93 protein-coding genes and 2 tRNA genes (1 of these 95 only partly in view) are annotated in these 111,835 nt (G+C 67.4%); 48 read left to right on the top strand and 47 right to left on the bottom strand.

Going from position 1 to position 111,835, the window contains the following annotated elements:
• Window positions 1–156 precede the first annotated feature (156 nt).
• Window positions 157–1,638, bottom strand: a complete 1,482-nt coding sequence (gene glpK / locus Q0579_RS14890) for a glycerol kinase GlpK (protein WP_298813736.1) — start codon at window positions 1,636–1,638, stop codon at window positions 157–159.
• Between the two features lie 118 nt (window positions 1,639–1,756).
• Here glpK and Q0579_RS14885 point away from each other — a divergent pair, with 118 nt between their 5' ends.
• Genes Q0579_RS14885 through Q0579_RS14875 form a run of 3 tightly spaced genes read left to right on the top strand, consistent with a single transcriptional unit; the run spans window position 1,757 to window position 4,840 of the window.
• Window positions 1,757–3,232 carry a glycerol-3-phosphate dehydrogenase gene (locus Q0579_RS14885; RefSeq protein WP_298813734.1) on the top strand — a complete coding sequence of 492 codons (1,476 nt, stop codon included), beginning with the start codon at window positions 1,757–1,759 and terminating at the stop codon, window positions 3,230–3,232.
• Window positions 3,229–4,011 carry a DeoR/GlpR family DNA-binding transcription regulator gene (locus Q0579_RS14880; protein ID WP_298813732.1) on the top strand — a complete coding sequence of 261 codons (783 nt, stop codon included), beginning with the start codon at window positions 3,229–3,231 and terminating at the stop codon, window positions 4,009–4,011. The genes Q0579_RS14885 and Q0579_RS14880 overlap by 4 nt, the downstream gene beginning before the upstream one ends.
• 10 nt (window positions 4,012–4,021) lie before the next feature.
• Entirely contained in the window at window positions 4,022–4,840 is an 819-nt protein-coding gene (locus Q0579_RS14875) for a MaoC family dehydratase N-terminal domain-containing protein (protein WP_298813730.1), read from the top strand.
• A gap of 2 nt (window positions 4,841–4,842) precedes the next feature.
• Here the strand turns inward: Q0579_RS14875 and Q0579_RS14870 are convergent, their stop codons facing one another.
• Complete coding sequence (locus tag Q0579_RS14870; protein ID WP_298813728.1) at window positions 4,843–5,529, bottom strand: spermidine synthase; 687 nt, start codon at window positions 5,527–5,529, stop codon at window positions 4,843–4,845.
• 175 nt (window positions 5,530–5,704) lie between these two features.
• Here Q0579_RS14870 and Q0579_RS14865 point away from each other — a divergent pair, with 175 nt between their 5' ends.
• Window positions 5,705–6,058, top strand: coding sequence for a DUF6481 family protein (locus tag Q0579_RS14865; protein ID WP_298813727.1), 354 nt, complete (start codon window positions 5,705–5,707; stop codon window positions 6,056–6,058).
• Window positions 6,059–6,456: 398 nt separating this feature from the next.
• Here the strand turns inward: Q0579_RS14865 and Q0579_RS14860 are convergent, their stop codons facing one another.
• The 11 genes from Q0579_RS14860 to Q0579_RS14810 all read right to left on the bottom strand — a co-directional run bounded on the left by Q0579_RS14860 (window position 6,457) and on the right by Q0579_RS14810 (window position 19,007).
• Entirely contained in the window at window positions 6,457–7,530 is a 1,074-nt protein-coding gene (locus Q0579_RS14860; RefSeq protein WP_298813725.1) for a c-type cytochrome, read from the bottom strand.
• Window positions 7,527–8,117: a cytochrome c oxidase assembly protein gene (locus Q0579_RS14855; protein WP_298813723.1), complete on the bottom strand. Its 591-nt coding sequence runs from the start codon at window positions 8,115–8,117 to the stop codon at window positions 7,527–7,529. Before Q0579_RS14855 ends, Q0579_RS14860 begins: the two co-directional genes overlap by 4 nt.
• On the bottom strand, window positions 8,114–8,506 hold the full coding sequence (locus Q0579_RS14850) for a hypothetical protein (protein ID WP_298813721.1): 393 nt from the start codon (window positions 8,504–8,506) through the stop codon (window positions 8,114–8,116). The genes Q0579_RS14855 and Q0579_RS14850 overlap by 4 nt, the downstream gene beginning before the upstream one ends.
• The gene (ctaD, locus tag Q0579_RS14845; protein ID WP_298813720.1) at window positions 8,503–11,025 is read right to left on the bottom strand and encodes a cytochrome c oxidase subunit I; all 2,523 of its coding nucleotides are present in this window, start codon (window positions 11,023–11,025) and stop codon (window positions 8,503–8,505) included. The genes Q0579_RS14850 and ctaD overlap by 4 nt, the downstream gene beginning before the upstream one ends.
• A gap of 22 nt (window positions 11,026–11,047) precedes the next feature.
• Window positions 11,048–11,971, bottom strand: a complete 924-nt coding sequence (locus Q0579_RS14840) for a c-type cytochrome (protein WP_298813717.1) — start codon at window positions 11,969–11,971, stop codon at window positions 11,048–11,050.
• 179 nt (window positions 11,972–12,150) lie between these two features.
• Window positions 12,151–12,225, bottom strand: a tRNA-Glu gene (locus Q0579_RS14835).
• 75 nt (window positions 12,226–12,300) lie between these two features.
• Complete coding sequence (gene recJ, locus Q0579_RS14830; protein ID WP_298813715.1) at window positions 12,301–14,046, bottom strand: single-stranded-DNA-specific exonuclease RecJ; 1,746 nt, start codon at window positions 14,044–14,046, stop codon at window positions 12,301–12,303.
• Window positions 14,047–14,102: 56 nt separating this feature from the next.
• Entirely contained in the window at window positions 14,103–14,789 is a 687-nt protein-coding gene (locus Q0579_RS14825) for a 2OG-Fe(II) oxygenase (RefSeq protein WP_298813713.1), read from the bottom strand.
• 63 nt (window positions 14,790–14,852) lie between these two features.
• Window positions 14,853–15,968 (bottom strand): RcnB family protein, encoded by a 1,116-nt coding sequence (locus Q0579_RS14820; protein ID WP_298813711.1) that lies wholly within the window; start codon window positions 15,966–15,968, stop codon window positions 14,853–14,855.
• 136 nt (window positions 15,969–16,104) lie between these two features.
• A complete protein-coding gene (locus Q0579_RS14815; RefSeq protein WP_298813709.1) occupies window positions 16,105–17,682 on the bottom strand; it encodes an acyl-CoA synthetase in 1,578 nt (525 codons plus the stop codon).
• Between the two features lie 65 nt (window positions 17,683–17,747).
• Window positions 17,748–19,007: an acetyl-CoA C-acetyltransferase gene (locus tag Q0579_RS14810; RefSeq protein ID WP_298813707.1), complete on the bottom strand. Its 1,260-nt coding sequence runs from the start codon at window positions 19,005–19,007 to the stop codon at window positions 17,748–17,750.
• 80 nt (window positions 19,008–19,087) lie between these two features.
• Here Q0579_RS14810 and Q0579_RS14805 point away from each other — a divergent pair, with 80 nt between their 5' ends.
• The 3 genes from Q0579_RS14805 to Q0579_RS14795 all read left to right on the top strand — a co-directional run bounded on the left by Q0579_RS14805 (window position 19,088) and on the right by Q0579_RS14795 (window position 22,315).
• On the top strand, window positions 19,088–19,672 hold the full coding sequence (locus Q0579_RS14805; RefSeq protein WP_298813705.1) for a TetR/AcrR family transcriptional regulator: 585 nt from the start codon (window positions 19,088–19,090) through the stop codon (window positions 19,670–19,672).
• Between the two features lie 2 nt (window positions 19,673–19,674).
• Window positions 19,675–20,634 (top strand): NADPH:quinone oxidoreductase family protein, encoded by a 960-nt coding sequence (locus Q0579_RS14800; protein ID WP_298813703.1) that lies wholly within the window; start codon window positions 19,675–19,677, stop codon window positions 20,632–20,634.
• 64 nt (window positions 20,635–20,698) lie between these two features.
• The gene (locus Q0579_RS14795) at window positions 20,699–22,315 is read left to right on the top strand and encodes a choline dehydrogenase (protein ID WP_298813702.1); all 1,617 of its coding nucleotides are present in this window, start codon (window positions 20,699–20,701) and stop codon (window positions 22,313–22,315) included.
• Between the two features lie 21 nt (window positions 22,316–22,336).
• Here Q0579_RS14795 and Q0579_RS14790 read toward each other — a convergent pair whose 3' ends face one another.
• On the bottom strand, window positions 22,337–25,204 hold the full coding sequence (locus Q0579_RS14790) for a PAS domain S-box protein (RefSeq protein ID WP_298813700.1): 2,868 nt from the start codon (window positions 25,202–25,204) through the stop codon (window positions 22,337–22,339).
• Between the two features lie 78 nt (window positions 25,205–25,282).
• Between Q0579_RS14790 and Q0579_RS14785 the strand changes: the two genes are divergently transcribed.
• A complete protein-coding gene (locus Q0579_RS14785) occupies window positions 25,283–27,319 on the top strand; it encodes an NAD(+) synthase (RefSeq protein ID WP_298813698.1) in 2,037 nt (678 codons plus the stop codon).
• A 64-nt stretch (window positions 27,320–27,383) separates the two neighbouring features.
• A complete protein-coding gene (locus Q0579_RS14780; protein ID WP_298813696.1) occupies window positions 27,384–28,397 on the top strand; it encodes an SDR family oxidoreductase in 1,014 nt (337 codons plus the stop codon).
• A 4-nt stretch (window positions 28,398–28,401) separates the two neighbouring features.
• Here the strand turns inward: Q0579_RS14780 and Q0579_RS14775 are convergent, their stop codons facing one another.
• From Q0579_RS14775 to Q0579_RS14755, 5 genes are read right to left on the bottom strand one after another with little or no spacing between them, the layout of a single operon-like run.
• Window positions 28,402–29,412, bottom strand: coding sequence for a glycosyltransferase family 4 protein (locus Q0579_RS14775; RefSeq protein ID WP_298813760.1), 1,011 nt, complete (start codon window positions 29,410–29,412; stop codon window positions 28,402–28,404).
• Window positions 29,413–29,414: 2 nt separating this feature from the next.
• Window positions 29,415–31,025, bottom strand: a complete 1,611-nt coding sequence (locus Q0579_RS14770) for an alpha-amylase family glycosyl hydrolase (protein WP_298813694.1) — start codon at window positions 31,023–31,025, stop codon at window positions 29,415–29,417.
• Window positions 31,026–31,044: 19 nt separating this feature from the next.
• Window positions 31,045–32,394 carry a HAMP domain-containing sensor histidine kinase gene (locus Q0579_RS14765; protein ID WP_298813692.1) on the bottom strand — a complete coding sequence of 450 codons (1,350 nt, stop codon included), beginning with the start codon at window positions 32,392–32,394 and terminating at the stop codon, window positions 31,045–31,047.
• Window positions 32,395–32,410: 16 nt separating this feature from the next.
• Window positions 32,411–33,097: a response regulator transcription factor gene (locus Q0579_RS14760; RefSeq protein WP_298813690.1), complete on the bottom strand. Its 687-nt coding sequence runs from the start codon at window positions 33,095–33,097 to the stop codon at window positions 32,411–32,413.
• Window positions 33,098–33,149: 52 nt separating this feature from the next.
• Complete coding sequence (locus tag Q0579_RS14755; protein ID WP_298813688.1) at window positions 33,150–33,698, bottom strand: DUF1003 domain-containing protein; 549 nt, start codon at window positions 33,696–33,698, stop codon at window positions 33,150–33,152.
• A 248-nt stretch (window positions 33,699–33,946) separates the two neighbouring features.
• On the opposite strand from Q0579_RS14755, the gene Q0579_RS14750 reads away from it, so the two are divergent.
• The gene (locus Q0579_RS14750; protein ID WP_298813686.1) at window positions 33,947–37,246 is read left to right on the top strand and encodes a glycosyltransferase; all 3,300 of its coding nucleotides are present in this window, start codon (window positions 33,947–33,949) and stop codon (window positions 37,244–37,246) included.
• A gap of 175 nt (window positions 37,247–37,421) precedes the next feature.
• Here Q0579_RS14750 and Q0579_RS14745 read toward each other — a convergent pair whose 3' ends face one another.
• The 3 genes from Q0579_RS14745 to Q0579_RS14735 are packed head-to-tail and all read right to left on the bottom strand — an operon-like array spanning window position 37,422 to window position 38,902.
• Window positions 37,422–37,847, bottom strand: coding sequence for a DUF1178 family protein (locus Q0579_RS14745; RefSeq protein WP_298813684.1), 426 nt, complete (start codon window positions 37,845–37,847; stop codon window positions 37,422–37,424).
• Window positions 37,848–37,866: 19 nt separating this feature from the next.
• Window positions 37,867–38,124: a glutaredoxin 3 gene (gene grxC, locus Q0579_RS14740; RefSeq protein ID WP_298813682.1), complete on the bottom strand. Its 258-nt coding sequence runs from the start codon at window positions 38,122–38,124 to the stop codon at window positions 37,867–37,869.
• A gap of 31 nt (window positions 38,125–38,155) precedes the next feature.
• A complete protein-coding gene (locus Q0579_RS14735) occupies window positions 38,156–38,902 on the bottom strand; it encodes a ComF family protein (protein ID WP_298813681.1) in 747 nt (248 codons plus the stop codon).
• Window positions 38,903–38,920: 18 nt separating this feature from the next.
• Here Q0579_RS14735 and Q0579_RS14730 point away from each other — a divergent pair, with 18 nt between their 5' ends.
• Complete coding sequence (locus Q0579_RS14730; RefSeq protein WP_298813758.1) at window positions 38,921–39,802, top strand: class I SAM-dependent methyltransferase; 882 nt, start codon at window positions 38,921–38,923, stop codon at window positions 39,800–39,802.
• Here the strand turns inward: Q0579_RS14730 and Q0579_RS14725 are convergent.
• The 6 genes from Q0579_RS14725 to Q0579_RS14700 form a co-directional block, all read right to left on the bottom strand.
• A complete protein-coding gene (locus Q0579_RS14725) occupies window positions 39,799–40,185 on the bottom strand; it encodes a response regulator (protein ID WP_298813679.1) in 387 nt (128 codons plus the stop codon). The genes Q0579_RS14730 and Q0579_RS14725 overlap by 4 nt on opposite strands.
• Before the next feature lie 64 nt (window positions 40,186–40,249).
• On the bottom strand, window positions 40,250–42,643 hold the full coding sequence (locus Q0579_RS14720; protein WP_298813677.1) for an ATP-binding protein: 2,394 nt from the start codon (window positions 42,641–42,643) through the stop codon (window positions 40,250–40,252).
• Window positions 42,628–43,911, bottom strand: a complete 1,284-nt coding sequence (locus tag Q0579_RS14715) for an EAL domain-containing protein (RefSeq protein ID WP_298813674.1) — start codon at window positions 43,909–43,911, stop codon at window positions 42,628–42,630. Before Q0579_RS14715 ends, Q0579_RS14720 begins: the two co-directional genes overlap by 16 nt.
• Window positions 43,912–44,192: 281 nt before the next feature.
• On the bottom strand, window positions 44,193–45,665 hold the full coding sequence (locus tag Q0579_RS14710) for an NAD(P)/FAD-dependent oxidoreductase (RefSeq protein ID WP_298813672.1): 1,473 nt from the start codon (window positions 45,663–45,665) through the stop codon (window positions 44,193–44,195).
• A 58-nt stretch (window positions 45,666–45,723) separates the two neighbouring features.
• On the bottom strand, window positions 45,724–49,947 hold the full coding sequence (locus Q0579_RS14705; RefSeq protein WP_298813670.1) for a translocation/assembly module TamB domain-containing protein: 4,224 nt from the start codon (window positions 49,945–49,947) through the stop codon (window positions 45,724–45,726).
• Window positions 49,947–52,142: a BamA/TamA family outer membrane protein gene (locus Q0579_RS14700; protein WP_298813756.1), complete on the bottom strand. Its 2,196-nt coding sequence runs from the start codon at window positions 52,140–52,142 to the stop codon at window positions 49,947–49,949. Before Q0579_RS14700 ends, Q0579_RS14705 begins: the two co-directional genes overlap by 1 nt.
• A 189-nt stretch (window positions 52,143–52,331) precedes the next feature.
• Here Q0579_RS14700 and Q0579_RS14695 point away from each other — a divergent pair, with 189 nt between their 5' ends.
• The 5 genes from Q0579_RS14695 (at window position 52,332) to Q0579_RS14675 (ending at window position 60,611) form a co-directional block, all read left to right on the top strand.
• Window positions 52,332–53,498: an acyl-CoA dehydrogenase family protein gene (locus Q0579_RS14695; protein WP_298813668.1), complete on the top strand. Its 1,167-nt coding sequence runs from the start codon at window positions 52,332–52,334 to the stop codon at window positions 53,496–53,498.
• The gene (locus Q0579_RS14690) at window positions 53,495–54,268 is read left to right on the top strand and encodes an enoyl-CoA hydratase/isomerase family protein (RefSeq protein ID WP_298813667.1); all 774 of its coding nucleotides are present in this window, start codon (window positions 53,495–53,497) and stop codon (window positions 54,266–54,268) included. Before Q0579_RS14695 ends, Q0579_RS14690 begins: the two co-directional genes overlap by 4 nt.
• Before the next feature lie 155 nt (window positions 54,269–54,423).
• Window positions 54,424–55,713, top strand: a complete 1,290-nt coding sequence (locus Q0579_RS14685; RefSeq protein WP_298813665.1) for an efflux RND transporter periplasmic adaptor subunit — start codon at window positions 54,424–54,426, stop codon at window positions 55,711–55,713.
• Entirely contained in the window at window positions 55,714–59,010 is a 3,297-nt protein-coding gene (locus Q0579_RS14680) for a multidrug efflux RND transporter permease subunit (protein WP_298813663.1), read from the top strand.
• The gene (locus tag Q0579_RS14675) at window positions 59,010–60,611 is read left to right on the top strand and encodes an efflux transporter outer membrane subunit (RefSeq protein WP_298813661.1); all 1,602 of its coding nucleotides are present in this window, start codon (window positions 59,010–59,012) and stop codon (window positions 60,609–60,611) included. Before Q0579_RS14680 ends, Q0579_RS14675 begins: the two co-directional genes overlap by 1 nt.
• Window positions 60,612–60,705: 94 nt before the next feature.
• On the opposite strand, the gene Q0579_RS14670 is transcribed toward Q0579_RS14675, so the two are convergent.
• Window positions 60,706–61,056: a phasin family protein gene (locus Q0579_RS14670; protein ID WP_298813659.1), complete on the bottom strand. Its 351-nt coding sequence runs from the start codon at window positions 61,054–61,056 to the stop codon at window positions 60,706–60,708.
• Between the two features lie 78 nt (window positions 61,057–61,134).
• A complete protein-coding gene (locus Q0579_RS14665) occupies window positions 61,135–64,353 on the bottom strand; it encodes a cytochrome P450 (RefSeq protein ID WP_298813658.1) in 3,219 nt (1,072 codons plus the stop codon).
• A gap of 113 nt (window positions 64,354–64,466) precedes the next feature.
• On the opposite strand from Q0579_RS14665, the gene Q0579_RS14660 reads away from it, so the two are divergent.
• The 10 genes from Q0579_RS14660 (at window position 64,467) to Q0579_RS14615 (ending at window position 75,333) form a co-directional block, all read left to right on the top strand.
• Window positions 64,467–65,015 (top strand): homogentisate 1,2-dioxygenase, encoded by a 549-nt coding sequence (locus Q0579_RS14660; protein WP_298813657.1) that lies wholly within the window; start codon window positions 64,467–64,469, stop codon window positions 65,013–65,015.
• Window position 65,016: 1 nt separating this feature from the next.
• Window positions 65,017–65,640, top strand: coding sequence for a peptidylprolyl isomerase (locus tag Q0579_RS14655; RefSeq protein ID WP_298813654.1), 624 nt, complete (start codon window positions 65,017–65,019; stop codon window positions 65,638–65,640).
• 87 nt (window positions 65,641–65,727) lie between these two features.
• Window positions 65,728–67,623 carry a DNA primase gene (gene dnaG / locus Q0579_RS14650; RefSeq protein ID WP_298813652.1) on the top strand — a complete coding sequence of 632 codons (1,896 nt, stop codon included), beginning with the start codon at window positions 65,728–65,730 and terminating at the stop codon, window positions 67,621–67,623.
• The gene (gene rpoD / locus Q0579_RS14645; RefSeq protein ID WP_298813650.1) at window positions 67,623–69,653 is read left to right on the top strand and encodes an RNA polymerase sigma factor RpoD; all 2,031 of its coding nucleotides are present in this window, start codon (window positions 67,623–67,625) and stop codon (window positions 69,651–69,653) included. Before dnaG ends, rpoD begins: the two co-directional genes overlap by 1 nt.
• A gap of 177 nt (window positions 69,654–69,830) precedes the next feature.
• Window positions 69,831–70,724 carry a hypothetical protein gene (locus tag Q0579_RS14640; protein ID WP_298813647.1) on the top strand — a complete coding sequence of 298 codons (894 nt, stop codon included), beginning with the start codon at window positions 69,831–69,833 and terminating at the stop codon, window positions 70,722–70,724.
• Window positions 70,725–70,882: 158 nt separating this feature from the next.
• Window positions 70,883–71,536, top strand: coding sequence for a hypothetical protein (locus Q0579_RS14635; RefSeq protein ID WP_298813645.1), 654 nt, complete (start codon window positions 70,883–70,885; stop codon window positions 71,534–71,536).
• A gap of 97 nt (window positions 71,537–71,633) precedes the next feature.
• On the top strand, window positions 71,634–72,488 hold the full coding sequence (locus Q0579_RS14630) for a MoxR family ATPase (RefSeq protein ID WP_219767499.1): 855 nt from the start codon (window positions 71,634–71,636) through the stop codon (window positions 72,486–72,488).
• 65 nt (window positions 72,489–72,553) lie between these two features.
• A complete protein-coding gene (locus tag Q0579_RS14625; RefSeq protein ID WP_298813642.1) occupies window positions 72,554–73,480 on the top strand; it encodes a helix-turn-helix domain-containing protein in 927 nt (308 codons plus the stop codon).
• A 48-nt stretch (window positions 73,481–73,528) separates the two neighbouring features.
• Complete coding sequence (locus Q0579_RS14620) at window positions 73,529–74,092, top strand: CHAP domain-containing protein (protein ID WP_298813640.1); 564 nt, start codon at window positions 73,529–73,531, stop codon at window positions 74,090–74,092.
• A 62-nt stretch (window positions 74,093–74,154) separates the two neighbouring features.
• Window positions 74,155–75,333 carry a VWA domain-containing protein gene (locus Q0579_RS14615; RefSeq protein ID WP_298813638.1) on the top strand — a complete coding sequence of 393 codons (1,179 nt, stop codon included), beginning with the start codon at window positions 74,155–74,157 and terminating at the stop codon, window positions 75,331–75,333.
• A gap of 332 nt (window positions 75,334–75,665) precedes the next feature.
• Here the strand turns inward: Q0579_RS14615 and Q0579_RS14610 are convergent, their stop codons facing one another.
• The 4 genes from Q0579_RS14610 to Q0579_RS14595 are packed head-to-tail and all read right to left on the bottom strand — an operon-like array spanning window position 75,666 to window position 78,179.
• Complete coding sequence (locus Q0579_RS14610) at window positions 75,666–76,391, bottom strand: ribonuclease T (protein WP_298813636.1); 726 nt, start codon at window positions 76,389–76,391, stop codon at window positions 75,666–75,668.
• Window positions 76,388–76,834 (bottom strand): hypothetical protein, encoded by a 447-nt coding sequence (locus Q0579_RS14605; RefSeq protein WP_298813635.1) that lies wholly within the window; start codon window positions 76,832–76,834, stop codon window positions 76,388–76,390. The genes Q0579_RS14610 and Q0579_RS14605 overlap by 4 nt, the downstream gene beginning before the upstream one ends.
• A gap of 38 nt (window positions 76,835–76,872) precedes the next feature.
• Window positions 76,873–77,718 (bottom strand): carboxylating nicotinate-nucleotide diphosphorylase, encoded by an 846-nt coding sequence (nadC, locus tag Q0579_RS14600; protein ID WP_298813633.1) that lies wholly within the window; start codon window positions 77,716–77,718, stop codon window positions 76,873–76,875.
• Window positions 77,715–78,179, bottom strand: coding sequence for an SH3 domain-containing protein (locus tag Q0579_RS14595; protein ID WP_298813631.1), 465 nt, complete (start codon window positions 78,177–78,179; stop codon window positions 77,715–77,717). Before Q0579_RS14595 ends, nadC begins: the two co-directional genes overlap by 4 nt.
• A 150-nt stretch (window positions 78,180–78,329) precedes the next feature.
• Between Q0579_RS14595 and Q0579_RS14590 the strand changes: the two genes are divergently transcribed.
• Window positions 78,330–79,355, top strand: coding sequence for a D-glycerate dehydrogenase (locus tag Q0579_RS14590; protein ID WP_298813629.1), 1,026 nt, complete (start codon window positions 78,330–78,332; stop codon window positions 79,353–79,355).
• A 114-nt stretch (window positions 79,356–79,469) separates the two neighbouring features.
• Window positions 79,470–79,661: a hypothetical protein gene (locus Q0579_RS14585; protein ID WP_298813627.1), complete on the top strand. Its 192-nt coding sequence runs from the start codon at window positions 79,470–79,472 to the stop codon at window positions 79,659–79,661.
• Window positions 79,662–79,701: 40 nt separating this feature from the next.
• On the opposite strand, the gene Q0579_RS14580 is transcribed toward Q0579_RS14585, so the two are convergent.
• The 5 genes from Q0579_RS14580 to Q0579_RS14560 all read right to left on the bottom strand — a co-directional run bounded on the left by Q0579_RS14580 (window position 79,702) and on the right by Q0579_RS14560 (window position 85,230).
• Window positions 79,702–81,105, bottom strand: a complete 1,404-nt coding sequence (locus tag Q0579_RS14580) for a nitronate monooxygenase (RefSeq protein WP_298813625.1) — start codon at window positions 81,103–81,105, stop codon at window positions 79,702–79,704.
• Window positions 81,106–81,180: 75 nt separating this feature from the next.
• On the bottom strand, window positions 81,181–82,317 hold the full coding sequence (locus tag Q0579_RS14575) for a glycosyltransferase family 4 protein (protein ID WP_298813623.1): 1,137 nt from the start codon (window positions 82,315–82,317) through the stop codon (window positions 81,181–81,183).
• A 36-nt stretch (window positions 82,318–82,353) separates the two neighbouring features.
• Window positions 82,354–83,511, bottom strand: a complete 1,158-nt coding sequence (locus Q0579_RS14570; protein WP_298813620.1) for a glycosidase — start codon at window positions 83,509–83,511, stop codon at window positions 82,354–82,356.
• Window positions 83,508–84,272, bottom strand: a complete 765-nt coding sequence (locus Q0579_RS14565; protein WP_298813618.1) for an SDR family oxidoreductase — start codon at window positions 84,270–84,272, stop codon at window positions 83,508–83,510. The genes Q0579_RS14570 and Q0579_RS14565 overlap by 4 nt, the downstream gene beginning before the upstream one ends.
• A gap of 40 nt (window positions 84,273–84,312) precedes the next feature.
• Window positions 84,313–85,230, bottom strand: coding sequence for an alpha/beta hydrolase (locus Q0579_RS14560; protein ID WP_298813616.1), 918 nt, complete (start codon window positions 85,228–85,230; stop codon window positions 84,313–84,315).
• Here Q0579_RS14560 and Q0579_RS14555 point away from each other — a divergent pair.
• The 10 genes from Q0579_RS14555 to Q0579_RS14510 all read left to right on the top strand — a co-directional run bounded on the left by Q0579_RS14555 (window position 85,229) and on the right by Q0579_RS14510 (window position 94,959).
• Entirely contained in the window at window positions 85,229–86,590 is a 1,362-nt protein-coding gene (locus Q0579_RS14555; RefSeq protein ID WP_298813614.1) for a protein adenylyltransferase SelO family protein, read from the top strand. The two genes, Q0579_RS14560 and Q0579_RS14555, sit on opposite strands and share 2 nt — an antisense overlap.
• A gap of 39 nt (window positions 86,591–86,629) precedes the next feature.
• Window positions 86,630–88,039, top strand: coding sequence for a succinylglutamate-semialdehyde dehydrogenase (gene astD, locus Q0579_RS14550; protein WP_298813612.1), 1,410 nt, complete (start codon window positions 86,630–86,632; stop codon window positions 88,037–88,039).
• Window positions 88,040–88,066: 27 nt separating this feature from the next.
• Window positions 88,067–89,020 carry a DUF808 domain-containing protein gene (locus tag Q0579_RS14545; RefSeq protein WP_298813610.1) on the top strand — a complete coding sequence of 318 codons (954 nt, stop codon included), beginning with the start codon at window positions 88,067–88,069 and terminating at the stop codon, window positions 89,018–89,020.
• A gap of 69 nt (window positions 89,021–89,089) precedes the next feature.
• Window positions 89,090–89,878, top strand: a complete 789-nt coding sequence (gene cobA, locus Q0579_RS14540) for a uroporphyrinogen-III C-methyltransferase (RefSeq protein WP_298813608.1) — start codon at window positions 89,090–89,092, stop codon at window positions 89,876–89,878.
• Window positions 89,879–89,888: 10 nt separating this feature from the next.
• Window positions 89,889–90,185 carry a DUF2849 domain-containing protein gene (locus Q0579_RS14535; RefSeq protein ID WP_298813606.1) on the top strand — a complete coding sequence of 99 codons (297 nt, stop codon included), beginning with the start codon at window positions 89,889–89,891 and terminating at the stop codon, window positions 90,183–90,185.
• Window positions 90,185–91,822 carry a nitrite/sulfite reductase gene (locus Q0579_RS14530; RefSeq protein WP_298813604.1) on the top strand — a complete coding sequence of 546 codons (1,638 nt, stop codon included), beginning with the start codon at window positions 90,185–90,187 and terminating at the stop codon, window positions 91,820–91,822. Before Q0579_RS14535 ends, Q0579_RS14530 begins: the two co-directional genes overlap by 1 nt.
• Window positions 91,809–92,216, top strand: coding sequence for a RidA family protein (locus tag Q0579_RS14525; RefSeq protein WP_298813602.1), 408 nt, complete (start codon window positions 91,809–91,811; stop codon window positions 92,214–92,216). The genes Q0579_RS14530 and Q0579_RS14525 overlap by 14 nt, the downstream gene beginning before the upstream one ends.
• Before the next feature lie 25 nt (window positions 92,217–92,241).
• Window positions 92,242–92,685 carry a DUF934 domain-containing protein gene (locus Q0579_RS14520; RefSeq protein ID WP_298813754.1) on the top strand — a complete coding sequence of 148 codons (444 nt, stop codon included), beginning with the start codon at window positions 92,242–92,244 and terminating at the stop codon, window positions 92,683–92,685.
• Window positions 92,678–93,436, top strand: a complete 759-nt coding sequence (locus Q0579_RS14515; RefSeq protein WP_298813601.1) for a phosphoadenylyl-sulfate reductase — start codon at window positions 92,678–92,680, stop codon at window positions 93,434–93,436. The genes Q0579_RS14520 and Q0579_RS14515 overlap by 8 nt, the downstream gene beginning before the upstream one ends.
• A 53-nt stretch (window positions 93,437–93,489) precedes the next feature.
• Window positions 93,490–94,959 carry a DUF4403 family protein gene (locus Q0579_RS14510; protein WP_298813600.1) on the top strand — a complete coding sequence of 490 codons (1,470 nt, stop codon included), beginning with the start codon at window positions 93,490–93,492 and terminating at the stop codon, window positions 94,957–94,959.
• Window positions 94,960–94,969: 10 nt separating this feature from the next.
• On the opposite strand, the gene Q0579_RS14505 is transcribed toward Q0579_RS14510, so the two are convergent.
• A complete protein-coding gene (locus Q0579_RS14505; protein ID WP_219767475.1) occupies window positions 94,970–96,460 on the bottom strand; it encodes a replicative DNA helicase in 1,491 nt (496 codons plus the stop codon).
• 116 nt (window positions 96,461–96,576) lie between these two features.
• Between Q0579_RS14505 and Q0579_RS14500 the strand changes: the two genes are divergently transcribed.
• From Q0579_RS14500 to Q0579_RS14490, 3 genes are all read left to right on the top strand, one after another.
• On the top strand, window positions 96,577–97,059 hold the full coding sequence (locus Q0579_RS14500; protein WP_298813752.1) for a UPF0262 family protein: 483 nt from the start codon (window positions 96,577–96,579) through the stop codon (window positions 97,057–97,059).
• Between the two features lie 3 nt (window positions 97,060–97,062).
• Window positions 97,063–97,512 (top strand): cytidine deaminase, encoded by a 450-nt coding sequence (cdd, locus tag Q0579_RS14495; RefSeq protein WP_298813597.1) that lies wholly within the window; start codon window positions 97,063–97,065, stop codon window positions 97,510–97,512.
• Window positions 97,513–97,651: 139 nt separating this feature from the next.
• Window positions 97,652–98,386, top strand: a complete 735-nt coding sequence (locus tag Q0579_RS14490) for a Crp/Fnr family transcriptional regulator (protein ID WP_298813595.1) — start codon at window positions 97,652–97,654, stop codon at window positions 98,384–98,386.
• A gap of 6 nt (window positions 98,387–98,392) precedes the next feature.
• On the opposite strand, the gene Q0579_RS14485 is transcribed toward Q0579_RS14490, so the two are convergent.
• The 4 genes from Q0579_RS14485 to dksA form a co-directional block, all read right to left on the bottom strand.
• Window positions 98,393–98,686 (bottom strand): hypothetical protein, encoded by a 294-nt coding sequence (locus Q0579_RS14485; RefSeq protein WP_298813593.1) that lies wholly within the window; start codon window positions 98,684–98,686, stop codon window positions 98,393–98,395.
• 102 nt (window positions 98,687–98,788) lie between these two features.
• Window positions 98,789–98,875: transfer RNA gene (locus Q0579_RS14480), tRNA-Leu, on the bottom strand.
• 84 nt (window positions 98,876–98,959) lie between these two features.
• Complete coding sequence (locus Q0579_RS14475; protein WP_298813592.1) at window positions 98,960–99,358, bottom strand: PilZ domain-containing protein; 399 nt, start codon at window positions 99,356–99,358, stop codon at window positions 98,960–98,962.
• Window positions 99,359–99,410: 52 nt separating this feature from the next.
• Window positions 99,411–99,863 (bottom strand): RNA polymerase-binding protein DksA, encoded by a 453-nt coding sequence (gene dksA, locus Q0579_RS14470; protein WP_298813590.1) that lies wholly within the window; start codon window positions 99,861–99,863, stop codon window positions 99,411–99,413.
• A 358-nt stretch (window positions 99,864–100,221) separates the two neighbouring features.
• Between dksA and Q0579_RS14465 the strand changes: the two genes are divergently transcribed.
• The gene (locus Q0579_RS14465) at window positions 100,222–101,172 is read left to right on the top strand and encodes a hypothetical protein (protein ID WP_298813588.1); all 951 of its coding nucleotides are present in this window, start codon (window positions 100,222–100,224) and stop codon (window positions 101,170–101,172) included.
• A gap of 70 nt (window positions 101,173–101,242) precedes the next feature.
• On the opposite strand, the gene Q0579_RS14460 is transcribed toward Q0579_RS14465, so the two are convergent.
• A complete protein-coding gene (locus Q0579_RS14460; protein WP_298813586.1) occupies window positions 101,243–101,752 on the bottom strand; it encodes a host attachment family protein in 510 nt (169 codons plus the stop codon).
• An 89-nt stretch (window positions 101,753–101,841) separates the two neighbouring features.
• Here Q0579_RS14460 and serS point away from each other — a divergent pair, with 89 nt between their 5' ends.
• The 4 genes from serS (at window position 101,842) to tyrS (ending at window position 106,421) form a co-directional block, all read left to right on the top strand.
• Window positions 101,842–103,113: a serine--tRNA ligase gene (gene serS, locus Q0579_RS14455; RefSeq protein ID WP_298813584.1), complete on the top strand. Its 1,272-nt coding sequence runs from the start codon at window positions 101,842–101,844 to the stop codon at window positions 103,111–103,113.
• On the top strand, window positions 103,113–103,880 hold the full coding sequence (gene surE, locus Q0579_RS14450; protein ID WP_298813582.1) for a 5'/3'-nucleotidase SurE: 768 nt from the start codon (window positions 103,113–103,115) through the stop codon (window positions 103,878–103,880). The genes serS and surE overlap by 1 nt, the downstream gene beginning before the upstream one ends.
• 4 nt (window positions 103,881–103,884) lie before the next feature.
• A complete protein-coding gene (locus Q0579_RS14445) occupies window positions 103,885–105,129 on the top strand; it encodes a M23 family metallopeptidase (RefSeq protein ID WP_298813580.1) in 1,245 nt (414 codons plus the stop codon).
• Window positions 105,130–105,194: 65 nt separating this feature from the next.
• Window positions 105,195–106,421 (top strand): tyrosine--tRNA ligase, encoded by a 1,227-nt coding sequence (gene tyrS / locus Q0579_RS14440; RefSeq protein WP_298813578.1) that lies wholly within the window; start codon window positions 105,195–105,197, stop codon window positions 106,419–106,421.
• An 8-nt stretch (window positions 106,422–106,429) separates the two neighbouring features.
• On the opposite strand, the gene Q0579_RS14435 is transcribed toward tyrS, so the two are convergent.
• Complete coding sequence (locus Q0579_RS14435) at window positions 106,430–106,867, bottom strand: DMT family transporter (protein WP_298813576.1); 438 nt, start codon at window positions 106,865–106,867, stop codon at window positions 106,430–106,432.
• Between the two features lie 8 nt (window positions 106,868–106,875).
• Entirely contained in the window at window positions 106,876–108,930 is a 2,055-nt protein-coding gene (gene recG / locus Q0579_RS14430; RefSeq protein ID WP_298813574.1) for an ATP-dependent DNA helicase RecG, read from the bottom strand.
• Window positions 108,931–109,021: 91 nt separating this feature from the next.
• Between recG and Q0579_RS14425 the strand changes: the two genes are divergently transcribed.
• Both Q0579_RS14425 and mfd read left to right on the top strand, forming a co-directional pair.
• Window positions 109,022–109,300: a succinate dehydrogenase assembly factor 2 gene (locus tag Q0579_RS14425; protein WP_298813572.1), complete on the top strand. Its 279-nt coding sequence runs from the start codon at window positions 109,022–109,024 to the stop codon at window positions 109,298–109,300.
• Between the two features lie 34 nt (window positions 109,301–109,334).
• Window positions 109,335–111,835, top strand: the 5' portion of a protein-coding gene (gene mfd, locus Q0579_RS14420; protein ID WP_298813570.1) for a transcription-repair coupling factor. The gene runs 952 nt beyond the window's last position; 2,501 of the gene's 3,453 nt are visible here — the first part of the coding sequence; it begins with the start codon at window positions 109,335–109,337; its stop codon lies off the right edge, out of view.

Genomic DNA, 111,835 nt, shown 5'->3' with positions numbered 1-111,835 from the left:
TCCTCACGAAGGCGGACTCTAGCTCAAACTGGCGGAGTTTCAGGGGAGCACGTCAGTCGCGCTGAACGAATGACCGCTCTCGAAAGCCGTGTGTAGCAACCCGAGCATCCGGCATTGGGCGGAAGCGGGCACTCGTTCCGGCATGGTGCGGTACCGCTACGCCAAGGTCCGCCTGAGCGCGTCGCGCCAGCCGGCGATCAGCGGTGCGCGCGCTTCTGCCTTCATCGTCGGCTCGAAACAATGTTCGCGCGACCACAGGCGTTCGAGTTCGTCCAGCCCGGACCACACGCCGGTCGCCAGCCCGGCATGGAATGCCGCGCCGCGCGCGGTTGTCTCGAGATCGTCCGGGCGTTCGACCGGCACTTCGAGCAGGTCGGCCAGGAAGGCGCACAGCCAGTCGTTCGCCGCCATGCCGCCGTCGACGCGCATCGTCGCGGGTCGCGCGCTGCCGTCGGCGACCATCGCCTCGACCAGGTCCATCGTCTGGTACCCGACTGCCTCCAGCGCGGCGCGTGCGAGATGTGCCTGCGTTGCGCCGAGCGTCAGCCCGAAGATCGCGGCGCGGGCGTCGGGCTCCCAGTGCGGCGCGCCGAGCCCGACGAAGGCGGGCACCATGTAGACGCCGTGGCTGTCGGGTACCTCAGTCGCCATGTCGTTGGTCTGGCTCGCGTGCGTGATGACGCCGATACCGTCGCGCAGCCATTTGATCGCCGCGCCCGCGACGAAGATCGAGCCTTCGAGCGCGTAGGTCGTCCGGCCATCGAGCCGGTACGCCGGAGTCGTCAGCAGCCGGTTCTCCGACGCGATCGCCTCCTCCCCGGTGTTGAGCAGCATGAAGCAGCCGGTGCCGTAGGTTGATTTGGCCATGCCGCGCGTGAAACACGCCTGCCCGAACAATGCCGCCTGCTGGTCGCCCGCGATGCCCGCAATCGGGATCGACGCATCGAAGAGGCCCTCGGCGGTGTGGCCGTAGATGTACGCGTTGTCGTGCACCTCGGGCAGGATCGCCATCGGCACGTTCAGCAGCCGGCACATCGCCTCGTCCCAGCATCCATCGCGGATGTTCCACAACAAGGTGCGCGATGCGTTGGTGACATCGGTCGCGTGCACCGCGCCTCCGGTCAGCCGCCACAGTAGAAACGAATCGATCGTTCCGAAGGCGAGTTCTCCCGCCTCGGCGCGTGCGCGCGCGCCCTCGACGTGATCGAGGATCCAGGCGAGCTTGGTGCCCGAAAAATAGGGGTCGAGCAGCAATCCGGTTCGCGCGCGCACCTGGTCCTCGGCGCCCTCCTTCAATCGCGCGCAGGTATCCGCAGTGCGGCGGTCCTGCCACACGATCGCGTTGTGGATCGGGGCGCCGGTCGCGCGGTCCCAGACGAGCGTCGTCTCGCGCTGGTTGGTGATCCCGATGCCGGCGATGCCGTCCGCGCCCACGCCGCTCTCCGCGATCGCCGCGCGCGCGGTCGACAGCACGTCGCGCCAGATGTCCTCGGGATCATGCTCGACCCAGCCGGGCGCGGGATAATGCTGCGCGAACTCGGTCTGCGCGCTCGCGATGCGTTTCGCGGCTGCGTCGAACACGATGCTGCGCGTCGAGGTCGTGCCCTGATCGATCGCCAGAATGTGCGTTTTCGCCACTGTTCGTCCTCTCCTCGCGCCCTTGCGTCAGCACTCGCCCGCTTTCTACCCCGACGTCAACACTTTCGTTTTGGCGCGTTCGTGCTATATACGAAAGCGTAAACGAAAGCGGCGCATGATGAACGAACTTTCCCCTATCAATGATCTGCTGATCGTTGGCGGCGGCATCAACGGCGCGGGGATCGCACGCGATGCGGCTGGACGCGGTCTGTCGGTGCTGCTGGTCGAGCAGGACGATCTCGCCAGCCACACCTCGTCGGCCTCGACCAAGCTGATCCACGGCGGCCTGCGCTATCTCGAATATGGCGAGTTCCGGCTGGTGCGCGAGGCGTTGACCGAGCGCGAGCGGCTGTGGCGGATGGCGCCGCACATCATCTGGCCGCTGCGTTTCGTGCTGCCGCAGACCCAGTCGCCACGCCCGGCCTGGATGGTGCGGCTGGGGCTGTTCCTCTACGATCACCTCGGCGGGCGCGAGGAACTGCCGGGCACCGAGACGATCGCGCTCGGCGAGACGGTCTACGGCAACGGGCTGAAGGACGCCGACGGCAAGGCGTTCGTTTATTCGGACTGCTGGGTCGAGGACAGCCGCATGGTGGTGCTGAACGCGCGCGACGCCGCCGAGCGAGGCGCCGACATCCGCACGCGCACCCGGCTCCTCGACGCGCGCCGCGATGGCGACACGTGGGTGGCGACGATCGAGAGCGCTGTGGGTCGCGAGACGATCCACGCCCGCGCGCTGGTCAACGCCGCGGGTCCGTGGGTCGCCGACGTGATCGGGCGGACGGGTGCGAACCGCAGCGAGCGCGGCGTGCGGCTGGTCAAGGGCAGCCACCTTGTCGTGCCGAAGCTCTACGAAGGCGACCACGCCTTCATGCTGCAGAATCCCGATCGCCGCATCGTGTTCGCGATTCCGTACGAGGGCAAGTACACGCTGGTCGGCACCACCGACGAGCCGTGGGAAGGCGCACCCGCCAAGGCGCAGATCAGCGCGGGCGAGACCGACTATCTGCTGGAAACCGCCAACCGTTATTTCACGCGGCAGCTGACCCGCGACGACATCGCGTGGAGCTACGCCGGCATCCGTCCGCTCTACGACGATCAGGCCGGCAGTGCTTCGGCGGTGACGCGCGACTATGTGCTCGACCTCGACGGCGGTGACGGTCGCGCGCCGATGCTGAGCATCTTCGGCGGCAAGATCACCACATACCGCAAGCTTGCCGAGCACGCGATGGCGGAGCTGGCGCCGTTCTTCCCGCAGGCGCGCGGGGCGTGGACCGCGGGGGCCGATCTGCCCGGCGGCGACATGGACGATTTCGAACGCTTTCTCGCGCATCTGACGCAGGATCATCCCGAGGTCGCACCCGATCTGCTGCGGCGGCTGGCGCGCGCGTACGGCACGCGCGTCCACCGCATCCTCGATGGCGGACTGGGCGAGGATCTCGGCGGCGGCTTGTTCACCGCCGAGGTCGATTACCTCGTGGCGCAGGAATGGGCGAAGACCGCGGAGGACGTGCTCTACCGACGCAGCAAGATGGGCCTTCACGTACCCGAAGGAACGGAAGCGCAGTTGGCAGCCTATCTCGCGAACAAATGAACCAGCCTGCCTTCGACCTCGTCGCCGATCGCCACCGCCGCATCCTCGAGCTCGCGCGGCAGACCGGCAGCGTCGCGGTCGAGGCGCTGGCAGCACAGCTCGGCGTCACGCCGCAGACGATCCGCAAGGATTTGAACGATCTCGCCGCGCGGGCGATGCTGTCGCGCGTCCATGGCGGTGCGGTGGTGACATCGGGTGTCGGCAACCTCGACCATGAGACTCGTGCCGCGGTCGCGGCAGACGCCAAGGCGGCGATCGGTGCCGCCGCGGCGAAGCTCGTACCCGATGGCGCCAGCCTGTTCGTCAATGTCGGCACCACCACCGAGGCGGTGGCACGCGCGCTGGTGACGCACCGCGAGCTGCTGATCATCACCAACAACCTGAACGTGGTGGACATCCTGGCAGCCCGTGACGGGGTGGCGGTGATCGTGGCGGGCGGGCGCGTGCGCGCGAGCGACCGCGCGATCGTGGGGGCGCTGGCGATGGACTTCATCCGCGGCTTTCGCGTCGATTACGCGGTGATCGGCGCCTCGGCGATCGACGCCGACGGCACCTTGCTCGACTTCGATGTCGAGGAAGTGCGCGTGTCGCAGACGATCATCGCGCACGCGCGCAAGGTGATCCTGGTCGCGGACGCTAGCAAGATCGGCCGCGCGGCGCCGGTACGGATCGCGGGCGTCGATGCGATCGACTATCTGGTGACCGACCGGATAGACCCCGCGCTCGCCGCCGCGTGCCGCGACGCGGGCGTGGAGGTGATCGAGACCGATCCGGCGTGAGGAGACGGCGATGACGCAGGGCTGGGCCCCAGTCGAGGAGCGACGCACCGACACGCTGGTCGCGGGACCGCTGCAGCGCCTCGCTGCGCTGTTCGACCACGACGCCGCGCACTGGCCGCACGATTCGCTGCCGCCGCTCGCCCACTGGCTCTATTTTCTACCGAATGACGCGCAATCCAGGCTGGCGGCGGACGGTCACCCGGTACGCGGCGCGTTCCTACCGCCGATTGATGCGCCGCGGCGGATGTGGGCGGGCGGGCGCGTAACGTTCCACGCTCCGCTTCCGATCGGCGCCGCGGCCACCCGCCACAGCATCGTCACCGACGTGCGCGAGAAGCTTGGTCGCTCGGGCGCGCTCAACTTCGTGACGGTGCGCCACGAGGTTCACGCCGCGGGAATGCTCGCGGTGACGGAGGAACAGGACCTTGTTTTCCGACCCAGCAACGTCAGCGCACCCGCCGCCGCCCACCCCGATCTGCGCGAGCCCGCCGTGAGCCGCGAAATTGTGCCCGACGTGACGGCACTGTTCCGCTTCTCGGCGCTGACCTTCAACGCGCATCGCATCCATTATGATCGCCCTTACGCGCAATGGGTCGAGGGCTATCCCGATCTGGTGGTGCACGGCCCATTGCAGGCGATGCTGCTGGTTGACCATCTGCTGCGTGAGCGGCCGGGCAGCACCCTCACCCACTTCGCCTATCGCGGCGTGCGCCCGATGTTCGCCGATCGGGCGCTGCGGCTCAACCTTGCGGACGGCTCACCGGTGGCATTGTGGACCACCGATCCCGACGGCTGCACCGGCATGGACGCGCGCGCGACGCTTGCCTGAGCCTACCCGACCGCGTCGGCGCGGACGGTGGCGAACCAGATCGTGTGGATCGCGCCTTTGCCATTGCTGCGCGCTCGCACCGTACGCTCCTCCACCGCGAAGCCCGCCGACGACAGTCGCCGCGCGAAGGCTGCGTCGGGCGCGGCCGACCAGACCGCCAGCACCCCGCCGGGCCGTAGCGCCTCGCGTGCCAGATGGAGCCCGCGCATCGCGTAGAGCCGGTTGTTCGCCGCGCGCACCAGCCCGTCGGGGCCATTGTCGACGTCGAGCAGGATCGCGTCATACTCACCCGGCCCTTCCGCGATCATGTCGGCCACGTCGATCTGCGCCACGCCGACTCGCGGATCGTCGAGGCAGCCGGCGGTCAGCGACGCCATCGGTCCCTGCGCCCAAGCAATAATCTCGGGCACCAATTCGGCCACCGTCACACGCGCGTTGCCCGGCAGCGCGGCCAGTGCAGCGCGCAGCGTGAACCCCATGCCGTAGCCGCCGATCAGCAGCCGCGGCGCGGGTCGCGTGCCCAGCCGCTCGATCGTCATGGTGGCGAGCGCTTCCTCCGACCCGCTCATGCGGCTGTTCATCAACTCGTTGCGATCGAGCACGATCATGAAGTCAGCCCCGCGGCGGAACAGCCGCAGGTCCTCGCCGCCGGGCACGCGCGCGGTGCCGATCAATTCTCTGGGAACCATGATGGATGCTCGTAGGTGTGGCGCAAAGGACGCGCGTTACGCCGATGCGCGCGCCTTGGCGACCGTGGCTCGCAATGTTTTGGTAAAATGGCAGCAGCGCGCTATATGAGAGCTGCCCAGGCGCGCGATCCGCGTGCCGGCACGTTCACCAACAATTGGGAATTCAACGACCTTCATGGCTGCGTTCAAGGAACAGAGTTTTCAGGAGCGCGCCGCGCTCGCCGCCAAGGCCAAACAGGCCGCGATCGCGAAGCTGCGCGCCAAGCCGCCGGTCGACGAGGCGGTGCTCGCCGAGCAGCGCAAGATCGCCGAAGAGCGCGCCGCCGAACAGGCGCGGTTGAGCGCGGAAAAGAAGGCCGCGCGCGAGCAGGCGATCGCCGAAAAGAAGGCCGCGCGTGAGGCCGCCGCGGAGGAAGCGCGGCTGGCCGAGGAAGCCAAGCAGAAGATGCGCAAGGTGCCGACCGAGGCCGAGATGAAGGCGGCGCGCGACGCGCGCTACGCCGCCCGCAAGGCGCGCCTCAAGCGCTGACCACGACCGGCCGCGCCGAGAAGCGCGGCCCTTCGCTGCCGCGCCCAATGGCGCAACATGGTACGATCATCGCAGATTGGTCGCTGCGTGGACGAATAACTGTCATCTGACGAGCAGGTACGTCATCGCCAGTATCGCAGGCAGGCGTAGCAGCACGATGCCTAGCAATCCCAGCCACGACCGCGGCGCGGACATGGCGATCCGCAACATGTCCACCTCTTTGAAACGGGTAGGCCTTCTGGACATGACGGGCATGGGCATCGCCATGTAGCGGACGTGGCCGAGCCGTAAGCCAATCATGAACAGCGGCCATTTCCACCCATTCGTCTCGTGACAAGCGGTCGGGTAAACGCCCTTCGCGCTAGATCGAAGCCGTTGATCGTGCCGCCGCCATCGGCTCAGCGGCGCTCGCCCGCCAGGTAGCGCGCCAGCGGATCGATCATCTCTTCGGGGATGCGCCGTGCGATCACCGGCATGATCGCCTGCGACTGGCGTGCGTCGATCACCTTTTCATCACCGCGCCAGTCGCGCAGCCGCTGCGCGATGTAGCTGGCGCGCTGCCCAGTCAGGATCGGCTGCGGCTTGCCCGGCCCGTGGCAGCTCGCGCAGGCAGGCAACTGGATGCGCGGCATGCCCTGCTCCGCGATCTGTCGCGCGCGCATGTCGGCGGGCGACGCGATCGCCGGGCGCGCGGGCTGGTCGATCAGGCCCGGCATCGCGGCGAAATGTCGCGCCAGCATCGCGATCTGCGCATCGTCGAGCGTGGCGGCCGCCTGCTGCATCACTGCGCTGTGGCGAACGTTGGCACGGTAGCTCCTGAGCGCCGCCTCCAGCGCCGCGACGCGCTGCCCGCCAAGGATCGGTATGTCGCGTTGCCCGCGTCCCTGCCCGTCCGCGCCGTGGCAGCCGGTGCAGCGCGCGATCACCACCGCGTTCGCCGCCGGCAGGGTCGCGGGGGCGACCGGCGTCGCGACCAGCGCGCGATATTGCGCCGGGCTCATCGTCGGCAGCGCGCGCACGAACGCGACCATGCGCCTGATCTCGTCGTCGCGTCCGTCGCTGCCCCAGGCCGGCATGCCGGAGAATTTGACCCCGTGGCGCAGGATCCAGAAAAGCTGCCGGTCGGTCCACTCGCGCGCGTTGACCGACAGGTCGGGCGCGTGCGGCGTCGCACGCTGCATGACCGGCAGCGGCCGAACGCCCGGTGCGCCGTGGCACGAAGCGCAGGCCTGCGCGAAATGCCCTGCCGCGCTCACCATCCCGCCGCGGTCAATGATCGTCTCGGGCGTCGACACGGCGGCGTGCGTCCGCACCGAATTGCGCATCACCCAGTGGAGGAACCAGTTGCTGATCGCCCAATGCCCGCTCGACGCAGCGACGTTGAAGATGCCCGACCACGCGAATGCCATCCCGAACGCCGCGAGGCCCAGGAGCGAGACGATCACCCGCTTCCACGTCAGCCGAATCGTCACGCGCGCACCTCCCCTGCTCGATACCGGAGCAGACCGGCCAGCATCCACAATCCGCCCAGGCAATAACTCGCCCCCCCGATCACCAGCATGACCACGCCGCCGAGTTGCTGGTCGGCGAGCGCGTCGAGGCCGAATGCCGGGTGCATCGCCATGCCGGCGTAGAGCGCGCGCGGCGCAAGCCCGATCAACACGCCCAGCAGCGTCATGTGCATGGAGGTGAGCAGCAGCGCCGCAACCCCGCCCGCCGGCCGCACCAGCGCGCTACGCCACAAGGCGAAGCCGACGCCCAGGAACATCGCCTGCTCGGCGAGCGCGACCATGGTCGAACCGTCCGCCGCCGCGCGCGCCGCGGGTAGATGCCAGCTCCACACCACCACCAATTCCAGCGCGGCGATCAGCAGCGGCGCGCCCTGCCCTGTCCCGCCATCTGCACCACGGTCCGCGCCCGCCTCGCTGCGCCACGCGAGCATGGGTGCGGCGACCGCGACCGCGAGCATGTGCCCAAGCATGTGGCCGGTCATGCCGAGATGCGCGACCGACAGCGCGACCGAGACGCCGGCGACGAACAGGCCCGCCACGCGCATCATCGGCAATCGGTCAGCAGCAGCGCGGGCGCAGCGGTGAACAGCACGCCGACGACGCTCAATCCGGCGAGCAGCAGCGTCGCTGTCGCGAGGAAGCGCGTGCGATCGATCTCGGTACTCTCGTCGTGCGGCGGCGGGTCGCCCGGCGTGCGGCTCTGCACGAAGGCGACCGCGCCCGAGGCGATGATGATCGCCAACGCGACGATCGTGCCAACGACGAAGGCGACCGGAAAGCGCGCGAACTCGCCCAGCTTCGCGCACGATACCGCCACCCACAGGTAGCAGAACATGAAGTGCACCGCCCATACGCTCGGCGGCACGATCAGCGTCCACAAGGTGACGCGGCGCGACCGCAACCGCGCGGCAAGGTCGCTCTGATGCTCGTCGCTCATGACGTCGACGGGAATAGCCCGATCGTCGCATAGGTGACGATCGCGGTCAGCGCGAGGAAGTGGAAGTAGACGGTAATGTTGCGGATGTCCGCGTCATGTTCTGGGGTCATGCGTCCGGCGAGGCTCCGTGCGAGCGTATAGGCCTGGCAGATCACGCCGACGCCCGCGTGCGCCGCAGTCCAGATCGCGAGCGTCCAGACGATCGCCGGGTAGACGTGCAGCTTGGGCGCGAGATCGGAGAACCACGGTCCGGCGAGCCCTGCGAACAGGCTGGCGAGCGTGACCGCAATCCCCAGGCCGAGCAACGCACGCGCCGCGCCGACCTGCCCGCGCGCGTTCAGCTCACGCGCCGCCACCGTGGTCGCCCATGACACGAGCGTGAGCGTCATCGCCACCATCGGCCAGAATGCGCCAGGTCCGTCCATACCGGGTCCCGACGGCGGGAAGTCCGGATGCACCGTCCAGAAGAAATAATAACCGAACACCAGCCCGGAGAATGCCGTCGCGTCCGCCAGCATCGTGATGAACATCGCCCACCAGCCGGGGGCGACGGGACCCGAACGATAGAGCGGTAGGACGATGCCGTGGCCGATCGATTTCTCCGGCTTTTCCGGGATCTCGGCGGTCGACCACAGCCATACGAGCACGGCGGCGAGCGTCGCCACCGCGCCGCCCAGCGCCAGCCAGTAGAGATGGTAGGTCGTCAGGATGAACACGCTGCCGAGCGCCACCGCGGTGATCATCGGGATCACGCTGGGCGTACCGAGTCGGATCACCTGCGCCGGACGCGCGTCGAGCGTCGTCGTGATGATCGTCTCGCGCCGGCCTTCCTCCGCGTCGGGCAGGAAGAAGCGACCCTCGTCGACCTTGGCGACGAAGTCCTTCTGATCCCAGATCGGGTAGCGACTCTCGATCAGCGGGACCGAGCGGATGCCCCAATCCTCGTCGTCGGGGTGTGCCAGCCATTCCAGCGTGCCCGCGTTCCACGGATTGCGCGGTGCCTTCGCCCGCCGGGGGCTGAGCGCCAGGTCGATCACGATCACCAGCACGCCCGCAGCGAACAGATAGCTGCCGATCGTCGAGGCGAGGTTCAGCCCGTCGACCCCCAGTTCGGCAGGATAGGTGAACACGCGCCGTGGCATGCCGAGCAGCCCGGTAATGTGCATCGGGAAGAAGGTCAGGTTCGCGCCGACGAACAGGATCCAGAAAGCGGTGCGCCCCAGCCGGTCGGACAGCTTCTTCCCCGTGATCAGCGGCCAGTAGTAATAAAGGCCGCCGAACAGCGGCAGCAGCGTTCCGCCGATCAGCACGTAATGCAGATGCGCGACGATGAAATAGGTGTCGTGCGCCTGCCAGTCGAACGGCGCCACCGCGACCATCACGCCGGTCAGCCCGCCGATGACGAAGATCGCGATCGCACCCAGGCAGTAGAGCAGCGGCGTCGAGAAAACGACGCGCCCGGCCCATAACGTCGCGATGAAGACGAAGATCTGCACGCCCGTCGGGATCGCCACCGCTTCGGACGCGGCGGAGAAGAACGCCAGGCTGATCTTGGGCAGCCCGGTCGCGAACATGTGGTGGACCCACAAACCGAAGCTGAGGAACGCGGTGCCGACCGCGGCCAGCACGATCCACGGATAGCCCAAGATGTGCCGCTGCGCGAAGGTCGGGATCATCATCGCGAACAAGGCGATCGACGGCAGGAAGACGATATAGACTTCGGGGTGGCCGAAGATCCAGAACAGGTGCTGCCACAAGAGCGGATCACCGCCCTTCGCCGGATCGAAGAACGGCCAGCCGAGCAATCGCTCCAGCTCGAACAGCACGTCGCCCGCGATCAGCGGCGGGAAGGCGAACAGGATCATCACCGCCACGACCAGGATGTACCAGGCGTAAAGCGGCATCAGGTTCAATCGCATGCCGGGCGGACGGCATTTGAGCACGCCGACGATCAGTTCGACCGCGGCGGCGACCGACGATACCTCGATGAAGCTCAGCCCCAGCATCCAGATGTCGGCGCCGAGCCCGGCCAAGTCGGTCCGCGTCGTGAACGGCGGGTACATGAACCAGCCGCCGTCGGGTGCCGCATCGAAGAAGATCGAGCCGGCGACGAACACGCCGCCGATCAGGAAGCTCCAGTAACCGAATGCCGACAATCGCGGAAACGGCAGGTCGCGCGCGCCGAGCAGCTGCGGCAGCAGGATGATCGACACCGCCTCGAACATCGGCACCGCGAACAGGAACATCATCATCGACCCGTGCAGCGTGAACAGCTGGTTGAAGGTCGAGGCGGTAACGAGATCGTTCGCCGGCACGGCGAGCTGCGCGCGCATGATCAGCGCCAGCACGCCCGCGAACAGCATGAAGCCGAACGCCGTCAGCGTATACCACACGCCGACGCGATTGTTGTTGACGTCGGTCCAGCGGAAGAACCAACCCGATGGCGGCTTCCACACCGCACGCAGGCGCTCTTCCTGCTCGGCCCGCAGGTCAGGGTCGTCTTGCGCATGGAGGCTCATGCGATCGCTCCGGCGCGGCGGGTCATTTCAGCGTTTCCAGGTAGCGCGCGATCGCCGTCACGTCGGCGGGCGCGAGATGCGTGTAGGCGGGCATGCGCGCGCCGGGCTTCACCGCGGGCGCATTGCGGATGAAGCGGATCAGATTGGCCTCGCTCATCGGCATGATCCCCGCGCCCAGCGTGGTACGCGCGGCGATGTGCGAGAAATCGGGCCCGATCCTGCCCGCCGCCCCCGTTCCTGCCACCGCATGGCACCCGCCGCAGCCGTTGTCGGCGAACAGCGTCGCGCCGCGCCGCGCGACTGCATCGGCCGGCGCAAGCGCGGCCCGGCGCTGCTCGGCGAGCCAGCGATCAAAGGCGGCGGGCTCCATCGCGACGACGTCGAACGCCATCAGCGCATGGCTCAAACCGCAGAATTCGGCGCACTGCCCGCGATAACGACCTGCTCGCGTCGCGCGTGCGACCAAGCGGTTCGTGCGCCCGGGGATCATGTCGACCTTCCCCGCCAGCCCGGGGATCCAGAAACTGTGGATCACGTCGCCTGCGCTCAGGCGAAAGTCGACGGTGCGCCCGACAGGGATACGCACCTCGTTCGCCGCTGCGATCGGCTGGCCGTCCGCATCGCGGTAGCCGACGCGCCACCAGAATTGCTCGCCCGCCACGTCGACAATCAGATCGCCTGGCATTGCCCTGATCGGCCGCATCGCCGGCAACGTCCCGACGAGCAACGCCGCGAGCACGCACGTCGGCACGATCGCCCCTGCCCATAGCACCAGCCGCATCCCGCCGCGGTGACCGATCGCGTCGCGCCTCGACCGGATCGCGAGCGCGAACAGCACCGCCACGATCGCGAAGATCACGACGCCGCCCGCCGTCATCAGCAGCGTCAGCGCGCGCATGTTCGCGGCCTCGATGCCGGAGGTGGAGAAGGCGGACTGGCGCGACATAGGCCCGTTCGGACCCGCAATCGGACCGCAATGCAACCCATCCAGCCGCGCGCAACAGAATGTTACATGGCTGGAACGACGATGCTGTCGCATCTACCGTGCACGCCGGTGCACATCTACCAAGGCCGCGAAAACACGATCTGATGAAATACTGTCGCCTCGTCGCACTGGAACGACGATGGTGACCCCTACGGGAATCGAACCCGTGCTTCAGCCGTGAAAGGGCCGCGTCCTAACCGCTAGACGAAGGGGCCGTGAGGCGAGGCGGCGCATTGCGGCAAAAGCGACGGCCGGTCAAGCCTCTTGTCGGCCCGAGCCGAGTCCGCGGCTCAGTTCGCCCAGGCGGCGTCGTCGAGGTGGAGCTCGGCCGCGGGGCGGCTGCCCCAATCGTCGAGCTTGGCACGGCCCGCCAACCACAATCGTCGCGTCGGCCCGGCGGCGAGGAGTGCTTGCCCGAGCGGGGTGTCGGCCGCACGGAACGCCATCGCCTTGATGCTGCGCCCGTCGTCGCCCGCCACGATCGCGCGGACGTGGCCGTTGCCGACCACGTCGACCTTGATCGTGCGCACCGGGCCGACCGCGACACGCGGGGACGGCCAGCCGGTGCCGTACGGCCCGCCTGCCTCCAGCGCCTGGACGAGATCGGGGGTGACACCGCCGGGTGCCAGCACCGTGTCGACCAGCAGGGCGCGGTTCGCGGTCGCCTGCGCGACCGCCGCGGCGAGCCGTTCATCGAGGAATGCCGCGAGCGCGTCGATCCGGTCGGCGGCGACGGTCAATCCCGCCGCCATTGCGTGCCCTCCCCCGGCGACGAGCAGCCCGTGCTCCTTCGCCGCCAGGATCGCCGCGCCCAGGTCAACTCCGGTGATCGAGCGGCCAGAGCCCTTGCCGACGCCGTGCTCGTCGAGCGCGATCACGATCGCGGGACGCCCGAGCTTCTCCTTCAAACGCCCGGCGACGATGCCGATGACGCCGGGGTGCCACCCCTGCCCCGCCACCACGACGACCCCGCGATCGGCGACGATGCTTGCCTCAGCGCCTTCCTGCACGATCGCCTCGATCGCGCGGCGTTCCTCGTTCAGCCGGTCGAGCTCGGCCGCGATCATGCGCGCTTCACCTGCGTCCTGCGTTGTCAGCAACCGGACGCCAAGGTCGGCGAGCCCGACGCGTCCGCCCGCGTTGATCCGCGGGCCCAGTGCGAAGCCGAGGTCGGTCGCGGTCGGCGCGCGGGTCAGGCGCGACGCTTCGATCAGCGCGGCGATGCCGGGATTGCGCCGCGCCGCCATCACCTTCAGCCCCTGTGCCACAAAGGCGCGGTTGAGCCCGCGCAGTTGCGCCACGTCCGCCACCGTCCCCAGGGCCACGAGATCGAGCAGGTCGAGCAGCTTGGGCTCCGCGCGGTCGGCGAAATAGCCGCGGGTCCGAAGCACCCGCACGGTGGCCGCCGCGAGCAGGAAGCAGACGCCGACCGCCGCGAGATGCCCGTGCGCCGCGCCATCGGTCTCGTCGAGCCGATTGGGGTTTACCACCGCGTGCGCGCGCGGCAGTTCGGTGGCGCATTTGTGATGGTCGACCACCAGCACGTCGACGGGCACGTCGGCGAGCGCCTCGAACGCCTGCGCGCCGCAATCGACCGTCACGATTAGCGTCGCGCCCTCGTCCGCGAGCAGGCGCATCGCCGCGGCATTGGGGCCGTAACCCTCTTTCAGGCGGTCGGGGATGTAGACGCGCGCGTCGCGCCCCAGCGCACGCAGCAGCAGCACGATCAGCGCCGAGGAGGTCGCACCGTCGACATCATAATCGCCGAAGATCGCGACCTTCTCGCCGCACTCGACCGCGTCGGCGAGCCGTGCGGCACCCTTGTCCATGTCGCGAAAGATCGATGGGTCGGGCATGAAGCCGCGGATCGACGGCGCGCGATGATCATCGAGCGCCTCGCGCGGGCAGCCGCGTGACAAGAGGATCTGGGTGATCAGGTCATCGGGCACCATGCCCGAACGCTGGTCGTCAGCGAGCGCACGCCACCGCCACGTCTGCCCGAGGATCGAGCGATCGATGTCCAGAACGTTCCGCATTGCCGACACTTAGCCGAAATCGGTACCGCGGTCACGCGCCCGCACGCGCGTTCGGCTCACGCCTGTCGCATCACCCAGGGATGTTCGCGAAACCATTTGGTGACGATGTACTTGACCCCGTCCACCACCGGCATGCCTTCGTGGAGCGTGCGGGTATTGGGACGACCGTCGGCTTCCATGTTGTTCCATGTCAGCAGCATGCCGCGCCGCGGTGACGCGCGCACCCCGCCTTGCGGAAACCAGGTGGCGCCGCCCTCCTCCACGTCGTTCAGGTAGATCATCGCCGTCCAGGTGCGCTGGCCGCCGCTCGCCTGCATCTTGGGCCAGTAACTTTCGCCTTCGTGGAAATAATCGTGGTGGGTGCGAAAATGCTGCCCGGGCGCGTAACGCTGCCCCTGCATCGTCTCGCCGTGCGCGGGGTCGAGCCCGAGCGCGCCCGCGATCCGCTCGTCGATCGCGCGGATGTCGGGGGCGTTGCGATCCATGTCGCAGCTCTCGCTGGTGCGGTTGGCGCCGTGCCCTTTGTCCGACAGCAGGGTGGAGGGTCGACGCTGCCGCTCGATCAACGCGATCAGGTGGTCGCACGTCGCATCATCAAGGAAGCTGAGGCAACGATACGCCTGGATCGTCTCGCTCGGCAGCCGCGTCATGCGCGGATCGGCGTCGAGCCGCGCGGCGACAGACCGGCCGATCACGGCGCGCGCTGGGGAGGGGTGACCGGGGGGAACGCTCGTGACCGCCATGCCCTCACCCTTGCAAGCCGCGGCGGGCGAGGCAAGCCCGCCCGCCGCCGACCCGATGCGCGATCACCAGAACAGGTCGTAGATCGCGTCGACGATTTCGCCCGTGTCGACGTCGACCAGGATGGCGTCGTTATAGTAGCGCACCCAACGGTACGGTCCGTACGGCTCGGGCAGGCGATAGGCGAACGGATCGTCGATCCAGTAGTTTTGCGCGAACAGCAGCGACGACAGTCGCGCGCCGATCCCGAAGCGGCGATAGCCACCGTTCCAGCCGTAGGGCGCATAGTAGCGCGGCAGCCGGTACGCCGCGCGGTTGCTGTTGCGATAGCCCGACCAATCGTAGCGCCGGTCCTGCCGCCAGCCGCGATCCCACCGACGATCCCAATCACGATCCGGGCCACGCTGCGCCTGCCGTCCCCAGCCGCCCGCATTGCCCGAGCGCCAGCTCCAGTCGCGTCGATCGATCGTGTCCGAGCGGTCGCGCCAGTCGCGCGCGTCATTCCGATCGCGCCCGTTCCAGTTGCGTCCGGCAGAGCCGCGGCCGTCCCAGGCCCCCCGGTCGGGTGCACGCGCGTAATCACCCCGGTTGCCGCTATCCTGCGGGCGATCGCGATCACGCCATCCCCCCTGCCCGTCGCCGCGCGGGCGGTCGCCGCGCCCGTCGCGATCGGCGCCGCGCCCGGCGGAAAGGCCGGGCGACATCTCGCCGCGTTGGTCCTCGAGTCGCTGCTCCTCGCGACGGGGCCGACCCGCCACGTCTCCGCGATCGGATGCCCAGTTGCGCTGACGATCCGGGCGCGGTTCCGCCTCGGGCCGGTCACGGTTCCAATCGCGCGTCGGCGCAGGCACGTCAGCGCGCTGATCGGCGCGATCTCGGTCCTGACCCGCTCGGCCCTGGCCGCGTCTGTCCTGGTCGGGTCGGTCCGGGCGTTCGTCGCGATGCCAGGCGCCGGGTGCTGCGGCACCGTCGCGCTCCGGCCGTTGCCAGCCGCCGCGATCACCACTGCGCTCGGGCGACTGAGCGCGTTCGCCGCGTTGCTGCGCGCCCGCCTGCGCCTCGACCCGCGCCTGCATCCGCGCGCGCATCAGGTCGCGGATCGATCCGTCCTGCGCGCTTGCCGCACCGGGTACGATCCCCGCTGCCGCCGCGAGCAGCCCTGCCACCACCGATCTCACCATCGCGCACACTCCCACACGCCGGTCACAAGACCAGCACCTCCTCGCCTCGTTGATCGGCGGACCCGATCATCGACGCTGTTGTGATGCCGCAGGAGTGTCGAACCGTTGCTGAATTGATCCGTCAGCGAATTGACAGCTACGCCGCCGCGGACCCGCTGCTCGCCATCTTGCCCCAATATTCGTCGCGCAACAGCCGCTTGTAGAGCTTGCCCGTCTCGTGGCGCGGCAGTTCGTCGCGGAAGTCGACGCGACGCGGTGCCTTGACGTGGCTCAAGTGCGCGCGCGCGAACTGGTGCAATTCGGCGGCGAGTGCGTCGCGATCGGCGAGCGGGTCGCGCGGCTGGACGATCGCGACCACCTCCTCGCCCATTTCCTCGTTAGGAGCGCCGATCACCGCGACATCGGCGACCGCGGGGTGGGTGACGAGCAGATTCTCGATCTCGGCAGGGTAGATGTTCACACCGCCCGAGATGATCATGAAGCTCTTGCGATCGGTTAAATAGAGGTAGCCGTCCTCGTCCATCCAGCCGACATCGCCCAGCGTCGTCCAACCGCGCGCGTCGGTCGCATCGCGCGTCTTGGCAGGATCATTGTGATAGCTGAACGGCGCGGCGCCGGTCGGGTTATGCTCGGTCACGGGCGACTGGAAGAAGACGGTGCCCTCGCGGCGTGGCGGCAATTCCGCGCCATCCTCGCCGCAGATGTGCGTGATCGTGGTCAGGTTGCGCCCAACCGATCCGGGGTGCGACAGCCATTCGGCAGCGGAGATGGCGTGGAAGCCGTTCCCTTCGGTTCCGGCATAATATTCGCCGATGATCGGCCCCCACCAGTCGATCATCGCCTGCTTGACCGGGACCGGGCAAGGCGCGGCGGCGTGCCATACCGCACGCAGTGACGACAGATCATGGCGGGCGCGCGCCTCGTCGGGCAGCTTCAGCATGCGGACGAAGTGCGTCGGTACCCATTGCGCGTGGGTGACATGATAGCGTTCGATCGCGGCGAGCGCCTGTTCGGCGTCGAACCGCCCCATGACCACCACCGTGCCGCCCATCTGCTGCACCGCCATCGACCAGCGCAGCGGTGCCGCGTGATAGAGCGGCGCGGGGCTGAGATAGACCATATCGGGCGTGAAAGCGTAGAGCGCCTGCCCCAGCAGCGCGAGCGGCGAGGTGTTCTCGCCGTAAGGCTCGTGCGGCAGCGCGAAGCGCACGCCCTTTGGCTTGCCGGTCGTGCCGGAGGAATAGAGCATAATCTGCCCCGGCGTCGGGTCGTCGATCGGCGTGTCCAGCTGCCGGTCGCGCAGGCTCTCGTAACTGTCAAAGCCCGGGATTGTGCCGCCGACCATCAATCGATGCAGATCATCCGTGAGCGGCAGCAGCGCCTCGGCGCAGGCCGCCGTGCCCGTGGAAGTGATGAGCACGCGGCAGTCGCCGTCGCGGATGATGTAGGCGGCTTCCTCGGCGGTAAGCTTGGAGGAGATGCAGGTGGTGTAGACGCCGATCCGCTCCGCCGCCCACATCACCTCAAGATAGCGCGGGCTGTTGTCCATCATGACCGCGATTCCGTCGCCTAGCGCCAACCCGAGCGCGCGCAACAGTCGCGCGCCCTGGTTCGCACGCGCGTCGAGCTCGCGATAGGTCACCACTTCGCCCGACCCCGCCATGATGTAGGCGGGTTTGTCGGGCGTGACCGCGGCGTGTTTGTAGGGATGCATCGGCCTCTCCGTCATGGGCGCGGCGGAGTCTGCGCTTCGCTCGCGCCGGTGCTTGGCGTTCGTCGTTACTCGGTCACGCGCTCCACGATGATCGCGGGTGCCATCCCGCCCGCCGCGCACATCGTGACGAGACCGTAGCGCTTTTCCTGCCGCTCCAACTCGTCGACGATCGTCCCGATCAGGATCGCGCCCGTTGCGCCGATCGGATGACCGAGCGCGATCGAGCCGCCGTTGACGTTGACCTTGTCACGGTCGAGCTCGAGGTCGCGGATGAACTTTTCCGCTACCACCGCAAAAGCCTCGTTGATCTCCCACAGATCGATGTCGTCCTTGGTCAGCCCCGCCTTCGCCAGCACCTTCTTGGCGGCCGGCACCGGCGCGTTGAGCATCAGCGTGGGATCGTCGCCGACGTTTGCCATCGCCACGATCTTCGCGCGCGGCTTCAACCCATGCTTCTGGGCATAATCCTTCGAGGCGAGCAGCACCGCCGCCGCGCCGTCGACCACGCCCGAGGAGTTCCCGGCATGGTGGAAATGCTGGATGTCGAGATCGGGATAGCGGCGATTGATCTGTTTGCGGAAGGTGTCGCCGTTCTTGTTGTACGGCATGTCGGCCATTGCGGCAAACGAGGGCTTGAGCGCCGCCAGCCCTTCCGCGGTCGTCTGCGGGCGCGGGAACTCGTCACGACCCAGCACGACGTTGCCGTCGTCGTCGGTTACCGGCACGACCGAGCGATCAAACCGCCCCTCGTCCATCGCGACCTTCGCGCGCCGCTGCGATTCGAGCCCCAACGCGTCGAGCGCTTCGCGGCCGATCCCCTCCATGCTCGCGATCGCATCGCCGCACACGCCCTGGTGCGATTGCGGGTGGCTGAGGTTCAGCCGCTGGTTGCCCGAACCCATGCCGAGCATCGGCTTGCCAGCCTCCATGTCCTCCTGGCTCATCGCGGCGGTCAGGCTCATCATCTCGGTGCCGCCGGCGATGACGAGGTCTTCCATGCCGCTCATGATCTGCGCCGCCGCGAAATTTACCGCCGTGATGCCGCCGCCGCAGAAACGATCCAGCGTCGTACCCGATGCCTTCACGTCATACCCCGCGTCGAGCGCGGCCATACGGCCGAGGTCACCGCCCTGCATCCCGCGCTGTGTCGAGGTCGACCAGATGATGTCGTCGACCTCGGCGGTGTCGATGCCGTTGCGCTCCTTGATCGCCTTCAGCACCGTCGCGGCGAGATGCTGGGGGTGCATGTGCGCGAGCGAACCTTTGCCCTGTTTGCCGATCCCACGCGGCGTCCGGACGGCGTCGATGATATAAGCCTCGGCCATGCGATCCACTCTCCTGATCCTAGACACGCGGCTCTTTACCGCCGCGCTTTTCCGGCATAACCTTCGTTATGGTAGCTGACATGTCAAGCGTCGTGGATCGCCCCGCCCGCAAGCCCGCGAGTGCGCGGACACCCGACCTGACGCCCGCGGCATGGCTGGAAGCGGGGCAGTCGCTGCTGCGCCGCGGCGGGCTTCGCGCGCTGAAACTGCGTCCGCTTGCCGAGGAGCTGCGCGTCTCGACCGGCAGTTTCTATCATCACTTTCGCGATTTCGACGACTATCAGGGACAGCTCGCGCGCTATTTCGCCGAGGATCAGGTGAGCGACCTGATCGACGCGCTGGAACGCGCGACATCCGATCCGATCGAGCGTATCCGCCTGCTCGGCCAGACGGTGCGTCGCCGCGGTTCGTCGCGGCTGGCGATCGCGATGCGCGCCTGGGCCGAGAGCGACCCGCGCGCGCGCACCGCGGTTGAGCGACACGACACGCTGATGCTCGATTTTCTGGCGCGTTGCCTGACGAGCGCGGGCTTCACGCGGGCGGAGGCGGAGATCCGCGCCTATGGCCTGATCACGCTCGGTCTCAGCAAGGTGCACGCGCCGCATCTCGACATGGCGTCGCTGTTCGACTCGCTACTCGACATCATGGTCGCGCGGCCGGCCTGAGCATGAAGGCACTGGTCGTCTCCGCGCTATCGCCCGATCTGTCGGGTATTGCGCTGGCCGAGGTGCCCGCGCCCGAACCGCGTGAGGGTCAGGTGCTGATCCGCGTTCGTGCCGCGGCGCTCAACTACCCCGACCTGCTGATGACGCGTGGCGACTATCAGTTGAAGCCGCCGCTGCCGTTCGTGCCAGGCATGGAGGTCGCGGGCGAGGTCGTGTCGGGCGACGGGTTCGCACCGGGTGAGCCAGTCGTCGCAGGGACGCGGCTGGGCGGCTTCGCCGAACTGGTCGCGGTCGATGCGGGCGCGGTCCGGCGCAAGCCTGCGCAGCTATCATTCGCGCAGGCAGCGAGCGTCGGCACCGCGTACCTGACCGCTTATGTCACATTGGTGCGGCTTGCCCGCGTCGAGCCGGGCGAATGGGTGCTGGTCCACGGCGCAACCGGCGGGGTCGGCTGGGCGACGGTCGATCTCGCGCACGCGCTCGGCGCGCGTGTGATCGCGACCGGGCGTGATCAGGCAAAGCTCGACCTCATCACGCGCGCGCTGCCGATCGAGGCTGCGCTCACGCTGCCGGGCTTCCGCGACCAAGTGAAGGAGATCACCGGCGGCGCTGCGGACGTGATCGTCGATCCGGTCGGCGGCGACGTATTCGACGAATCGGTCCGCTGCATCGCGTTCGGCGGCCGATTGATGGTCGTTGGCTTCACCTCGGGCCGGATCGCGGAGGTGTCGACCAACATGCCGCTCATCAAGGGCTTCTCGGTCATCGGCGTGCGTGCGGGCGAATATGGCCGGCGCTTTCCCGACAAAGGCCGCGAGAATGTCGACGCGGTCTGGCGGCTGGCGGAGGAAGGTCGCCTGACCCCGCGTGTAGGCCGCGAGGTGCCGCTCCAGCACTGGCGCGACGCGTTCGAGGCGATGCGCGACAGCCGGCTGGTCGGCAAGCTGGTGCTGGTGCCATGATCTAGACGAAGCAGGCGCGACCCCGCCGCATGAGCGGGGCACGCCCACCAAGGAGAGGAAGCAGATGCCTGGATATGATTACGTGATCATCGGCGGCGGCTCGGCCGGCTGCACGCTCGCGGCGCGGTTGAGCGAGGACCCGTCGGCAAGCGTCTGTCTGCTCGAGGCGGGCGGCGCCAACAAGGAACTGCTGGTGCGGATGCCCGCGGGCGTCGGCAATCTGATCAAGGACAAGGGCAAGCATAATTGGGGCTTTTGGACCGAGCCCGAGCCGCATCTGAACAACCGCCGCTTGTGGTGGCCGCGCGGGCGCGGGCTCGGCGGATCGTCGGCGATCAACGGCATGATCTACATGCGCGGACATCAGCGCGACTATGACGACTGGCGGCAGATGGGACTGACCGGCTGGGGCTGGGATAACGTGCTGCCCTATTTCCGTCGGCTGGAGGGGCATCACCGCGGGCCGAGCGACGGACTGCACGGCCACGACGGCCCGCTGCACGTCTCGGCCGGGGAAAGTGACAGCCCCTTCCACGACGCGCTGATCGAGGCGGGACGGCAGGCGGGCTATCCGGTCACCGACGACTTCAACGGCGCCGAGCAGGAGGGCTTCGGCCGTTACGACCTGACGATCAGCAACGGTCAGCGCTGGTCCGCCGCCGCCGCCTATCTGCGCCCGGCGATGTCGCGCCCGAATTTGACCGTCATCACCGGCGCTCGCACCACGCGCATCGTGGTCGAGCGCGGGCGCGCGGTGGCGGTCGAATATCTGCGCGGCACCGAGCGCGCGCGCGTCGAGGTGCTGGGTGAGGCCCTGCTCGCCGCGGGCGCCGTGCAGTCGCCGCACATCCTGCAATTGTCGGGCATCGGCGACGCTGCTGCGTTGCGCGAGGTTGGCGTCACCCCGGTCCACGACCTGCCCGGCGTCGGCGCCAATATGCAGGACCACCTCGACGTCATCATGAACTGGACGACCAAGGGGCTGGTCACCGGTTATTCGGCGACGCGCGGGCTCGCGATGCTCAAGACCGGTGTCAATTACATGCTGCGCGGGCAAGGTCTGGGGCGGCAGCAGTTTCTTGAGTCGGGGGCGTTCCTGCGCTCGCGCGAGGGGCTGGAGCGGCCCGACGTGCAGATCCACGGCGTGCTCGCGATCATGCGCGATCACGGCCGCACACAGGTGAAACAGGACGGCTTCTCGCTGCATCTATGCCAGGTTCGCCCGGAGAGCCGCGGACGGATTACGCTCGCCTCGCCCGATCCGACGGCCGACCCGGTCATCTTTGCCAATTACCTCGCCGCGCCCGAGGACCGCCGCGTGATGCGCGAATGCGTCAAGATCGGCCGCGACGTGGCGAGCCAGCACGCGCTCGATCCGTATCGTGCCGAGGAAATCTATCCCGGTGCGAGCGTGCGCAGCGACGAGGAGATCGACGCCTGGGTCCGCGCCACCGCCGAAACGATCTACCACCCCGTTGGCACGTGCAAGATGGGCGCGGACGGCGACGCGATGGCGGTGGTCGGGGGTGACCTGCGCGTGCGCGGGATCGATCGGCTGCGTGTGGTTGACGCCTCGGTGATGCCGACGTTGGTGGGGTCGAACACCAATGCGCCGACGATCATGATCGCGGAAAAGGCCGCGGACATGATCCGGCATCGGAACACGGCGATGGCGGCGTAAGCGCCCTGGCTGCCAGCCGATTCAGTGGGTGGGACGCGGGTGCACGCAGATCGCGTGCAACCGCGATACCAGCTCCTCGCGCGTGAACGGTTTGCGGATCACGCGCTCGTCGGGCACGTCGCGGATTGCGTCCAGGTCGGCGTAACCGGTGACGAACAGGATCGGCAGGCCCGGACGCTGCCGTTGCGCGAGGACGCGAAATTGTGCGCCGTTCATGCGAGGCATCGCGAAATCGGCGACGACCGCATCGACGTGACCAAGCTGTTCCAACGCGTCGAGCGCACCCTGCCCGTCCGCGGCCTCGATCACGCAGCATCCCGCCTCGCGCAGCACCTCGGCGGTGACGCTGCGCACCGCGTCGTCGTCGTCGAGCACCAGAACCGTTCGACCGGCGACGTCGGCCGGCGCGGCGGCGACCTGATCGGCCGTGGCTTCGATCGCCGGGGCGCCGCGCGGCAGAAACACGCTGACCGTCGTTCCACGACCAACGGCGGTGTCGATGCGCACGCCGCCGCCCGACTGCTTGGCAAAGCCGAACACCTGCGCGAGCCCGAGGCCGGAGCCCTTGCCGATCTCCTTGGTGGTGAAGAACGGCTCGAACGCGCGCGCGAGCACCGCCTCGCTCATGCCGGTGCCGGTGTCGGACACCGACACCGCGACGTAATCGCCCGCGGCCGGCTCCTCCGCACGCTCGGGCGCATGACGCGACACGTTGGCGGTCGCGATCGTCAGCGTGCCGCCGTCGGGCAGCGCGTCGCGCGCGTTGATCGCAAGGTTCAGGATGATGAGCTCGATCTGCGTCGGATCGACGAGCGCGGGCCAGAGCCCGTCGGCGAGCGTCATCTCGACGGTGACCGAGCGGCCCAGCGTGCTCTGCATTAGCGCGCCCATGCCCGATACGGTGGTGTTCAGATCGACGGTCCTGGTTTCCAGATGCTGACGACGTGAAAAGGCGAGCAACTGCGCGGTCAGCGTCGCGCCGCGCTGTGCCGCGGTGCGGACGTGATCGAGCCGGGTGAGCGTGCGATGATCGAGCCCGGCGCGTTGCGCGGTTCGTGCGATCACGTCGACGTTGCCCAGCACCACGGTGAGCAGGTTGTTGAAGTCGTGCGCGACGCCGGAGGTCAACTGCCCGATCGCCTCCAGCCGCTGCATCTGGTGCAGCGTTTCCTCGACCCGCTCGCGCTCACCGACCTGCTCGCGCAACTGCGCCGTGCGCTCGGCGATCCGTGCTTCCAGCGCTGCGCCAGCGAGATGCGCGTCGGTCACGTCGATCGCGCAACCGACATGCCCCAGGAAGGTGTCGCCGATCAGATGCGGCCGGACCTCGACATGGATCCAGCGGCGCTCACCGGTCGCAGTATGCACCGGGAAGTCGCGACCGAGCGACTTGCGCTGCTCGAGGAAGGCGGGTCGCGCTTCGTCGAGCAGGTGCACGTCCGCCTCGCTCAGGATCGCCGACCAGCCTTCATCGAGCATCCGCTCGGGTGAAACCCCCAGCATGGTCTCGAACCCGCGATTGGCGAACAGCATCCGACCATGCTCGTCCGACATCCAGACGAGGGCGGGCAGGCTGTCGGACAGCGCCCGGAACCGCCGCTCGCTTTCGCGCAGCTTCTCGCCCTCGATCTTGCGCCGCGTCACGTCGATCAAGCTGCCGAGCGCGCGTGTGCATCGCCCGGCGCGGTCGAAGAAGGCGCGCCCCTTGGAGGTCAGCCAGCGGACCTCGCCGGTGCCCGGGCGCATGATGCGGTATTCGACATCATAAGCGGCGCGACGATTCGGGTCCGTGGTCGCCTCCAGCGCGGCGCGCACCATCGCAACGTCATCCGGATGCACGCAGGCGTAGAAATCCTCGATCGTCACCGGTTCGTCGAGCGGCATGCCGAAGATCGTCTTGGCCCGCACCGAGCAATTAAGCAGCCGATTGAGCACATCGGCATCCCATGTGCCGATCTCCGCCGCCTCGGTCGCGAGTTCGAGCGATTCGCGGCTCGCCAGCAGCGCCTCTTCGGCGCGGTGACGCTCGGTGACATCGATTCCTTCGATGAATACACCGGTGACGGCGCCGTCGGCATCCTTGATCGGTTGATAGACGAAATCGAGCAGCCGCTCCTGACCCGCTTGCCCATCGCTGCCTGCCAGCCGCAAGGTACGGTTCTGCCCGAAGAACGGCGTTCCCGTCGTCACCACCGTGTCGAGCAAGTCGAGGAAGCCCTGCTCGGCCACTTCGGGCAGCGCCCCTGTCAGTGTCTGGCCGACCACGTCGCGTCCGCCGATCAACCGCCGGAACGAGGCGTTGGCAAGGTCGAAACGATGCCCCGGTTCGGCTAGCACCGCCATGAAGCTGGGCGCGGCATCGAACATCTCGGCCAGCCGAGCGCGATCCTCGGCCACCGCGCGAGCGGCGCGAACACGCTGGGTCGTTTCCGACACGATACACAGCACACCGCCGGCGCTACCATCGTGTTGCAAGATCGCCGAATAAGAGATGTCGAAGAAGACTTCCTCACCGTAGCCATGCCGCTCGATGTAGAAGGGGCGGTCCTTGGCGGCGTAGGTCTCGCCGGTCGTCCGGACATGATCGAGCAGCGGCTTCAGATCGTCCCAGAGTTCGCTCCACGCCTCCCGCGCGGGGCGGCCGAGCGCGGCGGGGTGCTTGTTGCCGATCGTCGGCGCATAGGCGTCGTTGTAGAAGGCGACATATTCCTCGCCCCAAAACAGCACGATTTCCGCGGCGGCCGGAAGCAACAGCGCGATCGCGTTGACCAGTTCCACCGGCCAGCCATCGATCGGACCGAGCGGCGAACCGCGCCAATCGTGTGCCGCGATCCGCTCGCCCATTTCGGAGCCGGCGAAGAGGGCTGTGAGGGAGCGAACCTCGTTCATCGTACCGACAGGATTTAACGGAGGTCACGACGTGCGCAAGTTGCCATTTGCCGCGCCGACCGCCTAACACGCTGTGATATGAGCGAACGTTTCCGGTCGATCCACCATCATCGCATGCTGCGCGTCGCCGCGGCGACCCCGCGCGCGAGCGTCGGCGATGCGAACGCCAACGCGCAGGCGACGATCGCGCTGGCACGGCAGGCCCACGCCGACGCGGTCGACCTCGTCGTCTTTCCCGAGCTCAACATTACCTCCTATGCGATCGACGACCTTCATCTGCAATCCGCGATGCAGGCAGCGACGCTGGCCGCAATCGAGGCGGTCCGCGCTGCCAGCGCCGACCTGCGCCCCGTCCTGCTGGTCGGTGCCGCGCTCGAGCGGAACGGACGCCTCTACAATTGCGCGGTCGCGATCGCGCGCGGGCGCGTGCTGGGCGTAGTGCCCAAGATATTCCTGCCCAATTACCGCGAATATTACGAAAAACGCTGGTTCGCGAGCGGCATGGGGCTGACGGGGCTCGACATCCAAATGGGTGGCGAACGCGTGCCGTTCGGCACCGACCTGATCTTCGCCGCGGACGACCTGGCGCATTTCGTCTTCCATGCCGAGATCTGCGAGGATTACTGGGCCCCCACCCCGCCTTCGACCAACGGCGCGCTCGCAGGGGCGCTGGTGTGCTGCAATCTGTCGGCCTCGAACGTCGTGATCGGCAAGTCGCGCGAGCGGATGATGCTCTCCGCGTCGCAATCGGCGCGCGCGGTCTGCGCCTATGTCTATTCCGCCGCTGGGCCGGGCGAGAGCACGACCGACCTCGCCTGGGACGGCCAAGGCAGCGTTCACGAATTGGGCGAGCTGCTCGCCTCGTCGAGCCGCTTTGCCTACGAACCCGAATTGCTCGTCGCCGACGTGGATTGCGAGCGGTTGATCCAGGAGCGGTTGCGTAACGGAACCTTCAACGACGCGGCGCGCGTGCTGGATCATCCCGAGTTCGACGTGCGCCGCATCGGCTTCGCGCACCAGCCCGGCTATGCCGACGTCGGCCTGCGGCGCGAGATCAGGCGTTTCCCTTTCGTCCCCAACACGCCCGACAAGCTCGACGAGGATTGTTTTGAGGCGTTCAACATCCAGGTCGAGGGCATCGCGAAGCGGTTGCAGGCGGTCGGTGCCGAGCGCCTGGTGATCGGCGTGTCGGGCGGGCTCGATTCAACCCACGCGTTGATCGTCGCGGCGAAGGCGCTCGACCGGCTCGGGCGCCCGCGTTCCGACATCCTCGGCATCACCATGCCCGGCTTCGCGACCAGCGAAGGGACGAAGGGCAATGCCTGGGCGCTGATGCGCGCGCTGGGATGCGAGGCGGAGGAGATCGACATCCGTCCAGCCGCGACGCGGATGCTCGCCGACATGGGACACCCGTTCGGGCGCGGCGAGCCGGTGTACGACGTGACGTTCGAGAACGTGCAGGCGGGCCTTCGCACCGACTATCTGTTCCGCATCGCCAATCAGCGCGGTGGGCTGGTAGTCGGCACCGGCGACCTGTCCGAACTCGCGCTCGGCTGGTGCACCTATGGCGTCGGCGACCAGATGAGCCATTACGCGGTCAACGCGGGCGTGCCCAAGACGCTGATCCAGTTTCTGATCCGCTGGGCGATCGACACCGATCAATATGACGCCGAGACCGACCGCGTGCTGGCGGCAATCCTAGGCACCGAGATTTCGCCCGAACTGGTCCCGGGGGAGCAGTTGCAGAGCACCGAGTCGAAGATCGGCCCTTACGCGCTCAACGACTTCTTCGCGCATTACGTGATCCGCCACGGTCTGGCACCGTCAAAGATCGCGTTCCTTGCCTGGCATGCGTGGCAGGACGCGCAAGCCGGCCGCTGGCCTAGCGGTTACCCGGAGGAAGCGAAGACGGCCTACGACCTCGACACCGTGATGCTGTGGCTCGAGCGGTTCCTGTTTCGCTTCTTCCAGATCAGCCAGTTCAAGCGATCGGCGATCCCCAATGGTCCCAAGGTATCGGCAGGCGGTGCGCTGTCGCCGCGGGGTGACTGGCGCGCGCCGTCCGACGGCACCGCCAAGGTCTGGCTGGACGAGTTGGCTGCGAACGGGCCCTGAGCCGAACAACCGTTGAACCTCCGCCCGCCCTGCCCGTTGCGGCTAGAACAGGTGGAGAATGGCGATGGACGACACGGGAACGACGCGGCGTACGGTATTGGGCGGTGCGGCCGCGGCAGCCGGCATGGTGCTGGGAAGCGGGGCGGCTGACGCGCAGGGCGGCACCGGAGCGGTGCCAGCGCAGGGGACACCGGCGGCGGGATTGCAGGACCCGCGCACCAAATACACGAACAAGCCGTTCGCCGAGCAGCGCCAGCCGTGGCCGGCATTGCAGAGCAAGATGACGCCGCGGCCCGATTGCGGCGAGACATCTTATCGTGGTTCGGGAAAGCTCACCGGACGCAAGGCGCTGGTCACTGGCGGCGACAGCGGGATCGGCCGCGCCGCCGCGATCGCCTTCGCGCGCGAAGGTGCGGATGTCGCGATCAACTATTATCCGACCGAGGAGCCCGACGCGCAGGAGGTCGCACAACTGATCCGCGCCGCGGGGCGCAAGGCGGTGCTGCTGCCCGCCGACATCCGCAGCCGTGACAATTGCGAGAAGATCGTGGCGGGCGCGGTTCGGCAACTGGGCGGGCTCGATATCCTGGTCAACAACGCGGCGTACCAGCAGAGCAAGGAAAGCATCTTCGACATCAGCGACGAACAGATGGTCCGCACGTTCGAGACCAATTACTTCGCCATGTTTCGCATCAGCAAGGCGGCGATCCCGTCGATGCCGCCGGGTTCGGTCATCATCAACACCGGATCGGTCAACAGCTACGATCCCGAGCCCGAGCTGCTCGACTATGCCTCCACCAAAGGCGCGATCCTGATCTTCACCAAGGGGCTGGCGAAGCAGCTCGCCAAGCGCGGCATCCGCGTCAACATGGTCGCGCCGGGGCCGTTCTGGACGCCGCTACAGGTCGCGGGCGGGCAGTTGCCGGGCAAGATGGGCGAGTTCGGGCAGACGCAACCGCTCGGCCGCGCGGGGCAGCCGGCCGAACTCGCCGCGCACTACGTCCTGCTCGCGTCGGGCGAGTCGAGCTACACCACCGGCGGCGCGGTCGGCGGCAACGGCGGCAAGGGTAATCCGTAAGCCCTTAATGGCCGAGGATGCGGCGATAGAGCGCCATGTATTCCTCGGCCATCCGGTGCACGCTGAACCGTTCCACGACGGTTTGGCGGCAGGCGGCGCGATCGATCTCATCCACGCGGTCGATCGCCGCCGCTGCCTCGTCGAGACTGTCGACAAGAAATCCGTTGACGCCGTGCTCGATCAGCTCAGGCATCGACCCGCGCCGCATCGCGATCACCGGCGTGCCGCATGCCATCGCCTCGATCACCGACAAGCCGAACGGCTCATCGAAGTTGATTAGGTGAAGCAGCGCGCGCGCCTGCCCCAGCGCGCGCACCCGTGCCTCGCCGCCGACCGCGCCGTGGTAACGGATCGTGCTGCCGTCGAGGTGCGGCGCGACCGCGCGGTCGAAATAACCCTGGTCCTGCACGATGCCGTAGAGGTCGAGCGCGCGCCCATTCGCTTTCGCCGCCGCAATCGCTTCCGCCGCGCCCTTGTCGGGGTGCATGCGCCCGAAGAACAGCAGATCATCGCTTCCCGCCGCATCGAACGTGAAATCGTTGACGGAGATGCCGTGATGGATGGTCGCGGCGTAGCGCAACCTTGCATGGCGATCGGCGTCGCTGATCGCGACGTAATGGATGCGGTCCTGATACGGCTCGTACATCGGCAGGATGCGGTCGCTGCCGAAGCCGTGGATCGTCGTGACGACCGGCGTGTCCACCAGCGGCGCAAACGCGTGCGCGGGAAAATCGGCCTGATTGTGGATGATGTCGAACTCACCCGCACGCGCGAACACGTGCGAGAGGTGACGGTATTCCCACACCTTGGCGTCGACGCTCGGGTCTTCGTTGTAGGATGCGGGCACGACACCGTCGAGCTTGGCCGACGTCACGCTGTCGAGCGTAGCGAACAGCGTCACGTCGACGCCCAGTTCCACCAGCGCCTCGGTCAGCAACGAGGTGACTAGTTCCCACGGCCCGTAATGACGCGGTGGAGTGCGCCACGCGATCGGGGCCAGCATCGCGACGCGAATGGTCACGCGCGGGTCAGCCGCAGGATCAGTCCCTCATCGGGCGCGAGCGTGCCATCGGGCGTGCGTGGCGGAAGCGTCGAATGCATGACCGCGGCGATGATCGTTCCCGCAGGCAGGATCAAGCGCCTTGGCGAGGTCGACAGGTTGAGCGCGACCAACAGACGCTCCTCGCCGTGCGTCCGCTCAAACGCGAGCACGTCCGTGTCCGCCTGGGCAGGTGCATAGCCCCCGAGCGACAGCGCCGGCGTCGCGCGCCTGAACGCCAGCAGATCGCGGTAGAGCGACAGCATCGAACCCGCGTCACGCGCCTGCGCGGCCACATTGCGCGTCCGCCAATCGTCGTGCAGCGGCAGCCACGGCTCGACACTGCTGAAGCCGGCGTTCGCGCGATCGTCCCACGCCATCGGCGTACGCGACCGGTCCCGCCCGATGTTGAGTGTCGGCTGGCGGAAATGCTGCGGGTCGCGGATACGGTTTGGCGGGATCGTTACCGACCCGATGCCGATCTCGTCACCCTGGTAGAGCGTCGGCGTGCCGCGCAGGGTGAGCAGCAGCATTGCGGCGACACGCGCCTGCGCCTCGCCGACGCGCGCGGCGATCCGCGGCGCGTCGTGACTGCCGATCACCCAATTGGGCCAGCCGTGCGGCGGCACGGAGCGCTCATAATCATCGATCACACGCGCGAGCACGTCTGCCTGCCACGGTGTCTCGATCAGCGCGAAATTGAACGGTAGGTGCACCTCGGGCCGCTCGGGCGTGCCGTACCAGCGCGCCAGTCGGTCGTTGGGTAGGAAGATCTCGCCCACCAGCACGCGCGCGCCGTAATCGTCCGCCAGCGCGCGGAACTCAGCCGCGATGTCGTGCGCCTCGGGCTGGTCGGTCGAGTGCAGCTGGATCAGTCTGTCGCGCTCGGTGATGCCGGCGTGCCATGCGGGGTTGGGTGGGTTGTCGGGCAACCCGTCCGCCTTCACGATGTGCCAGAGTACGTCGATGCGGAACCCATCGACACCGCGGTCGAACCAGAAACGCAGCACCTCGAGCATCGCCGCCCGCAGGTCGGGGTTGCGCCAGTTGAGGTCGGGCTGCTCCTTCAGGAACGCGTGAAGGTAATATTGGCCGGTGTGGTCGTCATATTCCCACGACGATCCGCCGAAATCGCTGATCCAGTTGTTGGGTGGACCGCCGCCGGGGGCAGGATCGCGCCAGATGTACCAGTCGCGCTTTTGATCATTCCGCGACGATCGGCTCGCCTGGAACCACGCATGCTGGTCGGACGAGTGATTGGGCACGAAGTCGAGCAGCAGCTTGAGCCCGCGCGCGTGAACGTCTGCGATCAACCGGTCGAACGCGGCCAAATCGCCGAACAACGGCGACACGTTGCAGTAATCGGCGACGTCATAGCCGAAGTCCGCCATCGGCGAGGGAAAGATCGGCGACAGCCAGATCGCGTCGACGCCGAGCGACGCGACGTGATCGAGATGCGCTTCCATCCCTGCCAGGTCGCCGACACCATCTCCGTTCGCGTCAGCGAAGGAGCGCAGGTAGATCTGGTAGATCGTGCCGCGCTGCCACCACGGGGCATCGTCGGCAGCGTGGTGATGGGCGATCGTCATGGCCGCGCACCTAGCACGCTCATGCGGCGGTCGGCAGCTCGATCTCGACGCGCAGACCCGGCGCTGCGTCACCGAGCCGGATCGTGCCGCCGTGCAGCCGCGCCACTGCGGCGACCAGCGACAGGCCCAACCCCGAGCCGCCCGCGCTGCGCGCCTCGTCGAGCCGACCGAAGCGGCGCAGCGCCTCCGCCTGGCGCTCGGCCGGGATGCCCATGCCTTCGTCGGCGACGCTGACCATCACCGCGCGTGGTGCCGCGGCAAGCGATAGCGTGATCGTGCCCGCGCCGTATTTCAGCGCATTGTCGACGAGATTGCCGAGCGCTTGCCCGAACAGTTCGTGATGCACCGGCACGATCGCCGTGGCCGGTGCGTCGACGATGATCGCGCGGTCGTGATCCTCCGCGAGCGGGCCGTAGATTTCGGCGATCTGCGCGAGCTCGTCGGCGAGATCGGTGGGCGTAAAGGCGTCGCGGCCGATTCCCGCCTCGGCGCGCGTGATCCTGAGCGCGGTTTCCACCATCGCGAGCAAGCGCTCGCCCTCGGCTACCGCGCGATCGACCGCCTCCTGCGCGGCGGGTTCACGCACCTCGACCGCGGCGCGTTCCAGCGCCGAGCGCAGGCGGGTGAGCGGCGATTTCAGGTCGTGCGCCAGCGCGTCGGTCGCGAGCGTCAATTCGCCCAGAAGCGCCTCGACCCGGTCGAGCGTCGCGTTGACCTCGCCGGCCAGCTCGTCGAATGCGTCACCCGAGCGATGCTGCTCGACGCGGCGGAGGAAGTCGCCGTCGCGCACCGCGCGGAGGGTCACGACGGTGCGCCCGATGCGGCCCGCGATCATGCGCGCGGTCAGCGCCGCCGCCAGCACCGCGAACAGCGCCGCCAGCGCGAGCGCGACCGATGTCGCTGCCTCGAGCTGGTGCAGCAACCGCCGGTCTTCCTCGACGATCACGCCGGTCAGCAACCGCTCGCCGCCTGCCAATCGCGAGACGCGGACGCGCATGGCCTCGGGCTGGGCGTGTCCGCGGCGGGTCTGCCGAACCTCGACCGCGCGCGTCTCACCGTTCAGCCCGGCGGGCCAGCCGTCGAGATTCCCCGCCAGCGTCCGCCCGCGACGGTCGACCAGCAACATGACGGTGTTGGGCGTGATCCGCCGGCTGGAGCGCAGCGCCACCGTCTCGATCAGCGTCCGCTGGCCGCCGCGGGCGTAGCTGGCGACCAGATCGTCGCGTAGCACGTCGACGGTCGCGGCAGCGTCGGCCGCGCTCTGCTGCCGCACGATCGCACCGACGCCCAGCAGCAGCACGGTCGCCGCCGCCAGTTGCAGCACGAATACCAGAGCAGCGATGCGCAGCGTGGTCGAGCGTGCGTTCACGCCGCCCCGCGCCCGATCACGGGTTGACGCCCAGCCGGTACCCCGCCCCGCGCACCGTATGGAGCAGCGGGCGCGCGAACCCCTCGTCCACCTTCTTGCGCAATCGGCTCAGGTGCACGTCGATCACGTTGCTGCCTGGGTCGAAATGATAATCCCACACGCCTTCGAGCAACATGGTGCGCGTCACCACCTGATCGACGTGGCGTAGCAGGAACTCGAGCAGCCGGAACTCGCGGGGTTGCAGGTCGATAGCGCGACCGCCGCGACGCACACGCCGGCCGAGCAGATCCATCTCCAGATCGTCGCAGCGCAGCAGCGTCTCGGGCGCGTTGGTGGGCGCGCCGCGCCGGATCAGCAGGCGGATGCGCGCCAGCAGCTCCGCGAACGTAAACGGCTTGGTCAAATAATCATCGGCGCCGCCGGTCAGCCCCTTGATCCGGTCCTCGGGCGCGCCGAGCGCGGACAATACGATCACCGGCGTCTCGACACCCGCCCCGCGCATGCCGGCGAGCACCGCCATCCCGTCCATGCCCGGCAGCATGCGGTCGAGCACGATGCAGTGATAGCTGCCGTCCGTCGCATGGAACAACCCGTCGCGGCCGTTGGTCGCGCGGTCAACGACGAAGCCTTCCTCGCCCAGCCCCTTGGCGATGAAATCGGCGGTGGAGGCGTCATCCTCGACCAGCAGGATCTTGTTCGCCACGCGCATGCTCCCTTTCAGCTCGTTTCACGACGCCGATAAACGGCGCCCGCTGTCAAGCGCGGCGCGAGGCGGGCGATGGCACGGGAAGGCCGCGCAACTGCTCCAGCACCTCATCGAGCCGCGCCGCGACCGCGAGATCGATCTTGTCGTGTAGCCGCAGCATCTCGAGCTCAGTGCGCAGATTGACCTCATAATCCAGTCGTGCGGCGAGCCGGTCCTTCGCCGCCTGCCGGTTCTGGCTCATCATGATGATCGGAGCCTGCACCGCGGCGAGCGTTGACAGCATCAGGTTGAGGAAGATGTACGGATACGGATCAAACGCGTGACCCCAATGGGTCAGCACGTCGCTGTTGATCAGCATCCAGCCGAGCAGGATCGCGGTAAACGCGACAATGAAGCTCCACGATCCGCCGACCGCCGCCACCTTGTCCGACAGGCGATCGCCGAAGGTCGCGACATCGTCGGCCACGTCGGCGGCGTCGCGCGAGACCGGGCGCTTCTCCTGCATGGTCGCGAGCACGCGCTGCTCTTCCGCGTCGAGCGCGGCGGGAGTCTTGCCGATCAAGCGGCCGACGATCACGTGCAGCGGGTTGGTGGCCATGGCGGGTGTCCTTTGTCGCCTCGCCTCCCTGCCCGCCGGCGCCTGTTCACGCGCTGAGCGTCGCATGAACAAACGTCCATGAACACGCGCGGCAACGCGGCAACATGACACGAAGTTAAGCTGCGCCTCAGCGGCGCGCCATTGCTCAAGGCGTAGCCCGGCAGCATCGGGTGTGAAGCCCGTACCGGGAGCCGTTCATCATGTTCACCACCATCACGCCGCCGACCCGACCGGGAGCATACTGAGCCATGCGTGCGCCCGTTTTCTTCGATCCGACCGGGCGGCGCAGCCGCTGGTCGAAGCGGCTGCTGGGGTTGATCCTGTTGTCGGTGATCCTCGCCGCGATTGCTTTCGCCTCGACGCTGGTGCGCGTACCGCATGAGCGTGACCTCGCATTGCCGATGCCGCAGCCGCACGCGTCGCAATTGCGCGGCAGCCCGCCACGTCATGGCCTGGCTGCCTGGCTGCCCCGGCGTGCCGGCAAGGCTTCGAACACTGCGCTCAGCATCGGCTTCTACTCGCCCGGCGACGATGCAAGCATCGCGTCGCTGCGTCGCCACGTCGGCTCGCTCGACTGGGTCGTGCCCTCGCTGATCACGGTGTCGGGACCGCAGCACCGCGTGTCGGTCAACGACGACGTCCGCTTCAACCGCATGATCGCAGCGATGCCGCATCCGCCCAAGGTGCTGCCAATGGTGCAGAATTTCGGCAACGCCGATTGGGATGGTGCAGGCGCCGCCGCGCTGCTGCACAACACCGCCGCACGGCGCAGCTTTGCCCTCAAACTCGGGCAGATGGTCGCCCAGCGTCATTATGGCGGCGTCGTGCTCGACCTGGAAACGCTGCCCGAAAGCGCGATGCCCGATTATCTGCGCTTCCTGCGCAACGTGCGCGTGGCACTGCCGAAGGGATCGCAGCTCGCGATCACCGCCCCGGCGGAGGACGAGGCGTGGCCGCTCGCGCAACTCGCGCGCGCCTCCGACAAGCTGATCTTCATGGCCTATGACCAGCATTGGGAGGGCGGCACTGCGGGACCGATCGCGGCGCAGGACTGGTTCGTCGCGCAGGTGCAGGACGCGCTGAAGCGGGTGGGACGCGAGAAGCTGGTCGTCGCCCTCGGCAGCTATGGCTACGACTGGCACGGCGACGACACCGACGCGCTGACGATGGAGGAAGCATGGCTGGCGGCGCACGATAGCGACGCCTCGATCAGCTTCGATCCCGCCAGCGGCAATGCGGGGTTCGCCTATGACGATAACGGCACGCATCACGCGATCTGGATGCTCGATGCCGCGACGAACTGGAACCAGATGCAGGTGCTCAAACGCCTGGGGATCGGCGACGTCGCGCTGTGGCGGCTCGGCAGCGAGGACCCTGGCTTCTGGTCCGACCTGGGCGCGTTCCGCACCGGCGGCAAGCCCGATCTGTCGACGCTCAACCAGTTGCTCAACACCGATGTCGAGGGCAGCGGCGAGATCCTGCGGATCACCGCAACGCCGCAGACCGGCCATCGCACGATCGCGACCGACGCCGCCGGCATCATCCGGCAGGAACGCTACGATGCGCTGCCGACGCCCTATGTCGTGCGGCGCGCGGGCGCGGCCGATCCCAAGAAGCTCGCGCTCACCTTCGACGACGGACCCGACGGTACCTGGACCCCGCGCATCCTGAACGTGCTGGAACAGGCGCACGTGCCGGGCACCTTTTTCGTAATCGGCGAGAATGCGCTCGAGCATCCCGGACTGCTTAACCGCATCATCGCCGACGGCGGCGAGATCGGCAATCACACCTACACCCATCCCAATCTCGCCGCCGCCAGCGCGCGCGAGACCGACCTGCAGATGAACGCGACGCAGCGCATGGTGCAGGCCTATACCGGGCGCTCGATGCGCCTGTTCCGCGCGCCTTATTTCGGCGACGCCGAGCCGACCACCACCGACGAACTCGGCCCGGCACTCGCCGCGCAGCAGGCAGGCTATACGGTGGTCGGGCTCCACGTCGATCCGAACGACTGGCAGCGCCCCGGCGTCGATTCGATCGTCAGCCAAGTGCTCGATCAGGTCCACGCCGCGACGCCGGAGAATTCCGGCAACGTCATCCTGCTTCACGACGGTGGCGGCGACCGCTCGCAGACGGTGGCGGCGCTGCCGCGCATCATCGCGACCTTGCAGGCAGAGGGCTACCGCTTCGTCACCGCCTCCGAGCTCGTCGGCGTATCGCCGGCGCAGGCGATGCCGAAGGTGTCGGGGCACGACCTGCTCGCGGTTCGCACCGATGTCGCAGTATTCATCGCGCTCGCCGCGCTGTCGGCGCTGCTCGGCTGGCTGTTCTTTGTCGCGATCAGCTTAGGGATTGCGCGCGGCGTGATGATGGCGGCGCTGGCCTGGCTCCAGAGCCGCAAGAAGCGGCCCGAACCGCCGGTGTTCACCCCCAGCGTGTCGGTGATCATCCCGGCGTTCAACGAGGAACGCGTAATCGCCGCTTCGGTCGCGCGCGTGCTCGCCAGCGACTATCCCGCGTTGCAGGTGATCGTCGTCGACGACGGATCGAAGGACCGTACTAGCGCGATCGTCGCGGAGACGTACGGCGATGACGCACGCGTCACGCTCTTGACGCTCAGAAACGGCGGCAAGGCAGCCGCGCTCAATCGCGCGCTCAAGGACGCGACCGGTGAAATCGTGATTGCGCTCGACGCCGACACGCAGTTCGAGGCGCAGACGATCCGGCGGCTCGCGCGCTGGTTCGCCGACCCCCGGCTTGGCGCGGTCGCCGGCGACGCGCGCGTCGGCAATCGCATCAATCTCGTCACGCGCTGGCAGGCGGTGGAATATATCACCTCTCAGAACCTGGAGCGTCGCGCGCTTGCCGGGTTCGACGCGATCACCGTTGTACCGGGCGCGGTCGGCGCGTGGCGGCGCGCCGCACTCGACGCGGTCGGCGGCTACCCGGAGGACACGCTCGCCGAGGATCAGGATTTGACGATCGCGATCCAGCGCGCTGGCTGGCGCGTCACCTTTGACCCGCGTGCGATCGCCTGGACCGAGGCGCCCGAGAGCTTCCGCGCGCTCGCCAAGCAGCGCTATCGCTGGGCGTTCGGTACGCTGCAATGCCTGTGGAAGCACCGCGGCATCCTCAAGCGGCGGCGCCCGCGCGGGCTGGCGTTCGTGGGCATGCCGCAGGCGTGGCTGTTCCAGATCCTGTTTGCCGCGATTTCGCCGCTGATCGATCTCGCGCTCGTGCTCTCGATCGTCGGCACGGCACTCCGCGTCGCGCAGCACGGCTGGGCGCAGACCAGCGGCGATGTCAGCACCATGGGGCTCTACTGGCTCGCGTTCACCGCGATCGACGTGCTGTGCGGCTGGGTTGCCTACGTGCTCGACGGACACCAGGCGCGCTACCCCGCGCACCTGCTCGTCGCGCAGCGGCTGATCTATCGCCAGATCATGTACTGGGTCGTGCTGCGCGCGATCGCCTCGGCGATCGGGGGCTGGGTCGTCGGCTGGAACAAGCTGGAGCGCAGCGGGCGCGTGATCGCGGCAACGGCATGAGCGATGTTCGGCGGGATCGTCGCGCGGGTTTCAAGCCGGTGCGACCATCCCGCTACGCGGCATATCGAGGCCCAACGCTTTGTGGCTCCAGCCTTTCGCGGATCAACCGGGCTTATTGATCGCGCGCTTGCAACCCCGCTTGCCACTGCCGCTCCAGACCAACTGGAAGCCCGGCTCAGTTGAGCATGTCAGGAGGAACGATCGGCACCAGCAGGGGCGCGATCGGTACGCCGTCGTCGGCCAGTGCGAGCGCCTCTTCGCGTGTCGCCTGACCGTGGATCAGCGTGTCTGGCTTCTCGCCGTTATGGATGGCGCGCGCTTCATCGGCGAAGTCGCTGCCGACCCAGCGCGACTGTTTGAGCGCCGCCGCTTGCGCCGTCGCGATCGCGCGCATCATCCCGGCGATGTCGGGCTTCGCGGCGGCGGTGCTGTTGCCCTTGGCGGCAACGCGCGGTGCCATGACCGCCTTTTCCACCTCCGTCGCGCCGCACACGGGACACGTCACCAGCCTGCGCGCGCGCTGATCCTCGAATGCGCTGCTCGACGCGAACCACGCTTCGAACACGTGATCGCCCGAACAGCGCAGATCAAAGACAATCACGAGGGTGCGCCTGCCGGCCTCAGGCGGAGAGCATAGGATCAAGCTTGCCCGCGCGCTCCAGCGCAATCAGGTCGTCACAGCCGCCGACGTGGTGACCGTCGATGAAGATCTGCGGCACGGTGGTACGCCCGTTGGCGCGGCCGAGCATCTCTTCGCGCTTGGTGCGATCCATCGTGATGTCGGTTTCCTGCACGTCGACGCCCTTGTCGCCGAGCAGCCGCAGCGCCCGCGCGCAATACGGGCAGAACGCTTTGGTGTAAATTTCGACCTGTGCCATCGCTCCGAATTGTGGTCGTCCACGCCGCTTGTCAATCCACTGCCTCGAACGCGTCGCGCTCGCGCTCGTTGTCCAGCACACGCGCCCAGGCGAGGATCGTCACACTTGCGACTCCGGCGCGCAACAACACGCCGGTGCACGCGTCGGTGGTCGCGCCGCTCGTATACACGTCGTCGACCAGCGCGACGTGATGTCCGGCGAGCGCATCGCCACTGATGCGAAAGGCGGCACGAACCGCCTCAGCGCGCGCGCGGCGCGAATGGCCGCGCAGCGGCGCGGTGGCGCGGTGGCGGACGAGCGAGGTACGATCGCTTGGTACCCCACTCAGGCGGGACAGATGATCGGCGATCAGCGCTGCCTGATTGTACCCCCGCTGCCATAGCCGCGACCGGTGCAGCGGGACTGGCACCAGCACGGTCGTGGCGGGCGGCAGGTGCCGCACCATCAGCCGGGCGGCGGTTTCGGCGTAAGCGGTGCGCCGCGCGTATTTGAGTCGAAGCGCGACCGTGCGCGCGACCGGCCCATAGGCGACCGCCGCGCGAACCCCATCGTGCATGGGCGCATCGGCCAGGCAGCGCGCGCATCGCATCCCCTCACCGCGGTCGTGCTCGAACGGCACGTTGCAGCCTGCACACCACGGCGGTCCGATGAACCGCAGGCTCGACCAGCACGGCGCGCAGAACCGATGCGCCGCGCCGACGATCTCGCCGCATCCCGCGCAGCGCGGCGGGAGCGCGAGGTCGCGCAGCAACGCCAGCACCTTGCCCGACACGTGCATCGCGGTTCCTCCAACCCCTTGTCGCAGGGCCAGGCAGTCGCCACAAGCGGCCGGGTGACGGCACCACCCGAAATCTTCGACCGCGCCACGCGGCGACGCCAGCGCGACCGTGCGGCGGCATCGTTCGGCGAACACGATTTCGTCCGCGCGGTCATGCTCGACGGCATCGAGGAGCGGCTCTCCGCGGTGTTGCGCGGGTTCGACGACGTGCTCGACCTCGGCTGCTTCGACGCGCGCTTGAAAGCGCCAGCGGGCGCCCGCGTCGCGCGCTTCGACCCAGGCTACGCCTTCGCGCGAGCGGCACGCGGCGTGCAGGGCGACGAGGATCGGCTGCCCTTCGCCGATGCGTGCTTCGATCTCGTGGTCGCCGCCGGAACGCTCGATACCATCAGCGACCTGCCGGGCGCGATGACGCTGATCCGCCGCGTGCTGCGCCCCGGCGGCTTGTTCCTCGGCGCGTTCCTCGGCGCAGGATCGCTTTCGACGTTGCGCGCGGTTTTGCGCGAGGCGGAAGCGGAACGACCGGCAATGCGCATCCACCCGCAGGTGGAGGTCCGCTCGGCGGGCGACCTGCTGCTGCGCACAGGATTTCGCCTGCCCGTAGCCGACGCCGAGTCGCTGACCGTCCGCTACGCGACGCTTGGCCGGCTATTGGACGATCTGCGCGGAATGGCAGCGAGCAACGTCCTGCAGGATCGTACCCCGCTCACCCGCAAAACCATTGCCCGCGCCGCCACTGCCTTTGCCGCGCGCGCCGATCTGGGAGGCCGCACGCCCGAGCGGTTCGAGATCGTATTCCTGACCGGCTGGGCGCCCGCGCCGGATCAGGACGCCGGGCGCCGCGCACCAACGGCGGCGAATGGCTCCGCGCTGCCGCGTCCGCCCGAACGCTTCAACTAAATCAGGTCGTCGTCATCGCCGGCCGCGAGCAGCCGACCCATCGCCTCGAACAGCGAGTCCATCGCGACCGGTTTGAAGATTACGTCATCCGCACCCGCCGCCAGGCAGCGCTCGCGCAGGTCCACCGCCCGGTCGGCGGTGACGACGATGATCGGCAGCTTCGCCTTGGCGTCGTCGCGCGCGCGGATGTGTCCGATCGCGGTCAGCCCGTCCATGCCCGGCATCCGCAGGTCGACGAGGATCATGTCGAAGTCCTCGGCCTCGATCCGCTCGAGCCCGATCTCCGCGCTCTCGGCCTCTTCCATCTGCGCGCCCGCGACATCGAGCATGTCGCGCACGACTCGGCGGTTCATGCGATCGTCTTCGATAAAGAGGACGTTCATGCCCGTTCCCGTCTCCGCGAAGGTGCCGTGCCGCTCGTGTTGCCTATCACTAGCACACCTTACGCTAAGCCGCGCCGCGCACAAGCACCCGTTCGAGCCGCATGACACGTTCGACTAGTACTTTCTTGCTAACGGGCTTCTCGATCACCGCAGACAGTCCGCATACCGACAGCCGCGCCCGTCGCTCCGGCGTCAGCGCGGGCGTCAGCAGCGCGACGGGAGCGTCCGCCGCCGCGTCGACGAGCGCGGCGATAGCACCCACCTGATCGAGCACCGCGTCGTCGGCGTCGATCAGCACGCGTTGCACGCCGCGCTCGCGCGCCACTGCCGCACCGGTGACGGGATCGGCCGCAATCGCGACTTCATCCTCGCCTTCGAACAAGGTCTTCAACATCGCGCGCGTGATCGGGCTGCGCACCACGAGCAGGATCGGCGGCGCTGCTACCGCGCACACCGGCGCGGCGGCAGCGACCAGTGGCAGGTTGAGCGTGAACACCGCTCCGCTGCCCAGCGCGCTCGCGACCGTCACGTCTCCGCCCATCGCGCGCGACAGGCTGCGGCAGATCGACAGGCCCAGGCCGGTGCCGCCGAACTGCCGCGTCGTGCCGGCGTCAGCCTGTCGGAACGAGTCGAAGATGAGCTCATGCGCATCCGGCGCGATACCGATCCCAGTGTCGGCGACCTCGACGCGGAAGCGGTCGCCAGTGCAGATGACACTGACGCTGACGTGTCCCGCCGGCGTGAATTTCACCGCATTGGACAGCAGGTTGAACACGATCTGCCGCAACCGGACCGCGTCGCCGACGATCCAGCCCGGGCAGGCGTCGATCTGCACCACGAAGGCCAGCCGCTTTGCTTCAGCCTGATCGCGCCACAGCCGGCAGGCTTCGTCGATCACACGGCGCAGATCGAACGGCGCTTCCTCGATCGTCATCTTGCCCGTCTCGATCTTGGCAACGTCCAGGATATCGTCAACCAGCGCGCGCATGGTGACACCGGCGCCGTGCACCACCGACAGGCGGTCATGCGTGGCCGCGTCGAGCGTGCGATCGGCAATCATCACCTCGGTCATGCCGAGAATGCCGTTCAGCGGGGTGCGTATCTCGTGGCTGGTGGCGGCCAGAAACTCGGTCTTGACCGCGAGCGCACGCGCCAGCTTGTCGCGTGCGGCCCGCAGACGGTCGCGGCTGCGCCGAAGCGTCAGCATACCGAAGCCGAGCAATGCGATGATCAGCGCGGTGCCGAGCCCCGCGATGACGAAGATCGTGCGCTGCATGCGCGCCTGCTCGCGTTCATGCCCGACTGTGGCTTGAAGCTCGTCCGCCTTCAGCTTGGCGATGCGCAGCTCCTGATTGGTATAGTCGAAACGCGCGGCCGCGAGTGCGGCGCTGTTCGAGCGCGCGACCTCCGTCGCCTGGTCGTCAAGCCGCTTCAGCGCGGCCAGGTGCTGCAACGCCCGATGCTCGTCGCCGAGCGCGGTGTAGATCGAATAAGCGGTCTGATGATCGTCACGCTCGGTCAAGATCGTCTTGGTGAGATCGACGCCGGCGAACCGCTGGTCGATCAGCGCGCGGGCGCGAGCCAGATCGCCGTGTTGAAGCGCGGACTGCGCGGCCAAGCGCAGAAAGGTCAGCCGTGTCGCTTCGTCTCCTGGCGTCGAGAGACCTCGTCTAATTAGCGTCTCTGCCTCAGCTACTTTCCCTTGAAGAAGGCGAACATTGGCGACATTGCTCAATGCGATGTGCGCAATGCCAGAGCTTCCAAGCCGCTCGGCAAGTTTCAAGGCACTGAAGAAGTCACGCTCCGCAGCACCATAATTGTTAGCTGCAGCGTAGACGTTGCCACGCCCCAGATACATTGCAATCAACAATCCTGGGTCGGCGGCATATGCTTCGATTGCTTGGCCGAAATATCGTAACGCCGACGATCGATCGCGCGCGCTGTCGTACAGAAGCGCGAGCGTGATGAGAGCCTTCGCCTGTCCTCGTCGATCGCGACCGCTAGCAAAAAGGGTATGGGCACGCTGCAGGGTCGGCAAAGCCTCAGCCGTCCGCCCTACTTCGATCAGCGAACCGCTTTTTGAGAGTAGGATGTTCGCATATACGTGCGGGAGAGGGCGGACAGATGCGACTTCTTGCTCGGCTTGTTCGAGCAACGCAATCGCTTCCAAGGGCTTGTTGCTCCGACTCGCGGCTTCGCCCTGCAGCCACAATGAAGAAGCCAAGCCAGTCCGACGCGCATCCACGTTCGCAAATGAGCGAGCGAGATGTTGTGCTCGCGAAGCAGCAACATCTGCTCGCTGCGGTGAAACCAGCATTTCCTCTTTGGCACGCGCAATTGCCTGATCAAACGCAGTAGCTTGCGTGTTCAGATTAACCGGTGCTGCCGCCAACAACAGGGTAGTTGAAGCCGCAAGCGACAGCCGCAATCGAACGCGCTTACTCAGCCGCGCTTCCACGTCGCTGCCAATCGGTTGAAACTGTCGCGTGACACCTCGGGAGCCCGACAATGGCGATCCTCGCGCAGAAACGACACAAAGGCGTCCAAGGCGATCGGCCGACTGATCAGAAAGCCCTGGATCATGTCGCAACCCATTACTGTTAGTAGCGCCAGCGCCGCGTGCGTCTCCACGCCCTCGGCCACCACTTCCATGTCGAGCGCGTGGGCGAGATCGATCGTCGATCGCACGATTAGGGGATCACGGTTCGAGCTGGTCAACTGCGTTACGAACAGCTTGTCAATCTTCAACTCGCGTGCGGGCAATTGCTTGAGGTAGGCAAGGCTCGACAAACCGGCGCCGTAATCGTCGATCGCAACGCGGATGCCGATATCGGCGAAGCGCTGCAGATTGGCGATTGCGCTTTCGGGGTCGCGAATCACCGACGTCTCGGTGACCTCGAAACCGAGCATCGCGTCGCTCTCACCCACCATGCGGCACGCGCTCGTGACGAACAATTCGTCCGACAGGAGCTGCCCGGAGATGTTGACGAACAGGCGCAGGTCGTAACCGGCATCGCGCAGTGTTGCCGCGTCGGCGATCGCCCGCGCAATCGTCCACAACGTCAATCGGTGGATCAGTTGGGCCTGCTCGGCCACCGGGATGAAGTCGCCCGGCAGGATCAGCCCACGTGTCGGGTGCTGCCACCGGATCAGCGCCTCCGCGCTGGTGATCTCCTGCCGGCGCGCGTGCACCTTGGGCTGATAGAACAGCATCAGCTCACCACGATCAATCGCGAGATCAAGTTCTCCCGCTAGCTTCTTCGCATCATGCGGCAGCGTCTCGATCGCCTGGGTCACCGGGCAATCGCAGTCACGCGCCCTCGCGAGCGCGCGCTCGGCTTCCTCGGCCAGCTTAACCTCGTCGGCATGCCACGCTCCGACTGCCCCGCCGATGACGATCTTAACATGGTGCTTCTCGCCGTCGAGGTCGAGTGGTGCCTCGAAAGCCCGGCACGCTGCGGCCATCAACGTGTCTAGTTGCTCGGGGGTGCCACCCTCTACGTCCAGTTCAATCAGATTGCGCCCAACCGTCCGCACGCGCGGATCGAACAGCGTTTGCCGCAGACGTGTCGCCATGTCCTCGACCAGCACGTCGGCGCGCGCGCAACCCAGGTACCGGCGCAGATCGGCGAAGTTGCCTGCTTCGACGAGAACGTGAAAACGGCACGTCGCGCGCGTTTCTGACCCGAGTGGCAGGAGCTGGGAGGTGCCGAGGAACGCGTCCATGCCCTCAAACTAGGCCGCAGACCTGAAGAATCGCTTAAGACCAAAGAAGATGGTTAACGAGGGTTTAACCGCGTTGTGAGAATCATTAAGATCGCGTAACCAGAACGTGCCTTCCGACGGGAGGGCATTTCTGGGAGAAAATCATGCTCGCGTTCATTTTCGCGCTGATTACCGGGCCGATCGTTCGCCCCTGGTAACAACAGCGGGTTCGGACGACCCTTCAGCGCCATGGCGCGGTGATGATCGTCCGAACCACTTTTCGATCAAGGCAGTAACCGCGTTCAGGCGGCTTCCTTACGGCTGACGCTCACCGGATTGCTGAATTCCATTGCGTTCTCGATCGATCCGAATCGGAGCGCCATCACGTCCAACGCGTAATTTTGGTTGAGCCGCCACGGCTTGCGATCACCCTGCCGGGGCAGGTTGTCGATCGCGCGCTGGATGTACCCCGATGAGAAATCCGCGAAGGGTTGCGGCGCGATCGTCGCGTCGCCGATCCGCGGCGTCGCCTGGCGCACGGCCTTGCGCCGCATGGCGTTGAGCAGGCGACAAACGTAGCGCGCGACCAGGTCGGCCTTCAACGTCCACGACGCATTGGTGTAGCCGAAGGTGAACGCGAGGTTCGGCACGTCCGAGAACATCATCCCTTTGTACTGGAACGAATCGGCCAGCCGCACCGATCGGCCGTCGATGCTGAACGTCGCACCTCCCATCAGCGCCAGTTCCAGCCCGGTCGCGGTCACCACCACGTCTGCGGCGATCTCTTTGCCCGACGCGAGCTTGATGCCGGTTTCGGTGAAGGTGTCGATCGTGTCGGTCACGACCGACGCGTCACCGCGCTTGATTGCGTCGAACAGGTCGGCGTCGGGCACCAGGCACAGCCGCTGGTCCCAGGGATTGTAGCGCGGCGTGAAGTGAGTCTGGACGTCATAGTCCGGGCCCAGATGCTCGCGAACCATGCCGAGCAGCCGCTCCTTGGTGCGCTCCGGCCGCATACGCGCGAGATTGTAGAACAGCATGCCGAACAGCACGTTCTTCCACCGCGTCACGCCGTACGCCGCTTTCGCTGGCAGCATGGCACGTAACCGATTGGCGAGCCCATCCTCCGCCGGACGCGAGACGACATAGGTGGGTGAGCGCTGCAGCATCGTCATGTGCGCGGCCTGCTTCGCCATTTCGGGCACGAGCGTCACGGCCGTCGCGCCACTGCCGATCACGACCACCTTTTTGCCTGCATAATCGAGGTCGGCGGGCCAGAATTGCGGGTGGACGATGCGCCCGGCGAAACGCTCGGTCCCCGCAAAGACAGGCGCGTGACCCTTGGCGTAATCGTAATAACCCGAGCACATGTAGAGGAAGTTGCAGCGTAACTGCCGCCGCTCACCCGCCTGCTCGATCTCCAGCGTCCAGGCCGCATCCTCGGTCGACCAGGCGGCGCTCTTCACACGCTGGCCGAAGCGGATGTGGCGATCGATGCCGTATTCCTGCGCCGTTTCCTGAATGTACTCGCGGATCGACGGACCGTCCGCGATCGCCTTGGCCTTGGTCCAGGGGCGAAAATCATAGCCAAGCGTGTGCATGTCTGAATCGGAGCGGATGCCGGGGTAGCGGAACAGGTCCCACGTCCCGCCGATCGCCTCGCGCGCTTCGAGGATCGCGAAACTTCGATCCGGGCAATTCTTTTGCAGGTGGTAGGCGGCCCCCACCCCCGACAGGCCTGCGCCTACGATGATCACGTCAAACTGCTCGGTCATGGCCGGCTCCTCTTCCTCCCGCCGGCTTACACACATGTCAGTAGCGATGAAAGACCGATCAGAAATCCCTCGAATAGCGTAACTGCACGTTCGACCCGCCGAACGACCCGGCCTGCGACAAGACGCTAATCGCCTTGGTCAGCGCCACCGTGAGCTGCGTGGCGGTGAAGCCGCGCGCGTCGGTGACGATCTCGATATAGATGTCGTCGGTCAGGTATTTACCCGCTGCCAGCGACGTACCCCGGCCGGTCGCCTGGTCCGCGCCGAGCACGCGCAACCGATCGAACCCGGTGGCCGAGCGCAGCTTGCCGAGCGGGTTGAGCCCACCTCCGCCCGATCCACGCAGCGAGTTGAGCGCGGAGGCGAGCTGGATCGCCTCGGTCGCGGACAGATTGGCCGGGTTGGTCCCGAACAGCAACCGGCTCAGCACCTCGTCCTGCGGTAGCGCGGGCGTCGAGGTAAAGGCAATCTGCGGCCGCTGCCCCGTTCCAGTAATCGCGATGTTAAACGTGGTTCCGTTCTTCGTCGTGGTCGCCAGAATGTCGATATCGGGGTCAGTCAGCGCGCCACCGCGGAAGCGGATACGCCCGCGCGTCACGTCGAAGCGGTTACCCGAGAACGAGTAGGTGCCGCGCACGATGTCGAGCCCGCCGGCGATCGTCGGCGCCGCCGAGGTGCCGCCGATCCGCATATCAGCCTCCCACTCGCTCTCCAGCCCCATGCCGGACACGAACAACTGATTGTCGGCGTGCACGCGCAGGTCGAGCTTGAACAGGCCCACCGACGGTGCCGCCGGTCGATCGGTCGGTCTTGCGACGCGGATCTCGCTCTTCTTGCGCACGCCGGTCAGCTCCGGGACTTCGGCCGCGCCCTGGCGGATGATCTGGTAGCGCGCCTCCGGAATGTTGATGTCGCCGCTGATCAGCCCGCCATTGACGCCGTTCTGCACGCGAACGGTGCCGGTCGCGGTTGCGCCGAGCGCGTCCGACTTGGCAAGGCGCGCGTCGTTCAATCGTGCAGTGATGTCGATCGGAAAGCCTTGTGCAGCGGCGAGGCCGATCGTGCCCTGTGCTTGAACGGTGCCGTCGCCGGCACGGGCGGCCAGGTTGGTCAATTCCAGTCGATCGTTGTTGAACCGTGCGGCGACGCGCATCTGAGACAATCGCGTCCCGTACGTTTCATTGTCGTAGGTGAGATTGTCTGCGCGCACGAGGCCGTTCACGCGCGGTGCCGACACCGTGCCACCGAAATCGGCGGCGACCGCGATCGGACCGGACAATTGCTGCTCGGCGAGCCCGGCGAAGCTGAACAGCACGGCCGATGGGCCGTTGTAGCGGATGCCGCCCGACAAGGGGCCCTGCATCAATCGTGTCGACCAGCTACCGCTACCCGCCGGCGTCAGTCGGGCCACCAGCCGGCCTACCGTGGTCCCTGCGCGCTTGATCAGCGCGCGCCCCTCACCCGCCGCTGCGTCCAGCCGGCCCTGGAACACGATATCGACCGGTTCCGACACTGCCGACAGGCTTGAGCGGGTGAAGTTGCTGACGTTCAGGCGCACGTCAGCCTCGGGCACTGCGCTCGCCGAGCGCTGCACATAGTCGAGGCTGCCGGTTGCCTGGCCGCCCAGACCGATGTTCGGCACGAACGCGTTGGCGATACCGAGGTCGAGCCGGTCGAGCCGCGCCTGCGCGCTTGTGACCCCGCCGCCGAAGCGTGCCGCCAAGCGCACGCTGCCCTGGTTGAAGTCGATCCGCGTCGGTTGCAATTGATAGCCACCACCCGCCGCGACGATGCGCGCCGGGTTGGCGGTGCGGAATGCGATGCCGTTCGCCTGCCCCTGCAAGGCCGCCAGATACTCACCCGGTGACAGGTTGGCGTTGACCGCGACGCGGAAGGGTACGCTGTTGGACCCGGTCAGCAACGCCTGTGCGGTGCCGCGTCCGCCAGTGTAGTTCACCTTGACCCGCCCGGCCTGGATCACGGTCGGGCCATAACGCAGGTCGGCAACCTGCGCATCGGCGACAACCGAAGGCGCATCGTCGTAGAGCACCACGGTGCCGTTGATGATGGCGCGACCGATCGTGAAGTCGGTCGTGCCGGGGATCGTCGCGGCATAGGCGCGCGCATTGACGCTCGCCCGCTGGTAACGGCCTTGCGCGCCAAGTTCGGCGATGCCGGTCAGTCCCGATCCAGCGAAACGCACTTGCCCAGCGAACGGCCCGGCCGCGGTCTGTACGACGCGTCCGGCGAAGTTGACTCCGGCGAACACGACGCGGCGGATATCAACCGCCAATTGGTTGCCGGGCGTGACCAGCACGTCGGCGGTGAAGGGGCCATAGTTGGTCCCCCCGGTCGCATTCACCTGGTACGATCCGCCGCGTCCGACGACGCGCGCATCGAGATTGGCAAGCCCGATACCGACCCCCGGGCGCGACGCGCGCAGGCGCACCACCGGCGCGTCGGTCGATCCGGTCACCCGCGCGTAGAGCGGTCCGTATTGCGTCGAATATGCATCGGCATCGACGAGCAAGCCGCCACGCGGATCGTAACGCCCCTGCCCGCGCGTGACGCGGAACTGCGGCGCGTTCAGCCGCAGATCGGTGAAGGTCACGATGCCTTCGGGCGAGTAACCGAAGCGCGTGCTCGCGACGGCATTCCCGCCGAGGAAGTTGCGCACGCCGGCGTTGAACAATTGCTTGGTGCGCAGCGCAACGCGGCCAGTGATACCGAATCCTCCATTCGGTCCCGGCACCAGATTGGCGTCGGTGGTCAGGTCGATGATCCCGACGCTTTCGACCCGAAAGTTGTTGACGCGGCCTTTCAACGCGCCGGTGTAGCGGCCGGTCGCGACATTAGCCGCGATCACCGCGGTCGCGTCGATGTTATCGGAGCGGACGCGCAGATTGTCCGACAGGATATTCGGCATCGCGATCGCGAGGTCGCCGTCGAGCCGCACATTGGTGGTCAATCCACCTAGCGCCGGGTTGAGCCCGGTTATACGGCGCGCACGCGCGTGGAGCGGCACCAGAATGCGGTCGGTGTTCACCCGCGCCAGTCCTTCGGCGTAGACGTTCTCCAGCGTCGTGTCGGCGAAGCCGAGCGAGGTCGCGCGTACCTTGTAGTCAACCGTTGGCGTCTTGAACGCGCCGTTCAGCACCACGCGCGCGAGCACGTTGCGACCGCGCAGATTGGGCGCGATCGCACCCGGCGTCAGCAGCGCGGCGTCGACTGCAAAATCGCCTAGACGCGCATTAGCGAGATCGATCAGGCCGCCAGCGTCGACCGACAGCGCATCCGACTTGAGCTTGATCCGCGTGTCGGCACGGCGCTCATTCAGTCGCGTGTCGATGGCGACTTGCAGTCCGGGCGCGGTCAGGCGCTCGACCGGCCCCTCCAGGTAGAGGCCCGGACGCGTCAGCCCGTTGATCTGAAAGCGTCCGTCATTCGCCTGCACCGCCAAGTCGGCGAGCGTGCCGCCACCCAGCGTTGCGAATACCCGCCCACGCCAGTCCTTCCAGCTGCCGCGGCCGTCGATCGTGGCGTTGAGCGGGGCCTTCAATCCGGCGATCTGCGCGACCGCTCCGCCCGCGGGCGCCGCAATCCGGGCGCGGATGTCGAGCTTGTTGTCGTCGGGCACCGCATCGATCTTGACGCGCGCAGTGTCTCCACCGGCGACGCCGGGCGCCCGCAACGCAACCGCATCGACGGTCAATTGTGCGCGGCGATCCGCGATATGCGCCTGCCCGTCGAAACGCGCGATATGCCGCTGCCCTGCGACCGGCGGCTCCATGACGAAGCGCGCGATCTGCAAGCGCCCAATGTCGATGTCGATATCGGGCAGGATCGGGGCATTGGCGTCCTCCGGCTTGGGCGGAACGGTCTTGAGTTCGGGATTGCGGCGCAGCGTGATCAGCTGGCTGGACGCACGACGCACGTCGATGTGGTTGTTCAGGTAATCGAATGGCCGCCAGTCGACGTCGATCCGCGGCGATTGCAGAAACGTGCCTTTGGGATCGTTCACGCGGACGTCGACGAGCGACATCTGCCCGTAGAGCGATCCCTCGATCCGCCCGACGCGAATGTTGAGCCCCGATTCAGTCGTGTAATCGCCGATCCGGTCGGCGACGAAGCGGCGGCCGGGATCGGTGTTGATGCCGAACACGATCGCGAACGCCAGCAGTAATAGCGCCACGAGCACGACCGCGATCCACTTGAGCACGCGCTGCCACAACGGCCGCTTGATCACGACGACCTCGTCGACCGGGAGCGTGTCGTCAGCCATCAGAACGCCTGCCCGATCGAGATGTAGAGCGCGATTTTGCCATCGCCCTCACGCGGGTTGAGCGGCGTCGCAACGTCGACGCGCATCGGCCCGAAGTTGGTGTAGAACCGCCCGCCGATCCCCGCGCCGTAGCGCAGGTTCTTCGCGGTCGGGAACGTTCCTTCATATGCGTTACCCGCGTCGAAGAACGGTACGATACCGAAGTCGCCAAACCTGTACCGCGCCTCAACCGCGAACTCGTTCAGGCTGCGGCCGCCGACCGGGTTGCCTTCGGGATCGAACGGCCCGAGCCGCTGGTAACCGTAGCCGCGCACCGATCCGCCGCCGCCGCCGTAATAGCGCCTGGACGGAGCGAGATCGTCGCGCTCGATCCCGAAGATCGCGCCCGCGCGCGCGCGGCCGGCGATCACCAGGCTGTCGTTGACCGGGTAATAGCCGGTCGCCTCCACCATCGTGCGTGCGTAGGGTCGCACGCCATCGGACACCGAGGCTTCAGGGCTGAGGTTGAGTTTGAGGCGGTAGCCGCGCGTTGGATTGAGCAGATCGTTCGATTTGTCGAACAGCACCTGTCCGGGCAGCGCGGCGATGCCGTAATTGCGCCGACGTCGCCCGCCGGCCTGGAAATCGTAGGTCTGCTCGTTGGTGCCGACCAGTTCGAACCCGAACGCGTACGTCAGCGGCTTCTGCCAGATCGGTGTCGAATCGTAGCTGATCCGCCCCGCCACCGTCGCGGTCACCGCGTTGAACGCGTCGTAATCCTGCCGGAGCACGCTGCCGAGCAGGCTGACCGTGCGGTCGCGCTTGCCCGCATTCTGCCGCCGGAAGGTGACCGACGCGCCCTGTTGCTGGGTCCCGCCAACGCCGGTCACGATCAGCGCACCCTCAGGCGGGAACAGATTGCGGTGGGTGAACGCGGCCTCGACCTTGGCACCTTCGCCGGTGCCGTAGCCCGCGCTGCCCGACAGTGATCGGAACGGCCCCTTGGTCTGGCGCACCAGCAAGTCGACCTGCTCGGTCCCGTCCGGTCCCGTCTGACCGGTGCGCACAGGCTCGACCGAGATGTTGGAGAACAGCCCGGTCGCAACCAGCGCCTGGCGCAGATCGTCGGTCAGCCGGACGTCGTAGAGCTGGCCCTGATCGAAGCGCGGGAAAACGTTCAAATGCTCGACCGAGAAAACCGGATCGCCTTCGGTGCGCAGCACGCCGAATGACGAGCGCGGCCCCGTGTCGACCGGCAGCGTGTAGGCGCCCTTCCACGTCGCATCGTCGAGCAGGATGTCACGTTCGCCCACCTTGACGAACGGATAGCCGTGCTGCGGCAACTTGAGGCTGACGTTCGCCTCCGCGCCTTGTACGCGCGCCGCCTCGATCGGGTCACCGACCTTGAGCGGCAATTCGCGGCGTACCAAATCGGGTGGAACGGTCGGCCCAGCCTGCACCTCGATCGACCCGAGGGTGTAGATCTTGCCCGGGGTCGCGCTGACGATCGCGCGCAGCTTGTTGCCCGAGCCCGCCGCGGGCTGTTCCAGCGTCGACACCGCCGTGCCGTCATAATAGCCAAGCGACTTCATCAGCCGCACGGCCAGCGCCTCGTCTTCGCGCGCGCGCGCTGACACCTGTGTCGCATTGGCGGCCTTGCCCTTGCCCTCCTTCAATGCCGACAGCGAGTTGAATTCGTCGGTCAGCTTCAAGGGGTCGAGCCCGCGCACCTCGGTGTCATAGGCGATCTCGGGTGCGTTGCGGCCCTTTACCTCTGCGACCGACTGCAACGGCTCGGTGTTGAAGGTCGACAAGGGTTCGAGCGGCGCAGCCAATTGCGGATCGATCGGCGCGGGGGCGGGCAGCGCGCCGGGCACAATCGGCGCCTGTGCGGCGGACTGGGCGACTGGAGCTGGCGCATTGAGAGCCGGCAGCTTCGACTTCTGAACAGCAATGGTGGTCGATGCATCGTCGAGCGGCATCGGCTCGAGCGGGGCGTTGATGTCGTTGCTGAGCGGCGGCAGCGCGCTGTTGAACGCGGCATCTGGCACGATCGGCGCATCGGCCTGCGGATCGGTGGCATTGTTGCCCGCGGACTGCACCGCCGACTTGGGTGCGTCATCGCCTTTTGCGGGTGCAGTGCCGGGCTGGTTCATCTGCGCCGCGGCGGGAAGCGCCGCCAGCGCCAGGGCGGACGATGCCGCCAGCAATGCCATTCTCGTCGGTAAACCCACGCACACGCCCCTTTGCGCGAGATGTCGGCTTTACCGTTACACCTCCGTCTGATCTGCAACGCTTTTGGCTCCAATGGGTTGCCGCGTCGAGCCACGACTTTTCGCTTGCGCCATGTTGGCATCGTGTCGGCAGCGCGCGTAAGGACGGCGCAACGACACGCGGGAGAGCCCATGAACTTCGAGCTGGACGAAGACCATCGCATGATCGCCGACCTGGTGCGGCGGTTCGTCGAGGACGAGCTGGTGCCGCTCGAGCAAGGCGTGCTCGACCGCGCGATCGCGGGTGAAGAAGTGCAACTGACGCCTGAAGAGACCGAACGCGTCAATGCCGTGTCGCGCGAACTGGGGCTCTGGGGACTCGACGCGCCCGAGGATGTCGGCGGCCACGACCTGCCCGCGGTCGCGATGGTCGGCGTCAACGAGGCGATGGGCCGCACGATCGTACCCTACACGCTGCCGCCCGACTCGCCCAACCTGCGCATGCTCGCCGCCACCGTCGACGACCGTCAGCGCGAGGCATACCTCGCCCCCTATGTCCGCGGCGAGACGATCAGCGCGATCGGCATCTCCGAGCCCGGCGCGGGAGCCGACCCCGCGGGGATGAAGACCTACGCGGTCAGGGACGGCGACGACTGGATCATCAACGGTCGCAAGATCTGGATCACCAAGGCGAACCGTGCCGACTTCACCATCCTGATGGCGGTGACCGACCGCCAGAAAGGCGCGCGCGGCGGGATCAGCGCGTTCCTGGTCGACCGCGATGCACCGGGCTTTCAGGTCGTGCGCCCGATCCCGGTGATCGGGGGCGAGACGTTGTACGAAGTCGTGCTGGAGGATTGCCGCGTACCGGCATGGAAGCTGCTCGGCACCGAGGGCCAGGGCTTCGCGCCGATGCAGCTGCGCCTCGCCACGCGCCGCGCTGAGATGGCGGCGAACGCGATCGGCATGGCGCAGCGCGCGCTCGACATGATGATCGACTATGCGCCGCAGCGCACCACTTTTGGCAAGCCTTTGTCCGAGCGGCAGACGATCCAGAACTGGGTGTCCGACGCGGCGATCAAGCTGCACGCCGCGCGCCTGATGACCTATGATTGCGCGTGGAAGCTCGACCAGGGTCGCGACACGCGCACCGAAGTGTCGATGATCAAGAGCTTCGCGCTGGAGACCGCGTGGGAGGTGCTCGACCACGCGATGCAATGCTTCGGCGCGATGGGCATGACGCGCGAGATGCCGCTGCAGCAGATGGCCGCGCGCATCCGGCTGATGCGAATCTACGATGGCCCGACCGAGATTCACAATTGGGTCGTCGCCCGCAACCTGCTGGGAACACGAGCATGAGAGAGCATATCGCGGTCACCACGGCCGACCATGTCGCGACCGTCGTCATCGATCGCCCGCCGCACAATCACGTCAACGCCGCGTTGGTCAACGCGCTCGCCGACGTGTTCGAGGAACTCGGCCGCGACGACGAGGTCCGCGCGATCGTGCTCGCGACCCAAGGCAAGGTGTTCTGCGGCGGTGCCGACCTGACCGGTGACAAGCCGCTCGCCGACGAGAGCGGCGAGAGCGAGACGCCCGCGCTCTACCGCGGCGCTTATCGCCTGTTCGCATCGAAGAAGCCCGTCGTGGTCGCGGTGCAGGGTGCGGCGGTCGGGGCCGGCCTGGGCCTGGCACTCGTCGGGGATTTCCGCGTCGCGGCGCCCGAGGCGCGCTTCTCGGCCAATTTCGTTACGCTCGGCTTTCACGCCGGCTTCGGCATCACCGCGACGCTGCCGCGCGTCGTCGGCGAACAGCACGCGTCGTTGATGCTGTTGACCGGCCGCCGCGTGAAGGCGGAGGATGCACTGCGGTTCGGGCTGGTCGACGAGATCGCGCCGCTCGATGAGCTGCGTGCCGCGGCTGAGCGGCTCGCGGGCGAGATCGCGCGCAACGCACCAATCGCCGTTGAGGCGACCCGCGCGACCTTGCGCGGCGATCTGGCCGAAGCGGTGCGCACGCGAACCGAGCACGAGCGCGCCGAGCAGGACCGATTGATGCAGACCGCCGACTTTCGCGAAGGGATCAAGGCGGTCGGTGAGCGTCGCGCGGGCAACTTCGTGCGCGGTTGACGGTCCGGTCGCGGATGCACGCAAACGGCATGTGGGAAAATAACCGCTGTCGCTGCGAAACATTTGCGACAAACGCCCGATAAGCGCATCTGGGACAGACAGGCTGCCACGGGCGACGCGCCCGTGAGTGGCATCACAGGCTGGCGGGTGAACAATTGATCAAGCGTGACCAAGGGCGGCAGCGTCGCCTCCTGCTCGGCATCGCCGTTGCTCCAGCCGTGCTGGCGCTCGCCGCGTGCGGCGGCGGCGAAGACGCCAAGGGCAAGGGCGGCGATGGCGGAGGCGCGGGCGGCGGGCGTGGTGGTCGTGGCGGTGGGGGTCCGGCGCAGGTCGGCTATGTCGTCGTTCAACCCACCTCCGTGCCGATGACCACCGAGCTTGCCGGCCGGGTGGTCGCGTTCCAAAGCTCGGAAGTGCGCCCGCAGGTGTCGGGCGTGATCCAGCGCCGCTTCTTCACCGAAGGCTCAATCGTTAAGAAGGGCCAGCCGCTCTATCAGATCGACCCGTCGCTTTATCGCGCGTCCGCGAACGAAGCCCGCGCCAGCGTCGCCAACGCGCAGGCGACCGCCGAGGCCGCGCGCATCCGCGCCGAACGTTACCGCCCGCTCGCGCAGATCGAGGCGATCAGCAAACAGGATTACACCGACGCGGTCGCGACCCAGCGCCAGGCGCAGGCGCAGATCGCGTTAAACCGTGCGCAGCTCGACACCGCGCGGATCAACCTGCGTTTCACCACGGTCCCCGCCCCGATCAGCGGGCGGATCGGCCGATCATTGTTCACGGTCGGTGCGCTGGTCAGCGCGACGCAGACCGACCCGTTGACCACGATCCAGCAGCTCGATCCCATCTTCGTCGACATTCAGCAGTCGAGCGCCGAACTGCTCGCGCTACGCCGCGCGCTCGCTAGCGGAGGCTCGGTTCCCGCGCGCGCCGACGTGCGTCTGAAGCTGGAGGACGGCAGCGACTATGGTCTGGTCGGCAGCGTCGAGTTCGCCGAGGTCGTCGTCGACCAGTCGACCGGCACCGTAACGCTGCGCGCCCGTCTTCCCAACCCCAAGGGACTGCTGCTGCCGGGCATGTTCGTCCGCGCGCAGTTCAGCCAGTCGATTGACCAGAACGCCTTCCTGGTGCCGCAGCAGGCGGTGTCGCGCGATCCCAAGGGCAGCGCGACCGTGTGGCTGGTCGGCCCCGGCAACAAGGCGGTCGAGCGCACCGTCACCGCGGAACGCACGCAAGGCGTTTATTGGGTCGTCACTGGCGGGCTGAAGAACGGTGACCGCATCATCACGCAGGGGACCGGTACGCTGAAGGAGAACGCGCCGATCCGTCCCGTGCCCGCGAACACTCCGCAGAAGGTCGCGCCACCGCCGTTCAAGGACGGCAAGTCGGGCCAGAGCGGCGACACCACGGGACGCGGCCAGGGCGGCCAGAGCAAGGCCGGCTGAGTGCTGTCACGCATCTTCATCGATCGCCCGATCTTTGCCTGGGTGCTCGCGATCATCGTGATGATGGCGGGCGTCGGCGGCATTCTCGGCCTGCCGATCGCACAATATCCCGACGTCGCCCCGCCGCAAGTGTCGATCCGCGCGACTTATCCGGGCGCCAACGCGCAGACGATCCAGAACTCGGTCACGCAGGTGATCGAACAGCAGCTGACCGGCATCGACGGGCTGCTGTATTTCAGCTCCTCATCGTCCTCGCGCGGGTCCGTGACGATCACCGTCACCTTTGAAAAGGGCACCGATCCTGACATTGCGCAGGTTCAGGTGCAGAATCAGGTCCAGCAGGCAGTGTCGCGCCTGCCGCAACAGGTGCAGCAGCAGGGACTCGTTGTCCGCAAGTCGAACCCGGACAATCTGCTGATCGCGGGTGTCTACGACATCAGCGACAAGATGACGAACCAGGACGTGTCCGATTACCTGGTGTCGAACCTGCAGGACCCGCTAGGCCGCGTTCAGGGTGTGGGCGACACCAACGTGTTCGGCGCGCAATATGCCATGCGCATCTGGCTCGATCCGGCGCGGCTGGCGAGTTACCAGTTGATGCCGGGCGACGTCGTCACCGCGATCACCAACCAGAACACCGAAGTCGCGGCGGGTGAGATCGGCGGACAGCCGATGCCGTCGACGCAGATGCTGAACGCCACCGTCACCGCGCAGTCGCGCCTGCAGACGCCCGAGCAGTTCCGCAACATCATTCTGAAGACCACGACCAGCGGCGCAACCGTGCGGCTGGCCGATGTCGGACGGATCGAACTTGGCGGCGAGAGCTACGCCGCGTTCAGCCGGGTGAACCAGCACCCGGGTGCCGGCATCGCCGTGCTGCTCGCCCCCGGCGCCGACGCACTGGAAACCGCCGAACTGGTAAAGGCCGAGATCGCGCGTGTCGCCAAGACGTTTCCGCCCAATCTGCGCATCGCCTACGCCAACGACACTACCGACTTCATCAAGCTGTCGATCGAGGAAGTGATCAAGACGCTGGTCGAGGCGATCATCCTCGTCGTCATCGTCATGTTCGTGTTCCTGCAAAGCTGGCGCGCCACGTTGGTGCCGACGATCGCGGTGCCGGTCGTGCTGCTCGGCACGTTCGCGGTCTTCTATCTCGCCGGCTTCTCGATCAACACGCTGACGCTGTTCGGACTCGTGCTCGCGATCGGCCTGCTCGTCGACGACGCGATCGTCGTGGTCGAGAACGTCGAACGGTTGATGGAAGAAAACCCGGGCATGAGCCCGCGCGACGCGACGATCGAGTCGATGAACGAGATCACCGTCGCGCTGGTCGCGATCGCGCTGGTGCTGTCCGCGGTGTTCCTGCCAATGGCGTTCTTCGGCGGCTCGACCGGAGTCATCTACCGCCAGTTCTCGCTGACGATCATTTCGGCGATGATCCTGTCGGTGCTGGTCGCGCTGATCCTCAGCCCCGCGCTCACCTCGCACCTGCTGAAGGCCAAGCACGACGAGAACGGCGATCTTCACGAAACCTGGCTGGGTCGCAAGGCACCCTGGGTCGCCGACAAACTGGAAGCGGCGAAGAACTGGTTCAATGACAGCTTCGATCGCATGGTGAAGCGTTACACCAACGCGGTTGAGCGCGTGATTGATCACCGCTGGATCTTTGTGTTGATCTACTGCGGCATCCTCGCATTGCTAGCATTCCTGTTCCTGCGCTTGCCGACCGGCTTTCTACCGACCGAGGATCAGGGCGGCGCCATTGTCCAGTTCCGCCTGCCGGCCGGCGCGACGCGGGGGCGCACCGAAGAGGTGCAGCGCCAGGTCGAGCGGTATTTCGCCAAGAACGAGGGCCACAACATTCGCACGCTGTTCAGCGTCGCGGGCGGCGGTGGCGGGGGCACCAGCGGCCAGAACACCGGCCAGGCGTTCATCTCCTTCGTTGACTGGGCGAACCGCACCGACAAGACCGACAGCGCCGATGCGATCGTTTCGCGCGCGTCCGCGGCGTTCCGCGGCTTGCGCGACGCGCAGGTGTTCGCGCTAGTGCCGCCCGCGATCCGCGGCCTCGGCCAGTCGGAAGGCTTCACCATGGAGCTCCAGAACGCGAGCGGGATGAGCCAGGAAAAGTTCAACGAGGCGCGCGACGCCTTGCTGGAAAAGGCCAATGCTGACCCCAAGCTCGCCGGCGTACGCCTGACCGAATTGCCCGACATCGGCACGCTCCAGGTCAATGCCGACCCGCAGAAGCTGGCCGCGCTCGGCCTGTCACAGGGCGACGTCAACACGACGCTGTCGACCGCGTGGGGCGGCCGCTACGTCAACGATTTCATCGACCGCGGCCGTGTAAAGCGCGTCTACGTACAGGGCGATGCGCCCTATCGCGCCGAGCCTGAGGATTTGTACCAGTGGTTCGTGCGCAACAGCGCGGGCACGATGGTGCCGTTCAGCTCGTTCGCCAGCCTCGGCTGGTCGCAGGCACCGACGACCCTGTCGCGGTTCAATGGGATATCCTCCTACGAATTCCAGGGTCAGGGAACCCCGGGGGTCAGCTCGGGCGAGGCGATGGAGCGGATCGCGCAACTGGCGGGAGAGATACCCGGCACCAGCATCGCCTGGGCGGGTCTGTCATATCAGGAACGACTGTCCTCGGGTCAGGCGCCGCTGCTCTACGGCCTTTCGCTGGTCGTCGTGTTCCTCTGTCTCGCGGCCCTATATGAAAGCTGGACGATCCCGATCGCGGTGCTGCTCGTCATCCCGCTCGGGCTGATCGGCGCGGTCGCGCTCGTGACGCTGCGCGGGCTGACCAACGACGTGTATCTGCAGATCGGGCTGCTGACGACGATGGGACTGGCGGCCAAGAACGCGATCCTGATGATCGAGTTCGCCGAACAGGCCGAGAAGAAGGGTGCGCGGATCATCGATGCGGCACTGGAATCGGCGCGGCTGCGTCTGCGTCCGATCCTGATGACCAGCCTCGCCTTCATCTTCGGCGTGCTGCCGCTGGCGATCTCGACCGGTGCCGGCGCCAACAGCCGTATCGCGATCGGCACGGCGGTGATCGGCGGCATGATCACGGCGACGGTGTTGGCGATCTTCTACATTCCGCTATTCTTCGTGCTCGTCCGCCGCGGTACGCGCGACGGGATCAAGGGGCTGCGCCGCGGTGCCGACCCGAGCGATCCCGAGGCTGGTGACGACAACAAGGGTGATGGTCCCAAGGATCAGCCGCCGACGCCGCAGCTACCCGCCCCGGCGGATCACCCCGCCCTGCCCGCGCCGGACCACGCCTGATGCGCCCGCCCTTCCGCCTGCTCGCCACCCTGTTGACCGCGAGCGCCCTCACCGCGTGTTCGCTCGCGCCGAAATACGTTCGCCCCGAGCTGCCGGTGCCGCCGTCGTGGCCGGTCGGCGACGCATACCTGCGCCAGACCGAGGCGCCGCTGCCCAGCGTCACTTACCGCGACATCTTCCGCGATCAGCGTTTGCAGCGGATTATCGACCAAGCGCTGGTGAACAACCGCGACCTGCGGGTCGCGGTCGCCAATATCGAGGCGACCCGCGCGCAATATCGCATCCAGCGCGCCGACCTGCTGCCGCAGATCGATGCGAGCGGCACGTTCAGCTACCGCCGCAACTCGCGGACCGGCGTTACGACCGGCACGACGACCGGTACCGGAAGCGGCGGCGCGGGGACGGGAGCGGGCACAGGCACAGGTACCGGGGGAACGGGCACGGGTGGCACCGGAACGGGCGGTACGGCTACGGGCGGCACGACGACCACCACCTCATCCTCCTCGACCAGCTTCACCACACAGCTCGGCGCCACCTCGTTTGAGATCGACCTGTTCGGCCGCGTGCGCTCGCTGACAGACGCCGCGCTCAACCGGTATTTCGCGCAGGAAGCGACGGCACGCGCGACGCGGCTGACGCTGGTGGCCGACATCGCCAATGCGTGGGTCACCTACGGCTCGGATGCCAGCCTGCTGAAGATCGCCGAAGACACGGCCGCCAGCGCGCGGCGCAGTGTGCAGTTGACCCGCGCACGCCTGGCAGGCGGCGTATCGCCGCGCACCGACGTGCGTCAGGCGGAGCAGGTGTTGGAAACCGCGCTCGCTGACTTGGCGCAACAACGGACCCTGCTGGCGCAGGACGTCAACGCGTTGCAACTCTTGGTCGGCGCGCCGGTCGACGCGACGCTGCTTCCGTCCTCGATCGAAGACGCCGCGCGCAACCTGGCCGAACTGCCCGCGGGGCTGGATTCGGGCATCCTGCTGCGCCGGCCCGATGTCGTCCAAGCCGAATATTCGCTACGCGCTGCCAATGCAGAAATCGGCGCAGCGCGAGCCGAACTGTTCCCGCGCGTCGCGCTGACCGCCGTGGTCGGGTTCGCCAGTACGGCGCTTCGCACGCTCTTCACCGGTGGCGCATTCAACTATTCGGTCGCGCCCAACGTCAGCTATCCGATCTTCCGCGCCGGTGCCGGCCGCGCGGGTGTCGAATATTCGCAAGCGCAGCGCGACGCCGCGCTCGCCACCTACGAGGGAACGATCCAAACCGCGTTCCGCGAGGTGTCCGACGCACTCGCGCGGCGCGGCACGATCACCGACCAGCTCGCCGCCAACCAGCGCTTCCTGAACGCCGCCGCCGATACGCTGCAACTCGCCAACGCGCGCTACCAGGGCGGGATCGATACCTATCTGACCAGTCTCGACGCGCAACGCTCGCTCTACACTGCGCAGCGCACGGTGGTGCAGACGCAACTCACGCGCGCGTCGAACCTGGTCACGCTGTACCAGACACTGGGCGGCGACTCGCAGCTGGAGGCGACGGCGCAGGGGCCGGTACCGCCGACGACGAGCGCGGCCACTTCGTCCGCCCGGTCGGAGCGCTGATCACCCCAAAAAGACGCTAATCCGTCTTGCCAATTGGCGAGGCGCGGGACTGTAGGTCGACGCGGCACGTCACCCCTCAACGGGGCGGAGCTACTCAGCCGCTCTTGCCCCCACCTTGCATCGGCGCCACCGCGTCGCGGCCGAACTTCATGATCAGCTCGCCGATCTCGCGCGCCTGGTTCATCGAGCGCTGGCTCTGCTCGCGCAGATAGTCGCCCTGAATCCGCATCACGTCGCTCAAGTCCTTGGCCTGTGCCGCCGCGCGCATGGCCGCGAACGCCTGCTGCGCATTCTCCTGCGCCTGGTCGATCATCGCCACACCCAGGCTCGACGAATGGTCGGCCATCCGCTGCCCTTGCGCGCGCATCGCCTCTCCGGCGCGCTGCGCGCCTTCGAATGCTGCACCCGCGCCGCTGTTCGCTGCGCCCGTGTTCTCGTCCGCCATGATCACGCTCCTCTCCGCGGACGCACGATGCGCCGCGCTTCAGGCCAGAACCACGCCCGCACGAAGCGGTTGCACGCGCTATTTGCCGAAGCCGAACACGTCCTGGTGGAAACGCCCATCGGCAATCATCTGCTCAAGCCAGGCCGAGCCGTGCGCGTGCTCGCCACCGACCTGTTGCATCCAGATGCGCACGAGCGTGTCGCGCACCGCGGGTGCCATGTAGCGCCCGTCGCCGCACAGGAACACGCTCGCTCCCGCCTCCAGCGCACGCCACACCCGCTCCTGCTCGGCCCACAGCGCGTCCTGCACGAACCGCCACGGGTGTGACGGTGTGGCGGAGAAGGCCAGGTGCAGCTCGACTAGCCCCTCGGCCTGCCAGCGCTGCATCTCCTCGCGGCAGAACCAATCGTGATCGGGGTGGCGGCAACCGAAAAACAGCAGATTGGTCGCGACCTCCGCCCCCTTCTCGGCCTGCGTAGCGCGTTCCTGCAGAAACCCGCGCAACGGCGCGAAACCGGTGCCCGGCCCTATCAGGATCATGGACTGCGCAGAGTTGGCGGGCGGGGCGAACGGCGGATTGGGCCGCCGCACGTAACCGAAGACGTGCTCGCCCGGCGCCAGCGCCTTCATGTAATCGGACGCGAAGCCGCGATGCTCGCCCAGCCCCGACCAGGCCGGCGCCGCGATCGTGCCGACGATCAGGTCGGCGACCTCGGGCGACACGAGCGGCGATGATGCGATCGAGTAGAAGCGCGGCTGGATCGCGGGCGACCAGTCGATCAGCTGGTCGAGCGTCACCGAGGCAGCCGGGTGCCGCGCGATCAGATCGAGCAGCGACACGCGCCTGTCGGCCACCTGCGCGTCGTAACCCGCCTCGATCGCCTCCAACGCCGCGGCGGTGTGCGGGCAGCGTGTCGCCCCGCGCAGCCCGGCAATTGCCCGCCGCGACGCCGCTTCCGATAGTTCGACGAAGTCGGTCAGCAACTGCTCCACCGTCACCGTCGCGCCGACTGGCAGATGCTTGAAGCGTCCACCCTGCGCATCGACGCGCACCTGGCTTGCGCCGTTCACATCCAGCAGGTCGAGCGCGCGCGCGACGAGTTCGGGCCGATTGCGCGCGTAGATCGCGACGTGATCGCCCGCGGCGTAATGCTGCCCCGCGGGCAGGCGCACTCGGATCAGCCGCGTCGAGGGCCGCGGCGGCTCTTGCGCGAAATCCCATAAACCATCGGCCGGACGCACCAGTTCGTCGTTGGCGACGATCTCGAGCCGCTGCGCGTGTTCCGGTAAGACGCGCGCCCGCGTCTCCGCGGCGTCGACCGGCACCAGCGACAGCGTCGCGGTGCTCGCGGTCGGCTCCGCGCTCGCGCCGAGCGCCTGCCACAGGTCGCGCACGAACGCCGCGACCGCGCCGTCGAAGTCACCCTGCCCGTCGGCCTGCCCGCGCGGCACCAGCCGCTCGCCGCCTGCGCGCGCGATCGCCTCGTCGACGCGGCTGGGGAACGCCTGGAAGTTCGGCCACTGGCTATTGCCGATCCCGAGCACTGCGTAGCGCGCACCCGACCAGTCCGCCCCATCAAACGCGCCGGCATCGAGCGCGCGCTCCACCTCGACCGCGCTGTCGGGTGCGCGGCCGTTGTAGGTCGCGGTGACGATCACGATCACTTTGTCATCGGGCGCCGCCCCGCCGTTGAAGCTCTCGTCCATCGACCGGACGACGACGTCGAAACCGTCGGTGCGCGCGCGTTCGGCGATCTCCTCCGCCACGTCGCGCGCGGTGCCGAGCGAGGTGCCATAGAGCAGCACGAAGCGCTGCCCCGACCCCGCCACCGCGCCGACCTCGACCGACGTGTCCGCCGCCGCGGTCTCGCCAAGTTGCAACCGCTCGTGGCTCCCGCGCAGCCGCACGCGCATGGTGAACTCGTCGGGCTTGATCGACAGCGTTTCCTTGACCCGTAGCTTGTAGCTGTGCGGATCGCTGATTGCGAAGCGGCGCAACAGCATGGCGAGCGCGATCTTGGCCTCGACCATCGCGAATTGCCGCCCGATGCACGCGCGCTCGCCGTTGCCGAACGGCTTGTAGGCGTGCGGGTGGCGCGCCGCTTCCGCCTCGGGCAGCCAGCGGTCGATGTCGAACTCTTCCGGATCATCCCACGCGCTCGTCGCGCGGTGCAGGCCGGGGGTGAAGATGTTGACCGGACGGTCCTTGCGCATCCGCCAGCCCGGCTGGCCATCCTTCGCGCCGATCACCTGATCCTCAAATGGCGCGACACTGAACGCAGGTGCGGTCGGCCAGAGCCGCAGCGCTTCCTTCAAGATACGCTCGATCACCTCCAGTTTCGCGACATGCGTGTAGTCGGGCCGCGTATCGCCAGGGAGCACACGATCGACCTCGGCATAGGCCTGCGCCAGCACCGCGGGATTGCGCAGCAGGTAGGTGAAGGCGAACGTCAGCATTCCCGACGTCGTCTCATGCCCCGCGATCAGGAAGGTCAGCACCTGATACCGGATGTTGAGGTCGTCCAATCCCTCGCCCGTTTCCGGGTCGATCGCGGTCAGCATGAGGTTGAGCAGATCGCGGCCGTCATTGGGATTGACGCGGCGATCCGCGATGATCCCGTCGACCAGCGCGTTCATCTCGGCGATGTCGGCCTCGTATTGCGTCGCCGCGCGCCTCGCGAAACGCCGCTGGATCGGCATCCGCGTGATGACGTTGAGCGCCTCCGACAAGGCGCGCCCCAGCGCGACCAGGAAGCTGTCGAGCTCGTCGCGCTCGAACGAGTTGAAGCGGTGACCGAAGCCAGCGATCGCGATCGAATCGAGCGTCAGGCGGGTCATGTCATCCGCGACATGGACGTCGGTGCCCGCCGCGCGCGTCCACTTGGCAACGAGTTGGTCGCACACCTCGACGATCATGTCGAAATAACCACGCATCGCGCGGTGCGAGAAAGCGGGCAGCAGGATGCGGTGTGCCTTGCCCCAGTTCGGCTCCTCGCTAAACGCGGTGAACAGCCCGTCGCCCGCGAACTTGCGCACCACGCGCAGCGCCGGCCCCGGCATCTTGCGAAAGCGCGTCTCGTCCGACAGTTCGGCGACGAGATCGGGATCGGTGACGAAGATCGACACCCGGCTGCCGAAACGCAGCTTGAAGATGCCCTGCGGCACCTCGCGGCTGACGCGCAGCAAATGGCCAATCAACCCGGCGCGCGCGATCTGGTGCAGGTGGCCGATCACCGGCAGCGCCGCCGGCATCGGCACGGCCGCGACGGCGGGTATGTCCTTGGGTTTGCTCGCCATGATCGCAGATGCTCCGTTGCGCGTGGCGGCTCCCTCAACACAGCGCCCGCGCGCGCGCAAGTTGCCGCGACGGCAGGCTGGCGGCCCGCGCGGCCGGGCAGTAGAGAGGGCGCATGGTCCGTTTTCTGCCCACGATGCTCGAACCTTTGGTCGCCGGCATCGCCGCCGCGGTCGGCGTCTCGCACCCGGCCGGCGCCGCGATGCAGGACCCGGCGACCGATCCTTCGTGCGCCAACGTCCGCGTCGCGATCCCCGCCGAGCTGTCACACTGGAGCGTGCGCACGCCGCTTACCGCCGGCACCGCGCCGCGCAACGCGCCCGTGCTCGGCATCGGACGCGCCGTCGACCTGCGGCTCGCTCCATTGAACGCGGTGCAGCCGCGGATCGCACCGGGCAAGGCGCCGCCCGCAGGCAGCTACGCCGGACTCGCCATGTTCCAGGTGCCGCGCACCGGCACCTACCGTGTCGCGCTCGGGCAGAAGGCGTGGATCGACGTGATCCGCGGCCGCGCGGGTGTCGCGTCGAGCGCGCACGCGATGGGGACGCGCTGCACCGGCGTCGCCAAGCTGGTCGACTTTCCGCTCCGCCCCGGCCGCTACGTCATGCAGCTGACCGGCGCGCCGGTGCAGACCCTTCCCGCCACCATCGTTCGGGTGAAATGACATGATCCTGCCGTTCCTCGCGCTGCTCGCCCAGGCCACCACGCCCACGCCGGTTGCCACGCCCGCACCCGCTGCGACGCCGACCTCGGCCGCTGCCACCAACTCCGCGCTCGCGCCGGTAAACGTCCGGCTCGACACCGCGGCCGGGCCGATCGTGATCGCGGTCGATCGCGAGCACGCTCCGCTCACCGCCGCCAATTTCCTGCGCTACGTCGACGGCAAGAAGCTCGATGGCGTCGCCTTCTACCGCGCGGTGAAGGTCGGCGACGGCTACGGTCTCGCGCAGTTCGGCACGCGCAACGATCCCAAGCGCACGCTGCCGCCGGTCGCGTTCGAGCCGACCAGCAAGACCGGTCTCAGCCACGTCGACGGTGCGGTGTCGATGGCGATGGCCAAGCCCGGCACCGCCGCGGGCGATTTCTTCGTCGTCGTCGGCGACCTCAAATCAATGGACGCGCACGACAATGATCCGGGCTTCGCGGTGTTCGGCCGCGTGATCGAGGGCATGGACGTGATCCGCCGCATCCTCGCCTCACCCACCTCGCCGACGGAAGGGCAAGGCGTGATGAAGGGTCAGATGCTCGCCCCGACGATCCGCATCGCCACTGCACGTCGCGAGCCGTGAAGCGATCCCTATCCGACGGGCCGTAAAGCGTTACCTTTTCGCCACATTGTGGCGCGTGCGCCGATCCGGCATAGGTAGAATCGCGCGATGTCGCTTTCGCCCGCCTTTCTCGACGAACTGCGTGGCCGCACGCATTTGTCGGCGCTGGTGGGCAAAAGCGTCAAGCTGACGCGCGCCGGCCGCGAGATGCGCGGCTGCTGCCCGTTTCACAACGAGAAGACGCCGTCTTTCTACGTCAACGACGAGAAGGGCTTCTATCACTGCTTCGGCTGCTCGGCTCACGGCGACGCGATCCGCTGGATGACCGATCACCAGGGCCTGCCCTTCATCGACGCGGTGAAGGAACTCGCCGCCACCGCCGGGCTTGAAGTGCCGCAGGCCGACCCGCGCGCGGCGCAGAAGGCCGAGCGCGCCAAGTCGCTCCACGACGTGATGCAGGCCGCCGCCGACTGGTTTGCCGCGCAACTCGGCGGGCTCGACGGCGCGGAAGCGCGGGCGCTTCTCGACCGCCGCGGGGTGAGCACCGCGACGCAGCGAGCCTTCGGCTTCGGCTATGCCCCAGACAGCCGCGGCAAGCTCCGCACCGCGCTCAAGGAATACGGCGACGCGATGCTGGTCGAGGCCGGCCTGCTAATCCAGGTCGACAACAAGGAGCCTTACGACCGTTTCCGCGGCCGGCTGATGATCCCGATCCGCGACCAGCGCGGGCGCGTGATCGCATTCGGCGGCCGCATCATCGGAGAGGGCGAACCCAAGTACCTGAACTCCCCCGACACGCCGCTCTTCGACAAGGGGCGGACGCTCTACAATCTCGACCGAGCCTCGGCGGCGGCGCGCAAGGCCGACCGCGTGTTCGTGGTCGAGGGGTACATGGACGCGGTCGCGCTCGCCCAGGGCGGCGTGGGTGAGGTCGTCGCCCCGCTCGGCACCGCGCTGACGGAGGCGCAGCTGGAGCGGCTGTGGCGGATGATCGACGTGCCCACCATCTGCCTCGACGGCGACAGCGCCGGGCAGAAGGCCGCGATCCGCGCCGCGCACCGTGCGCTGCCGATGCTGGCGCCGGGGCGCAGCCTCAGCTTCGTGACGCTGCCGGAGGGGCAGGACCCCGAGGATCTGATGCGCCAAGGTGGCGCGCGCGCGTTCGAGGCACTGGTGCGCGAGGCCGAGCCTTTGGTCGAGCGGCTGTGGAAGCACGAGCTCGCCGCCGAACCGCTCGACACGCCCGAGCAGCGTGCCGGTCTGAAGCGCCGCCTCTCCGACCTCGCGAACACTATCGGCGATCCGACTGTTAAGTCGGAGTACGTTGCCGAGTTCCGCCACCGCTTTGACCAACAATTCGCACGCGGGCGGCAAGGTGCGGGTGGCCTGCAGCCACGCACCCCCTTCTTCCCCTACCAGCAGCGCCGCGCCGGGCAGAAATGGTCGCCGCCCCCCGCCCCCGTCACCGACGACGCCAAGGCGGTGCGCGCCGCCGGCGGGATCGACCGCGTGCTCGCAAAGGCTGTGCTCGCCGGCCTGATCCGCCACCCGGCGGAGATCGCGACCCACATGGAAGTGCTCGGCAGCCTCAAACTCGCCGATGGCGCACTCGGGCGTTTGTTCGAGGCCGTGGTTGACGTCGCGCTGGAAGACCGGGCGCTTGATAGCCAGCGCCTCGTCACCATATTGGCACGGTCCGGTTTCGAACAGGTCGCGTCCGACCTGCTGAGGGCCGATACGATGCCTTATTCGTTTACACGCAAGTCGGCGGACGAGAGCAAGGCGCGCGAGGACCTCGACGAGGCGATCGCGATCCTGGTCTCGCGTCCGGAAGTGGATGCGGCGCTGGCGGACGCAACGTCCGCGATGCAGGCGCATTTCACCGATGAAGCGTTCGAGCGGCAAGTGGCGTTGGTCAACGAACAACGGGCGCTGGACGTGCGGCTTGCAAATCTCGTGCAGGCGAACGAAGACGCCCGCGCGCTAGGTACCGAGGACAATTGATGGCGAAGGCGAATATGGCGGAAGCACCCGAGGCTCAGGACAACGGGGATGCGCCGCTGATCGACTTGAACGACGCGAACATCAAGAAGGTGATCGCCCGCGCCAAGAAGCGCGGATACATCACCTATGATCAATTGAACGACGCGCTGCCGCAGGGCGAAATGTCGTCCGATCAGATCGAGGACATCACCTCGGCGCTGAACGAGATGGGCATCAACATCGTCGAGAACGACGAGCAGGGCGAGGAAGGCGAGACCGAGGAGCGCCAGGAGGAGGACGAGGTCGAAGCGACCGATGCCGACACCGACAGCAGCGCGCCCGTCGTCGAGAAGAAGAAGGAAACCGTTGATCGCACCGACGATCCGGTTCGCATGTACCTGCGCGAGATGGGGGCGGTCGAGCTCCTCTCGCGCGAGGGCGAGATCGCGATCGCGAAGCGGATCGAGGCCGGGCGCGACACGATGATCCTTGGGCTGTGCGAAAGCCCGATCACGTTCAACGCGATCATCGACTGGTCGACCGCGCTCAACGAAGGCCAGATGCAGTTGCGCGAGATCCTCGATCTCGATGCGATGCTGTCGAAGGGCCCGTCGGCCGAGCAGGTCGAGGGCGCCGAGGACGACGACGGAGAGATCAGCGAGAAGAACGCCGGGACCAGCTTCAAGGAAGAAGACGACGTTGCCGAGGAACCCTCAGCCGACGACGATGATGAATCGGGCGAGCCGCGCGCACCTCGTCCCAGCGACGACGAGGATGAGGACAACACCCTTAGCCTCGCGCAGATGGAGGAAACGCTCAAGCCGCAGGCACTCGAGAAGTTCGCCAATATCACCGCGCTCTACAAGAAGTTCTCCAAGATGCAGGAGAACCGTCTGGGTGCGATGGGCGGCGGCAACGAGCTGTCGGCCGCGGACGAGCGCAAGTATCAGAAGCTGCGCGAGGAGCTGACCGCCGAGGTCGAGAGCGTCCAGTTCCACCAGGCGAAGATCGAGTTTCTGGTCGACCAGCTCTACTCGTACAACCGCCGCCTGACGGCACTGGGCGGGCAGATGCTGCGGCTGGCGGAGCGTCATAAGGTCAGCCGCGCCGACTTCCTGAAGCGCTACATGGGCCACGAGCTCGACGACACGTTCCTCAGTTCGGTCACCGGCATCGACAAGAAGTGGACCGCGTTCGCGACCAACGAGGCCGCGGCGGTCGAGCGGATCCGGAGCGAGATCGCCGAGATTTCACAGCAGACCGGCATGGGGCTCGCCGAATTCCGTCGCATCGTCAACATGGTGCAGAAGGCGGAGCGCGAGGCACGCATCGCCAAGAAGGAGATGGTCGAGGCCAACCTGCGCCTCGTGATCTCGATCGCGAAGAAGTACACCAATCGTGGATTGCAGTTCTTGGACCTGATCCAGGAAGGCAACATCGGCCTGATGAAGGCGGTGGACAAGTTCGAGTATCGCCGCGGCTATAAGTTCTCGACCTACGCGACCTGGTGGATCCGACAGGCGATCACGCGTTCGATCGCCGACCAGGCGCGCACGATCCGCATTCCGGTCCACATGATCGAGACGATCAACAAGCTGGTCCGCACCAGCCGCCAGTTCCTTCACGAGCAGGGCCGCGAGCCGACGCCCGAAGAGATGGCGGAGCGCCTCTCCATGCCGCTCGAGAAGGTGCGCAAGGTGATGAAGATCGCCAAGGAGCCGATCTCCCTCGAAACGCCGATCGGCGACGAGGAGGACAGCCACCTGGGCGACTTCATTGAGGACAAGAACGCGGTCATCCCGGTCGACGCCGCGATCCAGGCGAACCTGAAGGAAACGGTCACCCGCGTCCTAGCCTCGCTCACCCCGCGCGAGGAACGCGTGCTGCGGATGCGCTTTGGCATCGGCATGAACACCGACCATACGCTGGAGGAAGTCGGGCAGCAATTCTCGGTCACGCGCGAGCGTATTCGCCAGATCGAGGCAAAGGCGCTCCGGAAGCTCAAGCACCCGAGCCGCAGCCGCAAGATGCGCAGCTTCCTCGACCAGTAACAGTGAACGCCGGCAACGACACCATCTTGCCGGCGTTACTTTATAAGACTCGTAGATACCGCCGACGCCGTGCGTTTGCTCCATTCCGGAGCATGCGTGACCGATCACATACGGATGAAAGATCCGTTTCTGATCGAAGCCGTTTACGCGTAACCGCGGCGGGATCACGCTCGTCGTATGGATTACGCAACCCGTCCCCAGCTTGGCGCCGAGCAGCAGGTGACCGCGTCCGAGCTCGTCCGCCATTTCGGGCCATGGCAGGATCGCGCTGCGCGCGCGCCGGTCTATATTCACCACCGCGGGCGCCTGCGCCTCGTATTGCTGTCGCTCGAACTGATGAACTCCTTGTGCACTCCGCACGCGCAGAGCGCGCTCGATCCCCAGGCCGCGATCCCCGCGCTCATCGATCTGCTCGACGATGCGATCGTGCTGTTCGACGCGAGCGGTCGCGTCCAGCACGCGAACAATGTCGCCCGCACGCGCTTCGGCGCCGGCGCCCAGCTCGATCGACCCGCGCGTCAGCTGTCAGGCGTGAGCGGTGCGTTCCTCGCCGATGCGGTCGCGCGCGTGCTCGACAGCGGTACCGCCGAGACGCTTGACCTCGTGTCCGACCGCTATCCCGCCCGGCGCCTCCACGCTCGCATCGATCCGCTCGCCAGCGGGTGTCTGCTGGTCGCGCGCGACGCTACCGCGAGCGAGGAAGCACGCACCCGCACCGCCGAGTTGCACGCCCTCGAACGCGCAATCGAAGTGTCGAACGGTGCCGCGCGCGCACGGATCAATCCCCGCGGCTATCTGATCGAGCCCGACGCCGCGCTCGCGCGAATAACCGGCACCACGCCCGAGCAACTGGCGAGCGCACGCTTCCTGACGCTCGTCGCGGTCGCCGATCGTGCGCGCGTCGGGGACATGATCGACTATGCCTATGCCAACAATGCGGCCGTCGGCACCCGCGCGCACCTGCTCGTCCGCGGCGCGACGGCCGTGCCGATCGCAATCGGTTTCGCGCCTGTCGAGCGCGCCGGACGCGTGGAGGAGATCAGCGCCGTGTTGACCCCGGCTGCGGCTTGACGGACGATGGAAGCACTCGATCGCGGATCAGCGTCGCTTCGTCGCTCGGTTTCATATCGCCGGCGGCGCGCCGTACAGCGTAAACTCGACCTTCACACTCGCTTGCTATCCCGAACGGGCCGGGGGGCTGGCAATCGGTGATGGAGGCGGAGGCGCGCGTGGTTGTTGCATCGAGCGGAGCATGGTCGGCTGGCACGCGCACGCTTGCGTCGCTGGTTGCGACCGACGGCACCGCCGCGGCGCCGCACGCGAAGCTGCTGACCACACGGGCTGCATCGATGCGCGACCTTGCCGATGCGGTGCACGCCTTGTGCGTCATCCACAGCTCAACCGACCGCCGTGCACCGCCGCTCGCTGGGGCCGACCACGCGCTGGCGAGCTGGATCGCGCGCGTGTCGAGCATCCGCGCGGAAGAGCACGCCTTCCTCGCTCGCCTCGCCGCTGATGTCGGGCCGGTCCCCTCAACCCCGGGCCATGCCGCGAGCGAGGCAGCGCTGGTCACGCAGCGCCACGTGCTCGACCGCCTCTACGCGTCCGATCGCGCCGGCTGCGCGTTGGGCGCGGCGATTGCGGAGACGATCGACTGGGTCGCGGTGCGTGCGGTGCTCGACAACGCCGCCCGCCGACTCTTCGGGGCAAGCCCGAGTGCGATCCACGAGTTCGCGCGCCAGATTGACGCGCTGCTCGCGCAGTCACCGACTGCCCCAGGCGTCGAGCGCGCCATGCTGTTCGGTGCCGAGCAGATGCTCGCGCAGCACCGTGGACTGTGGCACCTGCTTGAAGCGCGTGCCTCCGCACGCGACCGCAACTAACGCCCCCGCTTCCCGCGCACTGCTAAGTCATTCGCTTGCATAGCGCTGCAGCAGTCCGCTATCCCGGTCTGAACAATCGAACAGGACGGGATTGCCCATGCAGCGCTTCCAGGGAACGCAAAGCTATGTCGCGACCGACGATCTGAAGGTCGCGGTCAATGCGGCGGTTACGCTGCGTCGCCCGCTGCTGGTGAAGGGTGAACCAGGGACCGGCAAGACCGTGTTGGCGCACGAGATCGCCAAGGCGGCCAATGCCGAGTTGATCGAGTGGAACGTCAAGTCGACCACCAAGGCGCAGCAGGGCCTTTACGAGTATGACGCGGTCGCGCGCCTGCGCGATGGTCAGCTCGGCGACGAGCGCGTCCACGACATCGCCAATTACATCCGCCGCGGCAAATTGTGGGAAGCGTTCACCCGCCCCACCCCGCCGGTCCTCCTGATCGACGAGATCGACAAGGCAGATATCGAGTTTCCGAACGACCTGCTCCAGGAACTCGATCGCATGGAGTTCCACGTCTACGAGACCAAGGAGACAGTGCGCGCGGTCGAGCGTCCGATCGTCGTCATCACCTCCAACAACGAAAAGGAACTGCCCGACGCGTTCCTGCGCCGTTGCTTCTTCCACTATATCAAATTTCCCGATCGCGACACGATGCAGGCGATCGTCGACGTGCATTTTCCCGGCATCCAGAAGATGCTGGTCAGCCGTGCGATGGACATCTTCTACGACGTGCGCGAAGTGCCGGGATTGAAGAAAAAGCCGTCAACCAGCGAGCTGCTCGACTGGCTGCGGCTGCTGCTGCACGAGGATATGCCCCTCGAGGTGCTGCAGAACCGCGATCCGACCAAGGCGATCCCGCCGCTCCACGGCGCGTTGCTCAAGAACGAGCAGGACGTGATGCTGTTCGAGCGCCTCGCCTTCATGGCACGACGGCAAGCCAACAAGGGTTGATGCGCGCACGTCTTTTCTCCGGCCAAAGCGCCTGCTAGCCCTCGTCCATTCGAGTGGGGGCTTGGATGATCGAGAGTGGGACGGGTGTGGCGGGCGTTGATCCACGCGGGTGGGCGCTGCCGCCGGGTACCGCGTTGCGCATCGAACTGCCCGCCGCTGACCTTCGTGACTTCTTCACCGAATATTACGTGCTCGACTCCGACGCGGAGGTCCACTCGGGCGCGGTCAGTTACCCGCTCCCTTCCTGGCCGATGATCCGCGTCGCGCTGACGCAAGGGCCGATCTCGCTGCAGATTGGTCCGCGCTGCTACGATCCGCTGCCCGTCGCCGCCCTCTACGGCACCACCACGCGCGCGATGCAGACGACCACGCACGGCGGCATCACGGTCGGACTGGGCATCACCCCGCTCGGCTGGTCGCGCCTGTTCCCAATCTCCGCCGAGAAGGTGCGCGATCAGGTCGTGCCGCTCGCGTCGCTAATGCCTGCCCCGGCGGTTGACGCGCTGGTGGCGGACTTGCGCGGCGCCGACCTCACCACCGAGCTCACGACGATCCTGGACTCGTTCCTGCGCGCTCGTCTGCTGCCACCTACCCCCAATGAGGATGCGATCCGCGGATTGACGAACCTGATCAACGACGAGCGCATCGAAGACATCGCCTCTGCCAGCGAGCAACTTGGGCTAACGCCGGCCGCGCTGCGACGCCTGTCGATCCGTTTCTTCGGTTATCCTCCCAAGCTGCTGTTGGTACGCGCGCGATTCATGCGCTCACTGGTGCGGATGATGCTGGCCGGCGGGGACGCCGACTACACCGGCATCGCGCCGACTTATTTCGACAAATCGCACTTTCTGCGCGATGCGCGGCGCTTCCTCGACACGACGCCGAGGCGGTTCATGCAGCGCAGCAATCCCTACGTGCTCGCCGTCATGCGCGCGCGTCGCGACGTGGCGAGCGCTGCGCACGAGACGCCGAGTGGGATAACCGTTCGCTAACCATCCCCGTCAAACGCATCCTTACAATGAACACGATACCAAAGGGTCATGGTTCGCGTTCCCCCCACGTGCATCGCCCTGGCCACCGCGTTCGCCGCGCTCTTCACCGCGGCACCGGCTTCTGCCAATTTGCTCGATTATGTCGGTCAGTGCGTACCCTTCGCGCGCGCCGCGTCCGGTATCCAGATCTACGGCGACGCGTGGACGTGGTGGGATCAGGCCGAGGGACGCTACAAACGCGGCCACACGCCCAAAATCGGCGCGGTGATCGTGTTCGCGAAGACCGGGCAGCTGCGTCTGGGTCACGTCGCGGTGGTCAGCCGCGTGGTCGAGGATCGTGTGCTGATGCTCACCCACGCCAATTGGTCGCGCCAGAACGGTGAACGCGGCCACGCCGAGCAGGACGTGACGCTCTACGACGTATCCGACGACAACGACTGGAGCCGGGTCAAGGTTTGGTACCGCGACTCGAACGGTCTGGGCGGCAGCATCTATCCGGTGAAGGGCTTCATCTACGGCACCGGCGACACCGCGCGCGAGCTGACCGGGCGCAATCCCGATTATGTCGGCGCGCTGATCGACGCCTATGTTCCGGGTGCTGGCGCGCACTGACGGGCGCCGACGCGCGCAAACCGCGCTCGACACCAATGCCCGCGCGCGGCATCATCGCGCGCATGTTCCTGCACTTCCTCGACGAGCTCCGCGCGGCGGGTATCCCGGCCAGCATGAAGGAGCATCTGATCCTGCTCGAAGCGCTCGAAGCCGAGGTGATCGAGCGTAGCCCCGAGGAGTTCTATTACCTCTCGCGTTCGGTCTACGTGAAGGACGAAGGGCTGCTCGACAAGTTTGACCAGGTCTTTGCCAAGGTATTCAAAGGGCTGGAGACGAGCTTCGCGACCAACGAGGCGCAGGTCCCCGCCGATTGGCTGAAGGCAGTTGCGGAGAAGTATCTCACCCCCGAGGAGATGGAGGCGATCAAGTCGCTCGGCTCCTGGGACGAGATCATGGAAACGCTCAAGAAGCGGCTGGAAGAACAGGAAAAACGCCATCAGGGCGGCAACAAGTGGATCGGCACCGGCGGCACCAGCCCATACGGCAATTCGGGCTACAACCCCGAAGGCGTCCGTATCGGCGGCGAGAGCCGGCACAAGCGCGCGTTGAAGGTGTGGGACCAGCGCGAGTTCAAGAACCTGGACAGCACGCGCGAGCTCGGCACCCGCAACATCAAGATCGCGCTGCGGCGACTGCGCAAGTTCGCGCGCGAGGGCGCGCTCGACGAGCTCGACATTGACGCGACGATCGCGGGCACCGCGCGGCAGGGCTGGCTCGACGTCCACATGCGCGCCGAACGCCGCAATGCGGTCAAATTGCTGCTGTTCCTCGATGTCGGCGGGTCGATGGACCCGTTCATCAAGCTGTGCGAGGAACTGTTCTCGGCCGCGACGACCGAGTTCAAGAACCTAGAATTCTTCTACTTTCACAACTGCCCGTATGAGGGCGTGTGGAAGGACAACAAACGGCGCTTCGCCGAGCGCACGCCGATGTGGGACGTGCTCCACAAATTCCCGCACGACTATAAGCTGATCTTCGTCGGCGACGCGGCGATGAGCCCGTACGAAATCACGCATCCCGGCGGCTCGGTCGAGCATTTCAACGAGGAAGCGGGTGCGGTCTGGATACAGCGCCTCACTACCACCTACCCCGCCGCTGTGTGGCTGAACCCGACGCCTAAGGCACAATGGGGCTATTCGCAGTCGACCAAGATCATCCGCGAGCTGATCGCCGACCGCATGTATCCGCTGACGCTCGACGGGCTGGACGAGGCGATGCGCGAGTTGACGCGCAAGCGGTGATGGACGCCGTCCCTTTCACCATCTGCCCTGAAACAGGTTCAGCACTCAGACCGACCTGTCGTCCGGGACATGATCCGGGATGACAATGGAGTAGATCGGTCGAGTACCGCCTGCCTCGTCGCCCTTCATCGAAAGCGGGAGCAGCTATGTAGCATCGCGAGCCCCGCCTCCCCGCTGTTCAACACGGTCGGAACGTGTCAGCGCCAAAATCCGCTGCTTCTCATCACTGATGGTATCATCCGAGCGAGGTCGCAATCCAAGCGACCTAACGCTTTACGAAAGACAACCGCCAAGCCCCACGTTGGCGTGACCGTCGCGTGACCCTTCGCGGCTCAGCTATACCCCCGCCAGATGCGCAATCGCTGCCCCGCGGGTGCACCGCCGCCCTGTTCGGCGTCGCAGGGCGTGTAGCGGAAGCGCTTGTCGGTGCAGAGCCACAGCTCGTCGAGCCAACCCGCCTTCTTGGTGGTCACCCGCACCGCAGCCGCGGGCAGGCGATTGACCGCGGCGAAGCGGCGCTGGAACTCGGCCACCGTCAGCGGCCGTCGCGACAGCGCGTCCATGTCGGGGAAGCGCAGCCGCGCGAACATCGCGTTCGAGCGCGCGAAATAAGCCTGCGGCGAGGTGCCCGGCATGCAGGTTCCGTGCTTCGACCATTCGTGCTGCATCAGCTGCGGCGACGGCGTCGCGCAGAGATGCTGGCGGATCAGCGCGGTCGGAAGGATCGGAGTCGCCTGGCAATATTGCGGCCACTCCTTGCCCACGCCATCGGGCCAGAGCCCGTGTAGCACGAAGCCGAAATCATTGCCGCCGCCGCATTGCAGGTCGCTGCGCCCGCCGCGATCGACCGAGCGCGAGCGGCAATATTCCGGACTCCAGCTGATCGCGAGCGTGTAGCTGCCGATAGGGAGGCGACGCACCGGCTGGCTCGCCGACGGCAGGTCAGGGCGCGGGCGCTCGATCGTCGAAGGAATGCGGCAGACGTTTGCCTGCGCGCTAGCCATGGCCGGCGTCGCGATTGCCGCCGCGCCGAGAAGGAGCATCGTCGTGCGCTTCATGCCACATCCTCCACCACGTCGTCGTCGCCGTCCACGTCCTCACCGAACCAGGCGCGCGCGTCGGTGCGGAACAGCATTGCCGCCGCCGTAACGCTCAGCCCGGTCGTCAGGGTGGCGAGGAGCAGCGACGTCGCGGTCATCGCACCGCCCAGCGCCGCGGGCAGGTTAAGCAGGAAACGCAGTGCCGATAGTCCCGCGAACACCACCACGAGCCATTTGGCGACGACGCTGGCGCGACGCGCGGTGAAGAACCACAAGAGTAGCGAGCCCGCGATGTTGAGCAATAGCATGACGCTCAGCATCCAGCCGAACGGCGCGGTCTGCGGATTGGCGGCGAGCCGCGCCTGCATCAGCGGCCAGTCCAGCGCCCAACTGACGAGTGAAAGCGCGAGGCCGGCGAGATAGAGCCGCTCGAAGGTGATGATCGACGCCGGTCGTGGCATGGTGTCTTGTGGTCCTGCGGTTGAGTGGGTTGCGGGCGTCACGCCAGCGCGAAGTCGAGCCCGATGTCGGCGGCGGGCGCCGATTGCGTGATCCGCCCGACGCTGACGAAGTCAACGCCGCTTTCGGCGATCGCGCGGATCGTCTCCAGCGTCACGCCGCCCGACGCCTCGGTCGGCACGCGGCCGGCCACCAGCCCCACCGCCTCGCGCAGCGTGGCGGGTGCCATGTTGTCGAGCAGCAGGTGCGTCGCACCGCCCGCGAGCGCGGGCTCGATCTGGTCGAGACGGTCGACCTCGACGATGATCCGCGCGACCCCTGCGGCCCTGGCGCGCGCGGCGGCCTGCGCCACGCCGCCGGCGACCGCGACGTGATTGTCCTTGATCATCGCCGCGTCCCACAGCCCCATGCGGTGATTGGTCGCGCCGCCCATGCGGGTCGCGTATTTCTCCAATTGCCGGAGCCCCGGGATCGTCTTGCGCGTATCGAGCAAGGTCGCACCCGTGCCTGCGATCCGATCGACGTACGTGCGGGTCAGTGTGGCGATGCCCGACAGATGCTGCACGGTGTTGAGCGCCGACCGCTCGGCGGTCAGCAGCGCGCGCGCGTTCCCCTCGATCCGCATCAACGGCGTACCCGCCGTCACCTGCTCGCCGTCGCCGACGAGCAGCGTGATGGCGGCATCGGGCGCGAGCTGTCGGAAGAACGCCGCCGCGATCTCCAGTCCGGCGACCGTGATCGCGTCGCGGCTGTCCATCACCGCGGCGAAGCGCGCCTCGGCCGGAATGACCGCAGCGGAGGTCACGTCGCCGCCCTCCCCCAGATCCTCCGCGAGCGTGGCGGCGACAAAGGCGTCGAGGTCGAAACCCTGGATGGCGATGGTCACGGCAGCGTCTCGGTCGGCTCGACACCCCATAGCCGGTCGCTTTCCACCCAGCCCGCCTGCCCGTGCACGTCGAAGCGGCACCAGCCGCCGCCGCACTGGCTCAGCCGCCCGACGACGCCGGGCGCCGCGCGCCACAGGAGTTTACCGCCGCCGCGCCGTTCGCGCATCTCGATCGGCTGGCCGTTCTGCACGATCGCGGTGCGCGTGCTGCTGATCAGATTGCCCAGGAACCAGCCCTGGGTGCCGCTCGGGTCTTCGACCTTTCGCCATTCTTTGAACGTGTCGATCACGCGAACCGGCAGGTCGCGGCGCACATAAAGCCAGGTCGCGGGATAGGTGCGGCCGGGCCCGCTGCGCATCCGCGCGCGCGCGGGCGCGATCGAGGCGTAATAAGGCGCCTTCTGCTTGGGTTCGGCCGCAAACGCGCCATCGGCCACGCAAAGCGTGGCGAGCGCTCCCACGATGCCGATCCTCAAACGCCTGTTCACCGTAGCTGCCCCCCAAGAAATGCCCTGCCGCCCGCATCTTGCCCCGCGCCGCTGCCCGCTTCAACCGTTCAGGCGCGCGCTTCGAATGTTGACGATCAGCAGCGACTGCGCCACTCCTCGCCCATGCCCGACACGCGCCGTGTTGCCTATCCCTCCAGCGGTGCCCGCGTCGCGTCGCCGAAGGTGATCGTCACCCGCGAATTGCCCGACACGATCATGTCGCGGATGGAGGCGCTGTTCGATACCGCCAACAACCGCGGCGACACCGCGATGACGCGCGATCAACTCGCCGCGGCGATGGCAGACTGCGACGTGCTCGTTCCCACGGTCACCGACACGATCGACGCGGGGCTGATCGAGGGGGCGGGCGAGCGGTTGCGGTTGATCGCCAATTTCGGCGCGGGCGTGAACCACATCGATCTGAAGGCGGCGCGCGCGCGGCGGATCATCGTCACCAACACCCCCGGCGTTCTGACCGAGGACACCGCCGACATGACGATGGCGCTGATCGTCTCGGTCCCGCGGCGGCTGGCCGAAGGGGAAAAGCTCGTCCGCTCGGGCGAGTGGAATGGGTGGAGCCCCGGCGGGATGCTCGGCTACCGCATCGGCGGCAAGGCGCTCGGCATCGTCGGCATGGGCCGGATCGGACAAGCCGTCGCGCGGCGAGCGCGCGCGTTCGGGCTGTCGATCCATTATCATAACCGCCACCGGCTGCCGAAGGTGCTGGAGGGCGAGCTCGGTGCGGAATGGCATCCCAACCTCGACGAGATGCTGGGCGCGATCGACATCCTGACGCTCCACACACCGCTCAATGCCGACAGCCGCGACCTGATCGACGCGCGCCGGATCGCGCTGCTGCGCCCGCACGTGTTCGTCATCAACGCCAGCCGCGGCGGCATCCTCGACGAGGACGCGCTGGTCGACGCGCTGGAGAACAAGCGACTGGCGGGCGCGGGGCTCGATGTCTGGCAGCACGAACCGCGCATCGACCCGCGGCTGCTCGCACTGCCCAACGTCGTCATGACCCCGCATATGGGCTCCGCCACCTACGAGGGGCGTGTGGCGAGCGGCGAGAAAGTCATCGCCAACATCCGCATGTGGGCCGACGGCCATCGCCCGCCCGATCAGGTGCTCGAAGGCTGGGTGTGAGTGGGACGGTCGCAGCGGTGATCGGTTAGGCGACTGTAACAAAGGGTGTCGTGGCGGAACCCACGCTGGCGCTCGTCATTCAACCGGCTCCCTCAGCAACACGGAGCCAATCCCATGCGCAATGCCGCCCTGATCGCCGTCCTCGGCCTCGCCGCCCTTTCCACCTCGGCCTGCTCGACGCTCAAGGGCGCTGCGATCGGCGGAGCGGGCGGAGCCGGCGTTGCCGCAGCGACCGGCGGAAACGTCGAGAAAGGCGCGGCGGTCGGCGGGGTCGGTGGTGCGGTGGTCGGCACCGTCGTCGACTGATCGAACGGGGCCGCGTTCAACCACGCGGCCCCGTTTATCCTCAATCACCGGTCAGGATGCGATCGACCAGTTCCTTGACGCTGGGAACGTAGCCGTTCGAGTAGAACGGATCGCGCTTGAAGTTATACGCAGCGTGCCCGGCGAACATCAGGTTCTGCTCGACGTCGCCGCCGTGCGCGATCTCCTGCAGCGTTTTCTGGATACAGAAACTGCGCGGGTCGGCGAGCCGTCCGGTCGAGTTGGTCTCGGTATCGGCCCAGCTCGAGAACAAGCACTGCGACAGGCAGCCCATGCAATCGGCCTGATCCTTGCGGATCTCGCCTTTCTCCAGCGGCGTCACGAACACCAGCGTGTTGTCCGGCGTCTTGAGTGCGTCGGTGAACCCCTGACCGAACCACTCGCGCGCGCGAAGCAGGTCGTTACGCGTCACCCAGAAGTTCTTGCCCTTCACGCCAACATCGAGCTGGAAGACGTGGTCGCCCGCTTCCTGCGTCGAAAAGGCGATCTGCCGCTCCGAGCGCGCTTCCAGGCTGCGCAGGAACGGGTTGCGCACCGCCGAGGAATAGAAACCGGTCGGCGAGAAGCGGTGGAGCAGCACGTCGCCCTCCTCCACGGTCATCAGCCGCTGCTTCCAATCGTCGGGGATCGGGCTCTCGCGCGTCAGCAGCGGGCGGGTGCCGTATTGGAAGGCGATCTGCCCGAGCTCGGGATTGTCGATCCACTCGTTCCAGTCGCGAAGGTACCAGACACCGCCCGCCATCACGATCGGCGTCGTGTCGGGAATGCCGCCCTCGCGCATCGTGTCGCGCAGCGCCTTGACGCGCGGATACGGGTCCTCGGGCCGCAGTGGGTCCTCCGCGTTCGACAGACCGTTGTGTCCGCCCGCCAGCCACGGGTCTTCGTACACCACCGCGCCGAGCAGTTCCGACACCTTGGAATAGGCCCGCTTCCACAATGCGCGGAACGCGCGACCCGAGCTGACGATCGGCAGATAGTTGACGTTGTACGACGCCGCGATCTCGGACAATTTGTACGGCATGCCCGCGCCGCAGGTGACGCCCGCGACCATGCCCTTGGTCCGCTCAAGCACGCCCTGGAGCACGCGCTGCGCGCCGCCCATTTCCCACAACACGTTGATGTTGATCGCGCCCTTGCCGCCCGCGATCTCCCACGCGCGCTGGACCTGCTGCACCGCGCCCTCGATCGCGTAGGCGATCAATTCCTCGTGCCGCTCGCGCCGGGTCAGCGCGCGATACACCTGCGGGATGATCTTGCCCTCGGGATCGTAGCTGTCGGCGTTTACCGCGGACACAGTGCCGATCCCCCCGGCCGCCGCCCAGGCGCCGGCCGAGGCGTGGTTGGTCGCAGCGACGCCTTTTCCGCCCTCCACCAATGGCCAGACTTCGCGACCGGCATAGACGATGGGGTTCAGGCCCTTGAACACGCTGCTGTCACTTCCCGCAGTTGCTAATTCGGACCGCTATAAACCAAAGTCGCGGCAAGGCGATAGCGTTGCGCGTCAGCCGAGCACCCCCGGACGCCCCATCGCCTCGGCGTAGAGTTGGGCATAGCGCGCGATCATCGTTTCCTCGTCGAACAGCGCCCGCGCCTTTACCTGGTTGGCCTGCCCGACGCGGTGGCGCAGATCGGCGTCAGCCGCGAGCGCCTGGATCGCGTCGCGCAGGCGGACCTCGCCGTGATGCTCGGTGATGAAGGGCACGTTTTCCTCCGCCACCATCGCGCGCACATCGCCGACCGGGGGCGCGACGATCGGCAGCCCCGCCGCCATCGCCTCCACCACGCTGATCGGAAATTGCTCCGACTTGGACGATAGCGCGAGCAGGTCGAAGTGGCGCATGAAGCGATACGGCCGGTCGAGGAAACCCGGCATCACCAGCCGGTCGTCGATCCCCATCGCGAGCGCCGCCTGCTCGATCGCGACCTTCTCCGGCCCCTCACCCACGATCACCAGGCGGAAGCGCGCCGACACGCCGCCGACCGCGCGGACGAGTTGCGGCAGGTCCTTGACCGCGCGCAGGCCCGCGGCGGTTCCGATCACCACCTCGTTCGCGCGACGCACGAAGCCGGGGATCGCCTTCGGCTCAGGCTCTTTCGCGTACAATCCGGTCGCGATGCCGTTCAGAATGCGGTGGACGCGCGCGCGCGGCTGCTTCCAGGTATCGAGCGCGATTTGCTCCAGGCTCTCGGACGGCACCACCAACGCATGCGCTGCGCCGAGTGCGAGGCGGCGATAGATGTTGCGCTCTCGCTTCAACCCGCCCGCCTCGTCGGCGTTGAAGCCGTCTTCGTGGTGAACCAGCGGCGGTGCGCCCTTGGAGAAGACGCGCCGCGCCATCACGCCGTCGATCGCGCCCCAATTGTATGTCAGCACCAGATCGAACCCGCGCATGTAGCGCGCGATCGCCTCGTAGCGCGCGACCGATGGTTTGCCGGTCAGAGACGGCGCATTCTGCGCGATCTCGTAGCTGATCCGACGATCGATCCGCGCGCGGGCGCCGAGCGCGTCGGGCATGGACGACACGATCGTGTGCCGCGCGCGGTCGCCGAACGCGTTCATCAGCCGAACGGCACGCACCTCCTTTCCACCCAGGTCGAAGGTCGAGTGGAGGTGCAGGATCGAAACTGGCCGCGTCATGCGCGAGGGCATAGCCCGCGACACGCTAATGCGCACCTACTGCGATGGTGAAGCGCGCAGCGCATCCTTGGGCACGTGCGTGATCCGGCAGGCGAGATCGGCCTCCCCGCTCGCGACGATCCAGTGATTGCCGCCGTCGACGATGCCCGTCGTGAAGACGACGTTGTCGAGATACATTGCGTCGCGCAACGGCTCGGTCAGCGCCGGTGCCGGTTCGAGCAGCGGCGTGTGGCAGGTCGCGATCGTGCGCGACGGATCGTCGAGGTCGAGCAATGTCCAATAGGTTCGATAGATGCCGACCACGCCGCTCGGCTCGACGCCGTGCCACAGGGTCAGCCAGCCCTCCTGCCCCTCGACGCTCGCGCGCACCGGCTGCGCGCCGCCGCCCATCCGCGCAGTCGCGACGGTGGCGGCGTGCGGGCGGATGCCGGGCTCGTCATACGGTTTCCAGTGGAGCGCATCGGGCGAAGTCGCGAGATTGATCGACGGCCCTGCACGCCACGGCGAATCGGGCGGATACGCGAAGTAGAGATCGCCGAGCGGCCGCGTCTGCGCCCAGAACTTGCCTGCGACCTTCCCCTCGAAGATCAGCATGTCCTTGTTCTGATGATCGAGCACGATCCCCTGCAGCTGCCAGTCGAGCGCGTCGTCGCTGGTGTAGAGCGTGGTCGAGTGCCGCTCCGGGCTAACCGAGCAGGTCGTCATGTAATAGCGGTCGTCGACCCGGCTGATCCGCGCGTCCTCGACACCGTAGCATTGGTAGGCGCGGCGCGGAGCCACGGCGCGATCGTAGTGGATCGCCTCGATGCGGGTGCCGTCCCCGTTCAGCTCGACCGGCAGCAGCCACGACAGCGAGGTGAGCGCCATCACCTTCCACCCGCCGCCGCGCATCATGAACTTGCGCGGATCGCTGGTGTCGACGAGTTGCAGCGGCCAAGCGTCGAGCACGTAGGCGCCCTCGTCCCAGCGGATCGCGTGGACGTGGCCCCCCTTGATCGGGTGCCGCAAGGCCTCCGCCACGCGCACCATCATCAGCAGATTACCGTTCGGCAACCGTGTCAGCCCAGGATTGAACGCGCCGAGCACATAGGTTTCGGCGTCGATCTTGCCCGCCAGCGGCGAGCGCGACAGCTCGACATCGCGCGGATCGAGGATCAGCGCGTCGTGCGCGACGGCGGGCGCGGCTTGTGTCATTCGCCGTCCTGCACGCGCGGGCTGATCGTCAGCCGCTGGATCACGGTGCGGCGCGGTTGCGTGAGGAGGTAATGAACGCCCGCCGCGATAACCTCCGCGCGCAGCATCTTCTCCTCGCCGATCTGCTCGCGCTGTTCCTCGGGCGAGATGTCGGGCTCCTGCATCGACGAGCCGGTCATGCCGGGCTCCACCAGCGCGACGCGGATGCCCTTCACGCCCAATTCGCGGCGCAGCGCGACCGAGAAGCCCTGTATGCCCGCCTTGATCCCGGCGTAGACGGTTGAGTGCGGTCCGAGCACATAGGCGCTCATCGATCCCACCAGCACGATGTCGCCCTCGTCGCGCATCGCCGCGGCAGCTTGTTGCGCGAGCAGCAGATAATGCGTGAAGTTGAGCGAGATTGCGTGGCGCAGCGCGGGCTCATCCATTTCGGTCAGGCCGCTGGCGCCGACCGCCGCGTTGGCGACGACGATGTCGTATCCGCCGAGCGATTCGCGCGCCGCGTCGAGGAAGCGGCCGACATTGTCCGGCTCGGCGAGGTCGAGCACGACGCCGTCGCCCTCGCCTACGTCGCGGATGCGCGCGAGTGCGTCATCCAGATGTTCGGGCGTGCTCGCGCCGATGAACACACGCGCGCCCTCAGCGGCGAGCAGCGCCGCGATCGCACGGCCGATCCCGGTCGAGCCGCCGCTAATGACCGCGCGCCGACCCTTGAGCGGCAGGACATGGGTGTGCGCGTCGGCGACGTTGGTTTGCGGCATGATGATTCCTGATCGTTCAGCGGGCGAGACGCCCGAGCGATCAGGCGGGTTCCGCAACTCGCTCAAGCAGTTGCTCGATCGCGCCGAGCGCTTCGGGTTCGGCGAGCGTCGGCACGTGCCCGACGCGCGGCACCGTTACCAGCCGCGCGCCGGGCAGCGTGGCGAGCATGCGCTCGGCGGTCGCGCTCGACAGCATGTCGGACCGCTCGCCGCGCACCACCAGCACCGGCACGTCGCGTAACGCGGCAAAGGCGCGCCACATGTCGGGTCCGGCTTCGTTGCCGGGCAGCCGAAACGGCTCTGCGATCCGCGCGTCGTAATCGAGCACGATCCGACCGGCGCTGCTCAGGCGATAGACGCGCTTCGCCATCGCGAGCCAGTCCTCGACGCCCCAGTCGGGATAAACCGATCCGCTCGATTCCTGCAGCGCGCGCGCGGCGTGCATCCACGTCGGATGATTGCTCGACTTTCCGACATAGCCGCGCACCCGCGCGAGGCCGGCGGGCTCGATGTCCGGACCGATGTCGTTCAGCACCGCGCCCGCGATCCGGCCCGGCATCATGCCTGCGAGCAGCATCGCGACGATGCCGCCGAGCGACGTGCCGATCGCGACGAAGCGGTTCACTCCCGCCGCCTCGATGAGCGCCGCTATGTCCTGCGCATAGGTGAGCGGGACGTAGCTCATCGGGTCTTTCGCGTACGCACTCTCGCCGCGACCGCGGAACTCGACCGCGAGGACGCGCCAGTCGGGTGCCAGACGCTCGGCAAACGACGCGAAATCGCGCGCGTTGCGGGTCAGCCCGGGCAAGCACAGGATCGCGGGTCTGTCGGCGCGCCCGGCATAAGCGCGCGCGTGAAGCCGCAGCCCGTCCGCCGACCACCAGAAGAAGTCCTCGAACCCTGCCCCAGAACCTGTCACGCTTGTACCCCGGTCGCCTGCGCCCCCATATTGACGCATGCCGATCGACCCGCAAGTGTACCGCCCCGAAACGACGATCCTTGGCTTGGGCGACAGCTTCTACGATCCCGTCGCGGCCGCCGATTTCCCGCAAACGGTGCTGCGCTTCCGCAACGACCGCGCCGCGGACGAGGTCGGCCTCGCCACGCTCGCTGACGAGGAATGGCTCGCGCATTTCGGCCGCTTCACGCCGCTGCCCGGCACGCTGCCGGAGTCGCTGGCGCTGCGCTACCACGGGCACCAATTCCGTCAGTACAATCCCGAGCTCGGCGACGGGCGCGGCTTCACCTTCGCGCAGCTGCGCGACCGCGGCAGCCGATTGATGGACCTCGGCACCAAGGGCTCGGGCCAGACGCCGTGGAGCCGCTTCGGCGACGGTCGTCTGACGCTCAAGGGCGGCGTGCGTGAGGTGCTGGCGAGCGAGATGCTCGAAGCGCTGGATGTTCCCACCTCGCGCAGCTTTTCGCTGATCGAGACGGGCGAGGCGCTGGAGCGCGGCGATGAGCCGTCGCCTACCCGATCGGCGGTGCTGGTGCGATTGAGCCACGGGCATATCCGCATCGGCACGTTCCAGCGGCTCGCCTACCTCCGCGACGAGGACGGGCTGCGTGCGCTCACCGCCTACGTGCTGCGCCACCTTTACGGTGAGGACGGCGACGATCCGGTCCGCCTGCTCGACCTCGTCGTCCAGCGAACAGCGAGGCTCGCGGCGCGCTACATGGCGGCGGGCTTCGTCCACGGCGTCCTTAATTCCGACAACATCAACGTAACCGGCGAGAGCTTCGACTATGGTCCGTGGCGGTTCGCGCCCAAATGGGATCCGTCGATCGTCGCGGCCTATTTCGACCATGCCGGCCTCTACGCCTTTGGCCGCCAGCCCGAGGCGATCCACTGGGACGTCATGCAACTCGCGGTTTCGCTCCGTCAGATCAGCGACGCCGAACCGCTGATCGCCGCGCTGGACCGCTTTCCTGAACATTATCAGCGCGAAGTCACCGCCGCGATTCTGTGGCGGTTGGGTCGCTCCCCGCGGGACCATGAGCGCGACCGCGCACTGGTGCAGGCGGTCGAGCGCGCGCTGCGCGGCTCGGGCGTCGAGATCGCGCGCTTCTTCTTCGACGTGTTCGCGACCGATCTGCCGGCCAGCTACGGCGCCGAGTGGGACGAGGTGCGCGCCGCTTTGTCCGGCTACCCGTCGCGAAAATCGCGCGACCACGCCTTCTGGTCGGGCGAGCCGTGCGCAATGCTGATCGACGAGGTCGAGGCGATCTGGTCCGCGATCGACCGCGACGATGACTGGTCGCCCTTCCACGCCAAGGTGCGCGCGATCAGGCAAATGGGACAGGCACTCGCCGACTGACCCCTTTCGCTCCTTCCCTATTGCGGTAAGGAACGCCGCATGGGTGAGCTGATCTCGTTTGAGCCCGCGACGGGTGTCGAGCTGTGGCGCGGGGCGACGAGCGACGTCGATCTGGAGGTCGCGACCGCGCGCGACGGCTGGGTGACGTGGGCGGCGCGCCCCGTCACCTTCCGCATCGAGACGATGCGGCGCTTCGCCAATGTCGTGCGCCAGCGCGCCGACGCCTTCGCCGACGTGATCGCGCGCGAAACAGGCAAGCCTTTGTGGGAAGCGCGCACCGAAGTCGATTCGGTCATCGCCAAGGTCGACATTTCGGTCAGCGCTTATGCCGAGCGTACCGCGCAGCGCCGCATGGACGCGCCGATGGGCAGCCGCATGGCGCTGCGGCACAAGCCGCACGGCGTGCTCGCGGTGCTGGGGCCGTATAATTTTCCCGCGCATCTGCCCAACGGGCACATCGTCCCCGCGCTGATCGCGGGCAATGCGGTGGTGTTCAAGCCATCGGAGAAGACACCCGCGACCGGCGTATTCCTGTGCGAATGCCTCCACGCCGCCGGCGTGCCCGATGAGTGCATGCGCGTCGTGATCGGCGGCCCCGACGAAGGCCGGGCGCTCGCCGCGCATGATGGGATCGACGGGCTGCTGTTCACCGGCTCGGCGCGCACCGGCCTCGCACTCAACCGCGCCTTTGCCGAGAAGCCGGAAAAGATTCTGGCGCTTGAGATGGGTGGCAACAACCCGATTGTGGTGTGGGACACGCCCGATCTCGCCGCCGCCGCGGTGCTGGTCGCGCAATCTGCCTTCACCACTGCCGGACAGCGCTGCACCGCCGCGCGCCGCCTGATCGTGCAGGAAACGCTTGCCGAAGACTTCCTAGCCGAGCTCAACCGCCTCGCCGGTCGCCTGATCGTCGGGCGTCCGCACGACGATCCGCAGCCGTTCATGGGGCCGGTGATCGACAACGAGGCCGCCGACGGGCTGACCGAGAGCTTCCTCGCATTGATGATGCGCGGCGGACGCCCGATCCGCCACATGGCGCGCCCGGACCCCGAGCGGCCGATGCTGACGCCCGGCATTATCGACGTGACCGACCTGCCCGACCGCCCCGACATCGAGTTGTTCGGGCCGTTGCTCCAGGTGATCCGCGTCGACGATTTCGACGCCGCGATCGCGGAAGCGAACAACACCCGCTACGGCCTGTCCGCCTCGCTCGTCAGCCAGACGCCGATCCTCTACGACCGCTTCTGGGCCGGAGCGCGCGCCGGCATCGTCAACTGGAACAAGCCAACCAACGGCGCGTCCTCGTCGGCGCCGTTCGGCGGCATCGGCTGGTCCGGCAACCACCGCCCGAGCGCGTATTACGCGGCGGATTATTGCGCCTATCCCGTCGTCTCGAACGAGGCGGAGGCGGCGCGCGCGTCGATCGGCATCGGGCTCGCCGACGCGTAGAAGTATACAATCGGGGGTACTGACAACATGGCAAGCGGGCTGGTCGCACTGCTCGACGACATCGCCGGGCTGACGCGGCTCGCCGCCGCCTCGCTCGACGACGTGGCGGGCGCGGCGGCGAAGGCGGGAACCAAGGCGGCGGGCGTCGTGGTCGATGATACCGCGGTGACGCCGCGCTACGTCGTCGGCCTCTCGCCCAAGCGCGAGCTGCCGATCATCGGCAAGATCGCGCTCGGATCGCTGCGCAACAAATTGCTGTTCCTGCTACCCGCCGCGCTGATCCTGAGCGCCTTCGCACCCTGGGCGATCACGCCGCTCTTGATGCTGGGCGGCCTCTACCTCTGCTTCGAGGGCGCGGAGAAGGTGATCGAGGCTGTCTCGGGTGGCCACGGCGGCGAAGAAGAAGCCGTCGCCACCGATCCCGTCGAACTGGAAAACCAGAAGGTTTCCGGCGCGATCCGCACCGACTTCATCCTGTCGGCGGAGATCATGGCGATCGCATTGGGCGAGGTCAGTGACACGCCGATCCTGACGCAGGCGATCACGCTTGTGCTGGTCGCGATCGCGATCACCGCGGGGGTGTACGGCGTCGTCGCGCTGATCGTGAAGGCAGACGACGTCGGGCTTTATCTCGCCAGGCAGCGCTTGGGCGCGCTCCAGGCGATCGGGCGCGGGCTGGTCAAGGGCGTGCCCGTCATGATGCGCTGGCTGGCGGTGATCGGCACTGCGGCGATGATCTGGGTCGGCGGCGGCATCCTGCTCCACGGCGCGGAGGAACTCGGTCTCGCCGGGCCTGCGCACGTCGTTCATCACGCGTCCGAGGTCGCAGGGCACGCAACCGGGACGCTCGGCCGCGCGGTGGCGTGGGTGGTCACGGCGGCACTGTCGGGGGTCATCGGACTGATCGTCGGCGCGATCATCGCACTGGTCGTGCATCAGGTGCAGAAAGCGCGCGGCGGCAGGGGCGCGGCGCGGCACTGAAACCTCGGCTACGCGCGCGGCAAGCTTCGCTGGTTTGCGCACGCGGCGCGGCAGGCCCATCTGCCACCCATGGCAAGTCTGCTCGATCCCGACGCGCGCGGTCGCGTCATCCTCGTCGGCGCGGGCCCGGGCGACCCCGGACTGCTGACCGTCCGCGCGGTGGAGGCGCTGAAATCCGCCGATGTCGTCGTCCATGACGGGCTGATCGACCTGCGCGTGCTCGATATCGCGCCCGCGGCGGCGCAGCGAATCTCGGTCGCGAAACGCCGCGCGCGCCATACCCTGCCGCAGGAAGCGATCAACGCGCTGATCGTCGCGCACGTCCGCGCCGGCTCGGTCGTCGTACGGCTGAAGGGCGGCGACCCATTCATTTTCGGTCGCGGCGGCGAGGAGGTGGAGGCGGTGCGCGCCGCGGGGCTGCCGGTCGAAGTGATCCCGGGCGTGTCGGCCGCGCTCGGCTGCGCGGCGGAGGCGATGCTGCCGCTCACTCACCGTGATCATTCCAGCGCCGTCAGCTTCGTCGCGGGCCAGTGCAAAGGGTTGAGCGAGCAGGACTGGTCGGGGCTCGCCGGGCAAGGCCGCACGCTCGTCATCTACATGGGCGTCGCCACCGCCGATCAGATCGCTGACAAATTGATGGCCGACGGTGTCGCGCCCGACATGCCCGTGGCGGTGCTGGAAAAGGGCACCTGTCCCGGCCACCGCGCGCTGCGCACGTTGCTCGCCGATCTGGGCGCGATGGTGCGGCGCGAGGGCGTCGCCAGCCCTGCCATCATCGTGGTGGGCGAAGTGGTCGATTTGTCAGATGCCGAGAACAAGCTCGCCGGCTATGCGCGCGTGGCGGAGACATTTGCGTGAAGGTGGAAGCGTGAAATTGGTGACGGGCAACGACCTGCCGAGCGGCGACGTGATCTGGTGGACCGGCAGTGGCTGGTCGCGCCACATTGAGGACGCGGTCGACGCGGGCGACCATGCCGAGGCGATCGCGCGCGCGGAGGAAGCCTCGCGCCGCGTCAACGTGCCCTACGTGATCGAGGGGGTCGCCACGCCGGAGGGTCCGCGCCCCGCGCACATCAAGGACGGCATCCGCGCGCTCGGCCCTACCGTGCGCCCCGACCTGACGTTGAAGCCGGCCGACCCCACGGCCGGGAATTGGGTAATCTGATGTACAAGTACGACGAATATGATCAGGCAATCGTCGACGCGCGCGTCGACGAGTTTCGCGATCAAGTGCAGCGCCGCCTGGCGGGCGACATAACCGAGGATCAGTTCAAGCCGCTCCGGCTGATGAACGGGCTCTACCTCCAGCTCCACGCGTATATGCTGCGCATCGCGGTGCCTTATGGCACGCTGGACAGCCGGCAGATGCGGATGCTCGGCCATATCGCGCGCAAATACGACCGCGGCTACGGCCATTTCACCACCCGCCAGAACATTCAGTTCAACTGGATCAAGCTGTCCGACGCGCCCGGCATCCTGGCCGAGATCGCGACCGTCCAGATGCACGCGATCCAGACGAGCGGAAACTGCATCCGCAACATCTCGTCCGATCAGTACGCCGGAGCCGCCGCGGACGAGGTCGCCGATCCGCGTCCCTGGGCCGAGCTGGTGCGGCAGTGGAGCACCTTCCACCCCGAGTTCAGCTACCTGCCGCGCAAGTTCAAGATCGCGGTGATCGCCGCGGACGAGGACCGCGCCGCGATGCGGCTGCACGACATCGGCATCCAGCTCGTCATGCGCGACGGTGAGTTGGGCGCGAGGATTTTCGCGGGCGGCGGCATGGGCCGCACCCCGATGATCGCGCACGAGATCCGCGACTTCGTCACCGCCGACGACCTGATGAGCTATCTCGAGGCCTGCCTGCGTGTCTACAATCGCTACGGCCGCCGCGACAACATCTACAAGGCGCGCATCAAGATCTTGATCCACGAGATCGGCGCGGACGAGTATCGCCGCCAGGTCGAGGAGGAGTTCGCGGCCGTCAAGCAGCTCGGCCTCGACCCGCCGCGCGCCGAGCTGGAGCGGATCACCGTGATGTTCGCAGCCCCCGCGTTCGAGGCGGATGCGCCGACCGAGATCGACCGCAGCGATCCCGATTTCGCGGTCTGGCTCGACCAGAACGTGAAGCCGCACAAGCAGCCCGGCTACGCGATCGTCAACGTGTCGTTGAAGCCGATCGGCGGCATTCCGGGTGACGCCTCGGCCGACCAGATCGACGTCATGGCCGATCTGGCCGAACGCTACGGCTTCGACGAACTACGCGTCACCCATGCGCAGAACATCGTCTTGCCCCACGTCCGCGTCGCCGACCTGAAGCTGGTCTGGCAGGCGCTGGTCGAGGCCGGGCTCGCCGAGGCTAACCTCGACCTCATCAGCGATATCATCGCCTGCCCGGGGCTCGACTATTGCAGCCTCGCCAACGCGCGCTCGATCCCGCTCGCGCAGAAGATTGCCGAGCGGTTCGCCGATCCGGCGCGGCAGCGTGACCTGGGCGAATTGAAGCTCAAGATCTCGGGCTGCATCAATGCCTGCGGCCACCATCATGCCGGGCACATCGGCATCCTGGGCGTCGATAAGAAGGGCGTCGAGAACTTCCAGCTGCTGCTCGGCGGGTCGGGTGCGCAGGACGTGAGTCTCGGCAAGATTACCGGGCCGGGCTTCAGCGAGGACGGCGTGGTCGACGCGATCGAGCGCGTGACAGACACCTACATCCAAGTGCGCGAGGGCGGAGAACGCTTCGTCGACACTTATCGGCGCGTCGGCATGGAGCCGTTCAAGGAGGCGATCTATGGCCAAGCGTGACGTGGTCTTTCCGCCCGGCCGGCAGGCATTGTACGAGCAGAACCGCTACTCGCCCGCCGTCCGCACCAACGGCATGCTGTTCGTCTCCGGGCAGGTCGGAAGCCGCGACGACGGCTCGTGCGAGCCGGAACTCGAGGCCGAGGTGCGGCGCGCGTTCGAGAATTTGAACGCGGTGCTCGCCGCGGCGGGCTGCACCTTCGACGACGTCGTCGACGTTACCGTCTTTCTGGTCGATCCCGAAACCATCATCGACACCGTGTGGAAGGTCTTGGCGGAATTCTGGGGGGAAGCGCCCCATCCGACGCTGACCGGTGTCGGCGTGACGTGGCTTTACGGTTTCAATTTCGAGATCAAGGTCATCGCGCAATTGCCGAGAGGAGACGCACGTGGCTGACGGTTTCGATCCCGATCAGACGACGATGACCGACAGCGGCGGCGGCGTGCAGTTGCGCTTTCGCGACGACGAGGTGCGCGAAGAGCCCGCGGTCACGCTCGACTCGTTCCTGGTCGATCAGTCCAACGCCACCGCGGTCCGGATCGAACCCGGCGACGACGCGCGCGCGCTGCTCCCGTCGCTCGACCGGATCGCGCTGATCGAGGTGTCGTTCCCGAGCTTCCGCGACGGGCGCGGCTATTCGGTCGCGCGCATCCTGCGCGAAGCGGGCTACACAGGCGAACTTCGCGCGTCGGGCGACGTGCTGGTCGATCAGGTGCCGCTGATGCGCCGCTGCGGATTCGACAGCTTCGCGCCCGAGAAGCCGATCGACGGCGAGACGCTGCGCCGCTCGCTTGAACGCTACGACTATCATTACCAGAAAGCCGCCGACGCGTCGGTGCCGGTGTGGAAGCGGCGTCATGGGTGAGCCCGCGCGCCAGCTCGACACGATCGACACTGGCCGCGTCTACACCGCGGCGGACGCCGCCGCTTTTGCCGCGCGCTTCGCGGGCGTGCCCGCGCAGGAGATGCTGCGCGAGTTATTGAGCGGCGAGTTGCGCGGCCGCATCGCCGCGGTGTCCTCGTTCGGCGCCGAGTCGGCAGTACTGCTCCACATGATTGCGGAGGTCGACCGCGACGTGCCGGTCGTGTTCACCAACACGCAGAAGATGTTCGGTGAAACCCTCGCCTACCGTGACGAGCTCGCCGAACGGCTCGGCTTCACCGACCTGCGCGTGTTCCGCCCTGATCCGCGGCTGTTACGGCTCAAGGACGACAAGGGCCTGCGCTGGTCTTACGACCCCGATGGCTGCTGCGAACTCCGCAAGGTCGAGCCGCTACGCCGCGCGCTACTCCCGTTCGACGCCTGGATTTCGGGTCGCAAGGGCTTTCAGGCATCGACCCGCCGCGCGATGCCGCGGTTCGAGGAGGATGATGGGCGGTTGAAGATCAACCCGCTGTCCGCCTGGACCAAGGCCGATCTCGAGGCTTACTTCACCGAGCACGAGCTGCCGCGCCATCCGCTGGAGGCGCAAGGTTACCCCTCGATCGGCTGCGCGCCGTGCACCTCGCGCGTGCAACCGGGGGAAGACCCGCGCGCGGGCCGCTGGCGCGGCTGGGACAAGGTCGAGTGCGGCATCCACGTGCCCGAGAAGCCTGGCGAGGAACCCGCCTTCTAAGCTAAGCTCGTTTCGGTACTGGATCGAACCGGACCGATCTGGGTTAAGTGCAGGTGCAACGATCACTCACCTGCCTGCTGCTCGTCGCACCACTCGTGTTCGCAGGGTGCAGTCGGCAGGTCGGCAACCCGGCACCGCCCAAGGTCACGGGCAGCATCACCATGCCCGAGCAGCCGTCAACGGTGATCGTGCCGGTCGACGCCGATTTGGATGAGCTCGAACGCGGGCTCGACCAGCGCACACCGCGCAATCTCTGGACGATCGACCGCCACCTCGATCGCTGCGTCAAGGCCAAGCACCTCGACCTCGGCATCGCCAAGGTGAAGGTGACCCCCGACCTCGGCTGCCGCATTGTCGGCACGGTGACGCGGGGCCCCGTGCAGATCGGCGGCAGCGGTGATCGGCTCGTCGTCACCTTGCCGATTCACGCGCGCATCTCGGTCAGGGACGTCGGCGGCGTCGCGGGCGAGACCGCAACCAGCAGTGCGATCGTGCGTGCGAGCGGACGTGTCGCGATCAATGGCGATTGGCAGCCGACCGCCAGGATGCAGCTATCCTATGATTGGACGCAGCCGCCCGGCGTCGACCTGCTCGGCCAGCGCATCGCCTTCACCGATCAGGCCGACGAGAAGCTGCGACCGGTGCTCGCCAAGCTGGAGCGCGACCTGCCGCAGGAACTCTCGCGGCTCCACCTGCGCCAGCAGCTCGATCGCGTGTGGCGCCAATCGTTCGCGACGCTCCAGCTCAGCCGTCGCAACCCGCCGGTATGGATGCGCGTCGCACCGCGCCGGCTCGGCTACGGCGGCTACCGCGTCGAGGGGCGCTCGCTGCGACTGACCCTGCGCGCCGACGCGCTGACGCAGACGTTCGTCGGGCATCGTCCCGCCGACCTCGCGCCGACCGCGCTGCCGCCGCCGTCGACGCACATGGGCGAGCCCGGCGTGCGTTTCTTCATTCCCGTGCTCGCCGACTATGCGCAGCTCGAACCCGTCATCCAGCGGACGCTGCGCAAGCTCGCCGCGCGCGGCATCAAGTTGAAGGGCATCGGCCCGGTCGACGCCGAGTTCGGGCGCGTCACGGTTTACGCCACCACCGACCACCGGATCGCGGTCGGCGTCCATGCCAAGGTCAAGGCACGGTCGAGCCCGATCGCCGCGGCGGAAGGCGATGCGTGGCTGTCGGCCGAGCCGCTCAACCAGCCGGGATCGCAGCGAGTCGAGGCGCGCAACGTCACCTTCGCGACCAAGACCAACTCGCCACTGGTCGACCTGCTCGCCGCCTTGTTCGCCGACCCGGCGGTGCGCGCCAGTGTCGCGGCCGGGCTTTCCCACGATTTCGCGCCCGATTACCGCAAATTGCTCGGCAAGGTGGAACGCGCGATCGGCGAGCGGCGCGAGGGCGACTTCGTGCTGCGCACGCGGATCACCGGCGTGCGCAATGGGCGTATCGCCGCGACCGGTGCCGGACTGTTCATGCCCGTCGCGGTCACCGGTCAGGCCAACATCACCTACCGTCCGCGCTGACGCCGCTCACTCAATAGCCGGCGTAATCCGAGAATCGCGTGATCGTCGGATCGAACTTCAAGATCACCTTGCCGGTCGCGCCGTGGCGCTGCTTCGCGACGATCAGCTCGGCCAGGCCATAGACGCGCTCCATGTCGGCGGCCCAGGCGGCGTGGTCCTCGAACATCTTGGCATTGTCCCCCTCGACGGGGCGCTTGGGCTCCTTTGCCGCGACGTAATAATCCTCACGGAACACGAACCACACCATGTCGGCGTCCTGCTCGATCGAGCCCGATTCGCGCAGGTCGGAGAGCTGCGGGCGCTTGTCCTCGCGCTGCTCGACCGCGCGGCTCAGCTGCGATAGCGCGAGCACCGGCACGTTCATGTCCTTCGCCAATGTCTTCAATCCGCGGCTGATCTCGGAGATTTCCTGCACGCGGTTGCCGTCCGACGACTTGCCCGAGCCTGAGAGGAGCTGGAGATAGTCGATCACGACAAGCCCGATCTCGTTGTTGTGCCGCCGCTGCAACCGCCGGACGCGGGTGTGGAGCGAGCCGATCGACAGACCACCGGTATCGTCGATGAACAGCGGCAGATTCTCCAGCTCGGCGGCGGCGGCGGCGAGCTGCTCGAACTCCTGCTTGCTGATCTTGCCCATGCGCAGTGCCTCGGACGAGATGCGCGACTGTTCGGCGAGGATACGAGTCGCGAGCTGGTCGGCCGACATTTCGAGGCTGAAGAACGCTACCTTCGCGCCGACCGATTTCGACGGCGGGATGCCGTCGCGCATGTCGTGCATCCAGCGCTGCGCCGCGTTGAACGCGATGTTGGTGGCGAGCGAGGTCTTCCCCATGCCGGGACGCCCGGCGAGGATCATCAGGTCGGAATGGTGCAGACCACCGATCTTCTGATTGACGCTGTCGAGCCCGGTCGTGACGCCCGACAGATTGCCGCCCCAGTTGAGCGCCTTCTCGGCCATCTTGACCGCCATCGTGCTCGCCTGCGCGAACGACTTGATGCTGTTCTCGGTCGCGCCATCGGCCGCCACCTTGAACAATTCCTCTTCGGCGAGCTCGATCTGCGCACGCGGATTGACCTCCTCCGACGTGTCCATCGCGCGGTCGACCAGCGTGCGCCCGACCGACACGAGCGAGCGCAGCATCGCGAGATCGTAGATCTGCTGCGCGAACTGCCGCGCGCCGATCAGCCCCGCACCCGATCCGGTCAGACTGGCGAGATAGGCGGGGCCGCCCAATTCCTTCATACCCTCGTCCGCCTCGAACATGGGGCGCAGCGTGACGGGCGTCGCCAGCATATCGGCGGCGCGCAGCGTCTTGATTGCGGCGAAGACGCGGCCGTGGACGGGTTCGTAGAAATGCGCCGGCTCCAGCCGGTCGACCAGATCGTCGGCGAGGCGATTGTCGATCATCATCGCGCCGAGCATCGCGGCCTCCGCCTCGACGTTGCGCGGAAGCTGAACGGGCTCGACCGGAGTCGGCTGCGGAAATGCCAATGTCGCCATGGCGCCTCCATACCCGGCAGTGGCCGCGATCGGAACCGCGTCTGCGGTGAATGACGGTGATAAGCCGGGCGGCGCCAACGTTGTCGCGGGCTGACTTCGTGTCTATCGACACGAACATGGCCGATCCGCGGATCATCGACATCCAGCTCGACGAGGGCACGATCCTGTGGCGCTCGGCCGATATTGAGCAGGAACGCCGGATCGCGATCTTCGACCTGATCGAGGAAAACCATTTCGCGCCGCAGCGCCCGACGCCGGACAATTACGCCGGCCCCTACCGCGTGCTGTTATCGGTCGAGGAAGGTCGGCTGGTCATCCAGATCAAGCGCGAGGACGACAGCTCGCTCGAGACGCTGATCCTCGGCCTGGCGCGGTTTCGCCGGCCGATCCGCGACTATTTCGCGATCTGCGACAGCTATTTCCAGGCGATCCGCCAGTCGACGCCGGCGCAGATCGAGACGGTCGACATGGCGCGCCGCGGCATCCACAACGAGGCGGCCGAGCTGTTGAAGGAGCGGCTCCAGGGCAAGATCGAGATCGACTTCGATACCGCGCGCCGCCTGTTCACGCTCATCTGCGTCCTCCACATCAAGGCTTGAACCATGTCAGACGAAGCTTCCCGGCTGATCGCCGCCGCGCGCGATGCGGCGCGCAACGCGCACGCCCCCTATTCGCGTTTCGCCGTGGGGGCCGCGGTGCTCTTGACCGACGGCAGCGTCGTGACCGGCGCGAATGTCGAGAATGCGAGCTACGGCCTGTCGCTATGCGCGGAAACGGTCGCGATCGCGAGCGTCAGCGCCGCGGGCCGCCTGCGCGATGTGGTGGCGATCGGCGTGATCGGCGGTCTCATGGACGCGCAAGGGAATGCGACCGGCGACGAGCCGGTGCGACCATGCGGACGCTGCCGCCAAGTCATCAACGAGGCCGCGCAGATGGGCCGCCGCGAGGTTGCGGTCCACTGCGCCGGTGCGCACGGCGATGCGATCGCGAGCTACTCCTTGTCGCAACTACTGGCCGACGCCTTCGGCCCATCCGACCTGGGGATCGGCTGATCCGACGCCTGCCAAGCGAGCAGCGGTGATCAGCCGCTTTGATAACTAACCGAAATCAATGCATGACTTCGGCGACTCGGTATCACGTGTGTCACACGGTTCGTCCGTGGTCGGATCACGATTGCCGAAGTGGGGAACGATGAAAAGCGGCGCGCTGCTCACCAAGGTCGCAAGTCTGATCGCGCTCACCGACGATGATCGGCACGCACTGGAAGCGTTGCCGGTTGTGGAGACGACCACGCCGCGCCGGCGCGCCATCATGGCGCAGGGCACGATGCCCGACTTCGTTTATGTCATTCAGTCGGGCTGGGCGGCGCGCTACGAGGTGCGCGCCGACGGGTCGCGTCGTATCACCGGCTTCCTGTTGCCCGGCGATTTCTGCGGCATTCACGCCATCTGCCACGCCGCGATGGACCATGCGATCATCGCGCTGACCGAATGCACGCTGGCGCGGATCGATGGCGCGGCGTTCGCCGAGGTCGCGCACCGGTCGAGCGCGATCAACCAGGCGATCTGGCGTGCGAAGCTGATCGAGGAGGCGGTGCTGCGCAAGTGGCTGCTGTTCTCGAACGACTCGTACCAGAGCGTCGCCCATCTGTTGTGCGAGATGTACGTGCGCGCCGCGATCATCGGCCTTGCCGCCAACGGGCAATGCCGCCTGCCGCTCACGCAGGAGGAGATCGGCAACGCGCTCGGCATCACGTCGGTCCACACCAACCGCGTCATCCAGCGGCTGCGCAGCGAAGGCATGATCGACCTGGTGCAGCATGATCTCACGATCAAAGACCCCGCCGCCCTCACCCGCGCCGCGGCGTTCGATCGTAGCTATCTGGAGCCGTGGTCGAGCGAGAACGCACTGTCGCTGCTCGATTGAGCCGGATCAGTCGTCCGCCACGACGGTAACCGCGTCACGCGCGCGGACCGTCAGCATCACCGCATCCCGGTCATCGCAGATCGCGATACTGCCGCGCAGATCAAGCATACCCTCGCGCGCGTCGGCCGCGATCACGTCGCGCAGCGCCGCGACGGCCGCGCGCTGTGCCGCGGCCACGTCCGGCAAGTCGATACCGTCGGGGTCGTGGATAACCCCGCCGCGATCATGCAGATGCAGGTGGAATCGTGGCACCCGGATGCGATGACACGTTATGCGCCGCGCGTCCTCGACGCAGATCAATCATTGATCGATGATAATCGGCACGCCGCGGCGGCGCCCATGTCCGGTGCCGACGTGGTCGTCAGTCGCCACATCCGTTGATCGATGAAGGCCACCCCATGGTGGTACGGGCGGTCGGGCTCGAACCGACACTCTGTCACCAGAACCAGATTTTGAGTCTAGCGCGTCTACCAATTCCGCCACGCCCGCGTGGTGGCTGCCCCTGTGGCAGTCAAATGCGCGCGCGTCCAGCCGGTTTGTGCAGGGTGAGCGCGTTCACCAGGGCAATACGGGTCAACGCTTGAAGGCAGCCGCCCCGAACCGTTTGACGGTCGGCTGCGCCTCGCCCGGCGTCTTGCGCGCGCGCTGCGGATCGATCTCGCGGTCGAAGGCGACGCCGGCGCGACCCTCGGTCTGCCACGCGATACGCCCGGGAATCCACCCGAGCCCGCGCACTTCGATCTCGACGTTTCCTTCCGGCGTGACCGGATAGGGCAGTTCGACCATCAATCCGCCCGGAGACAGGTTGCGCACGCGAACGGCGACCGGCGTACCGCCGCCGACGCGCATCTGCGCCATCAGAAACAGGCTGTCACGACCGCGTGTCGCGACCGACCCGGCGTTGATACCGGGATCGGGCTCGAACACGCTTTTCCCCAAATGCTCCATCGCCCCCACCGGCTGCCGGTCCACGCGCCATCGTAGGCGGCGGACGGTAAACAACCGCTTACCGGCGGCCGCTGCGTCAGTCGTCGCGCGACACCTTTTCGTTGCGCTCGTGCCGTTCCTGCGCCTCAACCGTCATGGTCGCGATCGGCCGTGCTTCCAGCCGTTGCAGGCTGATCGGCTCACCCGTCACCTCGCAATAGCCGTATTCGCCTTCGTCGAGCCGGCGCAGTGCGGCGTCGATCTTGGACACCAGCTTGCGCTGCCGGTCGCGCGTGCGCAGCTCGATCGACCAGTCGGTCTCGCTCGACGCGCGGTCGGTCAGATCGGGTTCGCGCAGCGAATCGATCTGGAGCTGCGACAGCGTGCCCAGGCTTTCGCGCAGGATCGCTTCCTTCCAGTCGTACAGCTTCTGCCGGAAATACGCCTGCTGGCGCGGGTTCATGAACGGTTCGTCGGCACTCGGCCGGTAATCGTCGCCCTTGGTCGTCGCGACCGAAAATTCGTCAATACGATTCAACACCGTAGCCATCGACACTCTCCCGCCTGCGCGCCAGGAATGATCGTCAACACCGCTGGTGCGCCCCCTGCCGGGGCCTATAACCGCGGTCGCACATAACGACAAGCGAACAGCGCATCACCCGTACGATCATGTCGATGACGGCGCGCTGAACGAAATACGTGCATGATCGCGTCATTCAGTCCCAGCGTGACACGTTAACCATGATCCGGCCGGACGCAGTGCGTTACAAAGCGCTCACGCGGTGACAATGATGGTTAACGGCGTTGCACTTAAGCCTTTGTTTTGCACTTTGCAGTCATGGGCAACGTGAGAGCGCTGCTTTGGATTTCGCGACGGTTCGCTTCGTCGCCAACGAGAGAGTGATGGCATGTCTGTGCGGATGGCGTTGGCAAAACTTTGCGCGTGCACGTGCGGCGGCGCGCTGATCGGTGGCGGTGCGGTGCACGTGGCGGAAACCGCCAAGCACCGCACGGTGTACGCGAAAAAGGCGACCAACCGCGTGGTGCGCCGCAGCTACAGCAGCAAGGGCAACGTGCGTCGGGTCGTGCGTAGTGTGGGCAACAATTGCCCCGCGACCACGGTAACGGTTGCCAGCACCGGCGCGCCGGTTCCCGTGCCGCTGCCTGAGCCTGTTCCGGCCTTTGTCGGCGGCGGTGGCGGCGGCGGTTACGCCCCGGCGTTCGGTGGCGGCGGCTTTTACGGCGGCGGTGGCGGCGGGTTCTTCGCCGGCGGCTTCTTCGGCGGATCGGGCGGCAGCAGCGGCAGCAGCGGTGCGATCGTCGTGTCCTCTACCTCGACTTCATCATCGACCGGTGGCGCCAAGGTCGATATCGACAATTCGAACAAGAACGAGAACAACGTCGACAATTCGAGCAAGAACGAAAACAACAACTCGAGCAACAATTCGTCGAATAATTCGAGCAACAACTCTAGCAATAATAACAATTCCAGCAACAACACGAACAACAACAATAACCAAAACAGCAACAAGAACGAGCAGAGCCAGAACCAGGATCAGAAGCAGGAACAGAACCAGCAGCAGAACCAGAATCAGGACCAGCACCAGGCCAGCTCGACCAGCACCTCGTCGTCCTCCTATGGTTCGAGCTCCAAGGGTTGGGGGTCGAGCAACGGCTGGAGTTCGAGCAACGGGTGGGAACACGGCTGCAAGGGCGGCAATTGCGCGCCGCCGCCGGGATCGAGCAACGGCACGCCCGCCCCGGTCCCTGCGCCACCGATGATGCTGCTGTTCGGCGCCGCCGCCGCGGCACTGGTCGCGCGCAAGCGGCTGGCGAAACGCGAGCCGGTCGCCGCCTGATCCAGCTCGTTCGGACACAAAAAAGGGGCCGGCGCAGCGGATGCGCCGGCCCCTTTCTCGTTGATGCCGCTCAGGCGGCGACCAGCGCCTTCTCGATCGCGTCGATCGGGTGACCGGTCAGGTCCTTGTCCAGTTCACCCGAAAGACGGTTCTCGACTTCCTTGTGGTAGTGCTTGCGCAGTTCGCCCAGCGTCTTGGGCGGCGCCACGACGATCAGCGAATCGTAATTGTTCGCCAACGCGCGCTTCTTCAGCAGTTCGGCGGCCTCCGCGGCGAAGCGGTCTTCCTCCAGTTGGTGGAAATCGGTCTCGGCCATGCTGCCGCGCGACGGGGCGAATTGCGCGCCGCTGCCGCCACCATGGCCCGAGCCGCCTTGCGCGACCGGCGGCGCGCCGGCGCCCGACTGCGTCGAGGACGCACCACCCGCGGCATCGGTCTTCTGATCGCGGTCGGCCGGATTGGGCTTCTCCTGCGCGGTCTCGACGACCAGGTTCGGATATTCGGCATCGCCCTCGTTGCGCAGGAACAAGAGCTTGCGTCCGTCCGCCACCAGCACGACGGAATTGTGAGGGACCTGCATCGCGTTCTCCTTTGTTTTCGCCCCCTCCCAACGCTGCCCTCCCCACGCGGGTTGCGCCTATCCCGGCGCATCGCCATAGCCCGGTCGCCATGCACGACATCCGCCTGATCCGCGACGATCCCGCCGCTTTCGACGCCGCCATGAAGAAGCGCGGGCTTGCCCCGCTGTCGGCGGACTTGCTGGCGATCGACGAGCGGGCGCGCGCGCTGACGACGGAGGTGCAGGCGGTGCTCGCTCGCCGCAACGAAGCGTCGAAGGCGATCGGCGCGGCCAAGGCACGGCGCGATGATCCGACCGACCTGATGGCCGAGGTCGCGGCGCTGAAGGAACGCCTGCCCGAATTGGAGGCGGAACAGAAAGCCGTCGCCACAACGCTTGCCGAGCGACTGGCGAGCATCCCCAACGTCCCCGCGGACGACGTTCCGGTCGGCGCCGACGAGAGCGGCAATGTCGAGCAGAAGCGCTGGGGTACGCCGCGCACCTTCACCTTTGCGCCAAAGGAACACGCCGATCTCGGCCCCGCGCTGGGCATGGACTTCGAAACCGGCGCGCGCCTGTCGGGTGCACGCTTCACCTTTCTGCGCGGCGGCATGGCGCGGCTTCACCGCGCGCTCGCGCAATTCATGCTCGACCGCCAAGTCGAGGATAACGGCTATGTCGAGTGCAACCCGCCGGTGATGGTCGGGGACGCCGCGATGTACGGCACCGACAAATTGCCCAAGTTCGCCGACGATTCGTTTCGAACCACCGACGGCCGCTGGCTGATCCCGACGTCGGAGGTCAGCCTGACGGCGTCGGTCGCGGATCGAATCTTGGGCGACCTCGCCGAGCCGATGCGGATGACCGCGCACACGCTATGTTTCCGCAGCGAGGCGGGCGCGGCCGGGCGCGACACGCGCGGCTTCATCAGGCAGCATCAGTTCGAGAAAGTCGAGTTGGTCACCGTCTGCCGTCCCGACGACAGTGACGCGGAACACGAGCGCATGACCCGGTGCGCGGAAGGGATCCTGGAAGCGCTCGACCTGCCTTATCGCCGCCTGCTGCTGTGCACCGGCGACATGGGGTTCGGCGCGCGGCGCACCTACGATCTGGAGGTATGGTTGCCGGGTCAGGACGCGTGGCGCGAGATTTCGTCCTGTTCGACCACCGGCGATTTCCAGGCGCGCCGCATGAATGCGCGCTACCGACCCGAAGGGGAGAAGGGCACGCGCTTCGTGCACACGCTCAACGGCTCGGGCCTCGCGGTCGGGCGGACGCTGGTGGCAGTGCTGGAAAACTACCAGCAGGAGGACGGCTCGGTCGCCGTGCCCGCCGTGCTGCAACCCTATATGGGCGGCGTCGATCGGCTGAGCCCGCGCTGATGCGCATACTGCTTTCCAACGACGACGGCTATCACGCGCCCGGCCTTGCCGTTCTGGAAAGAATCGCGGCCGAACTGTCCGACGACGTGTGGATCGTCGCGCCGTCCGAGGAACAGTCGGGCACCGGGCGTTCGCTGACGCTCACCCGGCCTCTGCGCGTGCGGACGTTTGCCGAGCGGCGCTTCGCGGTTACCGGTACGCCGACCGACGCGGTGATGATCGCGCTCGCCGAGTTGATGGACGGCGCGCCAGACCTGATCCTGTCGGGGGTCAACCGCGGCGGCAATCTGGCCGAGGACGTGATGTATTCGGGCACCGTCTCGGCGGCACTGGAGGGCGCGCTCGCGGGCATCCGTTCGATCGCGCTCAGCCAGCGCTACGGCGCGCTGCAACCGGGTGACAACGTGTCGTTCGCGGTCGCGGAGACGTGGGGCGTGCGCGCGATCCAGCCGCTGCTGGATGCCCAATGGGCACCGCGCACGATCGTCAACGTCAACTTTCCCGCCGCCGAGCCCGGCGACGTGCGCGGGATCAAGGTGGTGCGCCAGGGCCTGCGCGATTACGGACGCGTCCGTTTCGAGACACGCAAGGACCCGCGCGGCTTCGATTATCACTGGCTAGCACTCGGCGCGATGCGCGGCGACCCCGCCCCCGACAGCGATCTGGCGGCGGTCGCCGACGACTGGATCACCGTGACGCCGTTGCATCTGGACCTGACGCACGAACCCTCGCTAGCATCGCTCTCGCGCGTGTATTGCGAGGAGTAAGGTCATGAGGCGGTTGGCGTCGGCGGGGTGGGTCCTGCTCATCGGCGGCGCGCTGACCGGATGCATTCCCGGCGGGGTCGATGGCGGATCGTACGACCCCGCGCCGCCTGCGCCACGCGACGGCGGACGATGGGACCGTTCGCGCGACGAGGATCGCGCGCCCGATTACGACGAGCGCGACGATGCGCGTGGCAGCGCCGCGTCACGTCCCAGAGACGGCGCTCGTGATCGTGACCGGGCCGACCGCCGAGCCGAGCAGTCGCCGCCGCGCGGCCTGCCCGCCGCCGACCGCAGCGTTGCCGCGCGCACCGTGGTCGATCGTAACACCGGCGTCGCACAGCTTCCCGCCCCTGCCCCCGCGTGGGAAGCCCGCCCGGTCGAGGCGGACGCACGCGAGATCGCGACCCAGGATTACGTCGTCGCCCCCGGCGACACCCTCAGCCGCGTCGCCGATCGTACCGGCGTCGCCGCCGACGCGATCGCGCGCGCCAACGATCTGGGCGAGCCGTACACTATCCGCGTGGGACAACGGCTGACGATCCCTGGCGGGCGCTATCATCTGGTCCGCGCCGGACAGACCGGCATCGCGATCGCGCGCGCTTACGGCGTACCGTGGTCGCAGGTGATCGCCGCCAACCAGCTCGCCGAGCCGTACACGCTGCGCACCGGGCAGCGCGTGCTGATCCCGGGCGAGCCGGCGCGCGGCGTCTCCGCGGCACAGCGCGCCGCTGCCTTCACGCTCGACGTCGATTCGATCCTCACCGGCGGTGAACCTGCGGTCGCGGTCAACCAGGCGCCCGCCAAGCCCGTCGCCACGACGCGCCGTGTGCTCGCCGCCACCACGCCGGTTGCCGCGCCGATGGGGGCGCCGGGGCAGTTCGCCTGGCCCGCCACGGGACAGCTGATCCGGCGCTTCGGCCCCGGCGGCTCGGGCGAGCGCAACGACGGGATCAAGATCGCTCTGCCGCTGCAGACGCCGATTAGGGCGACCGCCGACGGCACCGTCGCCTATGTCGGCGACGGGATTGCCGCGCTCGGCGGGCTCGTCATCATCCGCCATGGCGGCGGGTGGACCTCGGTCTACGGTCACGCGAGCAAGCTGCTCGTCCAGCGCGGACAGGCGGTAAAGAAGGGTCAGACGATCGCGCTGTCGGGCGACACCGGCTTCGCCGACCGGCCCGAGTTGCATTTCGAGCTGCGTAAGGGACGCACCCCGGTCGATCCGATCCGGCAGTTGCCGGCGCATTGATGTTCTAAAGCCATGTCGTAAAACTTGAGCGCACGGTCTCGCATGATGCTAGAGGCGCCGCCGACATGACCGACTACGCATCCGACCTGCTCCGTACGCTGTCCGCGCGCGGCTACATTCACCAGTTGACCGACGCCGCCGCGCTCGACGCGCTGGCCGCCAGGCAGGTCGTGCCGGGCTATATCGGCTTCGACCCGACCGCGCCGTCGCTCCACGTTGGCAGCCTGGTGCAGATCATGATGCTCAGGCGGATGCAGCAGACCGGGCACAAGCCGATCGTGCTGATGGGCGGCGGCACGGGCAAGATCGGCGACCCGAGCTTCAAGGACGAAGCGCGCAAGCTGTCGTCGCAGGAGACGATCGACGCGAACATCGCCGGCATCCAGCGCATCTTCGAGCGTTTTCTGACCTTCGGCGATGGCGAAACCGACGCGGTGTTGGTCAACAACGCCGAGTGGCTCGACAAGCTCGAGTACATTCCGTTCCTGCGCGAGGTCGGGCAGCATTTCTCGGTCAACCGGATGCTCGGCTTCGATTCGGTCAAGCTCCGGCTCGACCGCGAACAGTCGCTGAGTTTCCTCGAATTCAACTACATGATCCTGCAAGGCTACGACTTCGCAGAGCTCCACCGCCGCCGCGGCGTGAGATTGCAGATGGGCGGGTCGGATCAGTGGGGCAACATCGTCAACGGCGTCGACCTCGCGCGCCGGATGGACGGTGCGGAGGTCTATGGTCTGACCACGCCGCTGCTGACCAAGGCGGACGGGTCCAAGATGGGCAAGTCGGTCGAAGGCGCGGTGTGGCTGCACGAGGATCAGTTGCCGCATTTCGATTACTGGCAATTCTGGCGCAACACCGACGACCGCGACGTCGGCCGCTTCCTGCGCCTGTTCACCGATCTGCCGCTCGACGAGATCGCACGGTTGGAGGCGATGGACGGCGCGGAGATCAACGAGGCGAAGAAGGTGCTCGCCAACGAGGCGACCGCGATGTGCCGCGGGCGCGCCGCCGCCGACGAGGCGGCCGAGACGGCGCGGCGGACCTTCGAGGAGGGCGCGAGCGGGGCGGCGTTGCCGTCGATCACCGCCAGCGGCTCAATCGCATTGGTCGACGCTTTGGTCGCGCTCGGTTTCGCGGGCTCGAAGGGCGAAGCGCGGCGGCTGATCAAGGGCGGCGGCGCGCGCGTTGCGGGCGAGAAGGTCGGCGACGAAGCCGCGGTGGTCGCGATCGGCACCGAACCGGTCCGCGTCTCGGCGGGCAAGAAGCACCACGGGATGGTCAATCCGGGCTGAGCGCGCGTTCACCCGCGCCGCACGACCACCACGCCCAGGATCACCAGCGCGACGCCGATTAACCGCGTCGGGGTGATCGGCTGCTGCGGCAGACCCAGGAACCCGAAGCGATCGAGCAGCATCGCGGTGACAAGCTGGCTTGCGACCGCGGCGGTCAGCGTCACCGCCAGTCCGAGGCGCGGGGTCGCGAAGGCGAGCGCGGCGACGAACGCCGCACCGTAGAAACCACCCAGCCACGCCCACCAAGGTGCGGCCTTGGTGGCGGACAAGGGCGTGCGGTCGACCAGCCACACGACGAACAACGCCGCGGTGCCGACCGCGAACGAGATCAGCGCGGCGAGCCACACCGATCCCGACACCTTGGCGAGTGCCGCGTTGGTCGGCGGTTGCAGCGCGACGCCGATGCCGGCGATCAGCACGGCCAGGATCGGGAACAGCGCCTGCATGTCTCTCCTCAGCCCGAGCGGAGCAATTGTACGCCCTGATCGCGATCGAACAGGTAAAGCGCGACGCGCGCCGCCTGTCCGCGTGCCCCCGCCAGCCCGCCGTCGCGGTCGATCAGCAGCCGCGAGTCATCGGTCGCGGACGGCAGAAGTTCCCCCAGCAGCTCAGGCGTCGCGAGCCGGAACACCGCCTCGCCCGACTGGCGCGTGCCGAGCAACTCGCCGCCGCCGCGCAGCCGCAGATCCTCCTCGGCAATGCGGAAGCCGTCGTTGGTCTCCCGCATCAGCGCGAGGCGCGCGCGCGCCGTCTCGCTCAGCGCCGCGCCGCGCAGCAACAGGCACACCGACTTGCCCCCGCCGCGCCCAACGCGACCGCGCAACTGATGGAGCTGGGCGAGACCGAAGCGGTCGGCATGCTCGATCACGATCAGCGTCGCATTGGGCACGTCGACCCCGACCTCGATTACCGTGGTCGCGACCAGCACGCCCAGCTCGCCGCCTGCGAAGCGGGCCATGACCGCGTCCTTCTCCGCGGGCTTCATCCGGCCATGGACCAGCCCGACGCGTGCGCCGAACCGCGCCACCAGCGTCTCCGCGCGCGCCTCGGCTGCCTGAAGGTCGCTCGTCTCGCTCTCCTCAACCAGCGGACAGACCCAATAGGCCTGCTTCCCTTCCGACAGATGCCGGCCGAGCGCGTTGACGACCTCGTCGGTACGATCCTCGGAGACGACGCGCGTCTCGATCGGCTCGCGTCCGGGCGGCATCTCGTCCAATTGGCTCTGGTCCATCTCGCCGTAGCGCGCGAGCGTCAGCGTGCGCGGGATCGGCGTCGCGGTCATCGCCAGCACGTGCGGCGGGACGCGACCCTTGTCCTGCAACAGCAATCGCTGCGCGACGCCGAAGCGGTGCTGCTCGTCCACCACGACGAGGCCGAGGTCCTTGTAGCCCACCGCTTCCTGGAAGATCGCGTGCGTGCCGACGAGCAGGTCGATCGATCCGTCGGCGAGCCCCATCAGCGTCGCCTCGCGCGCGCGGCCCTTGTCGCGCCCGGTCAGCACCGCAATCTCGACCGGCAGTCCGGCAAGCAGCCGGCGGAGCGACTCGTAATGCTGCCGCGCCAGGATCTCGGTCGGTGCGAGCATCGCGCCCTGCGCACCCGCCTCGACCGCGATCAGCAACGCCATCAGCGCGACCAGCGTTTTCCCTGCGCCGACATCGCCCTGGAGCAGCCGCAACATCGGTGCCGATTGCGCCAGATCGCCCTCGATCTCCGACACCGTTCGCGATTGCGCGCCGGTCGGCGCGTAGGGCAGCCGCAGCATGCTGCGCAGGCGCCCGTCGCCCGTCAGCGCGCGCCCGCGTCGTCGCCGCGTGTCCGCGCGCACGATCGACAAGGCGAGCTGGTTCGCGAACACCTCGTCGTAGGCGAGCCGCGCTCGCGCCTTCGCATCCGCCGGATCGGCGTGGACGCGCGCAACCGCCTCGTGCCAGTCGGGCCAGTCGTGCTTCGCTTTTAGGCTCGGCTCGATCCATTCGGGCAACACCGGCACGCGCGTCAGCGCCTGCGCCACCAGCGCGGCGATCCGCTTCGACGTGATCCCTTCGGACAGGGGATAGATCGCCTCGCGCTCGCGAATAGCATCGCCGTCCTCGATCGGCTCGGGATGCACCATCTGGAGCTGGTCGCCGTACTGCTCCAGCTTGCCCGACACGCGCTTAGCCTCGCCGATCGGGAACAGCTTCTTCGCCCAGCCCGACGATCCGCCGAAGAAGGTGAGGCTGACGTAATTGCCGTGTTCGTCGGTCGCCTGCACCCGCGTGGGTGCGCGCGGCGAACTGCTGGTGCGGTAATCGCGCGCCGTGAGCGTGATGACGATCGTGCGCCCCACATCGCCTTGCATCAATTCGTCGCGCGGCAGCCGGTCGATCCATCCGCTCGGCAGATGGAATAGCAGATCGATCACGCGCGCGATCCGCAGCCGCTCCAGCGGACGCGCGAGTGCCTGACCGACGCCTTTCAACGACGTGACTTCGGCGAACAGCGGATTGAGGATATCGGGACGCATGACTACATGCGCGACCTAGTTACGCGCTCCCCGACTTGCCAGAAAAAGCGTGTCGGGCGCGAGTGCTTCATCCTTCACGCGGAACGCGCCCATGACCGACCCGACGACCGAGCAGGACATCCGCATCAAGCGCCTGCGCTTCCGCGCCTGGCACCGCGGCACGCGCGAGGCCGATCTGATGATCGGCGGCTATTTCGACGCACATCACGCATCGTGGAGCGCGGACGAACTCACCTGGTTTGAGGCGCTGCTGGAGGAGCAGGACGTCGACATCATGGGCTGGGCGATCGGATCGATCCCCTGCCCGCCGCAGTGGAACGGACCGATGATGCAGGGCATGCGTTCGCTCGACTTCGTGTCGCTGCCCTGACACTGACACACCATCACGACCGGATAGCCGCCACTTGCCCGAATTGAAGACGATCCTCGACGCCACCGTGCCGCTTACACTGTCGGGCGTGCCGTCGGGGTTCCTGCCCTCGCTCCTCGCCGACATCGCGCGCGCGGCGCATCTACGCGCGGTCTATGTCGCGGCCGACGAGGCGCAGATGCGCGCGGTGGCAGCGACCGCGACGTGGTTCGCGCCCGAGCTGGAGATCGTGCAGCTGCCGGCGTGGGACTGCCTGCCGTACGATCGTGCCTCGCCCACCTTGCGCATCATGGCCGAGCGGATCGGCGCGCTGCACCGCTTGCAGGCGAAACCCAAGGGGCCGCAGCTCGTCCTCACCACCGTCAACGCCGCGACGCAGCGGACGCTGACGCCGTTCCGCATTCGTCAGCTCGTCGCCGAGTTGAAGCCCGGCGCGCGGATCGACCGCGACAAGCTCGCCGCGCTCTTGCAGGCGAACGGCTACGTCCGCACCGACACGGTGCACGATCAGGGCGAATATGCGGTGCGCGGCGGCATCGTCGACCTGTTCCCAAGCGGCGAGGAACAGGCGCTCAGGCTGGATTTCTTCGGCGACGAGATCGAGACTGTCCGCACGTTCGACCCCGCCGATCAGCGCACGACGGGGCGCGTCGACGGCTTCGTGCTGCTCCCCGCGTCCGAGGCGCTGCTAGACGAGGAAAGCGTCAAGCGCTTCCGCACCCGCTACCGCGACAAGTTCGGCGCGACCGCGACGGGCGACCCGCTCTATCAGGCGGTCAGCGACGGGCGCCGCCTCGCTGGTATGGAGCATTGGCTGCCCTTGTTCGAGGACAAGCTGGCGACCTTGTGGGATCACCTGGGCGACGCGGTCGTGGTGCGCGACAGCGGCGCACCCGCGGCGGCGGAAGGGCGGCTGGAGGCGATTGCCGACTATTACGACAACCGCAAGCGCGCCGAGGCGGCTGAGCCCGGCAGCTACCGCGCGCTGCCCGCCAAGACGCTCTACCTCGACGCCGACGAGTGGCAGGCCGAGGTCACCGCCGCGCCCGCGCACCTGATCTCCCCGTTCCACGAGCCGCCCTCGGCGCGCGTGCTCGACTTCGAGGTCGACGGCCCGCGCGATTTCGCACCCGAGCGCGCCAACCAGGCCAACGTCTACGAGGCGGTGGTCGCGCACGTAACCAGGCTGCGCAAGGAAGGTCGCAAGCCGATCCTCGCCAGCTACTCGGTCGGCGCCCGCGAACGGCTTCGCAGCCTGCTTGAGGACCACGACCTGACCGGCGCGCGCCTCGCCGACACATGGCAGGAGGCAATGGGCGCGGCCGAGCGCGGCGTAGCGCTGACCGTCGTCGCGCTTGACCACGGCTTCACCGCGCCCGGCGTCGCGGTGCTGACCGAGCAGGATATGCTTGGTGACCGGCTGGTCCGCCGCGCCAAGCGGCGCAAATCGGCCGACGCGTTCCTCGCCGAACTGGCGACGCTCTCGCCCGGCGATCTGGTGGTCCACAGCGACCACGGCATCGGCCGCTACGAAGGGCTGATGCAGATCCCGGTCGGCAAGGCACCGCACGATTGCGTCGCCTTGAGCTACGCCGGCGGCGACAAGCTGTACGTGCCGGTCGAGAACCTCGAAGTCCTGTCACGCTACGGCAGCGGCGAGGACGGCGCGAGCCTCGACAAGCTCGGCGGCGAGGCGTGGCAGCGCCGGAAGAGCCGCATGAAGGAGCGCATCCGCGAAATCGCGGGCGAGCTCATCAAGACCGCCGCTGAGCGCGCACTGCGTCCGGGCGAGGTCGCCGAACCGGACAGCGCCGGCTACCCCGCCTTCGTCGACCGCTTCCCGTACGAGGAAACCGACGATCAGGACCGCGCGATCGGCGACGTACTGGCCGATCTGGCGGCTGGCAAACCGATGGATCGGTTGATCGTCGGCGACGTCGGCTTCGGCAAGACCGAGGTGGCGCTCCGCGCCGCGTTCGTCGCCGCGATGGCGGGGATGCAGGTGGCGGTGATCTGCCCGACGACACTGCTCGCGCGGCAGCATTTCACCAACTTCTCCGCGCGGTTCGAGGGTTTTCCGATCAACATCGGCCGCCTCTCGCGCCTCGTTCCCGCGGCCGAGGCCAAGAAGACCAAGGAGGGGCTGGCGGACGGCAGCATCGACGTCGTCGTCGGCACCCACGCGCTGCTCGCCAAGGGGCTCGACTTCAAGCGTATTGGCCTCGTCATCGTCGACGAGGAACAGCGGTTCGGCGTCACCCACAAGGAGCGGTTGAAGGCGCTGCGCGCCGACGTGCACATGCTGACGCTCACCGCCACGCCGATCCCGCGCACGCTGCAGATGGCGATGTCGGGCCTACGCGAGCTGTCGGTGATCCAGACCCCGCCGGTCGATCGCCTCGCGGTGCGCACCTATGTCATGCCGTGGGACCCGGTCGTGCTGCGCGAGGCGCTGCTGCGCGAGCATTATCGCGGCGGGCAGAGCTTCCTCGTCACGCCGCGGATCGCCGACCTGCCCGACATCGAAGAATATCT

The organism is uncultured Sphingomonas sp. (assembly GCF_936927845.1).
GTDB lineage: Bacteria > Pseudomonadota > Alphaproteobacteria > Sphingomonadales > Sphingomonadaceae > Sphingomonas.
This window is presented reverse-complemented; position numbering and strand designations above follow the sequence as displayed.

Bases quoted from the DNA above. Each gene is read 5' to 3' on its own strand.
- Q0579_RS14885 (WP_298813734.1), top strand. From the start codon at position 1,757: ATGAACGAACTTTCCCCTATCAATGATCTGCTGATCGTTGGCGGCGGC.
- Q0579_RS14880 (WP_298813732.1), top strand. From the start codon at position 3,229: ATGAACCAGCCTGCCTTCGACCTCGTCGCCGATCGCCACCGCCGCATC.
- Q0579_RS14875 (WP_298813730.1), top strand. From the start codon at position 4,022: ATGACGCAGGGCTGGGCCCCAGTCGAGGAGCGACGCACCGACACGCTG.
- Q0579_RS14870 (WP_298813728.1), bottom strand. From the start codon at position 5,529: ATGGTTCCCAGAGAATTGATCGGCACCGCGCGCGTGCCCGGCGGCGAG.
- Q0579_RS14865 (WP_298813727.1), top strand. From the start codon at position 5,705: ATGGCTGCGTTCAAGGAACAGAGTTTTCAGGAGCGCGCCGCGCTCGCC.
- Q0579_RS14855 (WP_298813723.1), bottom strand. From the start codon at position 8,117: ATGATGCGCGTGGCGGGCCTGTTCGTCGCCGGCGTCTCGGTCGCGCTG.
- Q0579_RS14850 (WP_298813721.1), bottom strand. From the start codon at position 8,506: ATGAGCGACGAGCATCAGAGCGACCTTGCCGCGCGGTTGCGGTCGCGC.
- ctaD (WP_298813720.1), bottom strand. From the start codon at position 11,025: ATGAGCCTCCATGCGCAAGACGACCCTGACCTGCGGGCCGAGCAGGAA.
- Q0579_RS14840 (WP_298813717.1), bottom strand. From the start codon at position 11,971: ATGTCGCGCCAGTCCGCCTTCTCCACCTCCGGCATCGAGGCCGCGAAC.
- recJ (WP_298813715.1), bottom strand. From the start codon at position 14,046: ATGCGGAACGTTCTGGACATCGATCGCTCGATCCTCGGGCAGACGTGG.
- Q0579_RS14825 (WP_298813713.1), bottom strand. From the start codon at position 14,789: ATGGCGGTCACGAGCGTTCCCCCCGGTCACCCCTCCCCAGCGCGCGCC.
- Q0579_RS14820 (WP_298813711.1), bottom strand. From the start codon at position 15,968: ATGGTGAGATCGGTGGTGGCAGGGCTGCTCGCGGCGGCAGCGGGGATC.
- Q0579_RS14815 (WP_298813709.1), bottom strand. From the start codon at position 17,682: ATGCATCCCTACAAACACGCCGCGGTCACGCCCGACAAACCCGCCTAC.
- Q0579_RS14810 (WP_298813707.1), bottom strand. From the start codon at position 19,007: ATGGCCGAGGCTTATATCATCGACGCCGTCCGGACGCCGCGTGGGATC.
- Q0579_RS14805 (WP_298813705.1), top strand. From the start codon at position 19,088: ATGTCAAGCGTCGTGGATCGCCCCGCCCGCAAGCCCGCGAGTGCGCGG.
- Q0579_RS14800 (WP_298813703.1), top strand. From the start codon at position 19,675: ATGAAGGCACTGGTCGTCTCCGCGCTATCGCCCGATCTGTCGGGTATT.
- Q0579_RS14795 (WP_298813702.1), top strand. From the start codon at position 20,699: ATGCCTGGATATGATTACGTGATCATCGGCGGCGGCTCGGCCGGCTGC.
- Q0579_RS14790 (WP_298813700.1), bottom strand. From the start codon at position 25,204: ATGAACGAGGTTCGCTCCCTCACAGCCCTCTTCGCCGGCTCCGAAATG.
- Q0579_RS14785 (WP_298813698.1), top strand. From the start codon at position 25,283: ATGAGCGAACGTTTCCGGTCGATCCACCATCATCGCATGCTGCGCGTC.
- Q0579_RS14780 (WP_298813696.1), top strand. From the start codon at position 27,384: ATGGACGACACGGGAACGACGCGGCGTACGGTATTGGGCGGTGCGGCC.
- Q0579_RS14770 (WP_298813694.1), bottom strand. From the start codon at position 31,025: ATGACGATCGCCCATCACCACGCTGCCGACGATGCCCCGTGGTGGCAG.
- Q0579_RS14755 (WP_298813688.1), bottom strand. From the start codon at position 33,698: ATGGCCACCAACCCGCTGCACGTGATCGTCGGCCGCTTGATCGGCAAG.
- Q0579_RS14750 (WP_298813686.1), top strand. From the start codon at position 33,947: ATGCGTGCGCCCGTTTTCTTCGATCCGACCGGGCGGCGCAGCCGCTGG.
- grxC (WP_298813682.1), bottom strand. From the start codon at position 38,124: ATGGCACAGGTCGAAATTTACACCAAAGCGTTCTGCCCGTATTGCGCG.
- Q0579_RS14735 (WP_298813681.1), bottom strand. From the start codon at position 38,902: ATGCACGTGTCGGGCAAGGTGCTGGCGTTGCTGCGCGACCTCGCGCTC.
- Q0579_RS14725 (WP_298813679.1), bottom strand. From the start codon at position 40,185: ATGAACGTCCTCTTTATCGAAGACGATCGCATGAACCGCCGAGTCGTG.
- Q0579_RS14715 (WP_298813674.1), bottom strand. From the start codon at position 43,911: ATGGACGCGTTCCTCGGCACCTCCCAGCTCCTGCCACTCGGGTCAGAA.
- Q0579_RS14710 (WP_298813672.1), bottom strand. From the start codon at position 45,665: ATGACCGAGCAGTTTGACGTGATCATCGTAGGCGCAGGCCTGTCGGGG.
- Q0579_RS14705 (WP_298813670.1), bottom strand. From the start codon at position 49,947: ATGGCTGACGACACGCTCCCGGTCGACGAGGTCGTCGTGATCAAGCGG.
- Q0579_RS14700 (WP_298813756.1), bottom strand. From the start codon at position 52,142: ATGGCATTGCTGGCGGCATCGTCCGCCCTGGCGCTGGCGGCGCTTCCC.
- Q0579_RS14695 (WP_298813668.1), top strand. From the start codon at position 52,332: ATGAACTTCGAGCTGGACGAAGACCATCGCATGATCGCCGACCTGGTG.
- Q0579_RS14690 (WP_298813667.1), top strand. From the start codon at position 53,495: ATGAGAGAGCATATCGCGGTCACCACGGCCGACCATGTCGCGACCGTC.
- Q0579_RS14675 (WP_298813661.1), top strand. From the start codon at position 59,010: ATGCGCCCGCCCTTCCGCCTGCTCGCCACCCTGTTGACCGCGAGCGCC.
- Q0579_RS14670 (WP_298813659.1), bottom strand. From the start codon at position 61,056: ATGGCGGACGAGAACACGGGCGCAGCGAACAGCGGCGCGGGTGCAGCA.
- Q0579_RS14665 (WP_298813658.1), bottom strand. From the start codon at position 64,353: ATGGCGAGCAAACCCAAGGACATACCCGCCGTCGCGGCCGTGCCGATG.
- Q0579_RS14660 (WP_298813657.1), top strand. From the start codon at position 64,467: ATGGTCCGTTTTCTGCCCACGATGCTCGAACCTTTGGTCGCCGGCATC.
- Q0579_RS14655 (WP_298813654.1), top strand. From the start codon at position 65,017: ATGATCCTGCCGTTCCTCGCGCTGCTCGCCCAGGCCACCACGCCCACG.
- dnaG (WP_298813652.1), top strand. From the start codon at position 65,728: ATGTCGCTTTCGCCCGCCTTTCTCGACGAACTGCGTGGCCGCACGCAT.
- rpoD (WP_298813650.1), top strand. From the start codon at position 67,623: ATGGCGAAGGCGAATATGGCGGAAGCACCCGAGGCTCAGGACAACGGG.
- Q0579_RS14640 (WP_298813647.1), top strand. From the start codon at position 69,831: ATGGATTACGCAACCCGTCCCCAGCTTGGCGCCGAGCAGCAGGTGACC.
- Q0579_RS14630 (WP_219767499.1), top strand. From the start codon at position 71,634: ATGCAGCGCTTCCAGGGAACGCAAAGCTATGTCGCGACCGACGATCTG.
- Q0579_RS14625 (WP_298813642.1), top strand. From the start codon at position 72,554: ATGATCGAGAGTGGGACGGGTGTGGCGGGCGTTGATCCACGCGGGTGG.
- Q0579_RS14620 (WP_298813640.1), top strand. From the start codon at position 73,529: ATGGTTCGCGTTCCCCCCACGTGCATCGCCCTGGCCACCGCGTTCGCC.
- Q0579_RS14615 (WP_298813638.1), top strand. From the start codon at position 74,155: ATGTTCCTGCACTTCCTCGACGAGCTCCGCGCGGCGGGTATCCCGGCC.
- Q0579_RS14610 (WP_298813636.1), bottom strand. From the start codon at position 76,391: ATGAAGCGCACGACGATGCTCCTTCTCGGCGCGGCGGCAATCGCGACG.
- Q0579_RS14605 (WP_298813635.1), bottom strand. From the start codon at position 76,834: ATGCCACGACCGGCGTCGATCATCACCTTCGAGCGGCTCTATCTCGCC.
- Q0579_RS14590 (WP_298813629.1), top strand. From the start codon at position 78,330: ATGCCCGACACGCGCCGTGTTGCCTATCCCTCCAGCGGTGCCCGCGTC.
- Q0579_RS14585 (WP_298813627.1), top strand. From the start codon at position 79,470: ATGCGCAATGCCGCCCTGATCGCCGTCCTCGGCCTCGCCGCCCTTTCC.
- Q0579_RS14575 (WP_298813623.1), bottom strand. From the start codon at position 82,317: ATGACGCGGCCAGTTTCGATCCTGCACCTCCACTCGACCTTCGACCTG.
- Q0579_RS14570 (WP_298813620.1), bottom strand. From the start codon at position 83,511: ATGACACAAGCCGCGCCCGCCGTCGCGCACGACGCGCTGATCCTCGAT.
- Q0579_RS14565 (WP_298813618.1), bottom strand. From the start codon at position 84,272: ATGCCGCAAACCAACGTCGCCGACGCGCACACCCATGTCCTGCCGCTC.
- Q0579_RS14555 (WP_298813614.1), top strand. From the start codon at position 85,229: ATGCCGATCGACCCGCAAGTGTACCGCCCCGAAACGACGATCCTTGGC.
- Q0579_RS14560 (WP_298813616.1), bottom strand. From the start codon at position 85,230: ATGCGTCAATATGGGGGCGCAGGCGACCGGGGTACAAGCGTGACAGGT.
- astD (WP_298813612.1), top strand. From the start codon at position 86,630: ATGGGTGAGCTGATCTCGTTTGAGCCCGCGACGGGTGTCGAGCTGTGG.
- Q0579_RS14545 (WP_298813610.1), top strand. From the start codon at position 88,067: ATGGCAAGCGGGCTGGTCGCACTGCTCGACGACATCGCCGGGCTGACG.
- cobA (WP_298813608.1), top strand. From the start codon at position 89,090: ATGGCAAGTCTGCTCGATCCCGACGCGCGCGGTCGCGTCATCCTCGTC.
- Q0579_RS14530 (WP_298813604.1), top strand. From the start codon at position 90,185: ATGTACAAGTACGACGAATATGATCAGGCAATCGTCGACGCGCGCGTC.
- Q0579_RS14525 (WP_298813602.1), top strand. From the start codon at position 91,809: ATGGCCAAGCGTGACGTGGTCTTTCCGCCCGGCCGGCAGGCATTGTAC.
- Q0579_RS14520 (WP_298813754.1), top strand. From the start codon at position 92,242: ATGACCGACAGCGGCGGCGGCGTGCAGTTGCGCTTTCGCGACGACGAG.
- Q0579_RS14515 (WP_298813601.1), top strand. From the start codon at position 92,678: ATGGGTGAGCCCGCGCGCCAGCTCGACACGATCGACACTGGCCGCGTC.
- Q0579_RS14505 (WP_219767475.1), bottom strand. From the start codon at position 96,460: ATGGCGACATTGGCATTTCCGCAGCCGACTCCGGTCGAGCCCGTTCAG.
- Q0579_RS14500 (WP_298813752.1), top strand. From the start codon at position 96,577: ATGGCCGATCCGCGGATCATCGACATCCAGCTCGACGAGGGCACGATC.
- cdd (WP_298813597.1), top strand. From the start codon at position 97,063: ATGTCAGACGAAGCTTCCCGGCTGATCGCCGCCGCGCGCGATGCGGCG.
- Q0579_RS14490 (WP_298813595.1), top strand. From the start codon at position 97,652: ATGAAAAGCGGCGCGCTGCTCACCAAGGTCGCAAGTCTGATCGCGCTC.
- dksA (WP_298813590.1), bottom strand. From the start codon at position 99,863: ATGGCTACGGTGTTGAATCGTATTGACGAATTTTCGGTCGCGACGACC.
- Q0579_RS14465 (WP_298813588.1), top strand. From the start codon at position 100,222: ATGTCTGTGCGGATGGCGTTGGCAAAACTTTGCGCGTGCACGTGCGGC.
- Q0579_RS14460 (WP_298813586.1), bottom strand. From the start codon at position 101,752: ATGCAGGTCCCTCACAATTCCGTCGTGCTGGTGGCGGACGGACGCAAG.
- serS (WP_298813584.1), top strand. From the start codon at position 101,842: ATGCACGACATCCGCCTGATCCGCGACGATCCCGCCGCTTTCGACGCC.
- surE (WP_298813582.1), top strand. From the start codon at position 103,113: ATGCGCATACTGCTTTCCAACGACGACGGCTATCACGCGCCCGGCCTT.
- Q0579_RS14445 (WP_298813580.1), top strand. From the start codon at position 103,885: ATGAGGCGGTTGGCGTCGGCGGGGTGGGTCCTGCTCATCGGCGGCGCG.
- tyrS (WP_298813578.1), top strand. From the start codon at position 105,195: ATGACCGACTACGCATCCGACCTGCTCCGTACGCTGTCCGCGCGCGGC.
- Q0579_RS14435 (WP_298813576.1), bottom strand. From the start codon at position 106,867: ATGCAGGCGCTGTTCCCGATCCTGGCCGTGCTGATCGCCGGCATCGGC.
- recG (WP_298813574.1), bottom strand. From the start codon at position 108,930: ATGCGTCCCGATATCCTCAATCCGCTGTTCGCCGAAGTCACGTCGTTG.
- Q0579_RS14425 (WP_298813572.1), top strand. From the start codon at position 109,022: ATGACCGACCCGACGACCGAGCAGGACATCCGCATCAAGCGCCTGCGC.